The organism is Streptomyces sp. A1136, assembly GCF_004795055.1.
In the GTDB taxonomy this organism is placed as follows: Bacteria; Actinomycetota; Actinomycetes; order Streptomycetales; family Streptomycetaceae; genus Streptomyces.
In genome coordinates this window covers 1-86,333 of the sequence record NZ_SSBJ01000032.1, presented here as the reverse complement: position 1 = coordinate 86,333, position 86,333 = coordinate 1, and the positions used below count along the sequence as shown (strand labels likewise).

86 protein-coding genes are annotated in these 86,333 nt (G+C 72.0%); 46 read left to right on the top strand and 40 right to left on the bottom strand.

What is annotated here, in order from left to right; all coding sequences use genetic code 11:
• Nucleotides 1-126 (bottom strand): biotin carboxylase N-terminal domain-containing protein (locus tag E6R62_RS27700; RefSeq protein WP_136209427.1); only part of this gene is annotated, 126 nt, incomplete at its 3' end.
• A gap of 381 nt (nucleotides 127-507) precedes the next feature.
• On the opposite strand from E6R62_RS27700, the gene E6R62_RS27695 reads away from it, so the two are divergent.
• A complete protein-coding gene (locus E6R62_RS27695) occupies nucleotides 508-990 on the top strand; it encodes a hypothetical protein (protein WP_240801941.1) in 483 nt (160 codons plus the stop codon).
• On the opposite strand, the gene E6R62_RS27690 is transcribed toward E6R62_RS27695, so the two are convergent.
• From E6R62_RS27690 to E6R62_RS27680, 4 genes are all read right to left on the bottom strand, one after another.
• Nucleotides 971-1,588: a nucleoside triphosphate pyrophosphatase gene (locus tag E6R62_RS27690; RefSeq protein ID WP_136216215.1), complete on the bottom strand. Its 618-nt coding sequence runs from the start codon at nucleotides 1,586-1,588 to the stop codon at nucleotides 971-973. The two genes, E6R62_RS27695 and E6R62_RS27690, sit on opposite strands and share 20 nt — an antisense overlap.
• Before the next feature lie 31 nt (nucleotides 1,589-1,619).
• Nucleotides 1,620-1,754 carry a morphogenic membrane protein MmpB gene (gene mmpB, locus E6R62_RS41865; RefSeq protein ID WP_276615662.1) on the bottom strand — a complete coding sequence of 45 codons (135 nt, stop codon included), beginning with the start codon at nucleotides 1,752-1,754 and terminating at the stop codon, nucleotides 1,620-1,622.
• A 117-nt stretch (nucleotides 1,755-1,871) separates the two neighbouring features.
• Complete coding sequence (locus E6R62_RS27685) at nucleotides 1,872-2,078, bottom strand: acyl-CoA carboxylase epsilon subunit (protein ID WP_206308858.1); 207 nt, start codon at nucleotides 2,076-2,078, stop codon at nucleotides 1,872-1,874.
• Between the two features lie 15 nt (nucleotides 2,079-2,093).
• The gene (locus E6R62_RS27680; protein ID WP_136216213.1) at nucleotides 2,094-3,689 is read right to left on the bottom strand and encodes an acyl-CoA carboxylase subunit beta; all 1,596 of its coding nucleotides are present in this window, start codon (nucleotides 3,687-3,689) and stop codon (nucleotides 2,094-2,096) included.
• A 130-nt stretch (nucleotides 3,690-3,819) separates the two neighbouring features.
• Between E6R62_RS27680 and E6R62_RS27675 the strand changes: the two genes are divergently transcribed.
• The 5 genes from E6R62_RS27675 to hutH all read left to right on the top strand — a co-directional run bounded on the left by E6R62_RS27675 (nucleotide 3,820) and on the right by hutH (nucleotide 9,735).
• Nucleotides 3,820-4,695 (top strand): biotin--[acetyl-CoA-carboxylase] ligase, encoded by an 876-nt coding sequence (locus E6R62_RS27675; protein WP_136216212.1) that lies wholly within the window; start codon nucleotides 3,820-3,822, stop codon nucleotides 4,693-4,695.
• Between the two features lie 166 nt (nucleotides 4,696-4,861).
• Entirely contained in the window at nucleotides 4,862-6,037 is a 1,176-nt protein-coding gene (locus tag E6R62_RS27670; protein WP_136216211.1) for an adenylate/guanylate cyclase domain-containing protein, read from the top strand.
• Nucleotides 6,038-6,108: 71 nt separating this feature from the next.
• Nucleotides 6,109-6,909 carry an enoyl-CoA hydratase/isomerase family protein gene (locus E6R62_RS27665; RefSeq protein WP_136216223.1) on the top strand — a complete coding sequence of 267 codons (801 nt, stop codon included), beginning with the start codon at nucleotides 6,109-6,111 and terminating at the stop codon, nucleotides 6,907-6,909.
• Nucleotides 6,910-7,006: 97 nt separating this feature from the next.
• Nucleotides 7,007-8,119 (top strand): GGDEF domain-containing protein, encoded by a 1,113-nt coding sequence (locus E6R62_RS27660; RefSeq protein WP_136216210.1) that lies wholly within the window; start codon nucleotides 7,007-7,009, stop codon nucleotides 8,117-8,119.
• A 74-nt stretch (nucleotides 8,120-8,193) separates the two neighbouring features.
• A complete protein-coding gene (gene hutH, locus E6R62_RS27655) occupies nucleotides 8,194-9,735 on the top strand; it encodes a histidine ammonia-lyase (protein ID WP_136216222.1) in 1,542 nt (513 codons plus the stop codon).
• A 78-nt stretch (nucleotides 9,736-9,813) separates the two neighbouring features.
• Here hutH and E6R62_RS27650 read toward each other — a convergent pair whose 3' ends face one another.
• On the bottom strand, nucleotides 9,814-10,155 hold the full coding sequence (locus E6R62_RS27650) for a hypothetical protein (protein ID WP_206308857.1): 342 nt from the start codon (nucleotides 10,153-10,155) through the stop codon (nucleotides 9,814-9,816).
• Nucleotides 10,156-10,263: 108 nt separating this feature from the next.
• On the opposite strand from E6R62_RS27650, the gene E6R62_RS27645 reads away from it, so the two are divergent.
• From E6R62_RS27645 to E6R62_RS27620, 6 genes are all read left to right on the top strand, one after another.
• Nucleotides 10,264-10,608: a hypothetical protein gene (locus tag E6R62_RS27645; RefSeq protein WP_136216208.1), complete on the top strand. Its 345-nt coding sequence runs from the start codon at nucleotides 10,264-10,266 to the stop codon at nucleotides 10,606-10,608.
• 146 nt (nucleotides 10,609-10,754) lie between these two features.
• Nucleotides 10,755-12,026: an Ig-like domain-containing protein gene (locus E6R62_RS27640; protein WP_136216207.1), complete on the top strand. Its 1,272-nt coding sequence runs from the start codon at nucleotides 10,755-10,757 to the stop codon at nucleotides 12,024-12,026.
• Nucleotides 12,027-12,153: 127 nt separating this feature from the next.
• Nucleotides 12,154-13,644, top strand: coding sequence for an ABC transporter permease (locus tag E6R62_RS27635; protein ID WP_136216206.1), 1,491 nt, complete (start codon nucleotides 12,154-12,156; stop codon nucleotides 13,642-13,644).
• A gap of 46 nt (nucleotides 13,645-13,690) precedes the next feature.
• On the top strand, nucleotides 13,691-14,368 hold the full coding sequence (locus E6R62_RS27630) for an ABC transporter ATP-binding protein (RefSeq protein ID WP_136216205.1): 678 nt from the start codon (nucleotides 13,691-13,693) through the stop codon (nucleotides 14,366-14,368).
• 37 nt (nucleotides 14,369-14,405) lie between these two features.
• Nucleotides 14,406-15,059 (top strand): GNAT family N-acetyltransferase, encoded by a 654-nt coding sequence (locus E6R62_RS27625; RefSeq protein WP_136216204.1) that lies wholly within the window; start codon nucleotides 14,406-14,408, stop codon nucleotides 15,057-15,059.
• On the top strand, nucleotides 15,038-15,358 hold the full coding sequence (locus tag E6R62_RS27620) for a GNAT family N-acetyltransferase (protein WP_168714203.1): 321 nt from the start codon (nucleotides 15,038-15,040) through the stop codon (nucleotides 15,356-15,358). Before E6R62_RS27625 ends, E6R62_RS27620 begins: the two co-directional genes overlap by 22 nt.
• A 7-nt stretch (nucleotides 15,359-15,365) precedes the next feature.
• Here the strand turns inward: E6R62_RS27620 and E6R62_RS27615 are convergent, their stop codons facing one another.
• Nucleotides 15,366-16,262 carry a helix-turn-helix domain-containing protein gene (locus E6R62_RS27615; RefSeq protein WP_136216202.1) on the bottom strand — a complete coding sequence of 299 codons (897 nt, stop codon included), beginning with the start codon at nucleotides 16,260-16,262 and terminating at the stop codon, nucleotides 15,366-15,368.
• 150 nt (nucleotides 16,263-16,412) lie between these two features.
• On the opposite strand from E6R62_RS27615, the gene E6R62_RS27610 reads away from it, so the two are divergent.
• Entirely contained in the window at nucleotides 16,413-17,477 is a 1,065-nt protein-coding gene (locus tag E6R62_RS27610) for an NAD(P)-dependent alcohol dehydrogenase (protein ID WP_136216201.1), read from the top strand.
• A 95-nt stretch (nucleotides 17,478-17,572) separates the two neighbouring features.
• Here the strand turns inward: E6R62_RS27610 and msrA are convergent, their stop codons facing one another.
• The 4 genes from msrA to E6R62_RS27590 all read right to left on the bottom strand — a co-directional run bounded on the left by msrA (nucleotide 17,573) and on the right by E6R62_RS27590 (nucleotide 22,384).
• On the bottom strand, nucleotides 17,573-18,244 hold the full coding sequence (gene msrA, locus E6R62_RS27605; protein WP_136216200.1) for a peptide-methionine (S)-S-oxide reductase MsrA: 672 nt from the start codon (nucleotides 18,242-18,244) through the stop codon (nucleotides 17,573-17,575).
• Between the two features lie 85 nt (nucleotides 18,245-18,329).
• On the bottom strand, nucleotides 18,330-19,412 hold the full coding sequence (locus E6R62_RS27600; RefSeq protein WP_136216199.1) for a hypothetical protein: 1,083 nt from the start codon (nucleotides 19,410-19,412) through the stop codon (nucleotides 18,330-18,332).
• On the bottom strand, nucleotides 19,412-21,010 hold the full coding sequence (locus E6R62_RS27595; protein ID WP_136216198.1) for a M48 family metallopeptidase: 1,599 nt from the start codon (nucleotides 21,008-21,010) through the stop codon (nucleotides 19,412-19,414). Before E6R62_RS27595 ends, E6R62_RS27600 begins: the two co-directional genes overlap by 1 nt.
• A gap of 267 nt (nucleotides 21,011-21,277) precedes the next feature.
• On the bottom strand, nucleotides 21,278-22,384 hold the full coding sequence (locus E6R62_RS27590; RefSeq protein ID WP_136216197.1) for a hypothetical protein: 1,107 nt from the start codon (nucleotides 22,382-22,384) through the stop codon (nucleotides 21,278-21,280).
• Between the two features lie 191 nt (nucleotides 22,385-22,575).
• Between E6R62_RS27590 and E6R62_RS27585 the strand changes: the two genes are divergently transcribed.
• The gene (locus tag E6R62_RS27585; RefSeq protein WP_136216196.1) at nucleotides 22,576-23,733 is read left to right on the top strand and encodes a cystathionine gamma-synthase; all 1,158 of its coding nucleotides are present in this window, start codon (nucleotides 22,576-22,578) and stop codon (nucleotides 23,731-23,733) included.
• 80 nt (nucleotides 23,734-23,813) lie between these two features.
• Here the strand turns inward: E6R62_RS27585 and E6R62_RS27580 are convergent, their stop codons facing one another.
• The 3 genes from E6R62_RS27580 to E6R62_RS27570 form a co-directional block, all read right to left on the bottom strand.
• Complete coding sequence (locus tag E6R62_RS27580; RefSeq protein WP_136216195.1) at nucleotides 23,814-24,068, bottom strand: hypothetical protein; 255 nt, start codon at nucleotides 24,066-24,068, stop codon at nucleotides 23,814-23,816.
• Nucleotides 24,065-24,514 (bottom strand): sigma factor-like helix-turn-helix DNA-binding protein, encoded by a 450-nt coding sequence (locus tag E6R62_RS27575; protein ID WP_136216194.1) that lies wholly within the window; start codon nucleotides 24,512-24,514, stop codon nucleotides 24,065-24,067. The genes E6R62_RS27580 and E6R62_RS27575 overlap by 4 nt, the downstream gene beginning before the upstream one ends.
• Nucleotides 24,515-24,595: 81 nt before the next feature.
• Entirely contained in the window at nucleotides 24,596-25,117 is a 522-nt protein-coding gene (locus E6R62_RS27570; protein WP_136216193.1) for a MarR family winged helix-turn-helix transcriptional regulator, read from the bottom strand.
• Nucleotides 25,118-25,475: 358 nt separating this feature from the next.
• Here E6R62_RS27570 and ilvA point away from each other — a divergent pair, with 358 nt between their 5' ends.
• Complete coding sequence (ilvA, locus tag E6R62_RS27565) at nucleotides 25,476-26,708, top strand: threonine ammonia-lyase (protein ID WP_136216192.1); 1,233 nt, start codon at nucleotides 25,476-25,478, stop codon at nucleotides 26,706-26,708.
• Between the two features lie 159 nt (nucleotides 26,709-26,867).
• Here the strand turns inward: ilvA and greA are convergent, their stop codons facing one another.
• Nucleotides 26,868-27,365 carry a transcription elongation factor GreA gene (greA, locus tag E6R62_RS27560; RefSeq protein ID WP_136216191.1) on the bottom strand — a complete coding sequence of 166 codons (498 nt, stop codon included), beginning with the start codon at nucleotides 27,363-27,365 and terminating at the stop codon, nucleotides 26,868-26,870.
• A 146-nt stretch (nucleotides 27,366-27,511) separates the two neighbouring features.
• Nucleotides 27,512-27,922 carry a DUF4307 domain-containing protein gene (locus E6R62_RS27555; RefSeq protein WP_136216190.1) on the bottom strand — a complete coding sequence of 137 codons (411 nt, stop codon included), beginning with the start codon at nucleotides 27,920-27,922 and terminating at the stop codon, nucleotides 27,512-27,514.
• Nucleotides 27,923-28,055: 133 nt separating this feature from the next.
• Between E6R62_RS27555 and mca the strand changes: the two genes are divergently transcribed.
• Entirely contained in the window at nucleotides 28,056-28,937 is an 882-nt protein-coding gene (gene mca / locus E6R62_RS27550; protein ID WP_136216189.1) for a mycothiol conjugate amidase Mca, read from the top strand.
• A gap of 2 nt (nucleotides 28,938-28,939) precedes the next feature.
• Entirely contained in the window at nucleotides 28,940-29,161 is a 222-nt protein-coding gene (locus E6R62_RS27545; RefSeq protein WP_136216188.1) for a hypothetical protein, read from the top strand.
• Nucleotides 29,162-29,312: 151 nt separating this feature from the next.
• Here E6R62_RS27545 and E6R62_RS27540 read toward each other — a convergent pair whose 3' ends face one another.
• The gene (locus E6R62_RS27540) at nucleotides 29,313-32,558 is read right to left on the bottom strand and encodes a tetratricopeptide repeat protein (RefSeq protein WP_206308856.1); all 3,246 of its coding nucleotides are present in this window, start codon (nucleotides 32,556-32,558) and stop codon (nucleotides 29,313-29,315) included.
• 265 nt (nucleotides 32,559-32,823) lie between these two features.
• On the opposite strand from E6R62_RS27540, the gene E6R62_RS27535 reads away from it, so the two are divergent.
• The gene (locus tag E6R62_RS27535) at nucleotides 32,824-34,878 is read left to right on the top strand and encodes a thioredoxin domain-containing protein (RefSeq protein ID WP_136216186.1); all 2,055 of its coding nucleotides are present in this window, start codon (nucleotides 32,824-32,826) and stop codon (nucleotides 34,876-34,878) included.
• 67 nt (nucleotides 34,879-34,945) lie between these two features.
• Here the strand turns inward: E6R62_RS27535 and E6R62_RS27530 are convergent, their stop codons facing one another.
• Nucleotides 34,946-35,629, bottom strand: coding sequence for a hemolysin III family protein (locus E6R62_RS27530; RefSeq protein WP_136216185.1), 684 nt, complete (start codon nucleotides 35,627-35,629; stop codon nucleotides 34,946-34,948).
• Between the two features lie 220 nt (nucleotides 35,630-35,849).
• Between E6R62_RS27530 and E6R62_RS27525 the strand changes: the two genes are divergently transcribed.
• Together E6R62_RS27525 and E6R62_RS27520 are read left to right on the top strand one after the other, a co-directional pair.
• Nucleotides 35,850-37,679 (top strand): phosphoenolpyruvate carboxykinase (GTP), encoded by a 1,830-nt coding sequence (locus E6R62_RS27525; RefSeq protein ID WP_136216184.1) that lies wholly within the window; start codon nucleotides 35,850-35,852, stop codon nucleotides 37,677-37,679.
• Between the two features lie 242 nt (nucleotides 37,680-37,921).
• Complete coding sequence (locus E6R62_RS27520) at nucleotides 37,922-38,362, top strand: hypothetical protein (RefSeq protein WP_168714202.1); 441 nt, start codon at nucleotides 37,922-37,924, stop codon at nucleotides 38,360-38,362.
• Nucleotides 38,363-38,411: 49 nt separating this feature from the next.
• On the opposite strand, the gene E6R62_RS27515 is transcribed toward E6R62_RS27520, so the two are convergent.
• From E6R62_RS27515 to E6R62_RS27475, 9 genes are all read right to left on the bottom strand, one after another.
• Complete coding sequence (locus tag E6R62_RS27515) at nucleotides 38,412-38,819, bottom strand: hypothetical protein (protein ID WP_136216182.1); 408 nt, start codon at nucleotides 38,817-38,819, stop codon at nucleotides 38,412-38,414.
• Between the two features lie 162 nt (nucleotides 38,820-38,981).
• Complete coding sequence (locus E6R62_RS27510; protein ID WP_136216181.1) at nucleotides 38,982-40,193, bottom strand: pyridoxal phosphate-dependent aminotransferase; 1,212 nt, start codon at nucleotides 40,191-40,193, stop codon at nucleotides 38,982-38,984.
• A gap of 190 nt (nucleotides 40,194-40,383) precedes the next feature.
• Nucleotides 40,384-40,914: a dihydrofolate reductase family protein gene (locus E6R62_RS27505; RefSeq protein ID WP_136216180.1), complete on the bottom strand. Its 531-nt coding sequence runs from the start codon at nucleotides 40,912-40,914 to the stop codon at nucleotides 40,384-40,386.
• Nucleotides 40,911-41,525: a TetR/AcrR family transcriptional regulator gene (locus E6R62_RS27500; RefSeq protein WP_136216179.1), complete on the bottom strand. Its 615-nt coding sequence runs from the start codon at nucleotides 41,523-41,525 to the stop codon at nucleotides 40,911-40,913. Before E6R62_RS27500 ends, E6R62_RS27505 begins: the two co-directional genes overlap by 4 nt.
• Before the next feature lie 162 nt (nucleotides 41,526-41,687).
• The gene (locus tag E6R62_RS27495; protein WP_136216178.1) at nucleotides 41,688-42,149 is read right to left on the bottom strand and encodes a nitroreductase/quinone reductase family protein; all 462 of its coding nucleotides are present in this window, start codon (nucleotides 42,147-42,149) and stop codon (nucleotides 41,688-41,690) included.
• Nucleotides 42,150-42,285: 136 nt separating this feature from the next.
• Complete coding sequence (locus tag E6R62_RS27490; protein WP_136216177.1) at nucleotides 42,286-42,480, bottom strand: hypothetical protein; 195 nt, start codon at nucleotides 42,478-42,480, stop codon at nucleotides 42,286-42,288.
• A gap of 92 nt (nucleotides 42,481-42,572) precedes the next feature.
• A complete protein-coding gene (locus tag E6R62_RS27485) occupies nucleotides 42,573-43,583 on the bottom strand; it encodes a YdcF family protein (RefSeq protein ID WP_136216176.1) in 1,011 nt (336 codons plus the stop codon).
• 64 nt (nucleotides 43,584-43,647) lie between these two features.
• Nucleotides 43,648-45,216: an amidohydrolase family protein gene (locus E6R62_RS27480; RefSeq protein WP_136216175.1), complete on the bottom strand. Its 1,569-nt coding sequence runs from the start codon at nucleotides 45,214-45,216 to the stop codon at nucleotides 43,648-43,650.
• Between the two features lie 43 nt (nucleotides 45,217-45,259).
• A complete protein-coding gene (locus tag E6R62_RS27475; RefSeq protein ID WP_136216174.1) occupies nucleotides 45,260-46,540 on the bottom strand; it encodes an amino acid deaminase in 1,281 nt (426 codons plus the stop codon).
• A gap of 129 nt (nucleotides 46,541-46,669) precedes the next feature.
• Here E6R62_RS27475 and E6R62_RS27470 point away from each other — a divergent pair, with 129 nt between their 5' ends.
• Nucleotides 46,670-47,452 (top strand): IclR family transcriptional regulator, encoded by a 783-nt coding sequence (locus E6R62_RS27470; RefSeq protein WP_136216173.1) that lies wholly within the window; start codon nucleotides 46,670-46,672, stop codon nucleotides 47,450-47,452.
• Nucleotides 47,449-47,859, top strand: a complete 411-nt coding sequence (locus tag E6R62_RS27465) for a RidA family protein (RefSeq protein WP_136216172.1) — start codon at nucleotides 47,449-47,451, stop codon at nucleotides 47,857-47,859. The genes E6R62_RS27470 and E6R62_RS27465 overlap by 4 nt, the downstream gene beginning before the upstream one ends.
• Before the next feature lie 71 nt (nucleotides 47,860-47,930).
• Here the strand turns inward: E6R62_RS27465 and E6R62_RS27460 are convergent, their stop codons facing one another.
• Together E6R62_RS27460 and E6R62_RS27455 are read right to left on the bottom strand one after the other, a co-directional pair.
• Nucleotides 47,931-49,268, bottom strand: coding sequence for a M14 family metallopeptidase (locus E6R62_RS27460; RefSeq protein ID WP_136216171.1), 1,338 nt, complete (start codon nucleotides 49,266-49,268; stop codon nucleotides 47,931-47,933).
• A gap of 132 nt (nucleotides 49,269-49,400) precedes the next feature.
• Nucleotides 49,401-51,095, bottom strand: a complete 1,695-nt coding sequence (locus E6R62_RS27455) for a chitinase (protein WP_136216170.1) — start codon at nucleotides 51,093-51,095, stop codon at nucleotides 49,401-49,403.
• Nucleotides 51,096-51,455: 360 nt separating this feature from the next.
• Here E6R62_RS27455 and E6R62_RS27450 point away from each other — a divergent pair, with 360 nt between their 5' ends.
• The 15 genes from E6R62_RS27450 to E6R62_RS27375 all read left to right on the top strand — a co-directional run bounded on the left by E6R62_RS27450 (nucleotide 51,456) and on the right by E6R62_RS27375 (nucleotide 63,482).
• Nucleotides 51,456-52,367: a hypothetical protein gene (locus tag E6R62_RS27450; RefSeq protein ID WP_240801940.1), complete on the top strand. Its 912-nt coding sequence runs from the start codon at nucleotides 51,456-51,458 to the stop codon at nucleotides 52,365-52,367.
• Between the two features lie 39 nt (nucleotides 52,368-52,406).
• A complete protein-coding gene (cpaB, locus tag E6R62_RS27445) occupies nucleotides 52,407-53,108 on the top strand; it encodes a Flp pilus assembly protein CpaB (RefSeq protein WP_136216168.1) in 702 nt (233 codons plus the stop codon).
• Nucleotides 53,109-53,115: 7 nt separating this feature from the next.
• A complete protein-coding gene (locus E6R62_RS27440; protein WP_136216167.1) occupies nucleotides 53,116-54,378 on the top strand; it encodes an AAA family ATPase in 1,263 nt (420 codons plus the stop codon).
• Nucleotides 54,379-54,382: 4 nt separating this feature from the next.
• Entirely contained in the window at nucleotides 54,383-54,769 is a 387-nt protein-coding gene (locus E6R62_RS27435) for a TadE family protein (protein ID WP_240801939.1), read from the top strand.
• Nucleotide 54,770: 1 nt separating this feature from the next.
• A complete protein-coding gene (locus tag E6R62_RS27430; RefSeq protein ID WP_136216166.1) occupies nucleotides 54,771-55,139 on the top strand; it encodes a TadE/TadG family type IV pilus assembly protein in 369 nt (122 codons plus the stop codon).
• 2 nt (nucleotides 55,140-55,141) lie between these two features.
• Nucleotides 55,142-56,569, top strand: a complete 1,428-nt coding sequence (locus E6R62_RS27425) for an ATPase, T2SS/T4P/T4SS family (RefSeq protein WP_240801938.1) — start codon at nucleotides 55,142-55,144, stop codon at nucleotides 56,567-56,569.
• Nucleotides 56,566-57,504 (top strand): type II secretion system F family protein, encoded by a 939-nt coding sequence (locus tag E6R62_RS27415; RefSeq protein WP_136216165.1) that lies wholly within the window; start codon nucleotides 56,566-56,568, stop codon nucleotides 57,502-57,504. Before E6R62_RS27425 ends, E6R62_RS27415 begins: the two co-directional genes overlap by 4 nt.
• Nucleotides 57,505-57,517: 13 nt before the next feature.
• Nucleotides 57,518-58,408, top strand: coding sequence for a DUF5936 domain-containing protein (locus E6R62_RS27410; protein ID WP_136216220.1), 891 nt, complete (start codon nucleotides 57,518-57,520; stop codon nucleotides 58,406-58,408).
• Nucleotides 58,409-58,411: 3 nt separating this feature from the next.
• On the top strand, nucleotides 58,412-59,626 hold the full coding sequence (locus tag E6R62_RS27405; protein ID WP_136216164.1) for a sensor histidine kinase: 1,215 nt from the start codon (nucleotides 58,412-58,414) through the stop codon (nucleotides 59,624-59,626).
• Nucleotides 59,626-60,312: a response regulator transcription factor gene (locus E6R62_RS27400; RefSeq protein WP_136216163.1), complete on the top strand. Its 687-nt coding sequence runs from the start codon at nucleotides 59,626-59,628 to the stop codon at nucleotides 60,310-60,312. The genes E6R62_RS27405 and E6R62_RS27400 overlap by 1 nt, the downstream gene beginning before the upstream one ends.
• A gap of 110 nt (nucleotides 60,313-60,422) precedes the next feature.
• A complete protein-coding gene (locus E6R62_RS27395; RefSeq protein ID WP_136216162.1) occupies nucleotides 60,423-60,623 on the top strand; it encodes a hypothetical protein in 201 nt (66 codons plus the stop codon).
• Nucleotides 60,620-61,276, top strand: coding sequence for a pilus assembly protein TadG-related protein (locus tag E6R62_RS27390; protein WP_240801937.1), 657 nt, complete (start codon nucleotides 60,620-60,622; stop codon nucleotides 61,274-61,276). The genes E6R62_RS27395 and E6R62_RS27390 overlap by 4 nt, the downstream gene beginning before the upstream one ends.
• Before the next feature lie 69 nt (nucleotides 61,277-61,345).
• Nucleotides 61,346-61,885 (top strand): hypothetical protein, encoded by a 540-nt coding sequence (locus E6R62_RS27385; protein ID WP_240801936.1) that lies wholly within the window; start codon nucleotides 61,346-61,348, stop codon nucleotides 61,883-61,885.
• Between the two features lie 4 nt (nucleotides 61,886-61,889).
• Nucleotides 61,890-62,525, top strand: coding sequence for an OmpA family protein (locus E6R62_RS27380; protein WP_136216160.1), 636 nt, complete (start codon nucleotides 61,890-61,892; stop codon nucleotides 62,523-62,525).
• A 126-nt stretch (nucleotides 62,526-62,651) separates the two neighbouring features.
• A complete protein-coding gene (locus tag E6R62_RS27375) occupies nucleotides 62,652-63,482 on the top strand; it encodes an alpha/beta fold hydrolase (protein WP_136216159.1) in 831 nt (276 codons plus the stop codon).
• Here the strand turns inward: E6R62_RS27375 and E6R62_RS27370 are convergent.
• The gene (locus tag E6R62_RS27370) at nucleotides 63,451-64,032 is read right to left on the bottom strand and encodes a TetR/AcrR family transcriptional regulator (protein ID WP_136216158.1); all 582 of its coding nucleotides are present in this window, start codon (nucleotides 64,030-64,032) and stop codon (nucleotides 63,451-63,453) included. The two genes, E6R62_RS27375 and E6R62_RS27370, sit on opposite strands and share 32 nt — an antisense overlap.
• A 122-nt stretch (nucleotides 64,033-64,154) precedes the next feature.
• Here E6R62_RS27370 and E6R62_RS27365 point away from each other — a divergent pair, with 122 nt between their 5' ends.
• Nucleotides 64,155-65,744: an MDR family MFS transporter gene (locus E6R62_RS27365; protein ID WP_136216157.1), complete on the top strand. Its 1,590-nt coding sequence runs from the start codon at nucleotides 64,155-64,157 to the stop codon at nucleotides 65,742-65,744.
• A 198-nt stretch (nucleotides 65,745-65,942) separates the two neighbouring features.
• Here the strand turns inward: E6R62_RS27365 and E6R62_RS27360 are convergent, their stop codons facing one another.
• Complete coding sequence (locus E6R62_RS27360) at nucleotides 65,943-67,079, bottom strand: serine hydrolase domain-containing protein (RefSeq protein ID WP_136216156.1); 1,137 nt, start codon at nucleotides 67,077-67,079, stop codon at nucleotides 65,943-65,945.
• A 175-nt stretch (nucleotides 67,080-67,254) separates the two neighbouring features.
• On the opposite strand from E6R62_RS27360, the gene E6R62_RS27350 reads away from it, so the two are divergent.
• Complete coding sequence (locus tag E6R62_RS27350) at nucleotides 67,255-67,881, top strand: hypothetical protein (protein ID WP_168714201.1); 627 nt, start codon at nucleotides 67,255-67,257, stop codon at nucleotides 67,879-67,881.
• A 305-nt stretch (nucleotides 67,882-68,186) separates the two neighbouring features.
• Here E6R62_RS27350 and E6R62_RS27345 read toward each other — a convergent pair whose 3' ends face one another.
• The 3 genes from E6R62_RS27345 to E6R62_RS27335 all read right to left on the bottom strand — a co-directional run bounded on the left by E6R62_RS27345 (nucleotide 68,187) and on the right by E6R62_RS27335 (nucleotide 70,788).
• A complete protein-coding gene (locus E6R62_RS27345; RefSeq protein ID WP_136216218.1) occupies nucleotides 68,187-69,461 on the bottom strand; it encodes an extracellular solute-binding protein in 1,275 nt (424 codons plus the stop codon).
• A 290-nt stretch (nucleotides 69,462-69,751) separates the two neighbouring features.
• A complete protein-coding gene (locus E6R62_RS27340; RefSeq protein WP_136216154.1) occupies nucleotides 69,752-70,369 on the bottom strand; it encodes an SMI1/KNR4 family protein in 618 nt (205 codons plus the stop codon).
• A gap of 62 nt (nucleotides 70,370-70,431) precedes the next feature.
• Nucleotides 70,432-70,788 carry a DUF192 domain-containing protein gene (locus E6R62_RS27335; RefSeq protein WP_136216217.1) on the bottom strand — a complete coding sequence of 119 codons (357 nt, stop codon included), beginning with the start codon at nucleotides 70,786-70,788 and terminating at the stop codon, nucleotides 70,432-70,434.
• A gap of 247 nt (nucleotides 70,789-71,035) precedes the next feature.
• Between E6R62_RS27335 and E6R62_RS27330 the strand changes: the two genes are divergently transcribed.
• Nucleotides 71,036-71,899 (top strand): A24 family peptidase, encoded by an 864-nt coding sequence (locus E6R62_RS27330; RefSeq protein ID WP_136216153.1) that lies wholly within the window; start codon nucleotides 71,036-71,038, stop codon nucleotides 71,897-71,899.
• A gap of 166 nt (nucleotides 71,900-72,065) precedes the next feature.
• Here the strand turns inward: E6R62_RS27330 and mgrA are convergent, their stop codons facing one another.
• A complete protein-coding gene (gene mgrA, locus E6R62_RS27325) occupies nucleotides 72,066-73,103 on the bottom strand; it encodes an L-glyceraldehyde 3-phosphate reductase (protein ID WP_136216152.1) in 1,038 nt (345 codons plus the stop codon).
• Nucleotides 73,104-73,232: 129 nt separating this feature from the next.
• Here mgrA and E6R62_RS27320 point away from each other — a divergent pair, with 129 nt between their 5' ends.
• From E6R62_RS27320 to E6R62_RS27305, 4 genes are all read left to right on the top strand, one after another.
• Nucleotides 73,233-73,994 (top strand): isoprenyl transferase, encoded by a 762-nt coding sequence (locus E6R62_RS27320; RefSeq protein WP_136216151.1) that lies wholly within the window; start codon nucleotides 73,233-73,235, stop codon nucleotides 73,992-73,994.
• Between the two features lie 368 nt (nucleotides 73,995-74,362).
• The gene (locus E6R62_RS27315; RefSeq protein WP_136216150.1) at nucleotides 74,363-75,679 is read left to right on the top strand and encodes a PhoH family protein; all 1,317 of its coding nucleotides are present in this window, start codon (nucleotides 74,363-74,365) and stop codon (nucleotides 75,677-75,679) included.
• 433 nt (nucleotides 75,680-76,112) lie between these two features.
• Entirely contained in the window at nucleotides 76,113-76,838 is a 726-nt protein-coding gene (locus E6R62_RS27310; protein ID WP_136216216.1) for a transglycosylase SLT domain-containing protein, read from the top strand.
• 129 nt (nucleotides 76,839-76,967) lie between these two features.
• Nucleotides 76,968-78,305, top strand: coding sequence for an AI-2E family transporter (locus E6R62_RS27305; RefSeq protein WP_136216149.1), 1,338 nt, complete (start codon nucleotides 76,968-76,970; stop codon nucleotides 78,303-78,305).
• Between the two features lie 59 nt (nucleotides 78,306-78,364).
• Here the strand turns inward: E6R62_RS27305 and E6R62_RS27300 are convergent, their stop codons facing one another.
• Both E6R62_RS27300 and E6R62_RS27295 read right to left on the bottom strand, forming a co-directional pair.
• A complete protein-coding gene (locus E6R62_RS27300; protein ID WP_136216148.1) occupies nucleotides 78,365-78,901 on the bottom strand; it encodes an alkyl hydroperoxide reductase in 537 nt (178 codons plus the stop codon).
• Nucleotides 78,902-78,904: 3 nt separating this feature from the next.
• A complete protein-coding gene (locus E6R62_RS27295) occupies nucleotides 78,905-79,459 on the bottom strand; it encodes a peroxiredoxin (RefSeq protein ID WP_136216147.1) in 555 nt (184 codons plus the stop codon).
• Nucleotides 79,460-79,600: 141 nt separating this feature from the next.
• Here E6R62_RS27295 and E6R62_RS27290 point away from each other — a divergent pair, with 141 nt between their 5' ends.
• Nucleotides 79,601-80,569: a LysR substrate-binding domain-containing protein gene (locus E6R62_RS27290; protein WP_136216146.1), complete on the top strand. Its 969-nt coding sequence runs from the start codon at nucleotides 79,601-79,603 to the stop codon at nucleotides 80,567-80,569.
• Between the two features lie 59 nt (nucleotides 80,570-80,628).
• On the opposite strand, the gene E6R62_RS27285 is transcribed toward E6R62_RS27290, so the two are convergent.
• Together E6R62_RS27285 and E6R62_RS27280 are read right to left on the bottom strand one after the other, a co-directional pair.
• On the bottom strand, nucleotides 80,629-80,811 hold the full coding sequence (locus tag E6R62_RS27285; protein WP_136216145.1) for a hypothetical protein: 183 nt from the start codon (nucleotides 80,809-80,811) through the stop codon (nucleotides 80,629-80,631).
• A gap of 33 nt (nucleotides 80,812-80,844) precedes the next feature.
• Nucleotides 80,845-81,789, bottom strand: coding sequence for an SPFH domain-containing protein (locus E6R62_RS27280; RefSeq protein ID WP_136216144.1), 945 nt, complete (start codon nucleotides 81,787-81,789; stop codon nucleotides 80,845-80,847).
• Between the two features lie 242 nt (nucleotides 81,790-82,031).
• Here E6R62_RS27280 and E6R62_RS27275 point away from each other — a divergent pair, with 242 nt between their 5' ends.
• A complete protein-coding gene (locus E6R62_RS27275) occupies nucleotides 82,032-84,317 on the top strand; it encodes a transglycosylase domain-containing protein (protein WP_136216143.1) in 2,286 nt (761 codons plus the stop codon).
• 114 nt (nucleotides 84,318-84,431) lie between these two features.
• Here the strand turns inward: E6R62_RS27275 and E6R62_RS27270 are convergent.
• Nucleotides 84,432-86,333 (bottom strand): SpoIIE family protein phosphatase (locus E6R62_RS27270; RefSeq protein WP_240801935.1); only part of this gene is annotated, 1,902 nt, incomplete at its 5' end.

The window sequence follows — 86,333 nt, the reverse complement described above, 5'->3', positions numbered from 1 at the left end:
GCGGACGTGCAGCGCGTCCCGGTCCGGGTCGGCGTAGACGGCCACGCTCGCGATCCCGGCATCCCGGCAGGCACGGGCAACGCGGACAGCGATTTCGCCACGGTTGGCGATGAGCACCTTGCGCACGATGGCTTCCTCCTAGAAACAAGCTGAGTTTAGGGACAGGTGACACGGCCTTTCGACCCCTATCCGCAGGTGAGCTTCCCCACACGGAGCGTGATAGCGAGGCTTGCCCGAGCCCAGAAACCCTTGTGTCGCCCCAGGTCAGGGAGATCCCCGACTGCACAGTAACCCCGTGACGCGGCACAGGTCGCTGTTCACCAGGTCAGCGGCCCCTGCTGAATCTTTGTGGAGTCCCTACGAACGGCCTATGCATTCTTTGCGTGAGAGCCGTCACTCGGACCCCTCGGTAACGAAGCTGTCCCTGCCCCTTGTCCGCGCGTTTACCGGTGAGTAGCCTCCAGGCGTCGAACAGGCTTGTGGCTTCTGGGGGGATGGGGGGCGTCGGTGCTGCGCAGACTCGTGGCCGGGCTGGCCGCGCTCGTGCTCGTCGTGGAAGCGGCGGTGCTCGTACTCGTGCACGTCGTGCTGGGGAAGACGACGCAGAGCCAGTCGATGTCCATCGCCGGCAGCGATCCGGAGCTGATGGCGAAGGCGACCTACGGCCTCGGGGCGGCGATGGGCGCCTTCCTGCTGTTCTGCGCCGTCCTGCTCGCGGTCATCGCCGTGCGGGACCGGGCCCCCGGCCGTTTCGCCCGTGTGGTCCTGGTGGTCGCCGCCGTCACCCACGCGGTGCTCGGCGCGCTGGCCCTCGGACTGGTGGGCTGGGGCGCCTTCGCCGTCCTGATGCTGATCCTGTGCCTGCTCGTGCTGACCCTGATGCTCTATGCCGGGCCCGGGCCCGGGGACGTGCGGGACTCCGGGGACCCCCGGCGTCCCGAGGACGCCCCGCCGCCCGGCTTCGAGGGGCTCAGGCCCACAAATCCGTGATGGACACGCCCAGTTCGCCCAGCAGGGAGCGCAGCAGGGGCAGGGAGATCCCGATCACGTTGCCGTGATCCCCGTCGATTCCGTCGATGAAGGGCGCCGACAGTCCGTCCAGGGTGAAGGCCCCCGCGACGTGCAGCGGCTCGCCACTGGCCACGTACGCGGCGACCTCCGCGTCCGTCGGCTCGCCGAAGCGGACCGTCGTGGACGCCGTGGCCGACACCCGGCGGCCGCTCGCCGTGTCGACGACGCAGTGCCCGGTGCGCAGCACCCCGGCCCGGCCCCGCATGGACTTCCAGCGGGCCGTCGCCTCCTCGGCGTCGGCCGGCTTGCCCAGCGCCTCCCCGTCGAGCTCCAGTACGGAGTCGCAGCCGATCACCAGCGCGCCCGCGGCCTCGTCCAGGGCCGCGACCACGCCGGCCTTCGCCTCGGCCAGCGCCAGCGCCAGCTCGGAGGGGGTATCGGCGCTCAGGGTGTCCTCGTCGAACCCGCTGACGATCACGTGCGGGGCGAGCCCGGCCTGCCGCAGCAGGTTCAGCCGGGCGGGCGAGGCGGAGGCGAGGACGACGGAGCGGGGCGCGGCAGCAGTCATGCGAGCCATCGTAGGGCCGCGCGAGGGGCGTGCGGGCCGCTCAGAAGGGGCCTACGCCCAGGACGTACACCACGACGATCATGGAGAGGGCGAGCACCACGATCAGCCGCCGCAGCATCGCTTGCGCGTCGCGCATGTCTTTCGGCGGCTCGTTCTTCGGGTCTGACCAGAGCATCCTCCGATCCTCGCGCCGCGAGCGCCGGTGGCGCCTGAGTACGGGTACTCAGGCGCCACCGTCCGTTCATGCCATCTTCGCGGCGACGGTCTCCGCCGCCGCGAAGACGGCGGTGCCCTACGCGGGCCAGTACGTACGGCCCCAGGCGCGCGGACCCGGCTGCGGCAGGGTGCGCCGCGCCACCCGCGCCGGCGCGGCCCATTCGTCCGGGACCCGGGGCGCGCCCGACGGCGCGGACGCCAGCGCCGCCGCGCGCGCTCGGACCACCGCCAGTGCGGCGGCCAGCTCCTCCGGGGTCGGGTTCCCCTTGACGACCTTGATCACCACAGGACTGACCTCCTAGAGGGGGATGTTGCCGTGCTTCTTCGGGGGGAGGGATTCCCGCTTGGTGCGCAGCTGACGCAGCCCCTTGACCACGTGTGCCCGGGTCTCCGACGGCATGGTCACCGCGTCGACGTATCCGCGCTCGGCGGCGGTGTAGGGGTTGAGCAGGGTGTCCTCGTACTCGGCGATCAGCCGGGCCCTGGTCTCGTCGGCGGCGCCGGCCTCCTCCGCCTCCGCGATGGCGCGGCGGTGCAGGATGTTGACCGCGCCCTGCGCGCCCATGACGGCGATCTGCGCGGTCGGCCAGGCCAGGTTCAGGTCCGCGCCGAGGTGCTTGGAGCCCATGACGTCGTAGGCGCCGCCGAAGGCCTTGCGGGTGATGACGGTGATCAGGGGGACGGTGGCCTCGGCGTAGGCGTAGATCAGCTTCGCGCCGCGCCGGATGATCCCGTTGTACTCCTGGTCGGTGCCCGGCAGGAAGCCCGGTACGTCGACGAAGGTCAGCACGGGCAGGTTGAAGGCGTCGCAGGTCCGCACGAAGCGGGCGGCCTTCTCCGAGGCGTTGATGTCCAGGCAGCCGGCGAACTGCATCGGCTGGTTCGCGACGATGCCCACCGGGTGGCCCTCGACGCGGCCGAAGCCGGTGAGGATGTTCGGCGCGAACAGCGACTGCGTCTCCAGGAACTCGCCGTCGTCGAGGACGTGCTCGATCACGGTGTGCATGTCGTACGGCTGGTTGGCGCTGTCCGGGATCAGTACGTCCAGCTCGCGGTCGAGGTCGCAGACCTCGGTGTCCGCGTCCTCGGGGAAGGCGGGCGGCTCGGAGAGGTTGTTGGAGGGCAGGTAGGCGAGCAGGGACTTGACGTACTCGATGGCGTCCTTCTCGTCCCCGGCCATGTGGTGGGCGACACCCGACGTGGAGTTGTGGGTGCGCGCGCCGCCGAGCTCCTCGAAGCCCACGTCCTCGCCGGTGACCGTCTTGATGACGTCCGGGCCGGTGATGAACATGTGCGAGGTCTGGTCGACCATCACGGTGAAGTCGGTGATGGCGGGGGAGTACACCGCGCCGCCGGCGCAGGGGCCCACGACGAGGCTGATCTGCGGGATCACGCCGGAGGCGTGCACGTTGCGGCGGAAGATCTCGCCGTACATGCCCAGCGCGCTGACGCCCTCCTGGATGCGGGCGCCGCCGGAGTCGTTGATGCCGATGACCGGGCAGCCGGTCTTCAGCGCGAAGTCCATGACCTTGATGATCTTCTGGCCGTAGACCTCGCCGAGGGCCCCGCCGAAGACGGTGAAGTCCTGCGAGAACACGGCCACCGGGCGGCCGTCGACCGTGCCGTAGCCGGTGACGACCCCGTCGCCGTAGGGGCGGGTCTGCTCCAGCCCGAAGTTGGTCGAGCGGTGCCGGGCGAACTCGTCGAGCTCGACGAACGACCCCTCGTCCAGGAGCAGGCCGATCCGCTCACGCGCCGTCAGCTTCCCCTTGGCGTGCTGCTTCTCCACCGCCCGCGCGGACCCGGCGTGGGTGGCTTCGTCGATCCGGCGCTGCAGATCCGCGATCTTGCCCGCGGTGGTGTGCATGTCGATCGGCTCTGAGGGTTGTGACATCGGGGCGCGGCTCCCTGTGTGGTGTCAACGGCCTGGTCAAATGGTGGACTGCTGCTGGCTACTCGTGCGTAGCGTATCGGCGGGCATGGCGCTCGGCAGTGCGGCGTTTGACACACCTACTGTGGGTTGCATGACGCCATCAGATGCATCAGGAGCAACTCCGTCGGGAGCTTCCGCGGGCCGATGGTCCAGCCTGGACCGGCCGCCCCTCAACGCCGCCGCCCTGCGGCGCCACCTCGTCGGGGAGGGCTTGTGGAGTTCGCTGGAGGTGGTCGCGTCCACCGGCTCCACGAACAGCGATCTCGCCGCCCGGGCCGGGGAGCTGCCCGAGGGCGCGGTGCTCGTCGCGGAGGAGCAGAGCGCGGGGCGAGGGCGGCTGGACCGCAGCTGGGTCGCGCCCGCGCGGTCCGGCCTGTTCTTCTCGGTGCTGCTCAAGCCCGGGCCGGAGGTGCCGCAGGAGCGGTGGGGGTGGCTGACGCTGCTCGCCGGGGTGGCCACCGCGACTGGGTTGTCCCGGGCCGCGGGGGTGGACACCGCCCTCAAGTGGCCCAATGACCTGCTGGTCACCGTCGACGGCGAGGAGCGCAAGGCGGGCGGCATCCTCTCGGAGCGCGTCGGCGACGGCGTTGTCGTGGGGATCGGGCTGAACGTCACCCTCACCGAGGACGAGCTGCCGGTCGACACCGCGGGTTCCCTCTCCCTGGCCAAGGCCACCGTCACCGACCGCGAACCGCTGCTGAAGGCCGTACTGCGCTCCCTGGAGCAGTGGTACGAGGCCTGGCGGGCGGCCGCTGGCGACCCGGCCGCCAGCGGGTTGCAGGAGACCTACGCGGCGGGCTGCGCGACGCTGGGCCGGCACGTCCGGGCGGAGCTGCCCGGGGGCCGCGCCATCACCGGGACGGCGGAAGCGGTCGACGCCGACGGACGGCTCGTGATCCGGACCGCCGACGACGAGCGGGTGGCCGTGGGGGCCGGGGACGTGGTCCACCTGCGGTCCGTGCGGTAGCGCCCGGGCGGCCCGGTCGGGCCGGCGCACCGGGGAGTGAGCTACGGCACACCTGCCGTATGGTTTTGCTGGCACCCCGCAGCGGTACCGGCGGAGATCCCGGTCCTTGTGGTGATCAACCGGTTCGGAAGTCGGAATTGCGTACGGAATGGACAGGAGGCGGCCCTTGACCGTCGACGACCCTACGTCCGGCGCGTCCCGGTCCGGCTCCGGCGCCGGCGCGACCCAGGCCGGTTCGGGCAGCACCCCGATCGGGCGGGACCAGCACACTCCGCACCACGAGGTGGACCACACCGTCCAGCCGACGGCCGACCCGCTGGCCATCCGGCTGGAGCAGCTGATCCTGGGCGCGGAGCGCCGGTACACCCCCTTCCAGGCCGCCCGCAGCGCCGGGGTCTCGATGGAACTCGCCTCCCGCTTCTGGCGGGCGATGGGCTTCGCGGACATCGGCCAGGCCAAGGCCCTGACGGAGGCGGACGTACTGGCGCTGCGCCGCCTCGCCGGTCTGGTCGAGGCCGGCCTGCTGAGCGAGCCGATGGCGGTGCAGGTCGCCCGGTCGACCGGGCAGACGACCGCCCGGTTGGCGGAGTGGCAGATCGACTCCTTCCTGGAGGGGCTCACGGAGCCGCCGGAGCCGGGCATGACCCGGACCGAGGTCACGTATCCGCTGGTCGAGCTGCTGCTGCCGGAGCTGGAGGAGTTCCTCGTCTACGTGTGGCGGCGCCAGCTGGCGGCCGCGACCGGGCGCGTGGTGCAGGTGGCGGACGACGAGGAGATGGTCGATCGGCGGCTCGCGGTGGGCTTCGCGGACCTGGTGGGCTTCACCCGACTGACCCGGCGGCTGGAGGAGGAGGAGCTCGGCGAGCTGGTCGAGGCCTTCGAGACGACGGCGGCGGACCTGATCGCCGCGTACGGCGGGCGCCTGATCAAGACGCTGGGCGACGAGGTGCTGTACGCGGCGGACGACGCGGCGACGGCGGCGGAGATCGCGCTGCGGCTGATCGAGACGATGGAGGCGGACCCGCAGATGCCCGAGCTCCGGGTCGGGATCGCGTTCGGGACGGTCACGACCCGGATGGGCGATGTCTTCGGGACCACGGTGAACCTGGCGAGCCGGCTGACGTCCATAGCCCCCAAGGACGCGGTGCTGGTGGACGGGGCGATGGCCGAGGAGCTCGGCCGGACGGGCGCCGCGCCGGTCTCGGAGAAGGAGTCGGAGGCGGAGGAGGGCGGCGGCGCCTATCGGTTCGCGCTCCAGCCGATGTGGCAGCGGCCGGTGCGCGGTCTCGGGGTCGTGGAGCCCTGGTCGCTGACGCGGAGGACACCTAAGATCCCCGGGTAACGTTCGTTAACCGGGAGGGCTGTCCTGTGACGTCGAAGAGCGTGGTGCCGGAGGGCGGGGCGCCGGAGGGCGTGGTTCCGCAGACCGCGGAGTCGGAGTTCCTGGCGGTGCGCCGGCACGAGGACGGGGTCGTCGAGCTGGTCATGGACCGGCCCAAGGCGATGAACGCGGTGTCGACGGGCATGGCCCGGGCCCTCGGGGACGCGTGCGCCCGGCTGGCGGCGGACGCCTCGGTCCGGGTGGTCGTGCTCTCCTCGGCCGTCGAGCGGGCGTTCTGCGTGGGCGCCGACCTCAAGGAGCGCAACGCGATGTCGGACGCCGAGCTGGTGCGGCAGCGGCCGACGACGCGGGGCGCGTACGGGGGCGTGCTGGAGCTGCCGATGCCGACGATCGCGGCCGTGCACGGGTTCGCGCTCGGCGGGGGTTTCGAGCTGGCCCTGGCGTGCGATGTGATCGTGGCCGACGAGACGGCGGTGGTCGGCCTGCCGGAGGTGTCGGTCGGCGTGATCCCGGGCGGCGGCGGCACGCAACTGCTGCCCAGGCGGGTCGGCGCGGCCCGCGCGGCGGAGCTGATCTTCACGGCGCGCCGGGTGGAGGCGCCGGAGGCGCTGGAGCTGGGCTTGGTGGACTCGGTGGTCGCGGCGGGGACCGACCGCGAGCAGGCGCTGGCGCTGGCGGGCAAGATGGCCGCGAACTCGCCGGTCGGACTGCGCGCGGCGAAGCGGGCGCTGCGGCTGGGGCACGGGATGGACCTGGCGGCCGGGCTGGAGATCGAGGACGCGGCGTGGCGCACGGTGGCGTTCTCCGGGGACCGCGCCGAGGGCGTGGCGGCGTTCAACGAGAAGCGCAAGCCGCGGTGGCCCGGCGTCTGAGTGTCCGTCTCGGCCCGATCGACGCCCGTGATCTTGATAGGCGTCGAAAAGCGCGGCGATTGTCACCAAATCGGGTAAAACTCCCTAATCTGTTGTGATGGGAGTTGACGGGCGGCTTCGGGCCGTCGTGGGCCTCGCGCAGGCCATGGCGGCGGCGTGCGCGCCCCGGGACAGCGTGCGGGCGGCCGCGCGCGGGGCCCGGTTGGCCATGGACGGGTCGTTCGCCGCCATCTCCGCCTGGGAGCGCGAGCGCGGCATGCTGCGCGTCCTCGTGAACGAGGGCGAGCGGCGGGCGGGGGAGGAGGAGTTCCCCGCGGACGAGTCGTACCCCGTCCACGAATTCCCCGAGATCACCGAGTTCCTGCACGAGCGCTGGGTGGGCGGCGGCGGGCCCCACGCCTGGGTCGAGTACGCGGGCGGCGGCCGGCCGGGCCGGCGCGGCGAGGCGCTGCGTCGGCGCGGGCGCGGCAGCTGTGTCGTCGCGCCCATCGTGCTCAGCGGCCGGGCCTGGGGGGAGCTGTACGTCGCCCGGGACGAGGGGCTGCCCGACTTCGACGAGGACGACGCGGAGTTCGCGACCGTCCTGGCCGCCGTCGTGGCCGCCGGGCTCGCGCAGAACGAGCGCCTCGAAGAGGCCCGGCGCCTGGCGTTCACCGACCCGCTGACGGGGCTGGCCAACCGGCGGGCCGTCGACATGCGGCTCGACGAGGCCCTGGAGGAGCACCGGCGCGACGGGGCCGTGGTCAGCCTCGTGGTGTGTGACCTGAACGGGCTCAAGCGGGTCAACGACACCCTCGGGCACGCGATGGGGGACCGGCTGCTGGAGCGGTTCGGGTCCGTGCTGAGCCTGTGCGGGGCCATACTGCCCGGCGCGCTCGTGGCCAGGCTCGGCGGCGATGAGTTCTGCCTGGTCAGCGTGGGGCCGACGGCGGACGAGGTGGTGCGGGTGACCGAGGAGGTGTGCCTGCGCGCGGCCGAGTTGGAGTTGGGCGAGGGCGTGGCCTGCGGGGTCGCCTCCACCGGGGACCCGATCGGGGTGGTGAAGTCCTCCCGGAGGCTGTTCCGGCTCGCCGACGCGGCCCAGTACAAGGCCAAGGCGGCCCGTTCGCGGGGCCCCGTGGTGGCCGGACGGGACAGCGCCGTGGTGCGGCTCGCCGACGCGGCGCAGGCGGGACGGGGGGAGCGGCGCCGGTTCCGCGGCAGGGCGTAGCAGCCTGTAACGACTGCTCCACCAAGTCGCTAGTGACATGAAGAGATTCAGTCCGTAGGCTGCTGAATATGGATATGCACACTGTCGTGGTGGGAACGTCCGGGACCACCGCCGAGGACGTCATCGCCGTCGCCCGCGGCAACGCGCGGGTCGAGCTGTCCGGCGAGGCGCTGGACGCCCTGGCCCGCGCCCGCGAGATCGTCGACGCGCTCGCCGCCAAGCCCGAGCCGGTCTACGGGGTGTCCACCGGGTTCGGTGCCCTCGCCTCCCGGCACATCAGCCCCGAGCTGCGCGCCCAGCTCCAGCGCAACATCGTCCGCTCGCACGCCGCGGGCATGGGCCCGCGCGTCGAGCGCGAGGTCGTGCGCGCCCTGATGTTCCTGCGGCTCAAGACCGTGGCCTCCGGGTTCACCGGCGTCCGGCCCTCCGTAGCGCAGACGATGGCCGACGTGCTGAACGCCGGCATCACCCCGGTCGTGCACGAGTACGGCTCCCTCGGCTGCTCCGGAGACCTCGCCCCGCTCTCGCACTGCGCCCTCGCCCTGATGGGCGAAGGCGACGCCGAGGGCCCCGACGGGGTCGTGCGCCCCGCCGGCGAACTGCTCGCCGAAGCCGGGATCGAGCCCGTCGAGCTGCGCGAGAAGGAGGGCCTGGCCCTCCTCAACGGCACCGACGGCATGCTCGGCATGCTGATCATGGCCCTCGCCGACCTCGGCAAGCTGTACACCTCCGCCGACATCACGGCCGCGCTGACCCTGGAGGCGCTGCTCGGCACCGAGAAGGTCCTCGCGCCCGAGCTGCACGCCATCCGCCCGCACCCCGGCCAGGGCGCCTCCGCGGCCAACATGGCCGCCGTCCTGGAGGGCTCCGGCCTCGTCCGCCACTACCAGGAGGAGACCGCCCCGCGCGTCCAGGACGCCTACTCGGTGCGGTGCGCCCCCCAGGTCGCCGGCGCGGGCCGGGACACCATGGCGCACGCCGCCCTGGTCGCCTCGCGCGAGCTGGCCTCGGCCGTCGACAACCCGGTGGTGCTGCCCGACGGCCGGGTCGAGTCCAACGGCAACTTCCACGGCGCCCCGGTCGCCTACGTGTTGGACTTCCTGGCCATCGCCGCCGCCGACCTGGGCTCCATCGCCGAGCGCCGCACCGACCGGCTGCTGGACAAGAACCGCTCGCACGGCCTGCCGCCGTTCCTGGCGGACGACGCCGGTGTGGACTCCGGTCTGATGATCGCCCAGTACACGCAGGCCGCGCTGGTCAGCGAGATGAAGCGGCTCGCGGTACCCGCGTCCGCCGACTCGATCCCCTCCTCCGCCATGCAGGAGGACCACGTCTCCATGGGTTGGTCGGCCGCGCGCAAGCTCCGTACCGCGATCGACAACCTGACCCGGATCGTCGCGATCGAGCTGTACGCGGCCACCCGCGCCATCGAGCTGCGCCACGGGCTCACCCCGTCCCCGGCGAGCCGGGCCGCCATCGCGGCGGTGCGCGAGGCGGGCGTCGAGGGTCCCGGGCCGGATCGTTTCCTCGCCCCCGACCTGGCCGCCGCCGACGCCTTCGTGCGTTCCGGCGCGCTCGTCGCGGCCGTGGAGGCGGTCACCGGTCCGCTCGCCTGAGCATGACGTGAACACGAGGAGGGCCGCGCCCGGGAAGCCCCGGGCGCGGCCCTCTCGCGTGGGCGGGCGCGGCGGGCGCTACTGGGTGCGTGAGCGCCGTACGGAGAAGGCGACGAAGCCCGCTCCCACGCCCAGGCAGAGCGCGCCGCCCATCAGGTAGGGGCTGGTGTCGACGCTGCCGGTGTCGGCGAGCGAGAGGGACACCGCGGCGGCCTCGCGGGGCGCCGAGGCGTCCACGACCGCGGCGGTGTCGGTGAGGGTGGCCCGGTTCTCCTGGGCGGGCAGGCTCCGCTGGTCGGACAGGCCGGAGCGGATCGGTGCCTGGTCCGGTGCGGTGGCGTTCGCCGAGGGCACGAACCAGAGGGCGGCGAGGAGGGTGGTCGCTCCGAGAGCGGTGAGCAGCGATCGACGTGCGGACACGGTGCGATCCCCCTTGTGGCAGCAGCGAATTGGCCGTGTGCGCCGATGCTAGTGAAAGGGGCGGGTCGTGGGAAAGTCGAGGCGGCCTCGGGGCTTACTCTCCGTCGTATGAACTCTTCTGACACCTCACGGTACGTACGGCTTCGGGTGGATTTGGTCCTGGAAGTGACCGACACCACAGCGCTCACGGGGGCCGCCCTCGCCCACATCAAGGCCGACGAGTTCATGCCGGACGAGGAGCGTGGCCATGCCGAGGCGGCGGTGGGCGAGGACGAGTCGGAGGCCCTGGCCTACCTGGTGGACCCCACCGACCTGGTCGCGGACATCCCCGGCGTGGAACTGGCCCAGGCCTCCTGGAGCAGCGAGCCCGTCGAATACGACCCCGAGTCCATGGAATGGGACATGGACGAGGAAGATGGTGACTTCGACGAAGAGGTGACGGACAACGCCTGACCGTGGGATTGCCCACATCCCAACGGAATGTGGAACCGAAACGGGTCATTCACGCGTTGTCACAACCGTGGGCAGGGGGCATGGCCTCCTGCCCGGTGGGTACTTTCCAGCGGCAGCTGGGGAGGAGCTCGGGGGTTCCGGCAACGATGGAGTGGCGTGTGAGGACGGACAGCAAGCGGCGGAAGAGGTCCCTGGTGGCCATATCCGCCGTCCTCGGTGGCGTACTGGTGCTTTCGGCGTGCGACGGCGGAGGTGACCAGCCCAAGGGCAACGGACAGGCCTCGGGCAAGTCCCAGGCCGATGTCGACGCGGCGGCGGCCAAGGACGCCTCGAAGGCCCGAATAGCCATCACGCCCAAGGACGGCGCCACCAATATCGGCCTCAACGACGCCACGAACGTGAGCGTCACCGACGGCACCCTCACCAAGGTCGAGCTCAAGAGCTCCGACGGTGCGGACGTGCCGGGCAAGATAGCCGCCGACGGCAAGAGCTGGAAGCCGGACGCCGCCCTCAAGCGCTCGACCAAGTACGCGCTGTCGGCGAGCGCCAAGGACGAGGCGGGCCACGAGGCGCACGAGAACGCCTCCTTCACCACCGTCTCCCCGGAGAACAGCTTCATCGGCTCGTTCGTGCCGGACGAGGGTCAGACCGTCGGCGTGGGCATGCCGGTCTCGATCACCTTCAACAAGCCGATCAAGGACCAGAAGGCCGTCCAGGCCGCCATCAACGTGTCCTCCAGCAGCGGCCAGGAAGTCGTCGGCCACTGGTTCGACGCGCAGCGACTGGACTTCCGCCCGGAGCAGTACTGGCAGGCGAACTCCACCGTCACGCTGAAGCTCGCGCTGGACGGCGTCCAGGGAGCCCCGGGGATCAAGGGCGTCCAGAGCAAGACCGTCACCTTCAAGATCGGCCGGAGCCAGGTCTCCACGGTCGACGCGAAGACCAAGAAGATGACGGTCACCCGGGACGGCCAGGTCATCAAGACCATCCCGATCTCGGCGGGCTCCCCGTCGAACCCGACCTACAACGGCCAGATGGTGATCTCCGAGAAGTTCAAGGAGACCCGGATGGACGGCGCCACCGTCGGCTTCAAGAACGGCGAGGGCAAGGGCGAGTACGACATCAAGGACGTCCCGCACGCGATGCGGCTGTCCACCTCGGGCACCTTCATCCACGGCAACTACTGGGGCTCCGACTCGATCTTCGGCAACGTCAACACCAGCCACGGCTGTGTCGGTCTGAACGACACCCAGGGTGCGAACGACCCGAACACGGCGGGCGCTTGGTTCTTCGACAACTCGCTCATCGGCGACGTGGTCACCGTCATCAACTCCCCCGACAAGACCATCAAGCCCGACAACGGCCTCAACGGCTGGAACATGAGCTGGGCGGAGTGGAAGGCCGGCGCGGCCTCCTGACGCCCCCCGCGCTCTGACGCGTGCGAACGGCGGGGAACCCCCAGGGGTTCCCCGCCGTTCGTCGTTCTCATCCGACTCTTACCTTCGGCTTACCCCGCCATCAGGGGCCGCGCCTACGTTCGGCGCCATGTTCTTCACCTACCTGCGGCGCGAGTTGCGCCGACGCCGCAAGGCGGCGCTGGTCGTCGCGTCCGGCCTCGCCCTCGGCATCGCCCTCGTCATCGTCGTCAACTCCGTGTCGGCGGGCATGACCCGGGCCCAGGGCACGGTCCTCCAGTCCCTCTACGGGCTGGGCACCGACATGACCGTCACCAAGGCCCAGCCGCCGCAGGGGGACGGGGCCGACTCCGGCCGCCCGCGCTTCAGGTTCGACGCCAAGGGCGACGGGGACGCGGGCGCCGACACCGACCAGAGCCGTGACCTGGTGATGCCCCAGGGCTTCCAGACCCTCGACTCCGCCACGGTCGGCAAGGTCGCCGGGCAGGACGGCGTCGCCCAGGCGGTCGGCGGCCTCAGCCTCCAGGTGACCAAGGTCAACGGGCAGTTCAAGCGCGGCGAGTTCCGCCGGGGCCAGAACGGCGGCGGCGCGGCGGGCGCCGCCGGCGGCAAGCCGGGCGCGGGCGGCGCCGGCGGCGGCAACACCGTCGAGGGCGGCGGCGCCGACTTCTCCGTCAACTCCTACTCCGTCTACGGCGCGGACGTCACACAGCCGAAGCTGGGCCCGCTGACCACCTCCAAGATCACCTCGGGTCGCGCCTTCGCGGCGGGCGACAAGGACGCGGCCGTCGCCGTCGTCGACAGCGCGTACGCCAAGAAGAACAACCTTTCCGTCGGCTCCGACCTCACCGTCAAGACCGTCGCGTTCAAGGTCGTCGGCATCGCCACCGCCGACAGCGGGGACGCCACCGCCAACCTGTACGTCCCCCTCCACCAGGCGCAGATCCTCGCCGAGACCCCCGACAAGATCACCACGGTCTACGTCCAGGCCAAGGACTCCCAGGACATCGGCTCCGTCAAGCAGGCCATCCAGAAGAACGTCCCCGACACCACGGTCACCACCTCGGCCGACCTCGCCGACACCGTCTCCGGCTCGCTGTCCACCGCCGCCTCGCTCGCCGACACCGTCGGCACGTGGCTCTCGTACATCGTGCTCGCCGCCGCCTTCCTCGTCGCCGGGCTGCTCACCTCCTCCGCCGTCTCGCGGCGCGTCCGGGAGTTCGGCACCCTCAAGGCACTCGGCTGGAAGAGCAGCCGCGTCACCCTCCAAGTCGCCGGAGAAGCCCTGGTCAACGGCCTGATCGGCGGGGTCCTCGGCATCGGCGTCGGTTTGGGCGCCGCCTACGCGATCACCGCCGCCAGTCCCACCCTGACCGCCAAACTGGCGGGTGCCGCCGGACGCGCCGGGATGCGGTCCGGGGCACCGGGCGGGGGCGGGATGCGCGCCGCGCGCCACAGCGCCGGCAAGGCCCTCGACGTCGCCCTCACCGCGCCGGTGTCCCTGTCGGTCATCGGCCTGGCCGTCGCCCTCGCCGTGGCGGGCGGCCTGATCGCGGGCGGCTTCGGCGGCTGGCGGGCGTCGCGGCTGCGGCCGGCGGACGCGCTGCGCCGCGTCGAATAGCCCGCAGGCCGCCCCTTCCCACTTTCCGATCAAGCGAGGCAACGAGATGTACCAACTCAGCGGAGTCACCAAGCGCTACCGGCGCGGCAAGCAGTCAGTCGACGCGCTCGCCGGCGTGGACCTCACCATCGAGGACGGCGGCCGGCTCGTCATCCAGGGCCCCACCGGCGGCGGCAAGTCCACCCTGCTCCAGATGCTCGGCGCCCTCGACCGGCCGACCGAGGGCCGGATCGTCCTCGACGGCCTGGACCTGGCGACCGTTTCCGAGGCCCGCCTCACCCGGGTCCGGGCCGAGACCATCGGCTTCGTCTTCCAATCCTTCAACCTCATCCCGACGTTGACGGCGCAGGAGAACGTCGAGACCGCCCTGGTCCCCCTCGGCCTCAAGACGCGCGAGCGGCGCAGCCGGGCGTCCGAGGCGCTGGAATCGGTCGGCCTCGGCGAGCGCGCGGGCCACCTGCCCGGCGAGATGTCCGGCGGTCAGCAGCAGCGCGTCGCGATCGCGCGGGCGCTGGTCAAGCGCCCCAAGGTGCTGCTGGCCGACGAACCGACCGGCAATCTGGACGAGTCGATGCGCGACGAGGTCATGGACCTGCTCGAAGGGCTGTGGAAGGAACACGGCCTGACCTTCGTGATGGTCACCCACGACAGCGCGCTCGCCAAGCGCGCCCCGCGCGTGGCGACGATCCGCAAGGGGCGCGTGACGGTGACGGAGAACCCCTGAGTGCGGGCGCACAACGGGGGGCCTAGGGTCGGCAGGCATGACCGTTCACGCCCTGTCCGTGCCCCCGTCCGACGTCGAAGTCGACGCCTGGCTGGCCGTCCTGACCGCCGCGGCGGCCACCGACCGGGTACCCGCGCCCTCCCGGGTGGAGGTCGCCGGGCGGCTGAGGGTGCCGCCGCTCCCGCGGCACGCCGTGTTCTGGGCCCGGGACGACGGCGTCGGCGTCGCCTCCCTGGTCCTGTTCACGGACCCCGGCAACGCGCACACCGCGTACCTCGACGTACTCGCCGTGAGCCCGCACGCGCGCCGGCGCGGGGCGGGCACGGAGCTGTGGGAGCGGGTCCGTACGGAACTCCTCGCCCGGGGCCGCACCTCGATCGGCACCCTCGTCGACCTCGGCGGCCCGGGGCAGGCGTTCGCGGAGGCGCTCGGCTTCGAGAACGCCCTGCCGATGGCCCGGTACGTCCAGGACGTCACCCGCCCGACGGCGCCCGAGGTCCCCGTCCCGCCCGGGTACGCCCTGCGGTACTGGCCCGGGCCCGTACCGCCGCGATGGGCGGACGCGTTGGCCGTCGCGTACGGGCCATGGAGGACGCGCCGACCGGCGACACCGACGCGCGGTTCCAGGCCTGGACGGCGCGGCGGGTGCGCGCGGAGCGGCGACTGGTCGTGGACCGCGGCGGGGAACTGACCACGGTCGCCGCGGTCACCCCCGCCGGGGAGGTCGCGGCGTACACCGTCCTCGTCCTCCCGGACCCGGCCGGCCGGGGCGCCCACCAGTACGACACGGTCGTCGTCCCGGCCCACCGCGGCCGCGGACTCGGCCGCGCCGTCAAGCGGGCGATGCTCGCCGACGCGCGGTCGCGGTACCCGGCGCTGCGCGAGATCGAGACGACCGTGGCCGACGAGAACACCCCGATGCGGGGGGTCAACGCGGCCCTCGGCTACCGGCGAGAGCGGGCGCAGGGCGTGTTCCGGCTGAAGCTCTGAGACACCGTCACCGGTCGGTGGGCTCGGCCGTCCCCACGGGGCGGGCCGGGGCGGGGTCCGCCGCCGACCACGACGCCAGCATGCGCAGCGCGTCCGCCGACGGCGAGCCCGGGGCGGCATGGAAGGTGATCAGGGACTGCTCGGAGGCGTCCGGCAGGGCCAGCGTCTCGAAGGCCAGGCTCAACTCGCCCACCAGGGGATGGCGCAACCGCTTCACGCCGTGCGTCTTGTCGTCCGCCAGCGTGTGCGCGGCCCACAGCCGCCGGAACTCCTCGCTCTTCACCGACAACTCGCCCACCAGCGCGGAGAGCTGCTCGTCCTCCGGGTGCCGGCCCGCGTACAGGCGCAGATAGCTCACCACCTGGCAGGCCCGGCACTCCCACTCCGCGTACAGCTCCGCCGTCGCCGGGTCCAGGAACACCATCCGGACCAGGTTCCGCTCCCGCGCCGGCAGCGCGCCGAAGTCGCCGAACACCGCCGTCGCCATCCGGTTCCAGGCCAGTACGTCCTGACGTCGGCCCACCAGGTACGCCGGTACGCCCTCCATCGCGTCCAGCAGCACGCGCAGCTCCGGGCGGACCTGCTCGGGGCGGCGCGAAGGACGGCGCCTGCGCGGCCGCGGGCTCGCCAGGTGGGTCAGGTGCGCCGACTCGGTGCCGTCCAGGAGCAGGGCCCGCGCGATCGCGTCCAGGACGTCCGCGGAGACGTTCTGCCCGTGACCCTGCTCCAGCCGCGTGTAGTAGGCCACCGACACGCCCGCCAACTGCGCCAGCTCCTCCCGGCGCAGGCCGGGCACCCTGCGCTGTCGTCCGTATTGGGGCAGGCCCACGTCCTCGGGGCGCAGGCGGGCCCGGCGGGAGCGGAGGAACTCGCCCAGTTCGGCGCGCTGATCAAGCTGGTCCATACCGCCAGTATCACCGGGCCGCCGACCGGCAGCCTGACCCCGCCGGTGGTAGGACCGGCGGTCCTATGCTCCGCAGGGGGCTGGGAGGGAGCCGCCGCCACGGGCAGGGTGGTGGGTACCGCACCAAGGAACCCCCAGGAGAAGCAGCGCATGTCCGCCACTCAGCACACCCCGCTCACCCAGGTCGCCGCGTACGCCGCCCCCGCACCCAAGGCTCCGCTGGAGCGCACCACCGTCGCGCGCCGCGCGGTCGGCGAACACGACGTCCTGATCGACATCAAGTACGCCGGCATCTGCCACTCCGACATCCACCAGGTGACCGACGGCTGGGGCGAGGGCATCTACCCGATGGTGCCGGGCCACGAGATCGCCGGCGTGGTCACCGAGATCGGCGCGGGCGTCACGAAGTTCGCGGTCGGCGACCACGTCGGCGTCGGATGCTTCGTCGACTCCTGCCGGACCTGCGAGCACTGCCTGCGTGGCCAGGAGCAGTTCTGCGTCCGGGGCATGACCGGCACGTACAACTCCCTCGACAAGGACGGGCAGCCCACCTACGGCGGCTACTCCACGCACATCGTCGTCGACGAGAACTACACCGTCCGCATTCCCGACGGTCTCGCCCTCGACGTCGCCGCCCCGCTGCTGTGCGCGGGCATCACCCTCTACTCGCCGCTGCGGCACTGGCAGGCCGGCCCCGGCAAGAAGGTCGCGATCGTCGGCCTCGGCGGGCTCGGGCACATGGGCGTGAAGATCGCGCACGCTCTCGGCGCGGAGGTCACCGTCCTGTCCCAGTCGCTGCGCAAGAAGGAGGACGGTCTGCGGTTGGGCGCCGACCGCTACTACGCGACGAACGACGAGACGACCTTCGAGGAGCTCGCCGGCACCTTCGACCTGATCGTCTCCACCGTCTCGGCCCCGCTCCCCCTCGACGCCTACCTCGGCCTGCTCAAGGTGGACGGCGCCCTGGTGAACGTGGGCGCCCCGGAGGAGCCGGTCTCACTGAACCTGTTCTCGGTCATCGGCGGCCGCAAGACCGTCGCCGGCTCCATGATCGGCGGCATCGCCGAGACGCAGGAGATGCTCGACTTCTGCGCCGAGCACGGTCTGGGCGCGGAGATCGAGATCATCGACGCCGACGGCATCAACGAGGCGTACGAACGGGTCCGGGCGAGCGACGTCCGCTACCGCTTCGTCATCGACACCTCCACCATCTGACCGGCCCGCGCCGACCCGGTGCCGGCCCGCCCGCCCCGGGGCGGGCGGGGCCGGCGCGGACCCGGGCCGTCACACCGCCCGGATCGCGGTGCGGCTCACTCGCTCCCGGGAGCGGCGGCTACGCCGATGGGGCAGGAGACGCCCGTGCCGCCGATACCGCAGTAGCCGCCCGGGTTCTTGTCCAGGTACTGCTGGTGGTGTGCCTCCGCGGGCCAGAACGGGCGGTCCGAGGCCGGCAGGACGGCCGTGGTGATCTCACCGTGGCCCGAGGCGGTCAGGACGCGCTGGTAGGCGGCGCGGGACGCCTCGGCCTCCGCCTGGTGGGCGGGGGAGTGGGTGTAGATCGCCGAGCGGTACTGGGTGCCGACGTCGTTGCCCTGGCGGAAGCCCTGGGTGGGGTCGTGGGACTCCCAGAACAGCTTCAGGAGGGTGGCGTAGGAGACCTGCGAGGGGTCGAAGACCACCCGGACGACCTCGGTGTGGCCGGTCAGGCCCGAGCACACCTCCTCGTACGTCGGGTTCTCCGTGTAGCCGCCCTGGTATCCGGCCAGGGTCGTCCACACCCCCGGGGTCTGCCAGAACTTGCGCTCCGCGCCCCAGAAACAGCCCAGCCCGAAGTCGGCCACGGCGAGGTGCGCGGGGTAGGGGCCGGCGAGCGGATTGCCGAGCACCGTGTGCACGGAGGGCACGTCGAAGAGGGGCCGGGGGCGACCCTTGAGGGCCTCCTCGCGGGTGGGGAGCTCGGGCGTACGGCGGTACGAGAACATGGATTCCCTCCTAGTGGTCTCCCCTCAACGACCGGGGACGGGCCCGGATTCCCGCCCCCGCCCCGGCCCCGTTGGTCCCGAACCGTCAGGCTGCCGCCTCCCGCACGCAGAGGTCCCGGGTCCGCACGTACCGCGACCTGCTGTCCGCGGCGTACGTCCACGGCGTCGCCCCGATGTACCCGTCGACGGCACGGAACTGCTCGACGGCCTCCGCGTAGCGGCCCTGCCAGTGCAGGTTCCATGCCAGCATGTGCCGCACCCGGGTCACCCGCCGGTCCGCCGGGTCCGCCGCGGCCACGTCCGCGAGCGCCGCGTCGGTCGCCGCGACGACGTGTGGCCGCTGGTAGAAGACCTCCGGGGCGAGGCCCGCCTCGGACATCTCGTGCTCCAGGTACGCGATCAGCGGCAGCAGGGACAGCAGGTCGCCGGGGGCGCCGGACGCCGCCGAGGCCTTCGCGAAGGCCTCGGCCTCCGCGTGCGAACCGCGCCACTTGCGACACCAGTACTGCAAGGCGCCGGTGTGTGCCGACAGGACCTTGGGGTCCCGCTTGACGATCTCCGCCCACAGCCGCCCGTACTGCTCGTGCGGGTACCCCAGCGCCATCGCGACCGGCTGTTCCAGCATGTACGGCACCGGGTCCGCCGGGTCCGCCAGCCGCCGGGCCTCGGCGATCACCTCCTGTGAGGAGGCGATCAGCCGGTGGAAGAGGCGGAACTGCTCCTGCGTGGTGTGCTCGGCGCCCAGCGATCCGCGCACCTGCCACGCCACCAGCACCGAGGTGTCCGCCTGGACCGCGGCCGCCGACGGGTCCTCGGGCCGCCGCGCCCGCCAGGCCAGCAGCCAGGCGTCGTCCTCGGCGGCCAGGTCGGCGAGGTCCCGGACCCGCCGAAAACGCTCGTCCCAGTCCTGCCCGGCGGCGTCCAGCCAGGCCGCGCCGGCCTCCCAGTCACCCGCCCGTACGGCGTCCAGCACGGCCACGTCACCCGGCTCCGGCGGGGTGCCGTGGTCGGTGTCCAACCGGTCGGCGGGGAGGAAGCCGAGCGCGGTCGCCGCGTTCGGGTCCACGGCGCGGCGCCGCGGGCCGGCGCCGGCCCCCGCCTTGCGTGCGCGCAGCAGCTTGAAGGCGCCGCCGAGCAGCATGACGCCGAGAATGATCAGGCCGAGCATCAGAGGTGCACCAGCTTCCGCAGGGGTTCGGTGTCGGGCAGGTCCGCGACGACCGCGTCCAGGGCGGCCTCCAGCCGCTCCTCGAAGTCGCCGGCCGGGTAGCGCAGGGTGGCCGAGTCGGACCAGGACAGCTGCCACCGGGCCTCGTCGCGGGCCGTCAGTTCGACCGTGACCAGCTGGTTCAGGGCGCGCCGCAGCGCCGGCCGGGCGAACTCGCGGGCCGCGCGCCCGGTCGCGGACGCCGCCTGCTCGGACTTCGGGAAGTGGTCGGCGATGCGCCAGCGCACCGCCGGATCGGCGTCGACGGCGTCCAGCAGCGACCGCAGGTCCGGCCCGCCGCCCTCGGCGGCCACGGCCGCGCGGATGTCCCGGGCGCCCTCGCCGACGTAGTGGGCCATGCTGTCGTGGACCAGGTCCTCCCAGTCGACCCGCTTCATGGCGAGGGCCTCGGGCGTGAGGACCGCGTGTTCCACGGCGGTCAGCGTGGTCCGGGCGTCGGTGAGCAGTTCCAGCGCCGGGCGGGAAGGCCGCGCGCCGCGGCCGTCGTCCGGCAGGGCCTCGATACGGGCGACGCGTTCGGCGAGCGCCGGGTGGGAGTCGTACGGGGACGTCGGCTCCTGCGGCAGCTCGCGGCGCAGATCGTCCAGCTCCTCCGCGCGGGCGTCGAGCAGCCGGCGCAGACCGCCGAAGACCTGGCCCGGGGGCGGCAGGAGCCGGGCGCCGACGCCGAGGGTGGCGTAGGAGTCCATGTAGAAGTCCTGCGCCGGGCCGATCGCGTTGAGCTCGCGCAGCGCGGAGGCGGTGGAGTCGCGGCCGGCGACGCGCACCGCGGCCAGGTCGGCGGCGAGCTCCTGGCGCCGGGCGCCGGAGAGGGTGGCGCGCTGGTAGAACTTCCCGTACCCGGTGTAGATCGCCGCCATCGCGCGGTACATGACGCCGTCGCCGGTGGTGTCGATCTCCTTGGCCTTCTTGCCGGCCGCGATCCGCCGCTCGGCCTTCTTCTCCTGTCGGGCGCGCTCCTTGGCGACCTTGGCGTCGGCCCGGTCGTGGAAGTGACCGACGGTTCGCAGCAACTGGGTGCGCCCGCGCGCGATCAGCGGGGTGAGGCGGGTGTCGAGGTTGGCGTAGTGGCCCATCTCGTGGGCGAGCACGGCGCGCAACTGCATCTCGTCCAGGCCCGTCATCAGGGGCAGGCCGATGTAGAGGCGGCGGGCGCCGGGCCGCAGCCCGAGCAGCCTGGCGTCCTCGCTGACGCCGGCGTTGGCCTCGGCGATCAGCACGATCTCGTCCGGGGCGCGGGTGCCGACCTGCTCGGCGATCTCCCGCACCGTCCGCCACAGGACCGGTTCCCGCCCCTCGGTGACGCTGACACCGGGGAGCGGATCACCCGTGGGCGTGCGGAGCATGAACATGCCGCGCACGATCGGCACGGCGAGGACGAGCGACAGCAGCACGAGCTTGATCGCGGCCAGGCCGTGCAGGCCGGAGGCGACGACGGCGATGTCGATGCCGGCGAGGACGGCGAGCAGGACGAGGCCGAGCAGATAGAAGCCTGCGAGCAGGACGAGGGCGCGCAGAGCGCGCAGTGAAGCGCCCATATGGACAGATCCCCCCACGGGATGAGAGCGGCGCGGCCCGGTCGACGGCGCGCGGCCGTGATGCGTGTGCGTGTGTGAGTACGTGCCTGCCGCGCGCCGGATCGGCAGCGGCCGCCCCCAGCGGTTCGCGGGGAGATCACGACGGGCATCATGCGGCCCGGACGTCACTCAGCGCAACCGTTTAGGACACCCGGACCGTCCGGACCCGGGCGCGGGGCCCGGGCCGGACGCCCTCGGTGGGGTCGGCGCTCTCGGTGGGGTGGGAGCTCAGTGGGGGAGGGTGGCCGGGGAGCCGCCGTTGGCCTCGTAGCCGGCGACCGCCAGGGCCCGGTGGATGGCGTACGCCCCGGCGGGGTCCGCGGCGGTCGACCAGGGCAGGGCGCCCACGTAGCCGTCCACGTGCCGCACCTGCTCCATCGCCTCGGCCCAGCGCTCCATGCCCACCAGGAACCACAGCAGCATGTGCCGTACCTGCGGGAGCATCGGGTCGTCCGGGCGCGCCGACGCCACCGCGTACAGCGCCCCCTCCACCGCACGGGTCACCACCGCGCTGCGCCAGAACGTCGAGACGAGCACCACCTCGGGCAGGTGCTCGTACACCGCGAACAGCGGCAGCGCCGCCAGCAGCGAGCCCCGCGGGGCGCGGGCCGCCGCCGCGTGCGCGAACGCGTCGGCCTTCTCCCGGGAGCCGTGCCACTTCTCGCACCAGTAGTTCAGCGCGGCCAGATGTGCGCCCATGTGCGCGGGCGCCACGTCGATGATCTTCGCCCACAGCGCGTCGTACTCCGCCTCGGAGTACCCCAGCCCACGGCCGACCGCCAGCTCCGTGATGTACGGGACCGGGTCTCCGGGAGCCAACAGCGCCGCCCGGCCGCAGGACTCGCGGGCCTCCTCCAGGATGATCCGGTGATCGGTCGAGCCCACCCCGCCCGACTGTCGCCACGCCTGCTGGACCAGCAGTTCCGCGTGCACCTGGGCGCCGCCGGCGTCCTTCGGCGCGTCCAGCCGCCATGCCTTGAGCCACTGCGCGCCCCCGCCCGGGTGCTCCGCGAGTTCCAGCGCCGCCGCGCCGCCGAAGGCCTGGACGCGCTGCAGGCGCAGCTCCCCGGCCGCCGGGGTGCCGGCCAGCAGTTGCGAGGCGGCCTGCCAGCCGCCGGTGCGGCGCACGTTCTCCAGGGCGTCCATCAGGTCCGGGTCGGGACCGGGCACGCGCACGTCGAGGTGTTCCTGCCGGTCGAATCCGTAGTTCGCCGGGTCGGCGGCGTCGGGGCTGCCGGGCGCGACCAGTCGCAGACCGCCGCGCCTGCGCCGGATGTACGGACCGAGGGCGGCGACGATCAGCCCCATCGCGATCAGGAACCACAGAATCTCCATGGGCCCAGCGAACCAGACGCACCCGGGCGAAGGCGAATGCCCGCCGGGAGCCTCCGGGAGCGCCTCGAACCCCGCCGGGCCCGCGTGAAACCCGCGCCCGCCCCCGCCGGATCCCGGCGGACCCCGGCGACCCCGGTGGGCCTCCCGGGCCGGGGAGGCCCCGTGGTGCGTGTGGGGCTTAGCATCTGCCCATGAGCGACGACAGCCACGAGCACCAGAGCTTCGAGACCCGCGCGATCCACGCGGGCAACACGGCGGACCCGCTGACCGGCGCGGTCGTGCCCCCGATCTACCAGGTCTCCACCTACAAGCAGGACGGCGTCGGCGGCCTGCGCGGCGGCTACGAGTACAGCCGCAGCGCCAACCCGACCCGCACCGCCCTGGAGGAGAACCTCGCGGCGCTGGAGGGCGGCACGCGCGGTCTCGCCTTCGCGTCCGGGCTCGCCGCCGAGGACTGCCTGCTGCGCACGCTGCTGGCCCCGGGCGACCACGTGGTCATCCCGAACGATGCCTACGGCGGCACGTTCCGCCTCTTCGCGAAGGTCGTCTCCCGCTGGGGCGTCGAGTGGTCGGTGGCCGACACCTCCGACGCGGACTCCGTCCGCGCGGCGCTGACCCCGAAGACCAAGGTCATCTGGGTCGAGACCCCCTCGAACCCGCTGCTCGGGATCACCGACATCGCGATGGTGGCCGACATCGCGCGCACCGCCGGGGCCAAGCTGGTCGTCGACAACACCTTCGCCTCGCCCTACCTCCAGCAGCCGCTGGCCCTGGGCGCCGACGTGGTCGTGCACTCGCTGACGAAGTACATGGGCGGTCACTCCGACGTCGTCGGTGGCGCCCTCGTCACCGCCGACGCGGCGCTGGGCGAGGAACTGGCGTACCACCAGAACGCGATGGGCGCCGTCGCAGGCCCCTTCGACTCCTGGATCGTGCTGCGAGGCATCAAGACCCTCGCCGTCCGCATGGACCGGCACGCCGAGAACGCCGCCAAGATCGTCGAGGTGCTGCGACGCCACCCGAAGGTCACCAAGGTGCTCTACCCGGGCCTGCCCGAGCACCCGGGCCACGAGATCGCCGCCAAGCAGATGCGCAACTTCGGCGGCATGATCTCCTTCCAGGTCGAGGGCGGCGAGGAGGCGGCGGTCGCCGTCTGCGACCGCGCCAAACTGTTCACCCTGGGCGAGTCCCTGGGCGGCGTCGAGTCCCTCATCGAGCACCCGGGCCGGATGACGCACGCCTCCGTCGCCGGGTCGGCGCTGGAGGTCCCCGCGGACCTCATCCGCCTCTCGGTCGGCATCGAGAACGCCGACGACCTCATCGCGGACCTGACCCAGGCCCTCGGCTAGGCCCCGTCACGGGGACGTGTTCGCGCGGTCCCGGCTGCAACGCCGGGCCGTCGCGGCGAACGCGCGGCGCCGGGCGGTGGTCACCAGCCCTCCAGGGGCGGGGAAACACCGCTCGGCGGCGTCGCCCACGGGCGGGTCAGGGCGGCCCACACCGTGAAGGCCGCGGCCGCCGCGAGGAGCACCGCCCAGCCGAACCGTCGCAGCGCCCGGTAGCGCCGCAGCAGTCGGGCGCCGCGGGCCGCGGCAGCCGCCGCCAACCCGGCCGGCACCGGCGGGTGCGGACCCTCCAGCAGCCGCCTGACCTGGTCCTCCTTGGGGTCCCGGAAGCCGCTCACGCCACCTGCCCCCCGTCGGTCGGCGCGGCGCGCAGCTTGGCGAGGGCCCCGGCCCGCAGTGCCTCCACGCGCTCGGGCGGCAGCCCGAGCTGCGCGGCCGTGACCTCCTCCGCGACGCCCTCGTAGACCCGTAGCACCAGTACGAGCCGCTCCTGTGGGCTCAGCCGGGCGAGGACGCCACCGCCGCCGGGGTGCCGCCAGGCGGTGCGGGCGTAGGCGGCGCACAGCTGACGGCGCGTGAACTCGTACGGGTCGTCCGCGCGCAGCCTGCGCCAGTGCGCGTACGTCCGGGCCAGCGCGCCCGCGAGGAGCCGGCGGGCGGTGGGCGGGTCGTCCTCGGGCTCGCCCGTCAGCAGGACCGCGACGTGCAGCAGTCGGCCCGCCGCGCCCGCGACGAACGCCTCGAACTCCGCGAAGGGCCCCGCCCGGTGGTCCACAGCCGCCATGGGCCACATAGTGCGGCCGGGGGCACCATCCGGGTCAAGGGGTGGGACGGGGCGGGATGCGCGCGCTCCCGCCCGACGGGTTCAGGACGCCGGACCGGCGTCCACCACGGAGGCCATCAGCTCCGACAGCGACACGTTGAACCGGGTCAGCAGCGAGGTGAACGCCTCGCGCTCCTCCTCGGTCCAGTCCCGCGTCACCCGGGCCATCAGCTCGCGCCGCGAGGAACGCACCTCTTCCAGCCGCGCCAGCCCGCGCGGGGACAGCGCGAGCACCACGGCCCGGCCGTCCTCGGGGTGGGAGGTGCGCTTGACCAGGCCGCTGTCGACGAGCGGGGCCACCTGCCGGGTGACGGTGGAGGAGTCGATCCCCATGCCGCCCGCGAGCGCCTTGACGCCCATGGGCCCTTCCAGGTCGAGCCGGTTCAACAGCAGGTAGGCGGCGCGGTCCATCGAGTTGCGGGCCTGGCCCACCCCACCGAGACGGGTCTGCTCCGCGCGGCGGGCGAAGACCGCCACCTGGTGCTGGAGCGCGTCGAGGAGACCGGCTTCGGCGGGCGTTTCGGCCGCCGTGGGCAGGTCGGAACTGGCCGGGATGGAGGGCATGGCCGTGGGCTCTCTTCGCGTGGGTCCGACAAGGATGGTGGACAGAGTACGCGGCCACACGGCGGCTCGTACGCCCTGTACGAGAACTGATACGGGCACCGCCGACCACCGCGCCGGCCCCGTCCCGCATGGCGAGATATCGCCCTCTCCCCGTGGGATCGGTTCAGGGCCGGCCGCACCCGACGAGGGGGCGATCCCCTCGCCCGCGGCCTTCGCCCCGCACTCACCCCGCCCTCACCCCGAACCCTCGCCGACCCTTCGCCGGGCCCTTCGCCGGGCCTTTCGCCGGGTCACGGGGCCGGCCCGGGCCGCTCCTCGCGGGCCAGCCGCCGGGCGCGCCGGCTGCGAGACTGGCCGCATGAACTACCGCGTTCCCCAGCCCGTACCGCAGGTCATCCTCGACGACGTGCGGGGTGCCCAGAAGATGCTGTCGGGCGTCTCGCGGATGACCCCCGTGGAGGGCAGCCGCCACCTTTCCGCGCTGACCGGCTCCCCGGTCCACTTCAAGTGCGAGAACCTCCAGCGGACGGGTTCCTTCAAGCTGCGCGGGGCGTACGTGCGCATCGCCGGACTGCGCCCCGAGCAGCGGGCGGCCGGCGTCGTCGCGGCCAGCGCGGGCAACCACGCTCAGGGCGTGGCCCTGGCCTCCTCGCTGCTCGGGGTCCGCTCGACGGTGTTCATGCCGGTCGGCGCGCCCCTGCCCAAGGTGGCCGCGACCCGGGAGTACGGCGCCGAGGTGCTGCTGCACGGCCAGGTCGTCGACGAGACCCTCGCCGCCGCGCAGGAGTACGCGGACCGCACCGGGGCGGTGTTCATCCACCCCTTCGACCACCGCGACATCATCGCCGGCCAGGGCACGGTCGGCCTGGAGATCCTCGAACAGTGCCCGGAGGTGCGGACCATCCTGGTCGGTGTCGGCGGCGGCGGGCTCGCCGCCGGGATCGCGGTCGCGGTCAAGGCGCTGCGCCCGGACGTACGGGTCGTCGGCGTCCAGGCGGCCGGCGCGGCCGCCTACCCGCCCTCGCTGAAGGCCGGGCATCCGGTGTCGATCGAGCGCCCGGTCACGATGGCGGACGGCATCAAGGTCGGCCGGCCCGGCGACGTCCCCTTCCGGATCATCGACGAGCTGCTCGACGAGGTCCGTACGGTGTCGGAGGACGCGCTGTCCAGCGCCCTGCTGCTGTGCCTGGAGCGGGCGAAACTGGTGGTCGAGCCGGCGGGGTGCAGCCCGGTGGCCGCCCTGTTGAGCGAACCCGAGCTGTACGGCGGCGGTCCGGTCGTCGCGGTGCTGTCCGGCGGCAACATCGATCCGCTGCTGCTCCAGCGCATCCTGCGCCACGGCATGGCGGCGGCGGGCCGCTACCTGTCCCTGCGGCTGCGCGTCACGGACCGACCGGGGGCGCTGGCCGGGCTGCTGGGAGTGCTGTCGGTGGTCGACGCGAACGTGCTGGACGTGAGCCACGTACGGACCGACCCGAGGCTCGGCCTCACGGAGGTGGAGGTCGAACTGCACCTGGAGACGAAAGGGCCGGAACACTGCACGGAGGTCGCCCGGTCGCTCCACGGCGCGGGCTACAAGGTCATCGGCTGAGGCGTGTCGCGAGACTCCCGCCCGGGCCGGTGCGGGTCCCGCCCGGGCCGGGGCGGATGCCGCCCGCCGACGGCGCGGCCGTCGGCTCGCGCGGATACACGGACGCCCGGCCGGATGGTCCGGCCGGGCGTGCGCGCATGTCCCGATGAAGGGGGGTGATCAGCCGGTGAACGGCTTGACGTCGAGGATCTTGACGGCCGCCTTCTTGCCGTTGGGCAGCTCGTACTCGGCGTTCTCGCCGATCGTCTTGCCCATCACGCCCGTGCCCAGCGGCGACTGCGGGGAGTACGTCTCGAAGTCCGAGGACGCGTACTCGCGCGAGGCCAGCAGGAACTCCATGGTGTCGTCCTCGTCGCCGTCGAAGGCGATCTTTACGAGGGTGCCGGGGGCCACCACGCCGTCGGAGGCGGGCGCCGTGCCGACCTTGGCGTTCTCCAGCAGCTGCGTCAGCTGGCGCACGCGCAGCTCCTGCTTGCCCTGCTCCTCCTTGGCCGCGTGGTAGCCGCCGTTCTCCCGGAGGTCGCCCTCTTCGCGCGCGGCCGCGATCTTGGCCGCGATCTCCGTGCGGGCAGGACCAGAGAGGTAGTCCAGCTCCGCCTTAAGCTGGTCGTACGCCGCCTGGGTCAGCCAGGTGACGCTCTCGCTCGTCTGGGTCACGGGTGCTCCTCGTCGGTACAGGGGACTACAAGCCGCCAGCGGCGGACGAAACCACGAGCCTAACAATTCGGGAAGAAAAGGGGGAGGACACCTTCCGTATGAAGTGTGTCATCGCCGGTCACGGAGCCCCCCGCGCACCGGCCGGATCAGCGTGCGGCAGCCGCCTGGCAGCCCACCAGCTCCACCATCGTCGCGCGTCCCGTGGTCTTGAGCGAGACGACCTCGTCCACGCGCGTGTCGCGCTGCGCGAAGGTGAAGTCGGCCCGGCCCACCTCGCCGTGGTCCTTGTCCTGGGAGCTGAGCGTGCACACGCCGGTGACGGAGGCGTCCTTGCGGACCTCCAAGTGGACCTTGACCTCGCTCGCGGAGACGATCCGGAACTTGATCACCTCGGCGCTGACGCTCTGCCCGGCCACGTAGTCCCAGCCGATCCAGCCGACGACGCCCAGCAGCGTCACCCCGAGCACCGAGCCGACGATCTTGAGCTTCCGGTCCGCCCGGTCGTCCGCCGTACGGCCGTACCGGCCCTCGGGCACTCCCTCGCGCACCGTGCTCATCGACCGATCCTTTCGAGAGGGCCCAGCGGGCCGGGGAGCGGCACCGCCGCCGGATCCCACCCCAGGAATTTTCCGTCCCCCGATTCGGTCACTATAGAAGCCTTCGCCCTGACGAATCACAGAGGATCCTGTCTTGACCGAGCAGCTTCGACTGATGGCCGTCCATGCCCACCCCGACGACGAGTCGAGCAAGGGCGCGGCCACCATGGCCAAGTACGTGTCCGAGGGGGTGCCCGTGCTGGTCGTGACCTGCACCGGGGGCGAGCGCGGCTCGATCCTGAACCCCAAGCTCCAGGGTGACAAGTACATCGAGGAGCACATCCACGAGGTGCGCGCGAAGGAGATGGACGAGGCGCGCGAGATCCTCGGCGTCGAGCAGGAGTGGCTCGGCTACGTCGACTCCGGGCTGCCCGAGGGCGACCCGCTGCCGCCGCTGCCGGAGGGTTGCTTCGCGCTCGCCGACGTCGACGAGGCCGCCGGTCGGCTGGTGAGGAAGATCCGCGCCTTCCGGCCGCAGGTCATCACCACGTACGACGAGAACGGCGGGTACCCGCACCCCGACCACATCATGACCCACAAGGTCACGATGGTCGCCTTCGACGGCGCGGCCGACACCGAGAAGTACCCGGAGGCCGAGTTCGGCCCCGCCTACCAGCCGCAGAAGCTCTACTACAACCAGGGCTTCAACAAGCCGCGCACCATCGCCCTGCACGAGGCGCTGCTCTCCCGCGGCCTGGAGTCCCCCTACGGGGAGTGGCTGGAGCGCTGGAAGGAGTTCGAGCGCAAGGAGCGGACGCTGACCACGCACGTCCCGTGCGCCGACTTCTTCGAGATCCGTGACAAGGCGCTCATCGCGCACGCCACGCAGATCGACCCCGACGGCGGCTGGTTCCACGTCCCGATGGAGATCCAGAAGGAGGTCTGGCCCACCGAGGAGTACGAGCTGGCGAAGTCGTTCGTGGACACCACCCTCCCCGAGTCCGACCTCTTCGCGGGCATCCGGGAGAATGCATAGCCATGAGCGCTACGCAGGCAGCAGTCACCCAGCTCCTTCCGCTGGCCGCCGACACCTTCGACAAGAACAAGGTGACCCCCGGGCTCCTCGGGTTCATCGTGTTCGCCGCTCTCGCCCTCGGGGTGTGGGGCCTGATGAAGTCCATGAGCCGGCACATGGCCCGGGTCGACTTCCAGGAGGCGCCCGAGCCGGTCGCCCCCGCCCCGGAGAGCCGCACGCCGTAGCCGCCCCGCGTCGCCGGGTGCCGTGACCGGGCCGACTCGGTCACGGCACGGCGCGGTCAGCTCCGCGCCGGTCACCGCAGGACGGTCACCCCACGACCGTCACGGCGGCGGCAGCCACGCCGGTGCGCGGTCACGGCGCGGCCTCGCGTCGTCACGGCACGCGGACGCCCATGATCTCCCGGGAGTGGAGGTTCGGCACCAGGCCCAGGCGCCAGGCCTGCCAGCCCTCCGCCGGGTCCACGCCCCGGCCCAGGATCACCGCGTAGGAGTCCAGGCAGTCCGCCAGCCGGCCGTCCCGCAGCGGATGCGGGGCCGCCGACAGCCGGGCCAGTTCCGCCGCGGCCTGCTGGGGGTCGGCCGGGGCCGACGGCACGGCGTACGGCAGCAGCGTGCAGCGCAGGAAGCGGGCCCAGTCCTCGCCGCGCAGGTCCCCGTACGACACGAACAGCCGCGCCGCCTCCTCGCACAGGACCAGTGCCTGCGACAGCCGGCCGTTGCCCGCGTCGATCACCGCCAGCTCCAGGCAGGTCCACCCCTCCCCGTGCGCCAGCCCGATCCGCCGGAAGTCGGCGCGCGCGTCCACCAGCAGCTGTCGGGCGAAACCGGAGTTGCGCAGGTTCCCCGTCTGCGCCGCCCGCTGGTCGCGGGTCACCCGGCCCGAGTGGTGACGGGCGTGCGCCAGCCCGTACACGTCCCGCATCCGCGAGAACATCGCCCGGGACCGCTCCAGCTCCCGCACCGCCGCGTCCCGCTCCCCGCCCTCCTCCAGCGCCTGACCGAGGTAGTACAGCGTCCACGCCTCGCCCCGCGCGTCCTCCGCGAGCCGATGGCGGGCCAGCGCGTCCCGCAGCCGCTCCAGCGCCGGCTGCGCGTCCCCGGCGACGACCCGGGCCCGGCCCAGCTGGGTCAGCGCCCACGCCTCACCGCGGTCGTCGCGGGTGCGCCCGTACAGCTCCAGGGCCAGGCGCAGCTCCGCCTCCGCCCGCTCCACCGCGTCCAGGCGCAGGTGGACCTGCCCCAGCTGGAGGTGCGCCCACGCCTCGCCGTGCACGCTCTCGCTCTCCCGGTGCAGCGCGAGCGAGCGCTCCAGCAGGGACAGCGCCTCCGCGAGGAGCCCCCGGTCACGCTCCACCGCCGCGAGCGCGTGCAGCCCCCACGCGCGGTCGCCCGCAAGGTCGTCCGCCTCCTGTAGCGTCAGCGCCTCGCGCAGCCGGGCCGCCGCCTCCGGGAGATTGCCCTGGTGGTGCAGCGTGATGCCGAGGGAGACCAGCGCCATGGCCGCGCCCGCCTCCTGCTCGGCCTCCATGTACTGGTCGACCACCGACGTCAAGGTGGTGCGGGCCTTGTCCAGGTCACCGAGCTGGCGCGCCGCGATGCCCGTACGCCACTGCACCGAGCGCGCCAGCCGGCCGCCCGGGCCGGCCCGGCCGCCCTCCACGGCCCGCGCCAACTCGTTGATCTCCCCCAGCCGGTAGAGGTCCCCGCGCAGCAGGCAGAAGTCGCAGAGCGCGCCCAGCAGGGCCAGGACCGCCTGCTGGTCCACGTCCTGCGCGTGCCGCAGCGCCGCCGTGATGAAGCTCGACTCGTCGTCCAACCAGCGCAGCGCCGCGTCGAGGGAGGCGAAGCCGTGGCCGCCGAAGTGGTGGGCGCGCGTCGACGTCTTCCCGTCGACCATCCGGATCACCGAGTCGGCCAGTTGCGCGTAGCCCAGGATCAGCCGCTCGTGCGCGGCCGCCGCCAGGGCCCGGTCCTCGTCGGCCGCGAGCCGCGCCGCCGCGTACGCGCGCACCGCGTCGTGCATCCGGTACCGCTCGCCGCGCACGTGGTCCAGCAGCCCCGCGTCCGCCAGTTCGCGCAGCATCCGCCCGGCCTCCACCGGGTCGGCGTCGATCAGCGCGGCCGCCGCCGACGGGCCGAGCGAGGCGCGCCCGGCCAGGGTGAGCCGCCGCAGCAACCGCCGCCGCTCCTCGGGCAGGCGTACGTAGGCCAAGGCCAGCGCCGCTTCGAGTCCGCCGCCGGCCGGCCCCGGCACCGGGCCCAACGGGGCCAGCACCCGCAACGCGAGCGGCAGCCCGGCTCCGAGTTCCAGGAGGGCCGCCTCCGCTCCCTCGTCGTACGGGGCGCCGCCCGCGGCCTCGACCGACGCCCGGACCAGTTCGGCGGCCTCCGGCCGGGCCAGGCGCGCGACCGGCAATTGGTGCACCCAGGCCGCGAGGTCCCGCGGCAGCTCCAGCGGGCCGGGCGCCGTCACCAACACCAGGCTCTCCGAACGCTCCGGCACCAGCGCGCGGACCTGCGCCGGGTCCACCGCGTCGTCCAGGACCACCGTCACCGGCTGCCCCTGGAGGTGTTGGTGGTACAGCTCGCCCAGCCGCCGCACCTGTTGCTCCGCCGACGCGCCCTCACGGAACAGCAACTGCTCGCGCGGGGCGCCGAGCCGGTTCATCAGGTGCAACAGTGCCTCACGGGTGGGCAGGGGGGCCTGGCCCGCCTCCGCCGCCCCACCCCGCAGGTCCACCACGCACGCGCCCCGGAACTGGTCCCGCAGCGCGGCCGCCGCGCGCAGCGCCAGGGCCGTGCGGCCCGAACCCGGCTCCCCGTGCAGCACCACGACCACCGGCCGGGTCTCGGTACCGGCCCGCGCCGCCTGGACCCACCGTACGATCCGGGCCAGCTCCTCCCGCCGCCCCGCGAACACCGGCTCCGCCTGGGGGAGCTGCCCGAAGGACTGCTCCAGCGCGGCGCGTCGACGGGCCTGCGCGCTGCGGTCCGTGCCGCGCAGCGCGGGACCGCTCCCGCCCGCGGGCTGCTTGGCGAGGCCGACGACACCGCCGGCCGCCCCGACCGGGCCGCGCGAGCCGGTGCGGCCCGCCGCCACCAGCCGTTGCTGCTCCAGGAAGGGGCGTATCCCGCGTACCTCCAGCACCGAGAGCCAGTGGAGCCGCAACTGCTCGGCGCCGCCCGGCCGACCCGAGACGCCGGCCCGCCGGTTCGCGGCCGGCAGGTGCAGCGCCGTCACCTTGGCCACCGTCGCCGCGGCCCCCGCGACGCCCGCGACGAGGCCCGCGCTGAGGGCGGTACCCGCCGTCACGCCGAAGGCCAGGTCGGCGCCGGCGGCGGCCGCCGCGGCGACACCGGTCACCAGCAGGGCGGTGGAGGTGTTCGCCCGGCGGAAGGCCTCGGCCAGGGACTCCTCCCCGGCCGCCGCCTCGTCCAGCGCCCTTACGTACGCCTCGTACTCCTCGGCGGCGGCCTCGGCGATCCGGTCCAGCGCCTCCCGGCCCCGCGCGAGCAGCGCCGCCTTGTCGACGGGCGCCCCCGCCGTCGCCCGCCGCGCCTCCTCCTCCACGGCCCGCTCCAACAGTCGCTCGGCCTCACCGCGATGGCTGTCCCGCATCGGCGTCCCCTCAGAGAGCTCCGGCAACGAGCCCCAAGTGTCCTGCGCGACATCCGCGAGGGCGAGCAATCTGAGCTAGTTCAGAGGGAGTTGGCGTCCGCGACCGCCGCCGCGCGCATATATCCGCGGGATGGCCCGCGCCGGTCGGGCGAGCCCTTCCGGGTGCGGCGACCGCACCCCCCGGTACGGCGCGGGGTCCCCGAAACGGCGGGCCCGGGGGCCCCGTCACCGGGCGGGCGGCGTCGCTTGCGGCAGGATGGGCCCCATGTCGAACCGCCTCGCGAACGAGACCTCGCCGTACCTGCTCCAGCACGCCGACAACCCCGTCCACTGGTGGCCCTGGTCGTCGGAGGCCTTCGAGGAGGCGCGGGAACGCGGCGTGCCGGTGCTGCTGAGCGTCGGGTACGCGAGCTGCCACTGGTGCCACGTCATGGCCCACGAATCGTTCGAGGACGAGTCGACCGCCGCCTACATGAACGAGCACTTCGTCAACATCAAGGTCGACCGCGAGGAGCGGCCCGACGTCGACGCCGTCTACATGGAGGCCGTCCAGGCCGCCACCGGCCAAGGGGGCTGGCCCATGACGGTGTTCATGACCCCCGACGCCGAACCGTTCTACTTCGGGACCTACTACCCGCCCGCGCCGCGGCACGGCATCCCCTCCTTCCCGCAGATCCTCGAAGGCGTCAGCACCGCCTGGGCCGAGCGCCGCGAGGAGGTGGCCGATGTCGCGCAGCGCGTCGTACAGGACCTCGCCGGACGCAAGCTCGACTACGGGATGGCCGGCGTCCCGGGCCCTGAGGAGCTCGCGCAGGCGCTGCTCGCCCTGACGCGCGAGTACGACGCCGCGCGCGGCGGGTTCGGCGGCGCCCCGAAGTTCCCGCCGTCCATGGTGCTGGAGTTCCTGCTGCGCCACCACGCCCGCACCGGCTCCGAGGGCGCCCTCCAGATGGCGGCCGACACCTGCGAGGCCATGGCCCGAGGCGGGATCTACGACCAGTTGGGCGGCGGCTTCGCCCGGTACTCCGTGGACCGGGACTGGGTGGTGCCGCACTTCGAGAAGATGCTCTACGACAACGCGCTGCTCTGCCGGGTCTACGCGCACCTGTGGCGGGCCACCGGGTCAGACCTCGCGCGGCGCGTCGCGCTGGAGACCGCCGACTTCATGGTCCGTGAGCTGCGCACCCGCGAGGGCGGTTTCGCCTCCGCACTGGACGCGGACAGCGAGGACCCGGCCACCGGCAAGCACGTGGAGGGCGCCCACTACGCGTGGACCCCCGCGCAGCTGACCGAGGTGCTCGGCGAGGACGACGGCCTCTTGGCCGCCGTGTACTTCGGGGTGACCGACGAGGGGAACTTCGAGCACGGCACGTCCGTGTTGAGGCTGCCACAGGACGGCCCCGCCCTCGACGCGGGGAAGGCCGCCGGGATCAGGGAGCGGCTGCTCGCCGCGCGGTCGCGCCGCCCCGCGCCCGGCCGGGACGACAAGGTGGTCGCCGCCTGGAACGGGCTGGCCATCGCGGCGCTCGCCGAATGCGGGGCGTACTTCGATCGGCCCGACCTGGTCGAGCGGGCCACCGAGGCCGCCGACCTCCTGGTCCGGGTGCACATGGACGGCAAGGCCCGACTGGCGAGGACCAGCAAGGACGGCCGGGTGGGCGCCAACGCGGGGGTGCTGGAGGACTACGGCGACGTCGCCGAGGGCTTCCTGGCGCTCGGCGCCGTCACCGGAGAGGGGGTCTGGCTGGAGTTCGCCGGGTTCCTCCTCGACCTGGTGCTGGACCGGTTCACCGCCGAGGACGGCTCGCTGTACGACACCGCGCACGACGCCGAGCAGTTGATCCGTCGCCCGCAGGACCCCACCGACACCGCCGCGCCCTCGGGCTGGACCGCCGCCGCCGGGGCGCTCCTGTCGTACGCCGCGCACACCGGCTCCGAGGCGCACCGCACGGCGGCCGAGCGGGCCCTGGGGGTGGTGCACGCCCTCGGTCCGCGCGTGCCGCGGTTCATCGGGCACGGGCTGGCGGTCGCGGAGGCACTGCTGGACGGGCCGCGCGAGGTGGCCGTCGTCGGGCACCCGGACGACCCGGCGACGGCGGCCCTGCACCGGACGGCGCTGTTGGGGACCGCCCCGGGGGCGGTCGTGGCGGTGGGCCCGCCGAGGCGGCCGGACGGCGGCGGCGGCGAGTTCCCGCTGCTGGCCGACCGCGCCCTCGTGGACGACCGGCCGACCGCGTACGTCTGCCGGCACTTCGTCTGTGCGCGGCCCACGACGCGGCCGGCCGAACTCGCGGAGCAGTTGGGTTCGGTCACGTCCTGAGCGCCGCGCCGGTCCGCCGGTCCGCCGGTCCGCCGAGTCGGCGGACCGGCCGGGCGGGTCCGGGTCGCTAGTGCTGGTACGCGGCGATCGAGATGCCGATGTAGTGGGCGACGAACGCCGCGAGGGTCAGCGAGTGGAAGACCTCGTGGAACCCGAAGAAGCGGGGGGAGGGGTTGGGGCGCTTCATCCCGTAGATGACACCCCCCGCGCTGTAGAGCAGGCCGCCGGCGATCACGAGGACCAGGACGACGATGCCGCCGGTCCGCAGGAAGTCGGGCAGGAAGAAGACGGCCGCCCAACCCATCGCTATATAGCAGGGCGTGTACAGCCAGCGCGGTGCGCCGACCCAGAAGACGCGGAAGGCGATCCCGGCCGCCGCGGCGATCCACACCGCCCACAGGAGCGTCCGTCCGGAGGAGTCCGGGAGGAGGAGCACCGTCAGCGGGGTATACGTCCCCGCGATGATCAGGAAAATGTTGGCGTGATCGAGCCGCCTCAGCACGGCCTCGCCCCGCGGCCCCCAGGTGCCGCGGTGGTAGACGGCGCTCACTCCGAAGAGCAGGCAGGCCGTCAGCACATAGACCCCACAGGCCACTCGGGCCTTGGTCGTGTCGGTGAAAGCCATCAGGACGAGGCCGGCGACCACCACGGCGGGGAACATTCCGGTGTGCAGCCAACCGCGCATGAGCGGCTTGAGCTCCGCGGGGCCCTCGGGGGCCGTTTCGGCCACGACGGCAGCGTCAGAAGTCATACCGCACATGCTACCTACGCGTCCGTAGGTTTCCGTTAGTGCGCTTTACGGAAGATTGACGCGAGTGGCGATGCTCACGTGAGAAGCCCTCTGGACATATGCGCATACGCACCGGATGATCAGATGAGTGCGGTCGGCACCGGATGAGCGGAGCGCGAAGCGTCCGGGTCGCAGCCCCCACGGGGCATACACCAAACAAACCCCTCAACAAGGAGCAATCGTGGCGCGCGACAACGCGGCTCCCACCACTTCCATCCCGACGAACCACACGGAGCTCATTTCCTGGGTCGACGAGATCGCGGCCCTCACCGAGCCGGACCAGGTCGTCTGGTGTGACGGCTCCGAGGCCGAGTACGAGCGCCTGTGCGAGGAGCTCGTCTCCAAGGGCACGTTCAGGAAGCTCGACCCGGCCAAGCGCCCGAACTCGTACTACGCCGCCTCCGACCCCTCCGACGTCGCGCGCGTCGAGGACCGTACCTTCATCTGCTCCGAGAAGGAGGAGGACGCGGGCCCGACCAACCACTGGAAGGCCCCTTCCGAGATGAAGGAGCTGTTCGCGGGGGAGAAGGGCATCTTCCGCGGCTCCATGAAGGGCCGCACGATGTACGTCGTGCCCTTCTGCATGGGTCCCCTCGGCTCCGAGCTCTCCGCGATCGGCGTCGAGATCACCGACTCCGCCTACGTCGCGGTCGCCATGCGCACCATGACCCGCATGGGCAAGGCCGTCCTCGACGAACTCGGCACCGACGGCTTCTTCGTCAAGGCCGTCCACACCCTCGGCGCCCCGCTCGCCGAGGGCGAGGCCGACGTCCCGTGGCCGTGCAACACCACCAAGTACATCTCGCACTTCCCGGAGACCCGCGAGATCTGGTCCTACGGCTCCGGCTACGGCGGCAACGCCCTGCTCGGCAAGAAGTGCTACGCGCTGCGCATCGCCTCCGTCATGGCCCGCGACGAGGGCTGGCTCGCCGAGCACATGCTGATCCTCAAGCTCACTCCGCCGCAGGGTGAGGCCAAGTACGTCGCGGCCGCGTTCCCGTCCGCCTGTGGCAAGACCAACCTCGCCATGCTGGAGCCCACGATCCCCGGCTGGACGGTCGAGACCATCGGCGACGACATCGCCTGGATGCGGTTCGGCGAGGACGGCCGCCTCTACGCGATCAACCCCGAGGCCGGTTTCTTCGGTGTCGCGCCCGGCACCGGCGAGCACACCAACGCCAACGCCATGAAGACGATGTACGCGAACACCGTCTTCACCAACGTCGCGCTCACCCCGGACGGCTCCGACGTGTGGTGGGAGGGCATGACCGAAGAGGCGCCCGCGCACCTCGTCGACTGGAAGGGCAACGCCTGGACCCCGGAGAGCGACACCCCGGCGGCCCACCCCAACGCCCGCTTCGCCGTCCCGGCCTCGCAGTGCCCGACGATCGCCCCCGAGTGGGAGGACCCCAAGGGCGTCCCGATCTCCGCGATCCTCTTCGGCGGTCGCCGCGCCTCCGCCGTGCCGCTGGTGACGGAGTCCTTCGACTGGAACCACGGCGTCTTCATCGGCTCGAACATCGCCTCCGAGAAGACCGCCGCCGCCGAGGGCAAGGTGGGCGAACTGCGCCGCGACCCCTTCGCCATGCTGCCGTTCTGCGGTTACAACATGGGCGACTACATGGGGCATTGGATCAAGGTCGGCGCCTCCGCGGACCAGGCGAAGCTCCCCAAGATCTACTACGTGAACTGGTTCCGCAAGAACGACGCGGGCAAGTTCGTGTGGCCCGGCTTCGGCGAGAACAGCCGCGTCCTCAAGTGGGTCGTGGAGCGCCTCGACGGCAAGGCCGAGGGCGTCGAGACCCCCATCGGCATCCTGCCGACCGTGGACTCCCTCGACACCGAGGGCCTCGACCTCCCGGCCGAGGACCTGGAGTTCCTGCTGACGGTCGACAAGGAGGTCTGGCGCGACGAGGCCGCCCTGGTCCCCGAGCACCTGAACACCTACGGCGACCACACGCCGAAGGAACTGTGGGACCAGTACCACGCGCTCGTCGAGCGCCTGGGCTGATCCCACCCCTTCCCGCCCGACCAGGACCGGACCCCGGTCCCGCGGGCAGGTCGTGAACGTCCGCCGACGGCGGGCCTCCGTTTCCGGAGGCCCGCCGTCGCACGTTTGCGGAGGGAAGTGTCCGGGTTTCCGCGCCGGTTCGGGTGAACGCCGGCCGTCCGGGCGGTCCCGCCTCGAAATGCTGTGTGAACCTGCGGGTGCTGGTGGGCCGCGCGGGCGGCGGGGAGGATCGGGCCATGGGCGTGAGCGCGTTGAAGTGGCAGGGCTGGCTGGTCGGCCTGGTGGTGGTGGCCGGGCTCCTGGTGTTCGCCCCGCTGGGGCTGTACGTGTGGGCGAGCGGCGGCGGGTCCGGCGCGGCGTCGCCGCAGCGGCCGGCGGCGCAGGACGTACGGGTCGCCTCGTGCCGGGTCGAGCCGGCGAGCCGGCGGGTGGTGGCGTCGGTCGAGGTGACGGGCGGCGCCGCGGCCGGTGGTACCGGGGGCGGTGGGGCCTACGTCGTCACGGTCGAGTTCCGCGAGAGCGCGGACCCGGCGCCGGGGGCCCGGGCGGCCCAGGCACTGGTGCGGGTTCCGGGAGTGGCCCCGGGGGCGACGGAACGCGGCGAGGCGGTCGGCCCGGTGTGGCCTGCCGCCAAGGTCCCGTGGTGCGGGGTGGCGGCGGCGCAGTTCACCCCGTCACCCTGAGGGTGTGTGGCGCCCGGTCCGGAGCCTCCGCGGCCCCGGACCGGGGCCGTCAGAGGGCGCCGGCCCGGTCCTGGGACTCCAGGGCGGCGGCGTGGGCGTCCATGCGCTCGGCGGCGAGGATCGCGACGGTGGTGTCGGCCCGGGACGCGGCGACGAGCAGCGCCCGCCCCGCGAGGTCGTGCGCGCGTCGGTGCAGCGGTGCCGGGTCCGTCGACCGGTCGTGGGCCGGTCGTTCGTGGGCCGCCCGGGCGGGACGGGACCCGCGCAGGCGCGCGACCTGGTCGGCGATACGGGCGGCCGCCTCGTCGAGCCCGAGCTCGTCGGTGACGGCGAGGAGCGCCGCGAGGTGCCCGGCGAGCTGGATGTCCAGGGCTTCGCCGCGGCTGCGGTGCGGGAAGTCGGTGCGGCCGCCGGGCATGCGGTGGACGACCGACTTGGTGCGGATCGGCTCGTACATGAGGAGGCCTCCTGCGGGGTCAGGAGACCATCCTACATTGGATCGGTTCTAAAGTTATGCTCGATCCGGCGAGACTCCGGTCTCCGGCGATCCCGGAGCGAGCCCGGAGCGATCCCGAAGCGGCGGCCCCGTGAGCGTCGCGGGAGGCGCCGCCACCCCGCTTCAGAACTGGCCGTAGCCGTCCAGGAAGTTGCCGATCCGGGTGACCGCGTCCGCCAGGTCCTTGGTGTTCGGCAGGGTGACGATCCGGAAATGGTCGGGCTCGGGCCAGTTGAAGCCCGTACCGTGCACGACCATGATCTTCTCGGCCCGCAGCAGGTCGAGGACCATCTGCCGGTCGTCCTTGATCTTGTAGACCGCCGGGTCCAGCTTGGGGAACAGGTACAGCGCGCCCTTGGGCTTCACGCAGCTGATGCCGGGGATGCGCGTCAGCAGGTCGTACGCGGTGTCGCGCTGTTCGCGCAGTCGTCCGCCGGGCAGGACGAGGTCGTTGATCGACTGTCGGCCCCCGAGCGCGGTGGCGACGGCGTGCTGCGACGGCATGTTGGCGCACAGCCGCATGTTCGCCAGGATCGTCAGGCCCTCGATGTAGGAGGAGGCGTGCTTCTTGGGGCCGCAGACCGCCATCCAGCCGGCCCGGTACCCGGCGACGCGGTAGTTCTTGGAGAGCCCGTTGAAGGTCAGGGTCAACACGTCCGGGGCGATGGCGGCCGTGTTGGTGTGGGTGGTCCCGTCGTACAGGATGCGGTCGTAGATCTCGTCCGAGCAGACGATCAGGTTGTTGCGGCGCGCGATGTCCGTCAGGCCGCGCAGCATCTCGTCGTCGTAGACGGCGCCGGTCGGGTTGTTCGGGTTGATGATCACGATGGCGCGGGTGCGGTCGGTGATCTTGCGCTCGATGTCCGCGAGGTCCGGCATCCAGTCGGACTGTTCGTCGCAGCGGTAGTGCACGGCGGTGCCGCCGGCGAGGCTGACCGAGGCCGTCCACAGCGGGTAGTCCGGCGCCGGGACCAGCACCTCGTCGCCGTCGTCCAGCAGTGCCTGCATGGACATCTGGATCAGCTCGGAGACGCCGTTGCCGAGGTAGACGTCCTCGACGTCCAGCTCGATGCCCTTGGTCTGGTAGTGCTGCATGACCGCGCGCCGCGCGGACAGCAGACCCTTCGCGTCCCCGTAGCCGTGGGCGGTGCCCAGGTTGCGGAGCATGTCCTCGAGGATCTCCGGCGGGCACTCGAAGCCGAAGGCCGCGGGGTTGCCGGTGTTCAACTTGAGGATGCGATGACCTGCCGCTTCGAGCCGCATCGCCTCTTCGAGGACGGGTCCGCGGATCTCGTAGCAGACATTGGCGAGTTTCGTTGACTGGATCACCTGCATGACGGGAGCTTACGGTCCCGGCGGCGACCGCGCCGCTTTATTCCGCCACCTTCCACCGGGTTGATATGTCCCGGTTCGGGAGATGTGGAGGCCACGAACCGCACCCTCCTTGGAAACCGTGGCCATCCCGCGTTCCCCCCTGCGGAACGGCCGTCTTGCCGCCGCGACGGCCGTTGCGATGTTGCGCTCGTCACCCCACGTCGTACCGGGCCTGCGTGAACCCGCCGCCCAGGGCCTTCACCTCCCGCAGGGTGAGTTCCACGTCCTGGTCGAGCGCGCCGAAGAGCGGCAGGCCCGAGCCGAGGAGTACCGGAGCGGTGGTGAGGGTGAGTTCGTCCAGGAGGCCCTCGCGCAGGAACGTCGTGACCATCCGGCCGCCGTCCACGTAGACGCTCTTCGCCCCCTGCTCCGTCAGGGCCGTCAGCAGCTCCTCCAGCGAGCGGTACACCGTCACGCGCGGGTCGTCCGTGGTCAAGGTGGTGCTGAGGACCGCCACACGCTTGCCCTCGTAGGGCCAGAACCCGAAGGAAAGCACCTTCTCGTAGGTGCCGCGGCCCATGGCGAGGGTGTCGATCCCGGCCATGAACTCCTCGTAGCCCGTGTCCCCGGCGGCCTCGCCGCGGCTGGTCAGCCACTCGATGTCGCCGTCGGGGCGGGCGATGAACCCGTCGAGGCTGACGCCTATGGTCACGGCGGTGGGGAAGGTCCGGTCCAGGGTCATGCGGGGTCCTTTCGGTCGGTGGCGCCGGTGCGGTGGGGCGCGAGGGTGGAGGAGAGGGCGGCGCGCCGGCGTCCGGCGAGGTCGCCCTCGCGGTCGACGGCCCAGAGCAGGCCCGCTCCCGTGACGGCCGCCCGGACGGTCTCGGCGAGCGCGGTGACGTCGGTGCCCGGACGGAGCTCGCCCGTGTCCGCGGCCCGGCCGAGCAGGCAGTGGCAGGCCTCGCGTTCGGCCCGTTGCGAGGCGAGCGCCAGCTCGCGGAACTCCGGGTCGGCCAAGTCGGAGCAGAGGAACGCCAGGTGGTTCGCGTACGCGTCCGCCGTGGTCACCGCGCTCCAGGCCTCGGTGACCAGCCGGGCCAGCGCGTCGAGCGCCGAATCGTGCTCCCGCTCGACCCTTTCCCGGAGCCGCGCGAAATCCCCGGCGCCGTGCCGCGCCAGTGCGAGCAGCAGTCCGCGCTTGGAGCCGAATCGTTGGACGAGTGTCGCGGGCACCACCCCGACCTCGCGGGCCACGGCGGCCAGGGTGAGGTTGGCCGGCCCGGTCAGGCCCATCACCCGCACGGCCGTCCGCAGGATCGCGGAGTCGTCGACGCCCCGGGGTCGTCCGGCCATGCCCCACCTCTGTATGCCTGAATAAATGACTGTTCATTTATTAAAGCACGCACGCCTCGGCTCCCCGTCGATTTCTGGCTGAGCCGGCCGTGGAGGCCGCCTCCGTGCCGTTGGTGCACGGCACGCAGGCGCGCGACCGCCGTACCGGTGGGACGGTCACCCCTACCGGTGGTCGAATCGGTCGAGGATCACGAGCGGTACCTCGCCGGGCGCCGCGGCCGCCTGGTGGTCCTCGTAGGCGGGCCACAGCGCGGTCAGCGCCTCCCAGTACGTTTCCCGCTCCACCCGGTCCGCCGTGCGGGCCAGGGCCTGGAAGGAGAGGGCTCCGACCTGGAGCCGTACCTCGGGGTGGGCGGTGAGGTGCGCGTACCACCGCGGGGCCGGGGCGCCGGGGGCGTGGCCGGCGGCCACGACGAGGTGGCGGGCGCCGTCCCGGACGTAGATCAGCGGGGTGCGCACGGTGCGGTCCCGCTCGCGGTCGACCGTGGTGAGCAGGAGGGTCGGGACGCCGTGCCAGAGGTGGCCGTCGAGGCCCCCCGAGCCCACGTAGGCCCGGACATGGTCCAGGGCGCGGCCCGGTCCCGGGTCGGTGGGGTGGTCCCAGTCGATCACGACGGTCTGCATCACGGCGTCCTCCGGCTTCGGCCCCCCGCGGCCTAACGACGCCCGGCGCCCGGTGGTTGCGCGCTCGGCGACGACCGCCCCCGGTCCGGCCGGGCGGGCACGGATCGGAGGCGGCCCCCGTGGACCTGCCCCGTACCTACGGCAGGTAGCGCTCGATGACCGAGGGGCCCTCGCGCTCGATCATCTTCCGGGCCTTCTCGACCCGCTCCGGAGTCGGGTCGGCGCCCGTCGCCATGACGAGGTCCTCGGGGTCGTAAGGCCGCTCGCCGCCGGTCCACAGCTTGGACGGGCGGTCCGCGTTCTGGGGCTGCTGGTCCGATTCTCGTTCCATCGCGTACCTCCTCGGGGGGTCCCCGTTCCCCATCATCCTCCGGCGCCCGCGTCATGAACGCACGTCGGCCGGGACGGTGTCCCGCCCCGACCTCAGTGCACCACCAGCGTCAGCACCAGGCCCAGCGCCAACAGCGACCCGCAGACGGCCAGGTTGACGCCCCTGTGCTCCATGAACACCGCCGCGAACTCGCGGATCGTCGCGCTCGGCCAGAAGTACGCGGCCGTGGGCGAACCCAGCACCTGCCCGTTGACCCCGGCCTTGCGGGCCATCATCGCCGCACGGAAGGCGTGGAAGTTGTTGGTCACGACCACGCACCGGTACCCCGGCTTGCCCTCGGTCATGATGGCCGCGCTGAGGGAGAGGTTCTCCTCCGTAGTGCGGGAGCGGTCCTCCAGCCGGATGTGCTCGGCGGGCACGCCCTCGGCGATCAGCCAGTCCGCCATGGCCCGCGCCTCGGGGACCTTCTCGTCCGAGCCCTTGCCGCCCGAGGGCAACAGCACCGGCGCCGCGCCGCCCCGCGCCCGCTGGGCCTCGTAGATCTGCTTGCCCTTGCGCAGCCGGGAGGCCAGCAGCGGCGGCACCCGGTCGCCGCCGACCAGGCCCGAGCCCAGCATGACCACGTAGTCGACGTCGCCACGCACCTTGATCCGCCCGTAGAGGTAGGCGTACGCGAGGAAACAGAGGAAGAGGAACGCGACGTACGCCGCGATCAGGACCACCATCGCGGTCATCCAGGCCAGCTTCACCGAGCCGCTCAGCGCGGTGACCAGGGCGAGTCCCAGAACCCCGAAGATCGCGAGGCCGGCCAGCAGGGACAGCAGGTTGCCGAGGCCGCCGCCCTCCTTGCGCACCATGGTCACCCCGTTGGCCACCAGGAAGCAGGCGAGCGCCACCACCCCGAGCGCCGGGACGAGGAACACGGCGACGACCAGGAACAGTGCGAGGGTCGAGGGCAGGTGCGCGATCCGCGCCAGCAGCCCCAGCGCCAGGCTGACGAACGTGAGCCCCAGCAGGACCGCGTTGCGAAAACGCCGGCGGTCCTCCCGCACACTCAGGCAGAAGAAGACGAACAACGCCGCGGCCGGGGCAAAAGCGATCATGGCGGTCATCGTAGGCGCCGCGCGTGCGGGGCCCGCGGGCCGCCGGCGCCGTCACCGACACGACCTACGGGCGCTTGGGGGTCCTGCGGACCGCGCGCCCGGCCAGGACGTCCGTCCTGCGCCCGTCGCGCATCACGAAGCGGCCGTCGATCAGGACGTGCGGGATACCGCTCGGCAGCGCCCTCGGGTTCCCGAACGTCGATCCGGCCGCCACCGTGTCCGCGTCGAACAGCACCAGGTCGGCGCGGTGGCCGGGTCGCACCAGCCCCCGGTCGGGCAGGCGCAGCCGCGCCGCCGGGCGGCCGGAGAGGTGCGCGACGCACTCCTCCAGGGACAGCACGCCCAGCTCCCGCACGTACCGGCCGAGGTAGTGGGGGAACGTGCCGTACGCCCTCGGGTGGGGTTTCGCGCCGTGGAGGATGCCGTCGGAACCGCCGGTGTGGGCGGGGTGGCGCATGATCGTGCGGACGTTCTCCTCGTGACCCACGTGCTGGATGACGGAAGGGCGCAACCGGTCGTCGAGCAGCAGCCGCCGCGCCTCCTGCCAGCCGCTCGGGCGGGTGCCGACGTACCCGTCGAAGGCGGGGTCCCCGACACCGGACACCTCGACCGTCGACCAGTCCACCGGCACCCCGTGGCAGCCGTCGGAGCCCTCGACCTCCAGCGCGTACCCGATCCGCGCGGCCTCGCGGTCGTCCCGCAGCCGGGCGAGCACCGCGTCGGGGCCGCCCGCGTGGGCCCAGCTCGGCAGGAGGGCGACGAGCGTCGTGCAGCCGGGGGTGTACGGGTAGCTGTCGAGGGTGAGGTCGGCGCCCTCCGACAGCGCTCGGTCGAGAAGGGCGAGCAGGTCCCCCGCCCGGCCCCGGTTCTCGGCGAAGTTCATGGTGGCGTGCGCGAGGTGCAGGGCGCAGCCCGCCTCCCGGGACAGGGCGATCATCTCGGCGTAGGCGGCCAGGGCGCCGCGCCCGTACGAGCGGTGGTGCGGGCAGTAGTAGCCGCCGTAGCGCGCCACCACCCGGCACAGCTCGGTCAGTTCGGCGTCCGCGGCGTACATGCCGGGGGTGTAGGTGAGCCCGGAGGACATGCCGACGGCTCCCTCGGCCAGGCCGTCCGCGACGAGCACGCGCATCCGGTCCAGTTCGGCGGGGGTGGCCGGGCGGTCGTCCCAGCCGACCGCGAGGGCGCGGACGGTGCCCTGCGGGACGAGGTAGGCGGCGTTGACCGCGATGCCGGTGGAGTCGAGCCGGTCCAGGTAGCCGCCGACGGTGCGCCAGTCGAAGTCGATGTCGTCCCCGGAGCCGTTCCAGCCCGCGATCGCCGCCCGGACCCCGGTGAGGGTGCGGTCGTCGGCGGGCGCGTAGGAGAGGCCGTCCTGGCCGAGGACCTCCAGGGTCACGCCCTGGGCGACCTTCGCACTGTGGTCCGGGTCGCGGAGCAGGGCCAGGTCGCTGTGGGCGTGCATGTCCACGAAGCCGGGCGCCAGGACCAGGCCGTGCGCGTCGAGGGTGCGCAGCCCGCCCGCCCCGATCCGGCCGATCGCCTCGATCCGGCCCTCGTGGACGGCGACGTCCGCGGTGTACGAGGGGCCGCCCGTGCCGTCCACGACGCGGGCCCCCCGGATCACCAGGTCCACGGGGGGCCCGGCCGTCCCTGCCGGATCACGCCGGACCCGCTGCCTAGAAGAAGGTGCGGACGTAGTCGCCGACCGTGCCGTCCGCCTCCACCACGGGGATCAGCGGCCACTTCTCGAAGATGGTGCAGGGATGGGACATGCCGAGCGCCACCCAGTCGCCCACCTGGAGGTCGTCGGCCGAGTCGGTCTCCAACCAGGCGTGCTGGTCGGACAGTTTGACCACCCGGATGCCGGCGGCGGGTCGCTCGACGCCGTCGAGCGGGTCCCGTACCAGCTCGACCTCGGGCAGCCCGAGGTCGTAGGCGACGTCGCGCTTGCCGGCGTTGACGAATGCCTGGGTGGGGGAGGGGCGGGAGACCACCTGCGTCCACAGGCGGAACGCGGGGCGCAGGGCGCCCTCCTCGGGCAGGCGGTTGAACGGCGTCAGACGCGTGTACCAGCCGTGGTCGTGGGAGACGTACGCGCCCGAGCGCAGCAGCCGCAACGTCGGCCGCGACAGCTCCGGCAGCTCCGCGAAGACGTCGGCGACGGCGTCGAACCAGGCCGAGCCGCCCGCGCTGACGACGATCTCCTCCACGTCCCCGGAGAACCGGCCCGCCTTGTCGAACTCGACGGCGAGGCCGGTGAGCCGGCGCAGGTACGCGTGCACGGAGTCCGGGTCCGCCCCGGGCACCTCGGCCTCGTACCCGGCGACGCCGACCAGGCGCAGCGTGTCGCACTGCGCGACCGCGTCGGCGACGGCGCGGCAGTCGTCCTCGGTGCGGGCGCCCGTGCGGGCCCCCTCGCCGGCGCCGAGCTCCACGACGACGTCGACGGTGGCGCCCCGGCCCGTCAGGGCCCGGTCCATGAGCCGGACGCCGCGCACGGAGTCGACGTAGCAGACGAAGCGGAACTCCGGGTCGGCGGCGAGTTCACCGGCCACCCAGTGCAGGGCGGCGGCGTCGACGAGCTCGTTGGCGAGGAAGATCCGCCGGATGCCGAACGCGCGGTAGACGCGGGCCTGGTGCGGCACGGCGGCCGTGATGCCCCAGGCGCCGTGGTCCAGTTGCCGTTGGAAGAGCTGCGGGGCCATGCAGGTCTTGCCGTGCGGGGCGAAGGACAGCCCGTGCCGCAGGGCGTACGTCTCCAGGGCGGCCAGGTTGTGGGCGAGCGCGTCCGCGTCGAGGGTGAGGACCGGGGTGGTGAAGCCGCCGGTGAACAGGTCGCGGCGCTCGGCGGCGAGCCCGCCGACGGTCAGGGCGGCGCGCTCGGCGTCCGGCGGGAGACCCTTGAAGCGGTGGTCGACCGGTTCGTCGGCGAGCCCTCGGACTGCGTCGCTGCCCATGCGGAATCCTCTCGCGTTGCGCAGTGCGCAACGTCCATTGCAGGTGGTGCCCGTTGCTGTCTAACATCCCCGATGACGACGGGTCAACGGGGGACGGTTCCCCGGCGGCGGTGCGCGAAGGGACGGGGCGTGAGCCAGTCGGTGGAGCGGGCCCTGCGCGTCCTGCCCGCCCTGGCCCGGGGCCCGGCGGGGCTCGGCGAGGTGGCGGACGTGCTCGGCGTGCACAAGAGCACCGCCCTGCGCCTGCTGCGCACCCTGCGCGCCCACGGCTTCGTCTACCGGCAGCCGGACGGCCGCTACCGGCTGGGGGCGGCGCTGTTCGCCCTCGCCGCCGAGGCCGTGGAGCACCTCGACGTCCGCGAGATCGCCCGCCCGCACCTGGCGGAGCTGAACCGGCTCACGGGCCACACCGTGCACCTGGCCGTGCACCAGGACGACGAGGTGGTGTACGTCGACAAGGTCGACAGCCGCTACCCGGTCCGCGTGTACTCCCGCATCGGCAGACCCGTACCGCTGACGGTGGCCGCCGTGGCGAAGGTACTGCTGGCCGACCTCCCGGCAGCCGAGCGGGAGGCCCTCGCGGCGCGGCTCGACTACCCCCGCCACACCGCCCGTTCGACGCCCGACGCGGCGGCCTTCCTGCGGGAGCTGGCCCTCGTGCGGGAACAGGGCTGGGCCGTCGACCTGGGCGGCCACGAGGAGTCCCTGAACTGCGTCGGCGCGCCCGTGCGGGGCCCGGACGGGCGGGCCGTCGCCGCGCTGTCCCTCTCCGCGCCCGACCGCGCGGCCGAAGCCGACGCGCTCCTCGCACTGCTGCCCCTGGTACGCCGTACCGCCGACACCATCGGCCGGGAGTACTCCGCTTCCGGTGACGGACACCGAGACGATCCCGAACAGGAAGGCGCCCCATGACAGAGAAGACCGCCGTCACGCCCGAGACCCACAACGCCCCGCCCGCGAGGTTCTCGCACGGCGTGCGCAAGGGGAACCTCCTCCAGGTGGCCGGCCAGGTCGGCTACCTGCCGTACGTGGTGGACCAGCCGCCCACCCTCGCCGGTCCGTCGCTGCGCGAGCAGACCCTCCGGACGCTGGAGAACGTCCGCGCCGTGCTGGAGGCGGGCGGCGCGACCTGGGAGGACGCGGTGATGATCCGCGTGTACCTCACCGACACCGCTCACTTCGCCGAGATGAACGAGATCTACGACGCGTACTTCGAGGAGCAGGGGATCAAGGAGGCCCCGGCCGCCCGCACCACCGTCTACGTGGGCCTGCCCGCCGGGATGCTGGTCGAGATCGACGCGCTGGCCGTCCTCGGCTAGTCCACGCCGAAGCGGTGTGGGGGCGCCCCCCTGGCGGTGAGGCGCCCCCGGCCTTTCCGGTCAGCCGTCGACTAGGCGCAGTACTGCGCCGCCTTGCCGATCGACCGGTACATGCAGTCCGCGTTCTCCAGCAGTTGGAGCACGGCGTCCCTGTTGCGCGCCGTCTCGCGGTCGATCACCTCGTCGGGCGGGTAGAAGCCGCCCCCGCCGCCGGTGTCGCTCGGGTACATCTCGAAGGTGTAGGCGAAGATCTTCTGGTTGCCCCACAGCCAGTCGTCGATCGTCCCGTCCGTGATGTACAGGTCGCTCGACTGTTCCGCCGTGTAGCCGTTGCTCGCCGCCATGCCGGTACCGATCTTCTTGTAGGCGGCGAGGTCGTCGGCGGTCATGCCGGGCGCGGTGTCGTTGTACGTCCACCCGAACGGCCACATGACCAGCTCGCTGTACGTGTGGAAGTCGATGGCGGCCTTGATCTGCTGCTTGCCGCCCACCACGCGGCTGCGCACGAAGTCCGCGACGACCTTGACCTCGGGCGCCGACTCGCCGGCGGAGCCGCGGTAGGTCTCGGAGCTCTTGCTGCCGCTGGAGCCGCCGCAGCAGCCCCACTTGTAGTCCCAGTTCCGGTTCAGGTCCGTGCCGACGGCGGAGGAGCCGGAGTTGGGCTGCCGGTTCTTGCGCCACGAGCGGTAGGAGCCGGAGGCGATGTCGTACTCGCCGCCGTCCGGGTTGAGGTCCGGGACGATCCAGATCTCACGGCTGTTGACCATGTCGGTGACGCGGGCGTCGGAGCCGTACTTGGAGCCGAACTCCTTGATCAGGTACAGCGCCATTTCCACGGTGAGGTGCTCGCGGGCGTGCTGGTGGTGGGTGAAGAGCACCTCGGGCTCGGCCTCGTCGGTCCCGACGTTGTCGCTGATCTTGATCGCGATGATGTCCCGGCCCTGGTACGACTTCCCGATGACCTGCTTGCTCATGATCGACGGGTACTGGGCGATGCGCTGGTTGATCTCGTTCGTCGCCTCGGCGTAGTTGTGGTAGTTCGAGTCGGCGGACGGGAAGTCGCTCGTTCCCGTGGCCACGTTGCCCAGCGACCGGTCGGGCGGCCCGGGCAGCGGGGTCACCCGGTAGCCGAGCGCGCGCAGGTTCCTCGCCTGGGCCGGGTCCGCGCTGACGACGACGGAGCGGGCGTCCACCTCGTCGATGGAGACGCCGGTGCGCAGCAGGGCGGTGCGTTCGGCGGCCGTCGCCGGGCCCTTGACCTCGTACTGGGCGATCGACTCGTCCTGGGTGGCGGTGGAGGGGGTGGGTGGCGGGGCGGCCGTCGCGCTCATCCCGTAGGCGGGGGCGCCGAGCGCCAGGGTCAGGAGGGCCGCCGTGACGGCGGCCCTCCGACGGTTGTGGAGCCGCATGCGTTCTCCTGGGTGGGAGTGTGGGGGTAGCCGTGCGGACGCGCACAGCGTGCTCTCATGGCATGTCCGGGTCAAGAATCCGAAACCGGCCACAATGCGGTCGGGCCGGTCGGACACCCCCACACGTACCGCCTAGGGGAGCGCGTGGACCTTCGGACCCACCGTGTTCGACCAAGCGCTACCCGCCTTGGCGTCCCAGTTGGTCGACCAGGTCATCGCGCCGCGCAGCCCGGGGTAGGTCTTCGACGGCTTGAAGGACCCGCAGTTCGTGCCGCGCGCCAGGCAGTCCAGGGCGTTGTTCACGACGGTCGGCGAGACGTATCCGCTCCCCGCGCCGCTGGGCGAGGCGGGGACGCCGAGGCCCACCTGCGAGGGGTCGAGGCCACCCTCCAACTGGACGCAGGCCAGGGCGGTCAGGAAGTCCACCGTGCCCTGGGAGTAGACCTTGCCGTCGCAGCCGTTCATCGAGCCGCTGTTGTAGAACTGCGTGTTGACGACGGTCAGGATGTCCTTCACGTTCAACGCCGTCTTGAAATAGCCGCCGGCCGTCGACTGCATGTCGATCGTCTGCGGCGCCATGGTCAGGACCAGCGAGGACCCCGCCTTCGCGGACAGGGAGCGCAGCGCCTGCGTCATGTAGGTGGGGTTGAGGCCGTTCTCCAGGTCGATGTCGATGCCGCTGAAGCCGTACTCCTGCATCAGCGCGTACGCCGAGTTCGCGAGGTTGTCCGCGGAGGCGGAGTCGTTGACCGAGATGGTGCCCTTCTCGCCGCCGATCGACAGGACGACCGACTTCCCGGCCGCCTTCTTCGCCGCGATGTCCGCCTTGAACTGCGCCGGCGTGTACCCGCCCAGGGCGGCCGAGTCCAGGGTGAAGGAGATGGCGCCGGGCGTGGTGGTGGCGTCGGCGAAGGCGACGGCGACGATGTCGTACTGCGCGGGGACGTCGGAGATCCTCTGGACGGTCGCGCCGTTGTCGAAGTTCTGCCAGTAGCCCGTCAGGGCGTGCTTGGGCACGGCCGGGTTCGGGTTCGGGGTGCCGCCGCCCGTGGTGGTGCCGGTCACCGCCGCGGACCGCGGGCCCTCGCCCGCCGCGTTGTACGCGCTCACCTGGAACGAGTACGAGGTGGCGGCCGCGAGCCCGGTGAGTTGGACCGGGGAGGCGGGGACGGTGCGGACGCGGACGCCGTCCTGATAGACGTAATAGCCGCTCGCCCTGCCGACCGCGTTCCACGAAAGGGTGAGGGCGCTCGCGCTCTGACCGGAAACGGTTGCCCCCGACGGCGCGCCGGGGACGGTCGGGCCGGGGTCGGTGCCGCCGCCCCCGTCGGGGCCGTAGACGCTGAACTCGTCGACGAAGTAGGCGGGCTGGCCGTACCAGCCGTGCGTCCAGACCGTGACCCGGGTGGTGTTCGGGCCGGTGGAGAAGGTGGTGGAGAGCTTCTGCCAGCCGCCGCCCGAGCCGGGGGTCCAGGTGGACACGTCCTGGGTGCCGGTGCCGGTCGCGCCGAGGTACACGTAGGAGCCCTGCACCTGCGCGCTGAGCGTGTACGTGGAATTCGGCTTGACCGTGACGGTCTGCGAGCACTGGGCGGAGTCCTGCCCGGCCGGAGTGGCCTTGAGGGCGCCGGAGCCGGAGAAGACGGGGGACGAGACGGCGACGCCGCTGCCGCCCGTGCAGCTCCAGTCGGACAGGCCGGACTCGAAGCCTCCGTTACGGGCGACGTTGACGTCCGCGGCTTGTGCCGTACCGGCGGTGAGGGCGGTCAGGGCGCCCGCGGCGAGCGTGGCGGCGAGGGGCAGGGCGAGGGAGCGTATGCGGTTCACGAAGGCTCCGGTGGGGGGAGAAGGGGATGTGAACGGGGTGACGGGGGCGTGTGGGGAGCCCCGGGAGTCAAGTTGGTCCAGACCAATCCCGCTGTCAAGGGTCTTGTCAATGTGGCCTGAAATGAGCGCAGTTCCGCCAGGCGGCCAGTCCCTGTTGTCCGGGTTTCCGGCCACCTGTGACATGTGCTCGTGGCACGGGAATCACCAAGGCCCTGCCCCACCGCGGACGACGCGGATATGGTGCTGAGGCAGGGGGGAAGTGCGCTGGTCGTGAGCGGTTGCGCCGTTCGTACGCGGAGGTGAAGGCCGCGTGACGGGCGGGCGAAGACCGCGGTGTACGGGGTGAACAGGGGGATTCGCGTGCCGACCGCCATTGCTGTCACCACCGCCGATCTGGTGCTGCCGGCCCCGGACCGGCAGACCCCGGGCGCCGCCGTCCTGCGCCCGCCCGGGCAGCTCGACCTCGAAGGCGCGCTCGCGGAGACCACCGCCCTGTTGGACGCGCACGGCCACCTCGTCGTCGTCGTGCCGACCTGGCTGCCGGCCGCCACCGTCCGGCGGCTGCACACCGTACGGGCCATCCTGGAGACCGACCGGATCGCACTCGTCGAGGCCGACCTGCCCCCACTGGGCACCGCCCTGCTGGTGCGTCAACTGCGCCTGCTCAGCGTCTGCGAGTTCAGCCCCGGGGTCGTCGCCTCGGCGGCCCGGCTGCTGTCCCACTACATCTACGCGGGCGCCCTGCTGGGCAGCGTCGCCAAGCTGGACCGGGTGCCGGTCGGGCTCAAGGCGCACGCCCGCTCCTGGTCACCGGGCGCCCAGTTCGTCGTACTCGCCCACCCGACGCCCCACCTGGCCCGGCTCACGCCCCCGGCCTCCGGCGGGGCGCACGCCGGCGGCCCCTCCGTACTGCCGCCCGGCCCCGGCTTCGTCACCCACCTCACCTTCGCCCGCGGCCGGCTCGCCTCCGACTGGGTGACGGCCGAACTGGCGCCCGCCTGGCAGGTCGGGGGAGTCATGGAGAACCCGCTGCCCGCCGACTCGGCCGCCTGGTGGGGCACCCCCAAGTTCGTCGAGTTCGCCGCGGCCATCCCGGACCCGTCCGTGCTCTACCAGCTGGTCGCCTCCGTCCGCCGCGAGGAGTGCCGCTGGTGCGGCATGGAACTCATCGGCGACCGGTGCGGCTTCTGCGCGGCCCCGCTGACCGCGCCCCCACCGGCCCCGCCCCCCGCCGGCGGACACGGCGCCGCACCGACCGGACATCGACCCTGACCGGCCCGAACCAACGAAGAACGGCGAGGTAGTACGGCCATGAACTCACGCCAGCGCCGCGGCGTCATCCTGCTGCTCCTGTCGGTCCTGTGCGCGCTCGCGGCGTTCGCCGGGGTCCTCGTGGTGATCGGCGACGTCAACTCCAAGGTCGGGTCCGAGGTCGTCGCCTACCGGGTGAAGGGGGACATCGCCCCGTACAGCCCCCTGGGGGCGGGTCAGTTCGAGGAGGTCAAGGTCCCCAAGCGCTGGTTGTCCGAGACGGCCGTGACCGACCTCGGCGCGCTGCGGGGCAAGATCGCCCTCACCACGCTCAAGAAGGGCTCCCTCCTCCAGGAGGACATGTTCGTCGACAAGCCGCAGCTCCAGCCGGGCGAGCAGGAGATCGCGATCATGATCGACGCCGCGACCGGGGTGGCCGGCAAGATCACCTCGGGTGCCAAGGTCAACATCATCGCCACCTTCAAGGGCGCCAAGGACACCGATCCGTCCCGCTCCGTGATCATCGTCGCCAACGCCCGCGTGCTGAACGTCGGCAAGCTCACCCCGCTCGACAAGGACAGCGACAAGAAGGGTCCCGCCGAGGCGGTCCCGATCACCTTCGCCCTGAACACCAAGGACACCCAGCGCGTCGCGTACGCCGAGTCGTTCGCGGAGCACGTGCGGCTGGCCCTGGTGGCCCCCGGCACCGAGTCGGTCCCCGGCCCGGGCGACCGCACGTACACCCTCGACGGGGACAAGTGAGGCCCGGATGAGCACCCGAATCCTCCCCGCGGTCGGCGACCCGGACGCCGCCCGCCTCATCACCACCCTCCTCGGCCGGCTCCCGGCCGCCGAACCGGCCGGCCCCCTGCCCGACTCGACCGCCCTCCTCGACACCCTGGCGCGACTCGCCGCCGAGTCCGTCGACGGACTGCCCGAGGTCGTCCTCGTCCACGAGCGGATCGGCCCGCTGCCCGCCCTGGAACTCGTGCGCGAGGTCGCCCTGCGCTTCCCGGCGGTGGGCGTGGTCCTGCTGTCGTCCGACGCCGGACCCGCCCTGTTCTCCGCCGCGATGGACTGCGGCGCACGCGGCCTGATCGGCCTCCCGCTCTCCTACGAGGAACTCGCCGCCCGCGTCCAGGCCGCCTCCCAGTGGTCCGTCGGCGTACGCCGCCACCTGGGCCGGGGCCCCGAGGTGCCGGCGGGACCCGGCGGACGGGTGGTCACCGTCGCCGGGGCCAAGGGCGGCGTCGGCACCACCTTCACGGCGGTGCAGTTCGCCCTGGCCGCGGCCGCCTCGGGACGCCGTACGGCACTGGTGGACCTGGACCTCCAGGCCGGGGACGTGGGCTCGTACCTCGACGTGCAGTTCCGCCGCTCCATCGCCGACCTCGCCGGCATCCAGGACATCTCCCCCCGCGTCCTCCAGGACGCCGTGTACGACGACCGCACCGGTCTGGCACTGCTGCTGGCCCCGGGCGACGGCGAACGGGGCGAGGAGGTCGACGAACGAGCCGCGCGCCAGGTCATCGCCGCCCTGCGCGCCCACTACGAGCTGGTCGTCATCGACTGCGGGACCCAGGTCACCGGGGCCAACGCGGCCGCCGTGGAAGTGGCAGAGGTGGCGGTCCTGGTCACCACCCCCGACGTGGTCGCGGTGCGCGCCGCCAAACGGCTGGTCCGGATGTGGGAGCGGCTCCAGGTCCGCAAGGCCGAGGACACCGTGGTGGTCGTCAACCGCTGGAGCAAGCACACCGAGATCCAGCCCGCCCTGATCGAGAGGATCACCAAGACCCGGGTCACCCGCACCCCCGTCCCGGCCGCCTTCAAGGAGCTCCAAGCCGTGGTGGACGCGGGCCGGGTGCAGGACCTCGACAACCGCTCGACGGTCAAACAGGCCCTGTGGAAGGTCGCCGGGGAACTCGGCCTGCTCACCGCCCCGACCACCCACTCCCCACCCCCCTCCGCCGAACTGGCCGTACGGGCGGCGGCCGGGCCACTGGCCCGGCTGCGCCGGGGCCGGGAGGGGTGAGGGCGTGCCCGCGCGGAGCCGAGGCGGGGGCCGCCCCCGGGACCGTGGACAGGTCGCCGTCGAGTTCGTCGGCATGGTGCCGCTGATCCTGCTGCTCGTCGCGGCGGTCTGGGAGTGCGTCCTGATCGGCTACGCCTTCTCCCTGGCGGGCAACGCCGCGGACGAGGCGGCGCGGGTCGGGGCCGTGCACGGCGACGGCCCGTGCCAGAGCGCGGCGCGCCGGCACATCGGGGACGCCTGGACCATGAGGGTGTCCTGCGGCAACGCGGGGGACATCTACAAGGCGACCGTGGAACTCAACGTCCCCGTGCTGTTCCCCGGGCTCGACATCGGCGTTCCCATCACGGGCGAGGGCGGCTCGCCACAGGAGCAGGAGAGGGGAGGGGAGTGAGATGACAGGGACCCGGCGCGCTTTCCGGGACCGGGGTCAAGTGGCCCTGGAGTACATCGGCTTCATCCCCATCCTGCTCTTCGTCGCCCTGTGCGGCATCCAACTCGGCTGGGTCGGGTACGTGCACCAGCAGGCCGAGACGGCGGCGCGCACGGCGGCCCGGGTGGAGGCCCGCAAACCGGGGGCGGGGGAGGCGGCCGGCCACGCGGCGATCCGGTCCGGGCTCGCGGCCACCATCACGGTGTCCGGCGGCGGGGACGCGGTCACCGCCAACGTCTCCATCCCGGTCACCTCGATCATCCCCGGGCTCGCACTCGACCCCGCCACCGCCACCGCCGTCATGCCCGACGACGACCCGAAGGGACCCTGACGATGAGCCTGCGTTCCCGGGTCAACACCCCCGACGACCGCCACAACCCGCGCGAGGACGGCCGACTGGTCTCCGCCTACCGCGCGAAGCTGCTGGAGGAGATCGACCTCGCCGAGATGTCCGCGCTCGCGCCCGCCGAGCGCCGGGCCCGGCTGGAACGCGTCCTCGGCCACATCATCAGCCGCGAGGGCCCCGTCCTGTCCACCGTCGAACGGGCCCAGCTCATCCGCCGCGTCGTCGACGAAGCGCTGGGCCTCGGCGTCCTCGAACCGCTCCTAGAAGACCCGTCGATCTCCGAGATCATGGTCAACGGCCCGGACCAGATCTTCGTGGAGCGCGCCGGACGCGTCGAACAACTGCCGCTGCGCTTCGCCTCGCACGAGCAGCTCATGCAGACCATCGAGCGCATCGTCTCCACCGTCAACCGCCGCGTGGACGAGGCCAATCCGATGGTGGACGCCCGGCTGCCCAGCGGCGAGCGCGTCAACGTCATCATCCCGCCGCTCTCCCTGACCGGGGCCACCCTCACCATCCGCCGTTTCCCCCGGGCGTTCACCCTGCCCGAGATGATCGGCCTCGGCTCGCTCGACGAGCAGATGCTGCTCCTGCTGTCCGGCCTGGTGCAGGCCAAGCTGAACGTGATCGTCTCCGGCGCCACCGGCACCGGCAAGACCACCCTCCTCAACGCCCTCTCCGGCCTGATCCCCGAGGGCGAGCGGATCATCACCATCGAGGACTCGGCCGAACTCCAGCTCCAGCAGGCCCACGTCATCCGCCTCGAATCCCGCCCCGCGAACGTGGAGGGCAGCGGCCGGATCACCATCCGCGACCTCGTACGCAACTCCCTGCGCATGCGCCCCGACCGCATCATCGTCGGCGAGGTGCGCGGCGGCGAGACCCTGGACATGCTCCAGGCGATGTCCACCGGCCACGACGGCTCCCTGGCCACCGTCCACGCCAACAGCTGCGAGGACGCCCTGACCCGGCTGCAGACCCTGGCGTCCATGTCGGAGGTGGAGATCCCCTTCGAGGCACTCCAGGACCAGATCAACAGCGCGGTGAACGTCGTCGTCCAACTCACCCGCTTCGGGGACGGCTCGCGCCGCGTCACCGAGATCTCCATCCTCGACTCGCACGGCCGCGAACCCTTCCGGATCATCACCGTGTGCCGGTTCGCGGCCCGGCCGATGGGTGCGGACGGCCGCGTACACGGCCACTTCGAGTACTACCCGCTGCCGCGCACGCTCGCGGACCGCCTCTACATGAACAACCAACCGATCCCGCAGGCCTTCGGGGTCGCCCGGTCCGACGATCAGCTCGCCGCCCGGACCACCGGGGCCCCCGGCTTCCCCGGGGCCCCCGGAGCCCCCTGGGCGACCGGCTCCCCCGGCGGCCCCGGGGCCCCCTGGACCACTCGGAACGTCCTGTGAACCCACTGATCCTCCTCACCCTCGGCGCGACACTGCTCGCCTGCCTGCTCGTCGTCCTCGGCGTCCACGCCTACGCAGCGGGCCGCGCCCAGCGCGCCGCCCTCATCGAACGCCTCTCCGCGAGCGGCGCCCCGGAGCCGCTCGGCCGCCGGCGCCGCTTCCGCGGGGTCGACCGCCGGTTGCGCCACACCCGACTGGGCCGCCGCATCGAGGTGAAGCTGGCCACGACGGGCCTGGACCTCACCCCGGGCGAGTTCTTCGTCTACATGCTGATGTCCGTCGTCGGGGTCTGGCTCGTCTCGGCGTCCCTTCTGGCCCCCTTCTTCGGCCCGGTGGCGGGCCTGATCGGGCTGTGGGCCGCCAACGCCTTCCTCAACTGGCAGCGCACGCGCCGCACCGAGCGGTTCATCAACCAACTCCCCGAACTGGCCCGCATCCTGGCCAACGCGACCCAGGCCGGCCTGGCGCTGCGTACGGCCATCGGGATGGCGGCGGAGGAACTGGAGGCCCCCGCGGGCGAGGAACTCGGCCGCGTCGCCGACCGCCTCGCCGTCGGCCACTCCATCGAGGAGTCCCTGGGCGAACTGACCGAGCGCCTGCCCTCGCGCGAACTCGTCGTCCTCGTCTCCACCCTGGTCCTGTCCGCCCGCGCGGGCGGCGCGCTCGTGGGGAGCCTGCGCAACCTCACCGTGACGCTGGAACAGCGCAAGGAGACGCGCAGGGAGATCCGTACGCAGCTCTCGCAGGTGACGGTGACGGCGTACCTGGTACCCGCGATCGGGCTCGGCTCGCTGCTGCTCGTGGACATGATGATGCCCGGCGCCCTGGACCGCATGACGGGCGCCTTCATCGGGCAGACGGCCGTCATCGTCGCGCTCGGCCTCTTCACCCTGGGGTTCGTCCTCATCCGCCGACTGTCGAAGATCGACGTGTGAGGGGGACCGCGTGATCACACTGCTGCTCGCCGCGGCCCTCGGGCTGTCGGTCTTCGGGGCCCTGTACGGAATCCGCCTCTACCGCGCCGACGTCAAACTGCCCAGCGACCTCGCCCTCGCCCTGGAGGTGGGCGCCACTCGCACCACGGCCGTCGGCTCCCTCGTCGACCGCCTCGGCATCCGCTGGGCCCCCCTGGTGCTGCGCGCGATGGGCCGGGACCGGGTGGCCCGCAAACGCCGCCAGATCGACATGGCGGGCAACCCCGCCGGCCTGACCATCGACCGGTACGCGGCCCGGCGCGCGGTCTACGGGTTCCTCGGCGCGCTGGGAGCCTTCGCGATGCTGATCAACGGGCAACTGGTGGCCGCCCTGCTCATGGTCGCCTTCGGCCTGTTCTGGATCGAGGTCGGCCTGTGGTCGGCGATCCGGGTGCGCCGGGACCACATCGAGCGGACGCTGCCGGACTTCCTCGACGTGCTGGCCGTCGTCGTCAGCGCCGGGCTCGGCTTCCGGCAGGCGCTGGAACGGGTAGCGGGCAAGTACGAGGGCCCCTGGTCCGACGAGATCCGCATCACCCTCCAGCAGATGGACATGGGCGTCAGCCGCCGCCAGGCCTTCGACGAACTGCGCCGGCGCAACGACTCCGAGCAGGTGGCCCAGTTCGTCACCGCGCTCCAGCAGGGCGAGGAACTCGGCTCCCCGATCGTGGACACACTGATCGCGATCGCGGAGGACATGCGCCGCACCGACGCGCAGAACGCGCGCCGCCGGGCCGCGCGGGCGATCCCGAAGGCCACCTTCACGGTCACCATGTTCATGCTGCCCGGCACCCTGATCCTGCTCGTCTGCGGTTTCGTCTACGGGGCGAACATCGACTTCGGCGCCCTGTTCGGGAGCGGGTGAGCCATGGCCACCACGATCGGTATCGTGCCTCCGGCCGTCTCCCGCGAGCGGGTCCGCCCCGAGGCCCCGCCCCTCACCCTCCAGGTCAACGCCCTTCAGGCGCTGTGCCGGCAGGTCTTCGCCTTCCGCATGGTGATGACCGCACTCGGCGCGCCCCTCGCGCTCGGACGGACCGCGCCCGGCGCCCCCGTGTACCTGGTCGGCGGGGCGGTCCTGCTCACCTTCATGCTGTCGTACGTCGCGTTCCGGGACTGGGAGCGCTTCGGCCCGCTGTTGCTGCGCCACCGCTGGCTGTTGGCGCCGGACATGGCGTTCAGCGCCCTGCTCCTGATCACCGCCACGCCCGCCTCCCCGCTCGGCCCGGTCGCGCTCTGCACACCGCTGCTGGCCGGGCTGGTCTACGGGTGGCGCGGCTCGGCGCCCTACGCGGCCCTCCAGGCGGCCCTGGTCGCGGCGGCTTCGGGCGGCACGACCCTGGCAGGGCTGTGCCTGCTCGCGGGCGCCGCGGGAGCCTCCCTGCGCGGCCTCCTCTTCCGCTTCGGGGCGGCGAGCCAGGCCCTGACCGAGACCCGGGCGCGGCTGGCGGTGGCGGAGGCGGTACGGGCCGAACGGGACCGCCTGGCCCGCGAGATGCACGACTCGGTGTCGAAGACCCTGTACGGTCTGGCCCTCGCCGCCGACGCCCTCTCCCGCACGGCCACCGACCCCGCCGACCCGGAGGCCACCCGCCTCCAGGCCCGGGCGGTGGCGGAGGCGGCCCGGCAGGCGGCGGCCGAGTCCCGCGCGCTGCTGACCGACCTCCGCCGGGACCTCGACACCCCGGGCGTCTGCCTGTCGGCGGAGCTGCGGGCGCTGGCGGGCGCGGGCGTGGTCGTCCGTACGTCCGGGGGGCTGCCCCTGCTCCCCTCCGCGGTCGCCGCGCACCTGGTGGCGGTGGCCTCGGAAGCCCTGGAGAACGCCCGCCGCCACGCGTCGGCCTCGTCGGTCGAGGTCGAGGCCGCCGTCCGCGGGCCGCGGTTGGTCCTCACGGTGGAGGACGACGGGTGCGGCCTGCCGCCGGGCGGTGTCGACGTGAAGGCACTCTCGGACGCCGGCCACTTCGGCCTCCTCGGCATGGCGGAACGCGCGACGGCCATCGGCGCCCGCCTGCACGTCGGCCCCCGCCCGACCGGCCCCGGCACCCGGGTCCGCCTCGACCTCCGCCTCGGGAGCCTGTGATGCCCCCACTGCGCGTCCTGATCGCCGACGACAACCCGGTCGTCCGGGCCGGCCTGGCCGCCCTGCTGGCGACCGCGGACGACCTGGGGGTCATCGCCCAGGCGGCCGACGGGCGCGAGGCGTTGAACCTGACCCGCCTCCACCGGCCCGACGTGGTCCTGCTCGACGTGCGCATGCCGGGCGTCGACGGGATCTCCGCCCTGCCGCACCTCGTCCGGTTGGCGCCGGTCTTGATGCTGACCTACAGCACCGAGTCGGAGGTCGTCCGGGAGGCCCTGCTCCTGGGCGCGGGCGGCTACCTCGTCCACGGCGAGTTCACCCCGGACGACCTGATCCGCGCCATCCACGACACCCGCGCGGGCCGCGCCCACTTCACCCCGACGGCGGCGAACACCCTCCTCGCGGAACTCCGCGCCTCTTCGCAAACGCAACCGATTGTGGCACAGTCTTCTCAGCGACTCGTGAACCACGTGGCCTACGGCCTCAGTTCGCGGGAGGAGGAAGTCATGGACCTGATCGCATCCGGGATGAACAACCAACAGATCGCGGCGACCTGCTTCATCAGCGAGAAGACGGTCAAGAACCACATCAACCGCATCTTCGCGAAGCTCCAGACCACCACCCGCAGCGAGGCGATAGCCCGCTGGCTGGGCACGGCCCGTCCGGGAATGACCGGCCATGGGTAGACGCCTGACACAGTGGGTCCGTATTTGGGCCCCGGGACCCTTGGTCACCACCGCTCACTCCCCGTATCGTCCGCCCATCGACAGCGGCACCGGCCCGGGAGGAAACCCCCATGTCACACAAGACCCTGGCAAGGATGCGGAAGCGGTACACCGGCACGACCTCAAGGGACCGCGGCCAGACGGCTTTCGAGTACCTGGGCATCATCCTGGTGGTCGTGGTCATCATCGGAGCGATCATCGGGACCGGGATCGGGCAGGCGATCACCAATCGCATTTCCTCCGCGGTCGCATCGATCACCGCCGGGAAGTGATCGCGAGGCAGCTGCGCGATCGGGGGCAGGCGTTCCCGATCTACGTCGTGGTGATCGCAGGCATGCTCTTCGCGGCCCTGGCCTACTTCACCATCAGCAAGGCCGGGATCGTGCGCAGTAGTGCCCAGGGAGCCGCCGATGCCGCCGCACTTGCGGCGGCGCGGGAGGCCAGGGACAACCTCATGTCCGGCGTCGACCTGGCCACCCTTACGCCGGAGGACTGGGAACAGGTCCTTCAAGGCAACCGCTTCGAGAGCGGTCCGGGTCCCTGTGGGGCGGCGGCGGACTTCGCGGCGAAGAACGATGCGACAGCCTCGTGCAGCCGCTCGGGCCTCCGATTCACCGCCCGAACCAAGACGAACGGGACGGTGGGGGACTCGGTGGTCCCCGGGGCGAGCGGGCATCAGGGGACAGCCGTCGCCACTGCGGAGATCACCCCCCGCTGTCGGCTCAAGTCGGCCGAGCCGGGCGGCGGCACCAGTGGCTCGACGCCCACACCCGCACCTACATCCACGTCCACATCCACACCTCCGCCACCCGGGCGGATCGAGTTCGGGTGCGACAAGGGCGCCTTGGTCGTCTATGACCCTGCCCGGCCGAGCTCGTGGAGTTCACTGGCGGCGGCCCTGTTCGACCTACGCCTGATCGCCTGACGACCGAGAGACAAGGAAGCTGTGTACATGAGTGTTCGGCGCGCGACCCACGGGAAAGCCGCTCTCGGCATGGTTGCGGCCCTGGCCCTTGCCCTGACGGGGTGTGGCGGCGAGGGCAAGTCCGACAAGCCTGCCGGGCCGAGCGCCGTGAAGCCTCAGGGGAGTACAGGGGCGTCTCCATCCGGGGCGGCGAAGAGCGAGACCCCCCCGGCGACCCAGATCCTCGCCACGGTCAATGGGGAGGCGGGCATGACCCTTACGGTCAACTCTGCCGTTCGTGACGCCGGCGGTTTCCTCACCGTCAGCGGCCAACTGAAGAACACCGGCGGCCAACCGTTCGCGAGTACCGCGGCTTGGCGTGGGAACGAGCTGAACGGCAGTGGTGCATCGGTGGCGGGCGTGACGTTGGTCGACAAGGTCGGCAAGAAGCGCTACTACGTGCTTCGCGACACCGACGGACGATGCCTGTGCACGACCGGGCTGACCATCATCGATCCCGGCCAAACCGTCCCGTTCTTCGCCCAGTTCCCCGCGCCCCCCGCCGCCACCACGGAGGTGGACTTCAACCTCCCCACCTTCGCCACGGCCACCGTCAAAATCTCCGGGTGACCCCATGACCAAACGCCACCGCGTCTCCGCCGCGACCGCCGTCGTCGGGCTCGTCATCGCCGGCGCCCACATCCTCGGTGCGACCACCGCGTACGCCGACGACGTCAAGCCCTCCGTGCCGCCCGGGACGGAACCCTCCGCCGCCGCGCCCGTGGCGATCGATTCCAACGCGCCCGGGCTCAAGATCCCGCAGGGCGGGACCCTCGCCCCCGTCAAGGTGCTCGACATCGCCGAGGTCGTCGAGGACCTCGGTGGGGAGCAGCGGCGGCAGGAGACCAACCAGACCGTCATGATGGCCCTACAGGCCGAGGTGCTCTTCCCCGAGGACAGCGCCGTCTTCAACGCCCAGGCGGCCGCCCGTATCCAGGCCATCGCGCAGGAGATCAACCAGCAGAAGGCGACCCGCGTGCGGGTCTTCGGGTTCACCGACGACCAGGGCAGCTACGAGCACGGCAAGGAACTGTCCAAGCAGCGCGCCGACGCCGTGCAGGCGGAGCTGGCGAAGACGGTGACCAGTCCCGGGGTCATCTTCGACGTCCGGGGATACAGCGAGGACTACCCGATCGCCGACAACGGCACCGAAGAGGGCCGCAAGAAGAACCGTCGCGTCGAGGTCACCTTCCCCCGTAGCGAGAAGTAGGCCGCCCCGCCCCGCCGCCGCCCCGCCGCCCCCGCACGCGGACCGCCACCCGGGCTAACGCCGCGTGTGAGGGGGCGCAGCCCGAGGTATGTGTCCCGTTCCTACCGGCGGAGGAGGAGACTCGGCATGCCACGGGCTCGGGTGAACGGCGTGGAACTCTTCTACGAGGTCACGGGCGAGGGCGATCCCCTCGTACTGGTCCACGGGTCCTGGGTCGACCACCACACCTGGCGCCTGGTCGCCCCGCGCCTCGCCGAGTCGTACCGGGTGGTGGTCTACGACCGTCGCGGTCACAGCGGCAGCGAGCGTCCGCCCGGCCAGGGGACCCGTAGGCAGGACGAGGACGACCTCGCGGCGCTCATCGAGACCCTGGACCTGGCCCCGGCCCACGTCGCGGGGGGTTCCTTCGGCGGCTCCACCGCCCTCGGCCTCGCCACCCGCCGCCCCGAGCTGTTCCGCGCCCTCGCCGCCCACGAGCCCCCGCTGCTGGGTCTCGTCGAGGGCGATCAGGAGGCGGAGGCCGCCCGCCTGCGCCTGGACGCCGTCTTCGCGGACATCCGTGGCGGCGACCACGCGACCGCGGCCCGGCGCTTCGTGGAAGAGGTGGTCTCCGGGCCGGGCGAGTGGGACAGGGTGCCGGAGTCGATCCGCCAGACGTTCATCGCCAACGCCCCGACCTTCCTCGACGAGCAGTCGGACCCGGCCTGGGCCATGATCGACCTGCCGCGCCTGGCCGCCGGCTACACCGGCCCCGCGCTGCTGACCACGGGCAGCGAGGGCATGCCCTGGTTCCCGGGGATCGTCGCCAAGCTCGGCAAGGCGCTGCCCGGGGCGCGGGTCGTCACCCTGGAGGGCGCCGGCCACGTCCCCCACCTCACGCACCCGGACGCCTACGTCGACACCCTCACCGGGTTCCTGCGGGCGGCTACGGCTGCCGGTGGTGGGCCTGGACGATGAGGTCCGTGGCGACCTCCAGGGCCGCCTTACGGGTCTCCTCCGGGTCGCCTTCCACGTGCTGGAGGAACATCATCCCGGCGTGCAGGGTGAACAGCGCGCTGATGCAACGCACTTGGTCGGCCAGCGGGGCGTCCGCGGACCTGAGGAGTTCCACGAGGGCGAAGAGCCGCTTCTTCATCGTCTCGCCGATGCTGAGCTCCCGCACCGTCGCCTGGTTCTCCTGCATGAACCGGTAGAGCGAGACCCCGGACGCCATCGCCTCGCTGTAGCGGCGCAGCACCTCGCGCTTGGTCTCCAGCGTGCGCGGCTGCTCCTCGGCCCAGCCGATCAGGTCGTCGATGGGCCGGGTCAGGTCGTCGAAGACACTGATGATGATGTCTTCCTTGGTCTTGAAGTGGTAGTACAGAGCCGCCTTCGTGACGTCGAGCCGCTCCGCGATCTCGCGCAGCGACGTCTTCTCGTACCCCTGCTCGGCGAAGAGCTCCAGCGCGACGTCCTGGATGCGCTGGCGCGTGTTTCCGCGCCGCTGTTGCGGACTGCTGCTGGACATGACTCTCCCCAAAAAACTTACTTGACGCCCGGCTAGTGACGCGTCTACCTTCACCAGTGTAGTGAACTAGCCGGGCGGCAAGTAAGTGGCCGGGTGCTAAAAGTGCCAGGGGAGTGGACGACATGGTGGAGATGACGAAAAAGAAGGAGAACTCCGGGGAGGTGAAGCCCCGCAGTGTCCGCGTCGTGCTCATGGCACTCATGATCGCGATGCTGCTCGCCATGCTCGACAACATGATCGTCGGTACGGCGATGCCGACGATCGTCGGCGAACTCGGCGGCTTGGAGCACCTGTCCTGGGTGGTCACGGCGTACACGCTGGCCACCGCGGCCTCCACCCCCATCTGGGGCAAGGTCGGCGACATGTACGGCCGCAAGGGTTCGTTCCTCACCTCCATCGTGATCTTCCTGATCGGTTCCGCCCTGAGCGGCATGGCCCAGGACATGGGTCAGCTGATCGGATTCCGCGCGATCCAGGGCCTGGGCGCCGGTGGTCTGATGGTCGGCGTCATGGCGATCATCGGTGACCTGATCCCGCCCCGCGAACGCGGCAAGTACCAGGGCATGATGGCCGGTGTGATGGCCCTCGCCATGATCGGCGGCCCGCTGGTCGGCGGCACCATCACCGACCACATGGGCTGGCGCTGGTCCTTCTACATAAACCTGCCGCTCGGCGCCGTGGCCCTCGCGATGGTGACCGCGGTCCTGCACCTGCCCAAGAAGAAGGCCCAAGGCAAGATCGACTACCTGGGCGCGGCCCTGCTGACCCTCGCCATCACCTCCACCGTCCTGGTCACCACCTGGGGCGGGACCGAGTACGCCTGGGGTTCCGGCGAGATCATCGGTCTGATCGTCGTCGGTGTGCTCGCCATCGCCGCGTTCCTCTACGCCGAGACCAAGGCCGCCGAGCCGGTCATGCCGCTGCACATCTTCCGCAGCCGCAACTTCACCCTGATGTCGGTGATCGGCTTCCTCGTCGGCTTCGCGATGTTCGGCGGCGTGCTCTACCTGCCGCTCTTCCAACAGGCCGTGCAGGGCGCCTCCGCCACCAACTCGGGGCTGCTGCTCCTGCCGATGCTGCTCTCGATGATGGTCGTCTCGCTCATCGCGGGTCGGATCACCACCAGCACCGGCAAGTACAAGGTGTTCCCGATCGCCGGCGGCGCGCTCATGGTCGTCGGGCTCTTCCTGCTCGCGACGATGGACACCGACACCACCCGACTCGTCTCCGGTCTGTACATGGCGGTGCTCGGCGCCGGCCTCGGCTTCCTGATGCAGATCACCATGCTGGTCGCGCAGAACAGCGTGGACATGAAGGACATGGGCGTCGCCTCGTCCTCCGCCACCCTGTTCCGTACGCTCGGCGGCTCCTTCGGCGTGGCCCTGATGGGTTCGCTGTTCACCTCGCAGGTCACCGACACCATGACCGACCGGCTCGGCCCGGCCGCCGCCGCCAAGTCGGGCTCGGCGCAGCTCGACGCGGCGAGCCTGGCGAAGCTGCCCGAGGCGATCCGCGACGCCTACCAGCACGCGGTCGCCGCCGGTACGCACTCGGCCTTCCTGCTCGGCGCGGCCATCGCCGTACTGGGCTTCCTGGCGGCCTGGTTCGTCAAGGAGGTCCCGCTCCGGGGCGCGGGCCCGGCCCCGGCCGGCGGCGGCACCGCCGAGGACGGCGCGCCCGCGCAGGTCGCGCAGGCGTCCATCGCCCACTGAGCCCGCGGGCTCTCGTGCGTGTGGCCCGGCCCCGGGGATCGACAGGTCCCCGGGGCCGGGCCGTTTCGTGCCCGGACGGCTGCTTCTCGTGCCCGGTCGGCTGCTCTACGTGCCGGTCGGCCGACCCTTACCCCTTCGGGCGGGACGCCTGTCCGGCGACGGACGTCGTGATCCGTGCCGCCCCGTCGGGGGCCCGGTTCAGGAGGCCGCCCGGGCCACCTTCAGTACCGCCGCCGTCAGGGGGAGGTTCTCCGGGGCCGTGCCGCCCGGGAAGCCGAAGCGCCGGCGCGTGTACCCGTACGCGATGCCGGTGACCGGGTCCGCGAAGCCGTTCGCCCCCGCCGCCCCGCAGTGGCCGAACGCCTCCGGCCCCACCGCCGGCTGCCGCTCGAAGCCCAACCCGAAGTGGTCCGGCTCCAAGACCACCCGGTCCTGGCCCGGGGTGTGCAGCTTCGCGAACTCCGCCACCGTCTCCGGTTTCAGCAGCGCGGGCCGGCCGTCGACCTCGCCGATCGCCGCCGCGTACATGCCCGCGATGCCGGCCGCCGTGCCGACCCCGCCCGCCGACGCCGGACCCTGCGCCTTCACCAGCGGGTGGTTGGCGAACGCGACGAGGTCCATCGGCGGATCGGTGTGCCAGTTGAACGCCACGGGCAACAGTTCGGGCATGGGGCCGGCCGCCGCCTGGATCTCCAGCTGGGCGGGCGTCGGCAGGGCCTCCAGGATCGGCTTCCAGCGCTCCTGCGCCTCTGACGGCAGACCCATGTACAGGTCCAGCCCGTACGGCGCGCGCACCCGCTCCTCGTAGATCTCCCGGATCGACCGGCCCGTGGCCCGCCGTACGACCTCACCGGTCAAGGCGCCGATGACGAACGCGTGGTACCCGTACGCCGTCCCCGGCTCCCAGTACGGCTCGGCGGACGCCAGCCGCGCCGCGATGAACGCGTCGTCGGCCAGTTCCTCGATCGTGAACCCCTCCGGCGTGTTGATCAGGCCCGACCGGTGCGCGAGCAGGTCCCGTACGGTCAACCGCTCCTTGCCGTGGCCCGTGAACTCGGGCCAGTACGAGACGACCGGCCGGTCCGGCTCCAGCGCACCGTCCTGGACGAGCAACGCCACCACCAGGTGCGCCGCGCCCTTGGTGATCGAGAAGACGCCGGACAGCGTCTCGCCGTCGGTGTCCTCGCCCGCCCACAGGTCCACCACCGTGCGCCCGTGGTGACGTACGGCCAGTTGAGCCTCCGGCGAGTGCGGCTGCGCCGCCACCACCGCCTCGAACTCGGCCCGTACCGTCTCCCAGCCCGCCGCCACGGTGCCGGTCACCTTCACGCCCATGGAATCCCCCTGTCGCTTCGTCTACGCATCGAACGCACGGCGCAACCGGCGTTGATCAGGTGGTATTCCTGGGCTCGCCGGGATATGTCACCTCCGTGGCGGGCGCCGGCTCCCTTACGGGTGAACGCGCCCCAGGCGTCGTTCCGGCGTGCCGTGAGCCCCCGTTGGGCCGGGCATGAACCGCACCCGCACCGCCGCCGTCGCCCTCGCCGCCGCCCTGGCCGCCCTCGCCCCGGCCCTTTGCCAGTCCGCCGCCACCGCGGCCCAGGGCACCTTCCTCCAGGACCCGTCGGGCGACGAGAAGGCGATGAAGTCGATGTGGACGAAGGACGACATGCACAAGGTGGAGGCCCAGTTCCGCCTCTACCCGAACATCCAGTACAAGACGGTCACCCGGACGGAGTCCAAGGGCGGGCAGCAGTGGGAGCGGGACGTCCCCGACCCCAAGACGATGGCCTGGATGCCCTCGTACGAGTTCGCGTGGTCCGTCGCCGATTCCCAGCTCGTCAAGAAGGCGGTGACGACGAAGGACGGCAAGCACCCGATCGTCCTGCACGCCGTGCTGCGCACCGCCGGGAAGGCGAAGGCGGGGGAGGTGGACCAGGAGCTGACGGGTCGGCCCGCGACGGGCCGGGTCAAGGTCCCGGGTGGGAAGCGGATCGCCTGCGACACCGGTGTGTACACGGTGGAGTGGTCGCTCACCCGGCCCGGTTACGGGACGCTGCGGGGAACCCTGCCCTGGGACTCGAACTGCGAGCAGTACCGTACGGCGTTCTCGGACGACAACGGGCGCGTCCACTGAGGGGACCGTCCGGGAAGGCCGGCCGCCCGCGCACCTTGTGGGTGGTCGCCGGACGGCTGGGCCGCGGCCTCGGATCAAGGGCCGTGGAGATCATGATGCCGCGCGGGGTGGGTGCGGCGTAAGGCGAAGGTCCCCTGCCACGGTGGGCGTTCGCGCGGCGGTGGTCCCGCCGGATCGCGCTGGTGCCGGGGGCCAAGTGCCGGGGGCCTGCCGGGCGGGTGAGGGCTGAGCGCTGAGGGCTGGGCGCTGAGATCTCGGGTGCCGGCGGCGCGGCGGTGGCGTCGGCGTTCGGTTGCCCGGAGGGCTCAGTGCTTCTTGCGGGCCGCGGTCGCCTTCGCGGCGATGTCCTCCAGGACGCTCTTCGGGTCACCCGTCGGCTCCACCGCACGGCCGACGTTGCGCTTGATGGTGTCGCTGACCGTCACCCAGGACGGGTCGTTCACCGGGTAGAGCTGGGCCCCGCGCAGCGCGGTCAGGAACTGCTCGTCGTTCTTGTCGATGCCGCCGCCGGAGGGGGTGCGGGAGGCGCTGACGGTCGCGGGCAGCAGGTGGTAGCGGCTCGCGAAGTCCGACAGGTACTTGTCCTGGTAGACGAAGTCGAGGAACTTGCCGATCTCGGCGCGCTTGCCGTTCTGGTTGAACGCCATCATCCAGTCCGCCACACCGACGGTGGGCGGGACCTCGCCGGCGCTCAGGGTGTCCGAGACCGGCATCGGGACGGCCCGGACCTCGATGCCCTTGCCGCGCGCCTCGTAGGCGAGCGACGGGTAGCCGTTGACCATGCCGACCTCACCGCGCAGGAACGCGGCGAAGGCGTCGGCGCGGTTGAACTGCGACGGGGCGACGGGACCGGTCAGGCCGGGGGTGACCAGGCTGTCCTTGAGCCACTTGAAGGTCGCGATGTTCTGGTCCGACGCGAGGCTGTAGTTGCCGCTGCTGTCGGCATAGCCGCCGCCGTTGCTCAGTTCCCAGATCAACGCCTCGGCGTGTGCCTCCTCCGGGCCCAGGGGGAGGGCGTAGGGGATCTTCACCCCCTTCTCCTTGAGGGCCTTGGCGTCGCTCTTGAGGTCGGCCCAGGTCTTGGGCGCGTTGTTCAGCCCGGCCTGCTTGAACAGGGTGTCGTTGTAGAAGAGGAGGCGGCTGCTCGCCACGAAGGGCAGGCCGTAGAGGGTGCTGCCGACGGAACCCGCCTCGGTGAGGGGTTGCAGGAAGTTCGCCTCGGCGGTGACGGTGAGCAGGTCGTCGGCGGAATAGAGCTTGCCCTGCGCGGCGAAGTCCGAGTACGAACCCATGAGTGCCATGTCCGGCGCGTTGCCGGCCTTCACCATGCGCGAGACCTCGCGGTCGATGTCGGCCCAGGGCAGGAGTTGCACCTCGACTTTGAGGTCGGGGTTGGCGGCGGTGAAGTCGTGCGTGACCTTGTCCCAGTACGCCTTGGAACTCGTGGCGGCACTATCGCCGTATTCCGCCGCGACGAGGCGCAGCGTACCGCTGTCACCTGCGCCTCCGTCGGAACTCCCGCATCCTGCGAGGGGTATGAGCAGACCGATCACGGCCGCACCGGCGGTCGTGCCGAACATATTTCGTCGCACGGGTGGATTCCCCTGAGTTTCTTGTGATTCCCGGTGTTACTTATGAGTTACTCCGGGCCGAGGTGTCCCTTCGTGGCCCGTTGGCCGGAATTCTCTCCTGCCGACAGGTCGGTTGGTCCCATTGGGGCGGCAGTTGTGTTCAATGCTCCAATCGGCGCTATTCCCCATGGTGTTTTCCGATATGTGGTCCGCAATTCGGACGCGCGTAGACATGACGAAACGCCCGTTCCGAGGGGAAACGGGTCGGGGGAGGGGGAGGAAGGGGACGGGGCGGAGAACTAGTCGGCGAACTCGCCCGCGTACGGGTCGGGCTCGCCCGTCTCGGGGTTGCGGCCCTCCTGCCAACGGCGCTGCGCCTTGCGCCAGTGCACGAAGCTGAGGTGCCCGCCGTCCCAGAACGTGATGCCCACCGGGCTCACGTCGAAGTCGTCCGAGCAGAGCCGGTAGAGGAACTCGGCCATGCCGTACGGGTAGACCGCGAACGGGTCCGCGGTGTGGCGCCCGACGACGAGGACGGGCCAGCGGTCCGGGTCGGGGTCGGTGGTGAGCCAGCACAGGATGTCGGAGCCGCCGGTGACGCCCCAGGCGATGATCGACTCGGGGTCGACGTCGAAGGCGCTCCGACCGCCCTCGGCCTCCCACACCTGCCGGGCGTTCTCGGTCTCCTCGGCCATCTCGGCGGGGGCCCACTGGAGTCCGGGCTTGGGGAGCGGCAACAGGACGTCGGCCTCGCCGTTGATGGAGCCGGAGCCGTAACGCCCCATGAACGCGACGAAGTCGGCCGGGAACCGGGTCCCCCAGGCCGCCTCGGCGGCAGGCCAGTCGACGTCCTCGTCGGCGCCGTGCGTCGCGGGCATGATCTGCTCCAGCGCCTTGACCGCAACGTTCTCCGTCATGCCGCTCCCCTGCCACCACCCCAGCTCAACCGCCCCAACCTACCCCCGGGGCCCCGCGTCGCCTAGCCGTCGTCTCGACTGTCGGGCCGGACATCCACCCGGGTGCCGGCGCGCAGGTCCCAACGGGCCATGGCGCCCGCCGCGGCCTCCAGGACGTGCCGGGCGCGCGGGCGGGGCAGGCCCAGGCGGCCGGGGCGCATCGTGGTCACGGCGATGACGGTGAGGTTCCGGTCGAGGTACGCCACGTCGATCGGGAAGCGCATCCGGAAGGTGTGCACGCCGGCCGCCGGGGTCAGCAGAATGGCGCCGGCGATCCCGTCCCGGCCGAGCAGGCCGCGGGTGCGCGCCCGATAGGAGGCGGCGATCTCCAACGGGACGTCGAACGGGACGTCGAACGGGACGTCGAACGGGCCGTACAAGGGGACGTCCGGTGGGAGCTCCGACGGCGCCTCGCGCCGGGCGTCCCGCCGGGCCGCGTCGCCCGGGGGCGCTCCGCGCCCGGCCCCTGGTGTCACCACGGGCCCGGCCCCCGCCGCCGCGGGGCCGCCGATCCTGAGGGTGGCCGGGCCGTCCGTCCAGTGCCGCCTGATCGCCATGACCGTCAGGGTAGGGCCGATGGGCCCCCGGGCCCATGCCCCCGCCGGCCCCCGGGGCTACGGTCTGCGGATGGGCCTGGCCTTGATCATCCTCGCCGCCGGCTACGGCGCGGCCGGCGGGCTGCTGCTGCCGCGCGCCGCCTATCGGCTGTCCGTGGAGCCCGAGCGGCCCTGGCGCGACCGCTGCCCCGAGGGCCACCCCCTGCCCGGCTGGGTCGGCCTCGCGCGCTGCCCTGCCGGCGCGGGCGGACCCGTACCGGCTCGGCGGGCCCTACCCGAGCCCGCCCCTCCGCCCCTACCCGAGCCCGCCCCTCCGCCCGGACCCGGAACCGCCCCCGTGCCCGGCCGTCCGGCCGGTTCCGGCGGGACGTCCCCCGCGCGGCCGCATCCGTACGGGCCCTCCTCCGCCCGCACCGCCGCCTTGACCGGCGGGGTCTGCGCCGCTCTCGCCGCGGCCTGCGGCCCGAGGCCCGAGGCGGCGGTCTTCGTGGTGCTCGCACCCGCCCTGGTGCTGCTCGGTCTCGTCGACCTCGCGGTGCACCGGCTGCCCGACCCGCTGACCCTGCCGCTCGCCGCGCTGACCGCCGCGCTGCTCGGCGGCGCCGCGCTCCTGCCCGGCGCCGCCGGGTCATGGCGGCTCGCGCTGCTCGGCGGGCTCGCGCTGGGAGGCGCGTACCTCGTGCTGTTCCTGATCAACCCGGCCGGGATGGGGTTCGGCGACGTCAAGCTGGCGCTCTCGCTCGGGGTCGCTCTTGGGTGGTACGGGTGGGGGGTATGGTTCGCCGGAACGTTCCTGGGCTTCCTCTACGGGGCCGTATACGGGCTCGCCCTTGTGCTGCGCAGGCGCGGGGGCCCCGGCGCGGCCTTCGCGTTCGGCCCCTTCATGACGGCCGGCGCCCTCACGGGAATGCTGCTGGGCGGATTCGGAGCGTAATCATTTCGCGTCGATGCACGCGGGATGCTTTACGAAGGGTTATGGTGGAACCCCCCCCTCGGGCCGGTCCGTATCCCCCCCACGGACCGGCCCGTTTTTTCTTTTCTCCCCACCCCCGCGGGCACCGCCGCGAAAGCGCAGGTCAGTGCCGCGGGCGTGGAGTGCGTCAGCCCCGCTGGGCCCAGATGTTGGTGCCGGGGGTCGAGACGGCGTGGGAATCGATCTCCCGCAGCTCCTCCGCCGTCAGCGGGGGACCCGCCAGCGCGGCGACGTTCTCCTCCAGTTGGGCCACGCTCGACGCGCCGATGAGCGCCGAGGTCATGCGACTGTCCCGGAGCACCCAGTTCAGCGCGAGCTGCGCCAGCGACTGCCCGCGCCGGGCGGCGATGTCGTTCAGGCCGTTCAGCCGCCGCAGCACCTCGTCCGAGAGCAGGTCCGGGTTCAGGGACTTGCCCTGGGTGGCCCGCGAGCCCTCCGGGATGCCCTTGAGGTACTTGCCCGTCAGCAGCCCCTGGGCGAGCGGTACGAAGGAGATGCAACCCATGCCGGCGTCCTCCAGGACGTCCAGCAGTCCGTCCTCCTCCGTCCAGCGGTTGATCATGGAGTAGGAGGGCTGGTGGATGAGGGGGCGCACACCCATCCCGACGAGGATGCGCGCCGCCTCGGCCGTCTGCTCGGCCGTGTAGGAGGACACGCCGACGTACAGCGCCTTTCCCTGGTGGACCGCGGACGCGAGGGCGCCCATGGTCTCCTCCAGCGGGGTCTCCGGGTCGAACCGGTGCGAGTAGAAGATGTCGACGTAGTCGACGCCCATCCGCTTGAGCGAGGCGTCGAGCGAGCCGAGCAGGTACTTGCGGCTGCCCCATTCGCCGTACGGGCCCTCGTGCATGAGGTAGCCCGCCTTGGTGGAGAGCACCAGTTCCTCGCGGTGGGACGCGAAGTCCTGCGCGAAGATCTTGCCGAAGTTCAGCTCGGCCGAACCGGGCGGTGGCCCGTAGTTGTTGGCGAGGTCGAAGTGGGTGACGCCGAGGTCGAAGGCGCGGCGCAGGATGGCGCGCTGCGAGGCCAGCGACTTGTCATCGCCGAAGTTGTGCCACAGGCCCAGGGAGACGGCGGGGAGTCTGAGGCCGCTGCGGCCGGTGCGGCGGTACTCCATGGAGTCGTAGCGCGAGGGCTCTGCCCGATAGGGATTGTTATCAGTCACGTTGTCCTCCCTATCACGGACCTGTGACCGGCCGAGTTGGGTACCCGATCCCGCCGCGCAGTAATGTGGCGGACTCGGGGGTGGGGACCGCAATCCGCACGGGGGATCGCACGGAGGGGCTGGAAGATCGTGAAGCTGCGCGACCTGGTGTACAGGCTCTACGCACGCCGGGTGGAAGGCCGCCTCGACCACGACGCGTCGCCCAAGCACATCGGCGTGATCCTGGACGGGAACAGGCGCTGGGCGAAGGCGTCCGGAGGCACGACGGAACAGGGCCACCAGGCCGGGGCCGACAAGATCTCGGAGATGCTGGGCTGGTGCACCGAGACGGACGTCGAGGTCGTCACCCTGTGGATGCTCTCCACGGACAACCTGGACCGGCCCGAGGTCGAGCTCCGTCCGCTGCTCAACATCATCGAGAACACCGTGCGGGGCCTCGCCGCGGACGGCCGCTGGCGGGTCCACCACGTCGGCAACCTGGACATCCTCCCCGCGGGCACCCAGACGGTGCTGAAGGAGGCCGAGCAGGCCACGCACGACGTCGAGGGGATACTCGTCAACGTCGCGGTCGGCTACGGCGGCCGGCAGGAGATCGCCGACGCGGTCCGCTCGCTGCTGCTGGAGCACGCCGAGAAGGGCACGTCCTTCGAGGAGCTCGCCGAGGTCCTCGACATCGACCACATCGCCGAGCACCTCTACACGCGCGGCCAGCCCGACCCGGACCTCGTCATCCGCACCAGCGGCGAGCAGCGGCTGTCCGGTTTCATGCTGTGGCAGAGCGCGCATTCGGAGTACTACTTCTGCGAGGTCTTCTGGCCGGCCTTCCGCAAGGTCGACTTCCTGCGGGCCCTGCGCGACTACGCGGCGCGCCACCGGCGGTACGGCACCTGACCGGCGGGACCGGGCCGGCGGCACCCCACGGCCGGTGCCCGACCGGCGGGATCTGACGCCCCCTCGACCCCACCCGGGGCGCCCCCAGTCGACGCGGACCCTTCACCAGCGCTTCACCGAGCGTCCGTCATATGCCATGGCATGGGCGAGCCGGTTCCAGGGCATACCCCTAGCAGGTCGACGCCCGACCCACGGGTGTCGAGTCTCAGCGGACGGCATGGGGCCGTCCGCCCGGGAGGCCCTTTGCACCAGGACGCGCGTGCGGTCCGCACGGACGAAGTGGAGGGCCGGAAATCGGCCCGCGCATGGGTGCCGATGACCGGTCCGGTCTTCATGGCCCGACCTCTTCCGAGGGGGTACGTCCTTCCGTGGTGACCAGCACAAAGCGCCGCCTGCCCGACAGGCGGACCTACGTCCTCGACACCAGCGTCCTGCTGGCAGACCCCAACGCGGTATCCCGCTTCGAAGAGCACGAGGTCGTGCTCCCGATCGTGGTGATCACCGAGCTGGAGGCCAAGAGGCACCATCCCGAACTCGGCTACTTCGCGCGCCAGGCCCTGCGCCTGCTCGACGACTTCCGGGTTCGCTACGGTCGCCTCGACGCCCCCATCCCGCTGGGCGATCTGGGCGGTACCCTGCGCGTCGAACTCAACCACTCCGACCCCGGCGTCCTGCCCGCGGGCTTCCGGCTGGGGGACAACGACTCCCGCATCCTGGCCGTCGCCCGCAACCTCCAGGCCGAGGGCTACGACGTCACGGTGGTCTCGAAGGACCTGCCGCTGCGCATCAAGGCCTCCTCCGTGGGGCTGCTCGCCGAGGAGTACCGGGCCGAGCTGGCGATCACCGACAGCGGCTGGACCGGCATGAGCGAGCTCGCGCTCTCCGGGGAGCAGGTCGACCTGCTCTTCTCGGAGGAGCGGCTCTACGTACCGGAGGCCGCCGAACTGCCGGTGCACACCGGGCTCGTCCTCCAGTCGGAGCGCGGCAAGGCGCTCGGCCGGGTCACGGCGGACGGCAACGTCCGTCTCGTGCGCGGCGACCGCGAGGCGTTCGGACTGCACGGCCGCAGCGCCGAGCAGCGCATCGCGCTGGACCTGCTGCTCGACCCCGAGATCGGGATCCTCTCGATGGGCGGTCGGGCGGGCACCGGCAAGTCGGCGCTGGCCCTGTGCGCGGGCCTGGAGGCGGTCCTGGAGCGCAGGCAGCACCAGAAGGTGATGGTCTTCCGGCCGCTGTACGCGGTGGGCGGCCAGGAGCTGGGCTACCTCCCGGGCACCGAGGCCGAGAAGATGAGCCCCTGGGCGCAGGCGGTCTTCGACACCCTCTCCTCCGTTGCCGGGCGCGAGGTCATCGAGGAGGTGCTGAACCGCGGGATGCTGGAAGTCCTGCCGCTCACGCACATCCGCGGCCGTTCGCTCCACGACGCCTTCGTGATCGTGGACGAGGCCCAGTCGTTGGAGCGCAACGTGCTGCTGACCGTGCTGTCCCGCATCGGCGCCAATTCAAGGGTCGTCCTGACCCACGACGTGGCCCAGCGGGACAACTTGAGGGTCGGCCGGTACGACGGGGTGGTCGCCGTCGTTGAGAAGCTCAAGGGGCATCCGCTGTTCGCCCACGTCACGCTGACGCGTTCCGAGCGCTCCCCGATCGCCGCGCTCGTCACCGAGATGCTGGAGACGCTGTGACCCCCGAGGAGGCAGTGACCCCGGGGACGTGGTGACCCGGCGGCAAAAAGGGGCGGAAGCCCCATAGGCGGAGGATCAGTTGACGCCGCCCGGCGAAGGCGCAGCAGCCTAGCCGGGCGGCGTCATGCTGCACAGGTCTTCGGTGAAATCGGGGGCGTTCCCGCAGGTGTGACCTTTCCCACGCAACGTGGAATTGCCCTGCGGCGTCGCGGTCCGGCAGAGTCTGCTTTCCGTCAGGCCCCGCATACGGCACTCCTGTACCTCTCGCGAGGTACGCGCACGACAACAACTCCAGAACCGGTCGCCGTATGCCGCCCGAGCTAGTCGGCAGCCCCCGCGAGGGAGTTGCCCCGGGCCCGCGCCTCCAGTGACCGCGGATTCATGGAGGCCAGTGTCGAGGGGCACTATTGCGACCGCGCGGTCACTGCGGACGCTGCTGGAAGGACACCGTGTGAGCCGGATCTCGGTCCGGGGGTTCGCAGTGGCTTCGGCCACCGCGGTCACCACCGTCGGCGCAGTCGTAGGCGTCGCGGCGGGCGACACCACCTCGAACGATCTCGAAACGACCGCCGCCGGAGCGACTCTCCTCACTGACATCCCGGTCGGCGACCAGGCTCAGGTCCAGAGCGCGTCCCTGACGCAGCAGGCCGACGCCATCGCCCACGCCGCCGACACCGATGCCACGCGCTCGGCCGAGGAAGCGGCGCGCATCCAGGCGGCGCAGGACGCCAAGGCGAAGAAGACGGACGCCGAGGCGGCCGCGGCCAAGAAGAAGGCCGAAGAAGAGGCGAAGAAGCACGAAGACGAGCAGGTCGCCAGCCGCTCCGCGACGCGCAGCGCCGGGGACTTCGCCGTCCAGGGCTCCTACACGGTCGCCCAGGTCAAGGACATCGCCCGGCAGATCGTGCCGGCCGGCCAGTTCCAGTGCTTCTCCAACATCATCAACGAGGAATCGACCTGGAACTACCAGGCCGTGAATTCCTCTTCGGGCGCCTACGGCCTGGTCCAGGCACTGCCCGGCTCCAAGATGGCCTCGGCCGGAGCCGACTGGCGCACCAACCCCGCCACGCAGATCCAGTGGGGCCTGGGCTACATGAACGACCGCTACGGCAGCCCGTGCAGCGCCTGGAGCTTCCACCAGGCCAACGGCTGGTACTAGGTCTCCACGCCGTCCGGGGAAACCGGGCCCGGCGATCAACCTCGGGGAGCCCCGCACCGTCCTACGGTGCGGGGCTCCCGCGTGTACGGTCGGCGGAGTGTTTCCGCGGGTCGGGGGAAAGGGAAAGGCATGATGAAGAGGGCAGGCTGGCTGGGCACGCTCGGCAGAGGGCTCAGTCAGATCGGCGCGCGTCTCGACGAGCGGCGGGCCGAGGTCGAGGCGGAGACCGCCGTCGACGTGCCCGTCCCCGTCCCGCTGCCCGTGGACGGGCCGGTGCCCGCGACCGTGGTGGCCCCCGGTGGTGCCTCCGGCTGGCGGGAGCGGCCCGACCCGGTGACGGTCATCCCGTGGGGCATGCGGGTGGCCGCCGAGGCCAGTTGGCGGCTGCTGCTCCTGGCCGGGATGCTCTGGGTGCTGATGAAGGTGATCAGCGAGGTCCGCCTCGTGGTGCTCGCCTTCTCCGCCGCCCTGCTCGTCACCGCCCTGCTCCAGCCCTTCGTCGTACGACTGCGCAGGCTCGGGCTGCCGCGCGGGCTCGCCACGGCCGTGACCGCCATCCTCGGCTTCGTCGTGATCGGCCTGGTCGGCTGGTTCGTGGTCTGGCAGGTCATGGAGAACCTCGACACCCTCTCCGCCCGGGTGCGCGAGGGCATCGACGAACTCAAACTCTGGTTGCTGGACAGCCCGTTCCACGTCACCGAGAAGCAGATCAACGACATCGCGAAGAGCCTCACCGACACCATCGGCACCAACACCGAGCAGATCACCTCCGCCGGCCTGCAGGGCGTGACGGTGCTCGTCGAGGTACTGACGGGCATCCTGCTCTCGATGTTCTCGACGCTCTTCCTGCTCTACGACGGCAAGCGCATCTGGACCTGGGTGCTCGGCCTGGTCCCGCGCGCGGCCCGCCCCGGGGTCGCCGGCGCCGGCCCACGCGCCTGGCGCACGCTGACCGCCTACGTCCGGGGCACCGTGCTCGTCGCCCTCATCGACGCCGTCTTCATCGGCCTCGGGCTGTACTTCCTCGACGTCACGATGGCGGTGCCGCTCGCCGTCTTCATCTTCCTGTTCGCCTTCATCCCGCTCGTCGGCGCGGTGGTCTCCGGCGCCCTGGCCGTGGTGGTGGCCCTGGTGACACAGGGGCCGTTCATCGCCCTGATGGTCCTCGCGGTGGTGCTGGCGGTGCAGCAGCTGGAGGGGCACGTGCTCCAGCCGTTCATCCTGGGCCGCGCCGTACGGGTGCACCCGCTCGCGGTGGTGCTGGCGGTGGCGGCCGGCGGGATGGTCGCCGGCATCGGCGGTGCGGTGGTCGCCGTGCCGCTGGTGGCCGTCACCAACACCGTCGTGGTGTACCTGCGGGCGTACTCGCGCGACCAGCAGCGCGCGGCCGCCGCCACGACGGGCCCGGGCCCGCACGGCGCCACGGCCCTGCCGCGCGCCGAGCGGGAAGAGAGCGCCGACGAGTAGGCCCCCGCGGCCGGTGACGGCTGCGGGGGCCCTGGGGCTCGTACGCGTACGAGGGTGCGCTACTCGGCGGCGAGGGCGGCCTCGGCGTCGAGGGTGACGGCGACGGCCTGGATCACCGAGGCGATCTTGAAGGCCTCCTGGACCGTCTCACGGGCGACGCCGGCCTTGCGCAGCACCTGCTCGTGCGAGTCCAGGCACTGGCCGCAGCCGTTGATCGCGGAGACCGCGAGCGACCACAGCTCGAAGTCGACCTTCTCCACGCCCGGGTTGCCGATGACGTTCATCCGCAGACCGGCGCGCAGGTTGTTGTACTCCGGGTCGGACAGCAGGTGCCGGGTCCGGTAGAACACGTTGTTCATCGCCATGACCGCGGCGGCGGACTTGGCGGCGGTGTACGCCTCCGGCGACAGGGCCGCCTTCGCCTCGGGCTCCAGCTCACGCAGGACGCGCGCGGAGCGGGCGGCGATCGCGCAGGCCAGGACCGTGCCCCACAGCTGCTGCTGCGGGAGGTCGCTGTTGCCGATGACCGAACCGAGGTTCAGCTTCAGGTCCTTGGCGAAGTCCGGTACGGCGGCCTTGAGGGAGTCGAGGGACATCGCTCACTCACCGGCCAGCAGCGCGCCGGCGTCCAGGGTGCCCTCGCCCTTGTTCCAGTTGCAGGGGCACAGCTCGTCGGTCTGCAGGGCGTCGAGGACCCGCAGGACCTCCTTGGGGTTACGGCCGACGGAACCGGCGGTCACCATCGTGAACTGGATCTCGTTGTTCTGGTCGACGATGAAGACGGCGCGCTGCGCGAAGCCGTCCTCGCCCTGCACACCACAGGCCCGCATGAGCTCGTGCTTGGAGTCGGCCAGCATCGGGAAGGGCAGGTCGCGCAGGTCGGCGTGGTCCTTGCGCCAGGCGTGGTGGACGAACTCGGAGTCGCCGGAGACGCCGAGGATCTGGGCGTCGCGGTCCTGGAACTCCTCGTTGAGCTTGCCGAAGGCGGCGATCTCGGTCGGGCAGACGAAGGTGAAGTCCTTCGGCCAGAAGAACACCACGCGCCACTTGCCCTCGTAGGTCTTGTGGTCGATCTGCGCGAACTCGCTGCCGGCTTCGAGCGAGACGCAGGCGGTCAGATCGTAGGTGGGGAACTTGTCACCGACAGTGAGCACGTGCTCTCCTTGCAGACAGGAAAGTACCCTTTTTGGGGGCTTTCCAAGGGGGTTGGACTGATCTCACATGCTGGCACAGCTGCATTGATTACGGAAATAGCTACTCTTGTGGCTGGTGATCGGAGGTGCCTATCAGTGGCGATGGGTAATAGGGGAGCGAAGCTCGGCCCCAAGAACGGTGCGGCCCGGCAGGCGACGCTCGCTCAACTGCGCGCCTTCGCGGCCGTCGCCGAGCACCTGCACTTCCGGGACGCCGCCGCGGCGATCGGGATGAGCCAGCCGGCATTGTCCGGAGCCGTCTCCGCCCTGGAGGAGGCCCTCGGCGTGCAGCTGCTGGAGCGCACCACCCGCAAGGTGCTGCTCTCCCCGGCGGGTGAGCGGATCGCCGCCCGGGCGCGGGTCGTGCTCGACGCGATGGGCGGGCTGCTGGAGGAGGCCGAGGCGGTGCGCGCGCCGTTCACCGGGGTGCTGCGGCTCGGGGTGATCCCCACCGTGGCCCCGTACCTGCTGCCGACCGTGCTCGGGTTGTTCCACCGCCGCTACCCCCGGATGGACCTCCAGGTGCACGAGGAGCAGACCACCTCGCTGCTGGAGGGGCTGGCCGCCGGACGGCTCGACCTGCTGCTCCTGGCGGTACCGCTGGCGGTCCCCGGCGTCACCGAACTCCCGCTCTTCGACGAGGACTTCGTCCTGTTGGCGCCCCGGGAACACCCCCTCGCGGGCCGCAAGGACATCCCGCGCGAGGAACTGCGCGAACTGCAGCTCCTGTTGCTCGACGAAGGCCACTGCCTGCGCGACCAGGCACTCGACATCTGCCGGGAGGCGGGCCGCTCGGCCGGGGCGGACGTCACCACCACCGCCGCCGGGCTCTCCACGCTCGTGCAACTGGTCGCCGGGGGGCTCGGGGTCACACTGTTGCCGCGTACGGCCCTGCGGCTGGAGACCGCGCGCAACGAGTACCTGACCACCGGGTACTTCGCGGAACCGGCCCCCTCGCGGCGCATCGCACTGGCCATGCGGACCGGGACGGCCCGGCAGGAGGAGTTCACGGCCATCGCCGCCTCCCTGCGCGAGGCCGTACGCCCGCTCCCGGTGTGGCCGACGGACTGAGACCCCGATGATCTCCCCGCGGCGCCCTCGGGGCCCCGGCGTTCCCCCCTCGAAGGGGCCTACTCGGAGGGCTTCGGGGGGCGGCCGCGGGGTGGGATCGGGGCGACGTCGCCGGGAAGGCGGCCGGACTCGGACAGGGCGCGCCGCAGCAGGAACTCGATCTGGGCGTTCGCGCTGCGCAACTCGTCGCCCGCCCAGCGCGCCAGCGCTTCGTAGACCTGCGGGTCCAGTCGCAGCAACACCTGCTTGCGCGCCTGGCGCGCCGCCGGCGGAGCTCACTGGTAGAGGGTGCCGGTGTTGAGGACGGGCTGGGCCGCGCGGTCACCGCACAGGACCACCATCAGGTTCGAGACCATGGAGGCCTTGCGCTCGGGGTCCAGGTCCACGATCTCCTCCTCCGCCAGACGGGTCAGGGCCAGCTCCACCATGCCCACCGCGCCCTCGACGATCTGCTTGCGGGCCGCCACGACCGCGCCCGCCTGCTGGCGCTGGAGCATCGCGGAGGCGATCTCAGGAGCGTACGCGAGATGCGTGAAGCGGGACTCGATGATGTGGACGCCCGCCGCCTCGACGCGGGTGGACAGCTCCGCCGCCAGCTTCCGGGTGATTTCCTCCGCGTTGCCGCGCAGCGACAGGCCGCCTTCGTCGTGGGCGTCGTAGGGGTACTCGATGGCGATGTGCCGGACGGCCGTCTCGGTCTGCGTCTCCACGAACTCGGTGAAGTCCTCCACCTCGAACACCGCGCGGGCCGTGTCCTCCACCCGCCACACCACGACCGCCGCCAGCTCGATCGGGTTGCCGTAGGCGTCGTTGACCTTGAGGACGTTCGTCTCGTGGTTGCGGACGCGGGTGGAGACCCGCTCGCGGGAGGTCAGCGGGTTGACCCAGCGCAAGCCCTCCGTCCGCACCGTCCCCCGGTAGCGGCCGAAGAGCTGTACGACGCGCGCCTGGCCGGGCGCCACCGTGTTGAGCCCGCTCATCGCGAAGACGGCCGCGAGGTCCAGCAGGACGCCGGTGGCGATCAGCGCCACCTTGAGGGCGTCGACGCCCGTCATCGAGCCGACGACGATCAGGCCGGTACCGGCCGCCAGGCCCGCGAGGCCGAGCAGCAACGCCGGGCCGCCGCCGATGCTGTGCGCGGCGAACTCCCTTATCCGCGTGGGCGATGCGCCGGGCGATACGTCGTTCGCGCCGGAATCCGTCGCCGATGCAGTGGTCATGGTCTGCCCCCGTTTGTCGCCGATGCCCGGTCGTGATCGACCGGAACTCCTAGCAAAGTGATAGCACTTTTTACGCTCACCGCAACCCTTCGGGCCTCATGTGCGTCGGTTCCAGTGGTGTGGGTGCTGATTCTCACGTCCGAAATGACCGGAATTGATCAGGATTAGTCAACCTTTGTCACAGCCTGCGGTGTTAGTTTTCTGAGCTGACGTCGGGGGGGTAATCGAGCGGAGCGGGAGCGATGGGCCGAGCAGAAGCGCGACGGGCGCAGCAGCAACGCGGTGCGCGGAAAGCGCCGAGCGGGCGCCCGGACGGGCGCGCGGGCAAGGCGACCGGCAAACGCACCGGCATACGCCGGTTCTTCACCTGGAAAAAGATCCTCGGCGCGTTCTTCGGGATGATCCTGCTCCTGATACTGGGAGCGGTCGCCGCCTACTTCATGGTGGACCCGCCGGACCCCCGGGCCGACGCGGTGCTCCAGAGCAACACCTACGAGTACGCCGACGGCTCGATCATGGCCCGCACGGGCAAGACGAACCGCGAGATCGTGGCGATCGACAAGATCCCCGAAGACGTGCAGACCGCCTTCATCGCGATCGAGAACAAGTCCTTCTACAAGGACAGCGGCGTGGACGTCATGGGCGTGGCCCGCGGCCTGTTCAACACCCTGCGCGGGAAGGGCACAGCCGGCGGTTCGACGATCACCCAGCAGTACGTCAAGAACTACTACCTCACCCAGGACCAGTCGGCGACCCGAAAGCTGCGCGAGCTCGTGATCGCCATCAAGGTCGACCAGCGCATGTCGAAGCCCGACATCCTCGCCGGGTACCTGAACACCAACTTCTACGGCCGCAACGCCTACGGCATCCAGGCCGCCGCCCAGGCCTTCTACGGCGTCGACGCGGACAAGCTCACCCTCGCGCAGGGTGCCTACCTCGCCGCCGTCATCCAGGCCCCGAGCCAGTACGACTGGGCGACCGCCGGCCCCAACGGCAAGCACCTGGCCATGGTCCGCTTCAACGCCGTCCTCGACAACATGGTCGAGATGGGCAAGCTGGACCCCGCCAAGCGCAAGACGATCCAGTTCCAGGAGCCCATCAAGCCCAAGCCCGCCCCGGGCATGGACGGGCAGAAGGGCTACCTGATCCAGGCCGCCAACGCCGAGCTGAACGCGCACGGCATCAAGGACGAGCAGATCGCGGCCGGCGGCTGGACCTTCACGCTCAACATCGACAAGAAGAAGCAGGCCGCCATGGAGAAGGCGGTCCAGGACAAGCTGGAGTCCCAGCTCCAACGCAAGAACGTCCAGGAACGGCCGCAGGACCAGAGCGTGCAGGCCGGCGCCACCTCGGTGGACCCGAAGACCGGCGCGATCGTGGCGATGTACGGCGGCACCGGCCTGAGCGACAAGTACAACAGCAACGCGCTGCGCACCGACTACCAGCCCGGCTCGACCTTCAAGCCGGTCGTACTGGCCACCGCCCTGGAGACCGGGGCGACCACCCAGGACGGCCGCAAGATCACCCCGAACACCCTCTACGACGGCACCAGCAAGCGCCCCGTCGTCGGCAGCTCGGTCCCCTTCGCCCCGCAGAACCAGGACGACGCCAACTACGGCGACCCGATGCTCACGGTCCAGGACGCCACCAACTCCTCCGTGAACTCCGTCTACGCCCAGATGATCGTGGACGCCAAGCCGGCCAGCGTGAAGAAGCAGGCCCTCGCCCTCGGCATGCACAACCGTGACGGCTGGCCCGACGACAAGCCGGCCATGTCGCTCGGCACCATGAGCGCCAACACCGTGGAGATGGCCGGCGTCTACGCCACCTTCGACAACCACGGCAAGAAGGTCACCCCGACCATCGTGAAGAAGGCCGAGCACAAGGACGCCGAGTACACCCCCGGCAGCCCGATCGGCAGCCAGGTCCTCAGCCGCAAGACCGCCGACACCGTCACCAAGGTGCTCACCGGCGTGGTCGCCAACGGTTCCGGCAAGGCCGTGCGGAGCGACGAGTACCAGGCCGCGGGCAAGACCGGTACCACCGAGTCCAACGTGGCCGCCTGGTTCACCGGGTACACCCCCGAGCTCGTGACCGTCGTCGCGATGTTCGGCGAGGACCCCAACAGCCACGGCCAGGTCACGCTGACCGGTACCGCCGGCGGTGGCCGCGCGGGTGGCTCCAGCTTCCCCGCCGAGATCTGGAAGGCGTACACCACCTCCGTCCTCAGCGGTGTCAGCACGGACGAGTTCGACCTGTCGGACGCGGACATGGGCCCCGTCCAGGCGCCCACCCGCAGCGCCGCGCCCACCAAGGACGCGAGCCCGACCGCCTCGGCCACGGGGAACACCAAGTCGCCGACGACCACCACGAGTCCCACGAGGACCGGCGACCCGACCGGCCACACCAAGGACCCGACGAAGACCGCCGACCCGACGAAGCCGACGAAGGACCCGACGAAGACCGCCGATCCGACGAAGTCGTTCCTCTTCCCGCCGCCGCCGCAGGAGCAGCAGCGACAGCCCTGACGGGCCGGAGAACGGAGAACCGCCCCGCGACGATCACGTCGCGGGGCGGTGCCGTACGGGTGGTGCGCCATGGACGGTGTCGTGACGGCGGGCTCGTGTCGTGGTCGACGCGGTTCAGCCGGCGTCGCCGCGCGGCAGCGTGAGCTCGAACCAGACGACCTTGCCGCTGCTCAGCCGGGTGGCACCCCACCGGCGGGCCATCCGGTTGACGAGGAACAGTCCGCGGCCGCCCTCGTCGGTCTCCCTCGCCCGGCGCTGGCGGGGCAACTGCGGGGAGTCGTCGCCGACCTCGCAGCGCAGCACGTCCGTCCGCAGCAGCCGCAGGGTCACGGGCCGCTCGGCGTACCGGACGGCGTTCGTCACCACCTCGCTGACCAGCAGCTCCAGCGAGTCCTGGAGCTCCTCCAGCCCCCAACGGGCCAGCGCCCGACGGGCGAAGCGGCGGGCCCGCCCGGGAGCGGTCTCCTCCGGGTCCAGGAACCAGTACGCCACGTCACTGGGCGCGATCCCGTCGAAGCGGGCCGCGAGCAAGGCGATGTCGTCGTCCCGGTCGCCGGGGCCGAGCATGTCGAGTACGTCGTCGCACAGCGCCTCCAGAGGCGGCGGGTGGTCGACGCCCGTCAACTGCGCGGTGGTGGCAAGCCGCTCCCGCAACTGCTCGATGCCGGTCCAGACGTCGCGCAGCCGGGACTCCACCAGCCCGTCGGTGTACAGCAGCAGGGTGGCGCCCGCCGGGGCGTCCAGTTCCACCGCCTCGAAGTCCACGCCGCCGACGCCGATGGGGGCGCCCGGCGGGACCCGCAGCACCTCTGCGCGCCCGCCCAGGTGCAGGAGCACCGGCGGGGGGTGGCCGGCGTTGGCGATGGTGATCCGGTGCGAGACGGGGTCGTAGACCGCGTAGAGGCAGGTGGCCATCCGGTCGGAACCCAGGCGCTGGGCCTGCTCGTCCAAGTGGTGCAGGACCTCAGCCGGAGGCAGGTCCAGCTGCGCCAGCGTCTGCGCGGTGGTGCGGAGCTGCCCCATGATCGCGGCGGACGTCATGGAGTGGCCCATCACGTCCCCGACGACCAGCGCGACGCGGCTGCCGGGCAGCGGTATGGCGTCGTACCAGTCGCCGCCGACCCGGGCCGTCTCGGCGGCCGGCAGGTAGCGGGAGGCGAGGCGCACCCCGGTGGGCTGGGGGAGGCTGTCGGGCAGCATGGTGCGCTGGAGTTCGTCGGCGATGTACGCCTCACGGCCGTACAGCATCGCCTTGTCGATGCCGAGCGCGGTGTGCGTGGCCAACTGGGCGGCCACCAAGAGGTCGTTGGTCTCGAACGCGGGCCGCTCAGGGGTACGCAGGAACACCGCCGAGCCGATCACCCGGCGCCGGCCGCGCAGCGGCGCGAGGATGGCCCGCTGTCCGCGCGGTACGGGATGGTCGCCGCCCAACAGCTCCGACAGGGCGTCCTTCGCCGCGACGGAGGACCCGAAGACCGGGCGGACGCCGCGCAGCACCTCGGCGAGCGGGCCGCCCGGCCGGATCTCGCACAGCTCGGCGGCGGGCAGGTCACCCTGGGGGCCGACCAACGGAAGCCGGCTGAAATCGAGTTCGCCACCGGACCCGGCCGCCCCGGCGAACTCGCCGCTCGTCAGATCGTCGAGGGGCCGGAGCCGGTCGGTGCGACGGAGCCTTAGAACGACCGGGCCGACGGGGCGTTCGTCGCCGACCGGCAGCGGATCGCGCAGGTAGACGAGGATGGCGTCGGAGAAGGTCGGCACGGTCGCCCGGCACAGACCGAGCACGATCTCGTCGAGGTCGATGCCGCGCGCGATGCGGCGGGTGGCCGCGCCGACGAAGCGCAGCCGGTCGCCCTCGCGGCGCGCGGTGGTGGTGACGTCCGCCGTCCCGCCACCCGGTACGCCGCCGCTGCCGCCCGCGATCGGGCCGCCGCCCGAGCCGTCGGTCGCGCCGCCCAGGGCGCCCACGGACGCCCCGTCGGCGGCCGGACGGCCGCCCCCGCCCCCGCCCCGGGG

Coding starts and splice junctions, on each gene's coding strand:
- E6R62_RS27690 (WP_136216215.1), bottom strand. CDS start 1,588: ATGGCTCGCATGACTGCTGCCGCGCCCCGCTCCGTCGTCCTCGCCTCC.
- mmpB (WP_276615662.1), bottom strand. CDS start 1,754: ATGCTCTGGTCAGACCCGAAGAACGAGCCGCCGAAAGACATGCGCGAC.
- E6R62_RS27680 (WP_136216213.1), bottom strand. CDS start 3,689: ATGTCACAACCCTCAGAGCCGATCGACATGCACACCACCGCGGGCAAG.
- E6R62_RS27675 (WP_136216212.1), top strand. CDS start 3,820: ATGACGCCATCAGATGCATCAGGAGCAACTCCGTCGGGAGCTTCCGCG.
- E6R62_RS27660 (WP_136216210.1), top strand. CDS start 7,007: ATGGGAGTTGACGGGCGGCTTCGGGCCGTCGTGGGCCTCGCGCAGGCC.
- hutH (WP_136216222.1), top strand. CDS start 8,194: ATGCACACTGTCGTGGTGGGAACGTCCGGGACCACCGCCGAGGACGTC.
- E6R62_RS27645 (WP_136216208.1), top strand. CDS start 10,264: ATGAACTCTTCTGACACCTCACGGTACGTACGGCTTCGGGTGGATTTG.
- E6R62_RS27640 (WP_136216207.1), top strand. CDS start 10,755: ATGGAGTGGCGTGTGAGGACGGACAGCAAGCGGCGGAAGAGGTCCCTG.
- E6R62_RS27635 (WP_136216206.1), top strand. CDS start 12,154: ATGTTCTTCACCTACCTGCGGCGCGAGTTGCGCCGACGCCGCAAGGCG.
- E6R62_RS27630 (WP_136216205.1), top strand. CDS start 13,691: ATGTACCAACTCAGCGGAGTCACCAAGCGCTACCGGCGCGGCAAGCAG.
- E6R62_RS27625 (WP_136216204.1), top strand. CDS start 14,406: ATGACCGTTCACGCCCTGTCCGTGCCCCCGTCCGACGTCGAAGTCGAC.
- E6R62_RS27615 (WP_136216202.1), bottom strand. CDS start 16,262: ATGGACCAGCTTGATCAGCGCGCCGAACTGGGCGAGTTCCTCCGCTCC.
- E6R62_RS27610 (WP_136216201.1), top strand. CDS start 16,413: ATGTCCGCCACTCAGCACACCCCGCTCACCCAGGTCGCCGCGTACGCC.
- msrA (WP_136216200.1), bottom strand. CDS start 18,244: ATGTTCTCGTACCGCCGTACGCCCGAGCTCCCCACCCGCGAGGAGGCC.
- E6R62_RS27600 (WP_136216199.1), bottom strand. CDS start 19,412: ATGCTCGGCCTGATCATTCTCGGCGTCATGCTGCTCGGCGGCGCCTTC.
- E6R62_RS27595 (WP_136216198.1), bottom strand. CDS start 21,010: ATGGGCGCTTCACTGCGCGCTCTGCGCGCCCTCGTCCTGCTCGCAGGC.
- E6R62_RS27590 (WP_136216197.1), bottom strand. CDS start 22,384: ATGGAGATTCTGTGGTTCCTGATCGCGATGGGGCTGATCGTCGCCGCC.
- E6R62_RS27585 (WP_136216196.1), top strand. CDS start 22,576: ATGAGCGACGACAGCCACGAGCACCAGAGCTTCGAGACCCGCGCGATC.
- E6R62_RS27575 (WP_136216194.1), bottom strand. CDS start 24,514: ATGGCGGCTGTGGACCACCGGGCGGGGCCCTTCGCGGAGTTCGAGGCG.
- E6R62_RS27570 (WP_136216193.1), bottom strand. CDS start 25,117: ATGCCCTCCATCCCGGCCAGTTCCGACCTGCCCACGGCGGCCGAAACG.
- ilvA (WP_136216192.1), top strand. CDS start 25,476: ATGAACTACCGCGTTCCCCAGCCCGTACCGCAGGTCATCCTCGACGAC.
- E6R62_RS27555 (WP_136216190.1), bottom strand. CDS start 27,922: ATGAGCACGGTGCGCGAGGGAGTGCCCGAGGGCCGGTACGGCCGTACG.
- E6R62_RS27545 (WP_136216188.1), top strand. CDS start 28,940: ATGAGCGCTACGCAGGCAGCAGTCACCCAGCTCCTTCCGCTGGCCGCC.
- E6R62_RS27540 (WP_206308856.1), bottom strand. CDS start 32,558: ATGCGGGACAGCCATCGCGGTGAGGCCGAGCGACTGTTGGAGCGGGCC.
- E6R62_RS27535 (WP_136216186.1), top strand. CDS start 32,824: ATGTCGAACCGCCTCGCGAACGAGACCTCGCCGTACCTGCTCCAGCAC.
- E6R62_RS27530 (WP_136216185.1), bottom strand. CDS start 35,629: ATGACTTCTGACGCTGCCGTCGTGGCCGAAACGGCCCCCGAGGGCCCC.
- E6R62_RS27515 (WP_136216182.1), bottom strand. CDS start 38,819: ATGTACGAGCCGATCCGCACCAAGTCGGTCGTCCACCGCATGCCCGGC.
- E6R62_RS27510 (WP_136216181.1), bottom strand. CDS start 40,193: ATGCAGGTGATCCAGTCAACGAAACTCGCCAATGTCTGCTACGAGATC.
- E6R62_RS27505 (WP_136216180.1), bottom strand. CDS start 40,914: ATGACCCTGGACCGGACCTTCCCCACCGCCGTGACCATAGGCGTCAGC.
- E6R62_RS27500 (WP_136216179.1), bottom strand. CDS start 41,525: ATGGCCGGACGACCCCGGGGCGTCGACGACTCCGCGATCCTGCGGACG.
- E6R62_RS27495 (WP_136216178.1), bottom strand. CDS start 42,149: ATGCAGACCGTCGTGATCGACTGGGACCACCCCACCGACCCGGGACCG.
- E6R62_RS27490 (WP_136216177.1), bottom strand. CDS start 42,480: ATGGAACGAGAATCGGACCAGCAGCCCCAGAACGCGGACCGCCCGTCC.
- E6R62_RS27485 (WP_136216176.1), bottom strand. CDS start 43,583: ATGATCGCTTTTGCCCCGGCCGCGGCGTTGTTCGTCTTCTTCTGCCTG.
- E6R62_RS27475 (WP_136216174.1), bottom strand. CDS start 46,540: ATGGGCAGCGACGCAGTCCGAGGGCTCGCCGACGAACCGGTCGACCAC.
- E6R62_RS27465 (WP_136216172.1), top strand. CDS start 47,449: ATGACAGAGAAGACCGCCGTCACGCCCGAGACCCACAACGCCCCGCCC.
- E6R62_RS27460 (WP_136216171.1), bottom strand. CDS start 49,268: ATGCGGCTCCACAACCGTCGGAGGGCCGCCGTCACGGCGGCCCTCCTG.
- cpaB (WP_136216168.1), top strand. CDS start 52,407: ATGAACTCACGCCAGCGCCGCGGCGTCATCCTGCTGCTCCTGTCGGTC.
- E6R62_RS27440 (WP_136216167.1), top strand. CDS start 53,116: ATGAGCACCCGAATCCTCCCCGCGGTCGGCGACCCGGACGCCGCCCGC.
- E6R62_RS27430 (WP_136216166.1), top strand. CDS start 54,771: ATGACAGGGACCCGGCGCGCTTTCCGGGACCGGGGTCAAGTGGCCCTG.
- E6R62_RS27425 (WP_240801938.1), top strand. CDS start 55,142: ATGAGCCTGCGTTCCCGGGTCAACACCCCCGACGACCGCCACAACCCG.
- E6R62_RS27405 (WP_136216164.1), top strand. CDS start 58,412: ATGGCCACCACGATCGGTATCGTGCCTCCGGCCGTCTCCCGCGAGCGG.
- E6R62_RS27400 (WP_136216163.1), top strand. CDS start 59,626: ATGCCCCCACTGCGCGTCCTGATCGCCGACGACAACCCGGTCGTCCGG.
- E6R62_RS27395 (WP_136216162.1), top strand. CDS start 60,423: ATGTCACACAAGACCCTGGCAAGGATGCGGAAGCGGTACACCGGCACG.
- E6R62_RS27385 (WP_240801936.1), top strand. CDS start 61,346: ATGGTTGCGGCCCTGGCCCTTGCCCTGACGGGGTGTGGCGGCGAGGGC.
- E6R62_RS27380 (WP_136216160.1), top strand. CDS start 61,890: ATGACCAAACGCCACCGCGTCTCCGCCGCGACCGCCGTCGTCGGGCTC.
- E6R62_RS27375 (WP_136216159.1), top strand. CDS start 62,652: ATGCCACGGGCTCGGGTGAACGGCGTGGAACTCTTCTACGAGGTCACG.
- E6R62_RS27370 (WP_136216158.1), bottom strand. CDS start 64,032: ATGTCCAGCAGCAGTCCGCAACAGCGGCGCGGAAACACGCGCCAGCGC.
- E6R62_RS27365 (WP_136216157.1), top strand. CDS start 64,155: ATGGTGGAGATGACGAAAAAGAAGGAGAACTCCGGGGAGGTGAAGCCC.
- E6R62_RS27360 (WP_136216156.1), bottom strand. CDS start 67,079: ATGGGCGTGAAGGTGACCGGCACCGTGGCGGCGGGCTGGGAGACGGTA.
- E6R62_RS27350 (WP_168714201.1), top strand. CDS start 67,255: ATGAACCGCACCCGCACCGCCGCCGTCGCCCTCGCCGCCGCCCTGGCC.
- E6R62_RS27345 (WP_136216218.1), bottom strand. CDS start 69,461: ATGTTCGGCACGACCGCCGGTGCGGCCGTGATCGGTCTGCTCATACCC.
- E6R62_RS27340 (WP_136216154.1), bottom strand. CDS start 70,369: ATGACGGAGAACGTTGCGGTCAAGGCGCTGGAGCAGATCATGCCCGCG.
- E6R62_RS27330 (WP_136216153.1), top strand. CDS start 71,036: ATGGGCCTGGCCTTGATCATCCTCGCCGCCGGCTACGGCGCGGCCGGC.
- E6R62_RS27305 (WP_136216149.1), top strand. CDS start 76,968: ATGATGAAGAGGGCAGGCTGGCTGGGCACGCTCGGCAGAGGGCTCAGT.
- E6R62_RS27300 (WP_136216148.1), bottom strand. CDS start 78,901: ATGTCCCTCGACTCCCTCAAGGCCGCCGTACCGGACTTCGCCAAGGAC.
- E6R62_RS27290 (WP_136216146.1), top strand. CDS start 79,601: ATGGGTAATAGGGGAGCGAAGCTCGGCCCCAAGAACGGTGCGGCCCGG.
- E6R62_RS27280 (WP_136216144.1), bottom strand. CDS start 81,789: ATGACCACTGCATCGGCGACGGATTCCGGCGCGAACGACGTATCGCCC.
- E6R62_RS27275 (WP_136216143.1), top strand. CDS start 82,032: ATGGGCCGAGCAGAAGCGCGACGGGCGCAGCAGCAACGCGGTGCGCGG.